108 protein-coding genes, 1 tRNA gene, 2 rRNA genes and 1 pseudogene (1 of these 112 only partly in view) are annotated in these 113,142 nt (G+C 62.9%); 61 read left to right on the forward strand and 51 right to left on the reverse strand.

Annotation, left to right across the window (positions count from 1 at the left end; genetic code table 11):
- The 4 genes from NATTI_RS26755 to NATTI_RS0100015 form a co-directional block, all read right to left on the reverse strand.
- Positions 1-445, reverse strand: a 23S ribosomal RNA gene (locus NATTI_RS26755); the annotation flags it as partial.
- Between the two features lie 225 nt (positions 446-670).
- Positions 671-742 (reverse strand) — tRNA-Ala (locus tag NATTI_RS0100005).
- 152 nt (positions 743-894) lie between these two features.
- Positions 895-2,368 (reverse strand): 16S ribosomal RNA (locus NATTI_RS0100010).
- Between the two features lie 679 nt (positions 2,369-3,047).
- A complete protein-coding gene (locus NATTI_RS0100015) occupies positions 3,048-3,674 on the reverse strand; it encodes a metal-dependent hydrolase (protein ID WP_006091362.1) in 627 nt (208 codons plus the stop codon).
- 297 nt (positions 3,675-3,971) lie between these two features.
- On the opposite strand from NATTI_RS0100015, the gene NATTI_RS0100020 reads away from it, so the two are divergent.
- From NATTI_RS0100020 to NATTI_RS0100035, 4 genes are all read left to right on the forward strand, one after another.
- Entirely contained in the window at positions 3,972-4,193 is a 222-nt protein-coding gene (locus NATTI_RS0100020) for a hypothetical protein (protein ID WP_006091363.1), read from the forward strand.
- A gap of 75 nt (positions 4,194-4,268) precedes the next feature.
- Complete coding sequence (gene hisD / locus NATTI_RS0100025; RefSeq protein WP_019991509.1) at positions 4,269-5,561, forward strand: histidinol dehydrogenase; 1,293 nt, start codon at positions 4,269-4,271, stop codon at positions 5,559-5,561.
- 80 nt (positions 5,562-5,641) lie between these two features.
- On the forward strand, positions 5,642-5,884 hold the full coding sequence (locus NATTI_RS0100030) for a hypothetical protein (RefSeq protein ID WP_049806257.1): 243 nt from the start codon (positions 5,642-5,644) through the stop codon (positions 5,882-5,884).
- Positions 5,885-5,995: 111 nt separating this feature from the next.
- Entirely contained in the window at positions 5,996-6,370 is a 375-nt protein-coding gene (locus tag NATTI_RS0100035) for a HesB/IscA family protein (RefSeq protein ID WP_006091366.1), read from the forward strand.
- A 261-nt stretch (positions 6,371-6,631) separates the two neighbouring features.
- Here NATTI_RS0100035 and NATTI_RS0100040 read toward each other — a convergent pair whose 3' ends face one another.
- On the reverse strand, positions 6,632-6,832 hold the full coding sequence (locus NATTI_RS0100040; RefSeq protein ID WP_006091367.1) for a dodecin: 201 nt from the start codon (positions 6,830-6,832) through the stop codon (positions 6,632-6,634).
- A gap of 209 nt (positions 6,833-7,041) precedes the next feature.
- On the opposite strand from NATTI_RS0100040, the gene NATTI_RS0100045 reads away from it, so the two are divergent.
- Positions 7,042-8,241, forward strand: a complete 1,200-nt coding sequence (locus tag NATTI_RS0100045) for a pyridoxal-phosphate-dependent aminotransferase family protein (protein ID WP_006091368.1) — start codon at positions 7,042-7,044, stop codon at positions 8,239-8,241.
- 30 nt (positions 8,242-8,271) lie between these two features.
- Here NATTI_RS0100045 and NATTI_RS0100050 read toward each other — a convergent pair whose 3' ends face one another.
- A complete protein-coding gene (locus tag NATTI_RS0100050; protein ID WP_006091369.1) occupies positions 8,272-8,577 on the reverse strand; it encodes a DUF7116 family protein in 306 nt (101 codons plus the stop codon).
- A gap of 275 nt (positions 8,578-8,852) precedes the next feature.
- Positions 8,853-9,092 carry a DUF5816 domain-containing protein gene (locus NATTI_RS0100055; RefSeq protein WP_006091370.1) on the reverse strand — a complete coding sequence of 80 codons (240 nt, stop codon included), beginning with the start codon at positions 9,090-9,092 and terminating at the stop codon, positions 8,853-8,855.
- A gap of 189 nt (positions 9,093-9,281) precedes the next feature.
- On the opposite strand from NATTI_RS0100055, the gene NATTI_RS0100060 reads away from it, so the two are divergent.
- Entirely contained in the window at positions 9,282-9,692 is a 411-nt protein-coding gene (locus NATTI_RS0100060) for a universal stress protein (RefSeq protein ID WP_006091371.1), read from the forward strand.
- Between the two features lie 17 nt (positions 9,693-9,709).
- On the opposite strand, the gene NATTI_RS0100065 is transcribed toward NATTI_RS0100060, so the two are convergent.
- Together NATTI_RS0100065 and NATTI_RS0100070 are read right to left on the reverse strand one after the other, a co-directional pair.
- Positions 9,710-10,153 (reverse strand): universal stress protein, encoded by a 444-nt coding sequence (locus tag NATTI_RS0100065; protein ID WP_006091372.1) that lies wholly within the window; start codon positions 10,151-10,153, stop codon positions 9,710-9,712.
- A 130-nt stretch (positions 10,154-10,283) separates the two neighbouring features.
- The gene (locus tag NATTI_RS0100070; protein ID WP_006091373.1) at positions 10,284-11,294 is read right to left on the reverse strand and encodes a mechanosensitive ion channel family protein; all 1,011 of its coding nucleotides are present in this window, start codon (positions 11,292-11,294) and stop codon (positions 10,284-10,286) included.
- 156 nt (positions 11,295-11,450) lie between these two features.
- Between NATTI_RS0100070 and trmB the strand changes: the two genes are divergently transcribed.
- From trmB to NATTI_RS0100110, 8 genes are all read left to right on the forward strand, one after another.
- Positions 11,451-12,518, forward strand: a complete 1,068-nt coding sequence (gene trmB / locus NATTI_RS0100075; RefSeq protein WP_006091374.1) for an HTH-type sugar sensing transcriptional regulator TrmB — start codon at positions 11,451-11,453, stop codon at positions 12,516-12,518.
- 397 nt (positions 12,519-12,915) lie between these two features.
- Entirely contained in the window at positions 12,916-14,388 is a 1,473-nt protein-coding gene (locus NATTI_RS0100080; protein WP_006091375.1) for an extracellular solute-binding protein, read from the forward strand.
- A complete protein-coding gene (locus tag NATTI_RS0100085; RefSeq protein WP_006091376.1) occupies positions 14,378-15,409 on the forward strand; it encodes a carbohydrate ABC transporter permease in 1,032 nt (343 codons plus the stop codon). The genes NATTI_RS0100080 and NATTI_RS0100085 overlap by 11 nt, the downstream gene beginning before the upstream one ends.
- Positions 15,409-16,497 (forward strand): carbohydrate ABC transporter permease, encoded by a 1,089-nt coding sequence (locus NATTI_RS0100090; protein WP_006091377.1) that lies wholly within the window; start codon positions 15,409-15,411, stop codon positions 16,495-16,497. The genes NATTI_RS0100085 and NATTI_RS0100090 overlap by 1 nt, the downstream gene beginning before the upstream one ends.
- Positions 16,498-16,499: 2 nt before the next feature.
- Entirely contained in the window at positions 16,500-17,687 is a 1,188-nt protein-coding gene (locus NATTI_RS0100095; protein ID WP_006091378.1) for an ABC transporter ATP-binding protein, read from the forward strand.
- Positions 17,688-17,853: 166 nt separating this feature from the next.
- Positions 17,854-18,921 (forward strand): Gfo/Idh/MocA family protein, encoded by a 1,068-nt coding sequence (locus NATTI_RS0100100; RefSeq protein WP_006091379.1) that lies wholly within the window; start codon positions 17,854-17,856, stop codon positions 18,919-18,921.
- Between the two features lie 89 nt (positions 18,922-19,010).
- The gene (locus NATTI_RS0100105; RefSeq protein ID WP_006091380.1) at positions 19,011-19,328 is read left to right on the forward strand and encodes a carboxypeptidase-like regulatory domain-containing protein; all 318 of its coding nucleotides are present in this window, start codon (positions 19,011-19,013) and stop codon (positions 19,326-19,328) included.
- A gap of 86 nt (positions 19,329-19,414) precedes the next feature.
- Entirely contained in the window at positions 19,415-20,383 is a 969-nt protein-coding gene (locus NATTI_RS0100110; protein WP_019991512.1) for a sugar phosphate isomerase/epimerase family protein, read from the forward strand.
- 15 nt (positions 20,384-20,398) lie between these two features.
- On the opposite strand, the gene NATTI_RS0100115 is transcribed toward NATTI_RS0100110, so the two are convergent.
- From NATTI_RS0100115 to NATTI_RS0100130, 4 genes are all read right to left on the reverse strand, one after another.
- Positions 20,399-20,722: a HalOD1 output domain-containing protein gene (locus tag NATTI_RS0100115; RefSeq protein WP_006091383.1), complete on the reverse strand. Its 324-nt coding sequence runs from the start codon at positions 20,720-20,722 to the stop codon at positions 20,399-20,401.
- Between the two features lie 129 nt (positions 20,723-20,851).
- The gene (locus tag NATTI_RS0100120; RefSeq protein WP_006091384.1) at positions 20,852-22,300 is read right to left on the reverse strand and encodes a cryptochrome/photolyase family protein; all 1,449 of its coding nucleotides are present in this window, start codon (positions 22,298-22,300) and stop codon (positions 20,852-20,854) included.
- Positions 22,301-22,410: 110 nt separating this feature from the next.
- The gene (locus tag NATTI_RS0100125; RefSeq protein WP_006091385.1) at positions 22,411-23,283 is read right to left on the reverse strand and encodes a phosphatase PAP2 family protein; all 873 of its coding nucleotides are present in this window, start codon (positions 23,281-23,283) and stop codon (positions 22,411-22,413) included.
- 161 nt (positions 23,284-23,444) lie between these two features.
- On the reverse strand, positions 23,445-25,202 hold the full coding sequence (locus NATTI_RS0100130) for an ABC transporter substrate-binding protein (RefSeq protein ID WP_006091386.1): 1,758 nt from the start codon (positions 25,200-25,202) through the stop codon (positions 23,445-23,447).
- 441 nt (positions 25,203-25,643) lie between these two features.
- Here NATTI_RS0100130 and NATTI_RS0100135 point away from each other — a divergent pair, with 441 nt between their 5' ends.
- Positions 25,644-26,810 carry a tubulin/FtsZ family protein gene (locus NATTI_RS0100135; RefSeq protein WP_027119010.1) on the forward strand — a complete coding sequence of 389 codons (1,167 nt, stop codon included), beginning with the start codon at positions 25,644-25,646 and terminating at the stop codon, positions 26,808-26,810.
- Positions 26,811-26,846: 36 nt separating this feature from the next.
- On the opposite strand, the gene NATTI_RS0100140 is transcribed toward NATTI_RS0100135, so the two are convergent.
- The gene (locus NATTI_RS0100140; protein ID WP_006091388.1) at positions 26,847-27,239 is read right to left on the reverse strand and encodes a hypothetical protein; all 393 of its coding nucleotides are present in this window, start codon (positions 27,237-27,239) and stop codon (positions 26,847-26,849) included.
- Between NATTI_RS0100140 and NATTI_RS0100145 the strand changes: the two genes are divergently transcribed.
- Complete coding sequence (locus tag NATTI_RS0100145) at positions 27,238-27,435, forward strand: hypothetical protein (protein WP_006091389.1); 198 nt, start codon at positions 27,238-27,240, stop codon at positions 27,433-27,435. The two genes, NATTI_RS0100140 and NATTI_RS0100145, sit on opposite strands and share 2 nt — an antisense overlap.
- 266 nt (positions 27,436-27,701) lie before the next feature.
- Complete coding sequence (locus tag NATTI_RS26340) at positions 27,702-27,851, forward strand: hypothetical protein (protein ID WP_006091390.1); 150 nt, start codon at positions 27,702-27,704, stop codon at positions 27,849-27,851.
- A gap of 51 nt (positions 27,852-27,902) precedes the next feature.
- Here the strand turns inward: NATTI_RS26340 and NATTI_RS0100155 are convergent, their stop codons facing one another.
- The 4 genes from NATTI_RS0100155 to NATTI_RS0100170 all read right to left on the reverse strand — a co-directional run bounded on the left by NATTI_RS0100155 (position 27,903) and on the right by NATTI_RS0100170 (position 32,798).
- Entirely contained in the window at positions 27,903-28,601 is a 699-nt protein-coding gene (locus NATTI_RS0100155; protein WP_006091391.1) for a 6-hydroxymethylpterin diphosphokinase MptE-like protein, read from the reverse strand.
- Between the two features lie 233 nt (positions 28,602-28,834).
- Positions 28,835-30,028 carry a dihydropteroate synthase gene (gene folP, locus NATTI_RS0100160; protein ID WP_006091392.1) on the reverse strand — a complete coding sequence of 398 codons (1,194 nt, stop codon included), beginning with the start codon at positions 30,026-30,028 and terminating at the stop codon, positions 28,835-28,837.
- Positions 30,029-30,105: 77 nt separating this feature from the next.
- Entirely contained in the window at positions 30,106-31,317 is a 1,212-nt protein-coding gene (locus NATTI_RS0100165) for an AMP-binding protein (RefSeq protein WP_019991515.1), read from the reverse strand.
- 242 nt (positions 31,318-31,559) lie between these two features.
- Positions 31,560-32,798, reverse strand: a complete 1,239-nt coding sequence (locus NATTI_RS0100170) for a Cdc6/Cdc18 family protein (RefSeq protein ID WP_006091394.1) — start codon at positions 32,796-32,798, stop codon at positions 31,560-31,562.
- A gap of 1,301 nt (positions 32,799-34,099) precedes the next feature.
- On the opposite strand from NATTI_RS0100170, the gene NATTI_RS0100185 reads away from it, so the two are divergent.
- Together NATTI_RS0100185 and NATTI_RS0100190 are read left to right on the forward strand one after the other, a co-directional pair.
- The gene (locus NATTI_RS0100185; RefSeq protein ID WP_006091395.1) at positions 34,100-34,867 is read left to right on the forward strand and encodes an RNA methyltransferase; all 768 of its coding nucleotides are present in this window, start codon (positions 34,100-34,102) and stop codon (positions 34,865-34,867) included.
- 102 nt (positions 34,868-34,969) lie between these two features.
- Entirely contained in the window at positions 34,970-35,995 is a 1,026-nt protein-coding gene (locus tag NATTI_RS0100190; protein ID WP_006091396.1) for a hypothetical protein, read from the forward strand.
- A 96-nt stretch (positions 35,996-36,091) separates the two neighbouring features.
- On the opposite strand, the gene NATTI_RS0100195 is transcribed toward NATTI_RS0100190, so the two are convergent.
- On the reverse strand, positions 36,092-36,769 hold the full coding sequence (locus NATTI_RS0100195; protein WP_006091397.1) for an HTH domain-containing protein: 678 nt from the start codon (positions 36,767-36,769) through the stop codon (positions 36,092-36,094).
- A 126-nt stretch (positions 36,770-36,895) separates the two neighbouring features.
- Positions 36,896-37,981: a DMT family transporter gene (locus tag NATTI_RS0100200; protein WP_241434375.1), complete on the reverse strand. Its 1,086-nt coding sequence runs from the start codon at positions 37,979-37,981 to the stop codon at positions 36,896-36,898.
- Positions 37,982-38,161: 180 nt separating this feature from the next.
- On the opposite strand from NATTI_RS0100200, the gene NATTI_RS0100205 reads away from it, so the two are divergent.
- On the forward strand, positions 38,162-38,644 hold the full coding sequence (locus tag NATTI_RS0100205; RefSeq protein WP_006091399.1) for an Lrp/AsnC family transcriptional regulator: 483 nt from the start codon (positions 38,162-38,164) through the stop codon (positions 38,642-38,644).
- A gap of 49 nt (positions 38,645-38,693) precedes the next feature.
- Here NATTI_RS0100205 and gatE read toward each other — a convergent pair whose 3' ends face one another.
- Positions 38,694-40,562, reverse strand: coding sequence for a Glu-tRNA(Gln) amidotransferase subunit GatE (gene gatE / locus NATTI_RS0100210; protein ID WP_006091400.1), 1,869 nt, complete (start codon positions 40,560-40,562; stop codon positions 38,694-38,696).
- Positions 40,563-41,073: 511 nt separating this feature from the next.
- Here gatE and NATTI_RS26345 point away from each other — a divergent pair.
- The gene (locus tag NATTI_RS26345) at positions 41,074-41,220 is read left to right on the forward strand and encodes a hypothetical protein (protein ID WP_019991519.1); all 147 of its coding nucleotides are present in this window, start codon (positions 41,074-41,076) and stop codon (positions 41,218-41,220) included.
- Here NATTI_RS26345 and NATTI_RS0100220 read toward each other — a convergent pair whose 3' ends face one another.
- Both NATTI_RS0100220 and btuC read right to left on the reverse strand, forming a co-directional pair.
- A complete protein-coding gene (locus NATTI_RS0100220; RefSeq protein WP_006091401.1) occupies positions 41,221-42,678 on the reverse strand; it encodes an ATP-binding cassette domain-containing protein in 1,458 nt (485 codons plus the stop codon).
- On the reverse strand, positions 42,675-43,805 hold the full coding sequence (gene btuC, locus NATTI_RS0100225) for a vitamin B12 ABC transporter permease BtuC (RefSeq protein WP_006091402.1): 1,131 nt from the start codon (positions 43,803-43,805) through the stop codon (positions 42,675-42,677). Before btuC ends, NATTI_RS0100220 begins: the two co-directional genes overlap by 4 nt.
- Positions 43,806-43,865: 60 nt before the next feature.
- Here btuC and NATTI_RS0100230 point away from each other — a divergent pair, with 60 nt between their 5' ends.
- From NATTI_RS0100230 to NATTI_RS0100250, 4 genes are all read left to right on the forward strand, one after another.
- Positions 43,866-44,996, forward strand: a complete 1,131-nt coding sequence (locus tag NATTI_RS0100230; RefSeq protein ID WP_006091403.1) for a PGF-CTERM-anchored ABC transporter substrate-binding protein — start codon at positions 43,866-43,868, stop codon at positions 44,994-44,996.
- A 60-nt stretch (positions 44,997-45,056) separates the two neighbouring features.
- Positions 45,057-45,338, forward strand: a complete 282-nt coding sequence (gene srp19, locus NATTI_RS0100235; RefSeq protein WP_006091404.1) for a signal recognition particle subunit SRP19 — start codon at positions 45,057-45,059, stop codon at positions 45,336-45,338.
- Positions 45,338-45,595 carry an H/ACA ribonucleoprotein complex subunit GAR1 gene (locus NATTI_RS0100240; protein WP_006091405.1) on the forward strand — a complete coding sequence of 86 codons (258 nt, stop codon included), beginning with the start codon at positions 45,338-45,340 and terminating at the stop codon, positions 45,593-45,595. The genes srp19 and NATTI_RS0100240 overlap by 1 nt, the downstream gene beginning before the upstream one ends.
- Before the next feature lie 169 nt (positions 45,596-45,764).
- Positions 45,765-46,832 (forward strand): presenilin family intramembrane aspartyl protease PSH, encoded by a 1,068-nt coding sequence (locus tag NATTI_RS0100250; protein WP_006091406.1) that lies wholly within the window; start codon positions 45,765-45,767, stop codon positions 46,830-46,832.
- Between the two features lie 98 nt (positions 46,833-46,930).
- Here NATTI_RS0100250 and NATTI_RS0100255 read toward each other — a convergent pair whose 3' ends face one another.
- The 3 genes from NATTI_RS0100255 to NATTI_RS0100265 form a co-directional block, all read right to left on the reverse strand.
- The gene (locus NATTI_RS0100255) at positions 46,931-47,665 is read right to left on the reverse strand and encodes a DUF6517 family protein (RefSeq protein ID WP_241434376.1); all 735 of its coding nucleotides are present in this window, start codon (positions 47,663-47,665) and stop codon (positions 46,931-46,933) included.
- 173 nt (positions 47,666-47,838) lie between these two features.
- A complete protein-coding gene (cysS, locus tag NATTI_RS0100260; RefSeq protein ID WP_006091408.1) occupies positions 47,839-49,332 on the reverse strand; it encodes a cysteine--tRNA ligase in 1,494 nt (497 codons plus the stop codon).
- Between the two features lie 194 nt (positions 49,333-49,526).
- Positions 49,527-50,024: a DUF7523 family protein gene (locus NATTI_RS0100265; RefSeq protein WP_006091409.1), complete on the reverse strand. Its 498-nt coding sequence runs from the start codon at positions 50,022-50,024 to the stop codon at positions 49,527-49,529.
- Between the two features lie 107 nt (positions 50,025-50,131).
- Between NATTI_RS0100265 and NATTI_RS0100270 the strand changes: the two genes are divergently transcribed.
- From NATTI_RS0100270 to NATTI_RS0100305, 7 genes are all read left to right on the forward strand, one after another.
- Positions 50,132-50,386: a BolA family protein gene (locus NATTI_RS0100270; protein ID WP_006091410.1), complete on the forward strand. Its 255-nt coding sequence runs from the start codon at positions 50,132-50,134 to the stop codon at positions 50,384-50,386.
- An 86-nt stretch (positions 50,387-50,472) separates the two neighbouring features.
- Positions 50,473-50,934: a PH domain-containing protein gene (locus tag NATTI_RS0100275; RefSeq protein WP_006091411.1), complete on the forward strand. Its 462-nt coding sequence runs from the start codon at positions 50,473-50,475 to the stop codon at positions 50,932-50,934.
- A gap of 7 nt (positions 50,935-50,941) precedes the next feature.
- Entirely contained in the window at positions 50,942-52,624 is a 1,683-nt protein-coding gene (locus NATTI_RS0100280; RefSeq protein WP_006091412.1) for a PH domain-containing protein, read from the forward strand.
- 74 nt (positions 52,625-52,698) lie between these two features.
- Positions 52,699-54,117, forward strand: a complete 1,419-nt coding sequence (locus NATTI_RS0100285; RefSeq protein WP_006091413.1) for a class II fumarate hydratase — start codon at positions 52,699-52,701, stop codon at positions 54,115-54,117.
- Between the two features lie 281 nt (positions 54,118-54,398).
- Positions 54,399-54,632 carry an HVO_2901 family zinc finger protein gene (locus NATTI_RS0100290; protein WP_006091414.1) on the forward strand — a complete coding sequence of 78 codons (234 nt, stop codon included), beginning with the start codon at positions 54,399-54,401 and terminating at the stop codon, positions 54,630-54,632.
- A 2,112-nt stretch (positions 54,633-56,744) separates the two neighbouring features.
- Positions 56,745-57,140 (forward strand): DUF5805 domain-containing protein, encoded by a 396-nt coding sequence (locus NATTI_RS0100300; RefSeq protein WP_006091416.1) that lies wholly within the window; start codon positions 56,745-56,747, stop codon positions 57,138-57,140.
- On the forward strand, positions 57,130-58,176 hold the full coding sequence (locus NATTI_RS0100305) for a tyrosine-type recombinase/integrase (RefSeq protein WP_006091417.1): 1,047 nt from the start codon (positions 57,130-57,132) through the stop codon (positions 58,174-58,176). Before NATTI_RS0100300 ends, NATTI_RS0100305 begins: the two co-directional genes overlap by 11 nt.
- A 341-nt stretch (positions 58,177-58,517) precedes the next feature.
- Here NATTI_RS0100305 and NATTI_RS0100310 read toward each other — a convergent pair whose 3' ends face one another.
- Positions 58,518-58,883: an ArsR/SmtB family transcription factor gene (locus tag NATTI_RS0100310; protein ID WP_006091418.1), complete on the reverse strand. Its 366-nt coding sequence runs from the start codon at positions 58,881-58,883 to the stop codon at positions 58,518-58,520.
- A gap of 98 nt (positions 58,884-58,981) precedes the next feature.
- Here NATTI_RS0100310 and NATTI_RS0100315 point away from each other — a divergent pair, with 98 nt between their 5' ends.
- A complete protein-coding gene (locus NATTI_RS0100315; RefSeq protein ID WP_006091419.1) occupies positions 58,982-59,674 on the forward strand; it encodes a DUF7509 family protein in 693 nt (230 codons plus the stop codon).
- A 66-nt stretch (positions 59,675-59,740) separates the two neighbouring features.
- Here the strand turns inward: NATTI_RS0100315 and NATTI_RS0100320 are convergent, their stop codons facing one another.
- From NATTI_RS0100320 to dph2, 5 genes are all read right to left on the reverse strand, one after another.
- On the reverse strand, positions 59,741-60,676 hold the full coding sequence (locus NATTI_RS0100320; protein WP_006091420.1) for a hypothetical protein: 936 nt from the start codon (positions 60,674-60,676) through the stop codon (positions 59,741-59,743).
- 175 nt (positions 60,677-60,851) lie between these two features.
- A complete protein-coding gene (locus tag NATTI_RS0100325; protein WP_006091421.1) occupies positions 60,852-62,765 on the reverse strand; it encodes a midas domain-containing protein in 1,914 nt (637 codons plus the stop codon).
- Positions 62,766-62,834: 69 nt separating this feature from the next.
- The gene (locus NATTI_RS0100330; RefSeq protein WP_006091422.1) at positions 62,835-63,668 is read right to left on the reverse strand and encodes an MBL fold metallo-hydrolase; all 834 of its coding nucleotides are present in this window, start codon (positions 63,666-63,668) and stop codon (positions 62,835-62,837) included.
- Positions 63,669-63,849: 181 nt separating this feature from the next.
- Positions 63,850-65,061 (reverse strand): DUF7344 domain-containing protein, encoded by a 1,212-nt coding sequence (locus NATTI_RS0100335; protein WP_006091423.1) that lies wholly within the window; start codon positions 65,059-65,061, stop codon positions 63,850-63,852.
- Positions 65,062-65,466: 405 nt separating this feature from the next.
- Positions 65,467-66,513 carry a diphthamide biosynthesis enzyme Dph2 gene (gene dph2 / locus NATTI_RS0100340; protein ID WP_006091424.1) on the reverse strand — a complete coding sequence of 349 codons (1,047 nt, stop codon included), beginning with the start codon at positions 66,511-66,513 and terminating at the stop codon, positions 65,467-65,469.
- A gap of 226 nt (positions 66,514-66,739) precedes the next feature.
- Between dph2 and NATTI_RS0100345 the strand changes: the two genes are divergently transcribed.
- Both NATTI_RS0100345 and NATTI_RS0100350 read left to right on the forward strand, forming a co-directional pair.
- A complete protein-coding gene (locus NATTI_RS0100345) occupies positions 66,740-67,642 on the forward strand; it encodes a DUF7139 domain-containing protein (protein ID WP_006091425.1) in 903 nt (300 codons plus the stop codon).
- A 97-nt stretch (positions 67,643-67,739) separates the two neighbouring features.
- Complete coding sequence (locus NATTI_RS0100350) at positions 67,740-68,771, forward strand: disk-shape morphogenesis protein volactin (RefSeq protein WP_006091426.1); 1,032 nt, start codon at positions 67,740-67,742, stop codon at positions 68,769-68,771.
- 136 nt (positions 68,772-68,907) lie between these two features.
- On the opposite strand, the gene NATTI_RS25150 is transcribed toward NATTI_RS0100350, so the two are convergent.
- Positions 68,908-69,075, reverse strand: a complete 168-nt coding sequence (locus NATTI_RS25150) for a TFIIB-type zinc ribbon-containing protein (RefSeq protein ID WP_006091427.1) — start codon at positions 69,073-69,075, stop codon at positions 68,908-68,910.
- Positions 69,076-69,239: 164 nt separating this feature from the next.
- Here NATTI_RS25150 and NATTI_RS0100360 point away from each other — a divergent pair, with 164 nt between their 5' ends.
- The 3 genes from NATTI_RS0100360 (at position 69,240) to NATTI_RS0100370 (ending at position 72,166) form a co-directional block, all read left to right on the forward strand.
- The gene (locus NATTI_RS0100360; RefSeq protein ID WP_006091428.1) at positions 69,240-69,641 is read left to right on the forward strand and encodes a hypothetical protein; all 402 of its coding nucleotides are present in this window, start codon (positions 69,240-69,242) and stop codon (positions 69,639-69,641) included.
- A gap of 10 nt (positions 69,642-69,651) precedes the next feature.
- Positions 69,652-70,287 carry an METTL5 family protein gene (locus NATTI_RS0100365; protein WP_006091429.1) on the forward strand — a complete coding sequence of 212 codons (636 nt, stop codon included), beginning with the start codon at positions 69,652-69,654 and terminating at the stop codon, positions 70,285-70,287.
- Positions 70,288-70,663: 376 nt separating this feature from the next.
- Positions 70,664-72,166, forward strand: a complete 1,503-nt coding sequence (locus NATTI_RS0100370) for an HTTM domain-containing protein (RefSeq protein WP_027119013.1) — start codon at positions 70,664-70,666, stop codon at positions 72,164-72,166.
- A 27-nt stretch (positions 72,167-72,193) separates the two neighbouring features.
- On the opposite strand, the gene NATTI_RS0100375 is transcribed toward NATTI_RS0100370, so the two are convergent.
- From NATTI_RS0100375 to NATTI_RS0100395, 5 genes are all read right to left on the reverse strand, one after another.
- Positions 72,194-73,795: an HTTM domain-containing protein gene (locus tag NATTI_RS0100375; protein WP_006091431.1), complete on the reverse strand. Its 1,602-nt coding sequence runs from the start codon at positions 73,793-73,795 to the stop codon at positions 72,194-72,196.
- Positions 73,796-74,082: 287 nt separating this feature from the next.
- On the reverse strand, positions 74,083-75,336 hold the full coding sequence (locus NATTI_RS0100380; RefSeq protein ID WP_006091432.1) for an ABC transporter permease: 1,254 nt from the start codon (positions 75,334-75,336) through the stop codon (positions 74,083-74,085).
- Positions 75,333-76,613, reverse strand: a complete 1,281-nt coding sequence (locus NATTI_RS0100385) for an ABC transporter permease (protein WP_006091433.1) — start codon at positions 76,611-76,613, stop codon at positions 75,333-75,335. Before NATTI_RS0100385 ends, NATTI_RS0100380 begins: the two co-directional genes overlap by 4 nt.
- A complete protein-coding gene (locus NATTI_RS0100390) occupies positions 76,603-77,370 on the reverse strand; it encodes an ABC transporter ATP-binding protein (protein WP_006091434.1) in 768 nt (255 codons plus the stop codon). Before NATTI_RS0100390 ends, NATTI_RS0100385 begins: the two co-directional genes overlap by 11 nt.
- Before the next feature lie 402 nt (positions 77,371-77,772).
- The gene (locus NATTI_RS0100395; RefSeq protein WP_006091435.1) at positions 77,773-79,650 is read right to left on the reverse strand and encodes a rhomboid family intramembrane serine protease; all 1,878 of its coding nucleotides are present in this window, start codon (positions 79,648-79,650) and stop codon (positions 77,773-77,775) included.
- Between the two features lie 341 nt (positions 79,651-79,991).
- Between NATTI_RS0100395 and NATTI_RS0100400 the strand changes: the two genes are divergently transcribed.
- Positions 79,992-80,276: a DNA-directed RNA polymerase subunit L gene (locus tag NATTI_RS0100400; RefSeq protein WP_006091436.1), complete on the forward strand. Its 285-nt coding sequence runs from the start codon at positions 79,992-79,994 to the stop codon at positions 80,274-80,276.
- 36 nt (positions 80,277-80,312) lie between these two features.
- Here the strand turns inward: NATTI_RS0100400 and NATTI_RS0100405 are convergent, their stop codons facing one another.
- Together NATTI_RS0100405 and hisF are read right to left on the reverse strand one after the other, a co-directional pair.
- Entirely contained in the window at positions 80,313-81,125 is an 813-nt protein-coding gene (locus NATTI_RS0100405; protein ID WP_006091437.1) for a hypothetical protein, read from the reverse strand.
- A gap of 125 nt (positions 81,126-81,250) precedes the next feature.
- A complete protein-coding gene (gene hisF / locus NATTI_RS0100410) occupies positions 81,251-82,063 on the reverse strand; it encodes an imidazole glycerol phosphate synthase subunit HisF (protein WP_006091438.1) in 813 nt (270 codons plus the stop codon).
- A 168-nt stretch (positions 82,064-82,231) separates the two neighbouring features.
- Between hisF and NATTI_RS0100415 the strand changes: the two genes are divergently transcribed.
- Entirely contained in the window at positions 82,232-82,420 is a 189-nt protein-coding gene (locus NATTI_RS0100415) for a DUF7550 family protein (RefSeq protein ID WP_006091439.1), read from the forward strand.
- A gap of 28 nt (positions 82,421-82,448) precedes the next feature.
- On the opposite strand, the gene NATTI_RS0100420 is transcribed toward NATTI_RS0100415, so the two are convergent.
- Both NATTI_RS0100420 and NATTI_RS0100425 read right to left on the reverse strand, forming a co-directional pair.
- Positions 82,449-82,670, reverse strand: coding sequence for a ribbon-helix-helix domain-containing protein (locus NATTI_RS0100420; RefSeq protein WP_006091440.1), 222 nt, complete (start codon positions 82,668-82,670; stop codon positions 82,449-82,451).
- Positions 82,671-82,964: 294 nt separating this feature from the next.
- Positions 82,965-83,264 (reverse strand): hypothetical protein, encoded by a 300-nt coding sequence (locus NATTI_RS0100425; protein WP_006091441.1) that lies wholly within the window; start codon positions 83,262-83,264, stop codon positions 82,965-82,967.
- A 285-nt stretch (positions 83,265-83,549) separates the two neighbouring features.
- Between NATTI_RS0100425 and NATTI_RS0100435 the strand changes: the two genes are divergently transcribed.
- The 3 genes from NATTI_RS0100435 to menD all read left to right on the forward strand — a co-directional run bounded on the left by NATTI_RS0100435 (position 83,550) and on the right by menD (position 87,474).
- Entirely contained in the window at positions 83,550-84,152 is a 603-nt protein-coding gene (locus NATTI_RS0100435; RefSeq protein ID WP_006091443.1) for a sulfite oxidase-like oxidoreductase, read from the forward strand.
- Positions 84,153-84,279: 127 nt separating this feature from the next.
- Complete coding sequence (locus NATTI_RS0100440) at positions 84,280-85,629, forward strand: isochorismate synthase (RefSeq protein ID WP_006091444.1); 1,350 nt, start codon at positions 84,280-84,282, stop codon at positions 85,627-85,629.
- A 24-nt stretch (positions 85,630-85,653) separates the two neighbouring features.
- Entirely contained in the window at positions 85,654-87,474 is a 1,821-nt protein-coding gene (gene menD / locus NATTI_RS0100445) for a 2-succinyl-5-enolpyruvyl-6-hydroxy-3-cyclohexene-1-carboxylic-acid synthase (protein WP_006091445.1), read from the forward strand.
- 435 nt (positions 87,475-87,909) lie between these two features.
- Here menD and NATTI_RS0100450 read toward each other — a convergent pair whose 3' ends face one another.
- Positions 87,910-89,079, reverse strand: a complete 1,170-nt coding sequence (locus NATTI_RS0100450) for a DnaJ domain-containing protein (RefSeq protein WP_006091446.1) — start codon at positions 89,077-89,079, stop codon at positions 87,910-87,912.
- A gap of 413 nt (positions 89,080-89,492) precedes the next feature.
- Positions 89,493-89,786: an amphi-Trp domain-containing protein gene (locus NATTI_RS0100455; protein ID WP_006091447.1), complete on the reverse strand. Its 294-nt coding sequence runs from the start codon at positions 89,784-89,786 to the stop codon at positions 89,493-89,495.
- A gap of 155 nt (positions 89,787-89,941) precedes the next feature.
- On the opposite strand from NATTI_RS0100455, the gene NATTI_RS0100460 reads away from it, so the two are divergent.
- From NATTI_RS0100460 to NATTI_RS0100500, 9 genes are all read left to right on the forward strand, one after another.
- Positions 89,942-90,835, forward strand: coding sequence for a 1,4-dihydroxy-2-naphthoyl-CoA synthase (locus NATTI_RS0100460; RefSeq protein WP_006091448.1), 894 nt, complete (start codon positions 89,942-89,944; stop codon positions 90,833-90,835).
- A gap of 452 nt (positions 90,836-91,287) precedes the next feature.
- A complete protein-coding gene (locus NATTI_RS0100465; RefSeq protein WP_006091449.1) occupies positions 91,288-92,601 on the forward strand; it encodes a DUF7405 family protein in 1,314 nt (437 codons plus the stop codon).
- Positions 92,602-92,632: 31 nt separating this feature from the next.
- Positions 92,633-93,979, forward strand: a complete 1,347-nt coding sequence (locus NATTI_RS0100470) for a DUF7350 domain-containing protein (protein WP_006091450.1) — start codon at positions 92,633-92,635, stop codon at positions 93,977-93,979.
- Positions 93,976-94,683, forward strand: coding sequence for a hypothetical protein (locus tag NATTI_RS0100475; RefSeq protein WP_006091451.1), 708 nt, complete (start codon positions 93,976-93,978; stop codon positions 94,681-94,683). The genes NATTI_RS0100470 and NATTI_RS0100475 overlap by 4 nt, the downstream gene beginning before the upstream one ends.
- A gap of 130 nt (positions 94,684-94,813) precedes the next feature.
- A complete protein-coding gene (locus tag NATTI_RS0100480; protein ID WP_006091452.1) occupies positions 94,814-95,755 on the forward strand; it encodes a 1,4-dihydroxy-2-naphthoate polyprenyltransferase in 942 nt (313 codons plus the stop codon).
- A complete protein-coding gene (locus NATTI_RS0100485; RefSeq protein ID WP_006091453.1) occupies positions 95,752-96,846 on the forward strand; it encodes a mandelate racemase/muconate lactonizing enzyme family protein in 1,095 nt (364 codons plus the stop codon). Before NATTI_RS0100480 ends, NATTI_RS0100485 begins: the two co-directional genes overlap by 4 nt.
- Entirely contained in the window at positions 96,843-98,429 is a 1,587-nt protein-coding gene (locus NATTI_RS0100490) for a class I adenylate-forming enzyme family protein (protein WP_006091454.1), read from the forward strand. The genes NATTI_RS0100485 and NATTI_RS0100490 overlap by 4 nt, the downstream gene beginning before the upstream one ends.
- A gap of 64 nt (positions 98,430-98,493) precedes the next feature.
- Positions 98,494-99,291, forward strand: a complete 798-nt coding sequence (locus NATTI_RS0100495; protein ID WP_027119014.1) for an NRDE family protein — start codon at positions 98,494-98,496, stop codon at positions 99,289-99,291.
- Between the two features lie 72 nt (positions 99,292-99,363).
- Complete coding sequence (locus tag NATTI_RS0100500; RefSeq protein WP_006091456.1) at positions 99,364-99,714, forward strand: helix-turn-helix transcriptional regulator; 351 nt, start codon at positions 99,364-99,366, stop codon at positions 99,712-99,714.
- Positions 99,715-99,982: 268 nt separating this feature from the next.
- Here the strand turns inward: NATTI_RS0100500 and NATTI_RS25155 are convergent, their stop codons facing one another.
- The 4 genes and pseudogenes from NATTI_RS25155 to gatC all read right to left on the reverse strand — a co-directional run bounded on the left by NATTI_RS25155 (position 99,983) and on the right by gatC (position 102,707).
- Positions 99,983-100,453 carry a hypothetical protein gene (locus NATTI_RS25155; protein WP_086009529.1) on the reverse strand — a complete coding sequence of 157 codons (471 nt, stop codon included), beginning with the start codon at positions 100,451-100,453 and terminating at the stop codon, positions 99,983-99,985.
- Positions 100,454-100,648: 195 nt separating this feature from the next.
- Positions 100,649-101,060 (reverse strand): annotated as a pseudogene (locus NATTI_RS0100505) (hypothetical protein).
- A gap of 94 nt (positions 101,061-101,154) precedes the next feature.
- Positions 101,155-102,429: an Asp-tRNA(Asn)/Glu-tRNA(Gln) amidotransferase subunit GatA gene (gatA, locus tag NATTI_RS0100510; RefSeq protein ID WP_006091458.1), complete on the reverse strand. Its 1,275-nt coding sequence runs from the start codon at positions 102,427-102,429 to the stop codon at positions 101,155-101,157.
- A gap of 2 nt (positions 102,430-102,431) precedes the next feature.
- Positions 102,432-102,707: an Asp-tRNA(Asn)/Glu-tRNA(Gln) amidotransferase subunit GatC gene (gatC, locus tag NATTI_RS0100515; protein WP_006091459.1), complete on the reverse strand. Its 276-nt coding sequence runs from the start codon at positions 102,705-102,707 to the stop codon at positions 102,432-102,434.
- A 265-nt stretch (positions 102,708-102,972) separates the two neighbouring features.
- Between gatC and NATTI_RS0100520 the strand changes: the two genes are divergently transcribed.
- On the forward strand, positions 102,973-103,950 hold the full coding sequence (locus NATTI_RS0100520) for a transcription initiation factor IIB (RefSeq protein ID WP_006091460.1): 978 nt from the start codon (positions 102,973-102,975) through the stop codon (positions 103,948-103,950).
- 141 nt (positions 103,951-104,091) lie between these two features.
- Positions 104,092-104,217 (forward strand): hypothetical protein, encoded by a 126-nt coding sequence (locus tag NATTI_RS27270; RefSeq protein ID WP_006091461.1) that lies wholly within the window; start codon positions 104,092-104,094, stop codon positions 104,215-104,217.
- A 123-nt stretch (positions 104,218-104,340) separates the two neighbouring features.
- Here NATTI_RS27270 and NATTI_RS0100530 read toward each other — a convergent pair whose 3' ends face one another.
- Positions 104,341-105,621, reverse strand: coding sequence for an RNA-guided endonuclease InsQ/TnpB family protein (locus NATTI_RS0100530; protein ID WP_027119015.1), 1,281 nt, complete (start codon positions 105,619-105,621; stop codon positions 104,341-104,343).
- 374 nt (positions 105,622-105,995) lie between these two features.
- On the opposite strand from NATTI_RS0100530, the gene NATTI_RS0100535 reads away from it, so the two are divergent.
- Positions 105,996-106,910: an alpha/beta fold hydrolase gene (locus tag NATTI_RS0100535; protein WP_006091463.1), complete on the forward strand. Its 915-nt coding sequence runs from the start codon at positions 105,996-105,998 to the stop codon at positions 106,908-106,910.
- 29 nt (positions 106,911-106,939) lie between these two features.
- Here NATTI_RS0100535 and NATTI_RS25920 read toward each other — a convergent pair whose 3' ends face one another.
- The gene (locus NATTI_RS25920) at positions 106,940-107,077 is read right to left on the reverse strand and encodes a hypothetical protein (RefSeq protein WP_019991525.1); all 138 of its coding nucleotides are present in this window, start codon (positions 107,075-107,077) and stop codon (positions 106,940-106,942) included.
- A gap of 134 nt (positions 107,078-107,211) precedes the next feature.
- Between NATTI_RS25920 and NATTI_RS0100545 the strand changes: the two genes are divergently transcribed.
- Positions 107,212-107,886, forward strand: a complete 675-nt coding sequence (locus NATTI_RS0100545) for a helix-turn-helix domain-containing protein (RefSeq protein WP_006091464.1) — start codon at positions 107,212-107,214, stop codon at positions 107,884-107,886.
- On the opposite strand, the gene NATTI_RS0100550 is transcribed toward NATTI_RS0100545, so the two are convergent.
- Positions 107,887-108,213, reverse strand: a complete 327-nt coding sequence (locus tag NATTI_RS0100550; protein ID WP_006091465.1) for a cupin domain-containing protein — start codon at positions 108,211-108,213, stop codon at positions 107,887-107,889.
- Between the two features lie 431 nt (positions 108,214-108,644).
- Between NATTI_RS0100550 and NATTI_RS0100560 the strand changes: the two genes are divergently transcribed.
- The 5 genes from NATTI_RS0100560 to NATTI_RS0100580 form a co-directional block, all read left to right on the forward strand.
- Positions 108,645-110,387, forward strand: a complete 1,743-nt coding sequence (locus NATTI_RS0100560; protein WP_006091467.1) for a 4Fe-4S ferredoxin N-terminal domain-containing protein — start codon at positions 108,645-108,647, stop codon at positions 110,385-110,387.
- 2 nt (positions 110,388-110,389) lie between these two features.
- A complete protein-coding gene (gene nrfD / locus NATTI_RS0100565) occupies positions 110,390-111,754 on the forward strand; it encodes an NrfD/PsrC family molybdoenzyme membrane anchor subunit (RefSeq protein ID WP_006091468.1) in 1,365 nt (454 codons plus the stop codon).
- On the forward strand, positions 111,751-112,086 hold the full coding sequence (locus NATTI_RS0100570) for a hypothetical protein (protein WP_006091469.1): 336 nt from the start codon (positions 111,751-111,753) through the stop codon (positions 112,084-112,086). The genes nrfD and NATTI_RS0100570 overlap by 4 nt, the downstream gene beginning before the upstream one ends.
- A gap of 214 nt (positions 112,087-112,300) precedes the next feature.
- On the forward strand, positions 112,301-112,588 hold the full coding sequence (locus NATTI_RS0100575) for a hypothetical protein (RefSeq protein ID WP_006091470.1): 288 nt from the start codon (positions 112,301-112,303) through the stop codon (positions 112,586-112,588).
- A 200-nt stretch (positions 112,589-112,788) separates the two neighbouring features.
- On the forward strand, positions 112,789-113,142 hold the start of the coding sequence (locus tag NATTI_RS0100580; RefSeq protein ID WP_006091471.1) for an Mrp/NBP35 family ATP-binding protein. The gene runs 738 nt beyond the window's last position; the window shows 354 of its 1,092 coding nt (coding positions 1-354); the start codon lies at positions 112,789-112,791; the stop codon falls past the right edge of the window.

Raw genomic sequence — 113,142 nt, forward strand, 5'->3', positions numbered from 1 at the left:
GAGTGTTTAGTCTTTGCAGTCGATGCCTGCAATATTCACGAGGGATATCCAACCCCCGATACTCTGGAGCTGACTCGTCTCCTACTGATCTACACTACGGGACTGTCACCCTGTTTCGTGCTCTATTCCAAGAGACTTCCTGCAGATGGTCAGAGAGTGATCGTCAGTCCGAACACCACATTGCCCGTAAGGGCTTCGGTTTGGACTTCATCGCGTTCATTCGCCATTACTAACGACATCACATTCGTTTTCTTTTCCTGTCGATACTAAGATGTTTCAATTCTCGACGTTCCCCATTGCGCGAAGCAATTGCGGTGGGGATTCCCATTCGGAAATCCTGAGTTCTTAGCCTCCGTGCGGCTCCCTCAGGCTTATCGCAGCTTGGCACGTCCTTCTTCAGCTCTCAAGCCGAGCGATCCACCAGCTGGCACAGTAGCCACGTTCATCGGATCTGAATTGCAACGGAAGTTGTAATTCAAGAGTGACCCGGGAACGGGTCCAGTGGACGCCTGGACTACACGTACACACGGTCTCATCTGCACGCCGTAGACGCGGCATGCATTAACCCTTCCCAGCCACGTTTACACGGGCTGGTGCATCGGTTTTCGTTCGGATTAGATCAGAATCGCTTGCCCCACTTAAGGGGCACGATTCGATCGCCTCCGAGTGATGGACCCACAGGGATTCGAACCCTGGGCATCCTCCTTGCAAAGGAGGCACTCTACCACTGAGCTATGGGCCCACGTCCACACAAAGTGGACACGAGACGAAAGCGTTAGCCTTGGTAGTTCTAAGGTGCCCGATCGGCCAACGGTTGGGTCGATCGAACGTGGAGTGTGTGGCGTAAAACGCCACACGAAAGGTGGGTCAGGCCATCGGCCTGATCCCGGTCTGTGGAGGTGATCCAGCCGCAGATTCCCCTACGGCTACCTTGTTACGACTTAAGCCCCCTTGCGAAGCCCAGATTCGACCTGGGAATCCAGGCCTCATCCGGACCTCACTCGGGTGCTTTGACGGGCGGTGTGTGCAAGGAGCAGGGACGTATTCACCGCGCCCTTCTGAGGCGCGATTACTACCGAATCCAGCTTCATGAGGGCGAGTTTCAGCCCTCAATCCGAACTACGACCACGTTTCGGAGATTAGCGTCCCCTCTCGGGGTTGCATCCCACTGTCGTGGCCATTGTAGCCCGCGTGTCGCCCAGCACATTCGGGGCATACTGACCTACCGTTGCCCGTTCCTTCCTCCAGTTTGGCACTGGCAGTCCTCTTAATGTACCCAGCCACCACAAGGGTGCTGCTGGCAATTAAGGGTGCGGGTCTCGCTCGTTGCCTGACTTAACAGGACGCCTCACGGTACGAGCTGACGGCGGCCATGCACCTCCTCTCAATGGCTCAGGTAAGCTCATCACACTGACCGTCACTGCACATTGTCGATGCTGGTGAGATGTCCGGCGTTGAGTCCAATTAAACCGCAGGCTCCTCCGGTTGTAGTGCTCCCCCGCCAATTCCTTTAAGTTTCATCCTTGCGGACGTACTTCCCAGGCGGTCTGCTTCTCGGCTTCCCTACGACACACCACAGGCTCGTAGCCTGTGGCACATCTAGCAGACATCGTTTACAGCTCGGACTACCCGGGTATCTAATCCGGTTCGTGACCCGAGCTTTCGTCCCTCACCGTCGGATCCGTCCTCCAGAGGCGCTTTCGCCACCGGTGGTCCGTCCAGGATTACGGGATTTCACTCCTACCCCAGACGTACCCCTCTGGTCTTCCGGTCCCAAGCCACACAGTTTCCACCGGACGCCTGCTCGTTAGGCGAGCAGATTTCCCGATAGACTTGCGCGGCCAGCTACGGACGCTTTAGGCCCAATAATAGCGGTCATCACTCGTGCTGCCGGTATTACCGCGGCGGCTGGCACCGGTCTTGCCCAGCACTTATTCCACCACCACCTTACGGTGGTGAAAAGCGAGGACTATATGCCCTCGCACTCGGAGTCCCCTTATCGCACTGGCGTGCAGTGTAAAGGTTTCGCGCCTGCTGCGCCCCGTAGGGCCCGGTATCTTGTCTCAGATACCGTCTCCGGGCTCTTGCTCTCACAACCCGTACCGATTATCGGCACGGTGGGCCGTTACCCCACCGTCTACCTAATCGGCCGCAGCCACATCCTATGGCGCCGGAGCGTTTCGGATTCTCTGCAGTTCCAGCGGGAGAATCGTATCCAAGATTAGCCTCAGTTTCCCGAGGTTGTCTTGGTCCATAGGGTAGTTTGGCCACGTGTTACTGAGCTATCTGCTACGAGTCTAAACTCGTACAACTAGCATGGCTAAATCGGACTCCAATAGCAATGACCTCCGGCAGGATCAACCGGAATGCTATATTACTCCCGACCTTGTGGTCGGGAGGGTTCATTTGGCGGTGAATGTAAATTCTTGTACACACTCACACATAAATGGGTCCACGTTCGGCGACCTCAGACCGACGACCGGTCGAGCGTCACCGAACTACCAAGGCTAACATCAGATCCCTTCTGTACGGCGGACCGCAGGGGAAGGATCCTCATTTCCTTCGGATCTATTCGTAGGCCATCCGGGGTACATAACCCCTTCGGACTGCGAGTGATCCAAGACGACGGGACGAATCCAACGCCCCGTCGAACACATACTATCCGAATTCCCTCGTACACTTAAGGGCATCGGATCGAAACCACCGCCGGAAATCGCATCCGGAGGGAGGTTTTGCGTACCATACAGTAGGTGTCCCGATTATATAAGGACAGCGTACTGTTACGCCGGTTCGTCGGCGTCAGTAGCGCTCGATCCGAGTACCCGTACGGAAGCGTGTCGATTCGACCGACGAACTCCGACGAGAGACGGATAGTGTACCTACCTCCGCGCCGGAATACGGCCGGAGGGAACGCAGCGAGATTCGCCGCGTCGTTCGCATTACATTCGAAGTCCGGGTTCGTACATAAGGCCGTCGTCTCGAGTGCCGTTTGTCCCACGTTACTCCGTCTCGCTATTTGCTCAAGGCGGGAGATCTGAATCCACCGGCTACGGCCGTTCCGAGGCCCGATCAGACGACTGATCGATTCCGGCGAGACCGAAGAGAAGTCGCTTGCAGCCGAGCAGTAGTTCCCGAAGGACGGGCGCACCATCGTAGAGCCAGAGGAGGAACGCGAAGCCGGCCATCCCGACCTGTATCCAGAGGTACGTCGAGAGATCGCCCGCGATGAGATCACTCGAGTATCGGTTGAACAGCAGGAAGAACTGATCGACGAACCCCTGCTCGTGTCCCTCTGCGCTGACCGTCTCGACCGGCCAGAGCATGATCGCAGGCTGGTAGACGCCTTCACGAATGTAGGCGTCGAACACGTCGGAGGGCAAGTGCACCAGGTAGCCGAGACCGAACGCGATACCAGTGCGTGGTCGTCCTGCCGAGCGAGCGATGAGACCGACAAGGATCGACAGCGGAACGGCGAAGAAAATCGAGTGACCGATCGCGTAGCCGGCGTCGAAGACGCCGTACTCCCACGCCAGGGGCTTGTCGATGATATCCGGAAGGACGGACGCGAACACGACCGCGAACGCCTCGAGTCCACCGGGCGAGTCACGATAGATCACGTGACAGAACAGCGAATAAACGAGATAGCCGACGATCGCGTGTTCCCATGGCCACATACTCCGGACGTGCGGTGGGCGGTGAATAGTTATGCAGCGCTTGTCGCCGATCCTGCTGCGTGATAGTCCGAGATGTGGATCGGTCTCGTGTACCAGACGCGGAGTCCAATTCGGCGAGTGGTTCGGGCAGCGATAACACACGACGTAGTAAAGCGGAAACGGTTCGGAGCGGTAGCAGTCGGTTACCCCTCGTTGCCACCGTCGTAATACGAGTGTTACGTCAGTCTCGGACCGGACAGGCCGTTTCGAACGAGCCACGACCGATACGATTTAGCGGCGAGCGTCGAATACGCAGATATGGATCGAGAAGGGTTCGTCAAACTCTCAGTCATCGGGATCGGACTCGTGGTGTTGAGTTTCTTCGTGCGCGGATTCAGTCAGCTCGCCCTGGGTCGAGATGTCGCGGAGATGTTACAAGCACCCTTTGCAGTCGCCGGCTTCTGTATCGTGGTCTATCTATTCATCAGGGCAACGCTCGACTTCGCGGGTATCTGGGAAGTCGAGAACGGTGAGGCGTAACGCCGATCGTTTGGGAGCCATCGTCGAGGCCAACGGAAGGAAACCGTTTTTCGCACACCGAACGAACGCGAGGGTATGACAGTACCCGTGCGGGCACTCCCCGACCTCGGACCGGCCGACCGAGCCGCCTTCTTCGATCGGGACGCCGGTATCGAGGCGGTCAGCGGAGACGTACAGGAGATCGTCGACCGCGTTCGCGAGGAGGGTGACGTCGCCGTCCGCGAGTTCACGAGCGAGTTCGACGGCGTCGAACTCGGGAACATCGATATCACGGACACGTGCGAGCGCGCGTACGATGATCTCGAGGACGAGCTCCGCGAAGCGATCGAAACGGCCGCGGCGAACGTCAAGGAGTTCCACGAGGCACAACGCCCCGAAGACTGGCGCGACGAGTTCGGCCCCGGCCGAGAACTCGGCCGCCGGTTTCGTCCAATCGATCGCGTCGGCGTCTACGTCCCCGGCGGCTCGGCCGCCTACCCCTCGAGTGCGATCATGGGGATCGTGCCGGCGGTAGTCGCGGGCGTCGATCACGTCTCGGTCGTGACGCCGCCAGCCGACGAGATGAACCCGGCCACGCTGGGGGCGATCCACGCTGCGGGTGCCGACGCGGTCTACAGCGTCGGCGGCGCACAGGCGATCGCCGGACTCGCCTACGGAACCGAGACGATCACGCGCGTCCGGAAGATCGTCGGTCCCGGAAACAAGTGGGTCACGGCGGCGAAGGCCGCTGTTCGAGGCGATGTCGAGATCGACTTCCTCGCGGGACCGAGCGAGGTCGTCGTCGTCGCAGACGAGACCGCGGACCCGGAACTCGTCGCGAGCGAACTGCTCGCACAGGCCGAACACGACCCGAACGCGTCGGTCGTCGCCGTCACGGCGGATGACGACACTGCCGAGGCGATCGCCACGGCCGTCGACGAACAGGGTACCGCGCGCGAGCGCGAAGATGTCATACGTGACGCACTCGAGAACGACGCGAGCGGCGTGCTCCTGGCGCGATCGATGAGCGAGGCGATCCTCTTTACAGAGGAGTACGCGCCGGAGCACCTCGCGATCATCGCCGAGGACGACGAGTCGCTCCTCGAGCGGATCGACAGCGCGGGCAGTGTCTTCCTCGGACCAAATACGCCGGTCGCGGCGGGCGATTACGCCAGCGGAACGAACCACGTCCTCCCGACCAACGGCGGCGCACGCGTCACCGGTGGGCTCTCGGTCGAAACCTTCCTGCGATCGACGACGGTTCAGCGACTCTCCGGAGAGGGACTAGCCGACATCGGCAAGACGGTTACGACGCTCGCGGACGCCGAGGGACTCGAGGCCCACGCGGCGAGCGTCCGGCGGCGACTCGAAAAGCGAGACGAAACGTAGCTCAGTCCCGTCGTGAGAGCGGATACTCACGGGATCTATAACCTAGCTTTACGGTACTCGACGTAGAAGGGCGTGTCGTAATGCCACGGCGTGAGCGTGAGAGTGAGCCAGTGGTCGACCCGACCGATAGGCGCATCCTCGAGCGGAACTACGATTACGCACAGAAAAACGTGCGACTGCTCTCGATGTGGTACGAGTGCGAGCCGAAACGGATGCTCAAACTGCTCGCGGAGTACGATATCGAACTGTCACGAAACGACAAACGACAGTTCGGGACGTACTATCAGTCGGTACAGCGGCACGTAAACGCCTACGGCGAGTAGCGACGTGACGGATGCTGTCCGATGGATCGTGAGCGTAAGGTGTGGGATCGGTGAGTGACTGGGGTGGTCGATGGCGTCACAGTTAACACCGTCGCGACAGAAGGGATACGCATGAGCACGGACAGCATGGATGGTGGCGACACGGAGACGCGCCCGCAGATCGAAGTAACCGAGGAGGCGGCCGAGCAGGCGCTCGACTTGCTCGAGAGCGAAGGACTCGACGCGACCGAAGCGGGGCTTCGGCTCTTCGTCCAACAGGGTGGCTGTGCGGGACTCTCGTACGGGATGCGCTTCGACGACGCCCCGGACGGCGACGATACGATCTACAACCGCCACGACCTGCGCGTCTTCGTCGACCCGGCCAGCCTGAAGTACATCGAAGGCAGCATCCTCGACTTCGAGAGTGGGCTACAGGCGGAAGGGTTCCACGTGGAAAACCCGAACGTCGTCAGCGAGTGTGGCTGTGGCGAATCGTTCCGGACGTAACGTCGGCTCTTGCCACCGTTCGCCGTCCGTCGATTCTTTCCCAGACCAGCTTCATAGCGGCGCGTTCAGCTCGAAAAACGCTAAACGTCTACGAACGCGAGTGGAATCGCCTCGAGTCGAGAGGCGGTACTCGAGCCGATTCAGAAACCGATTCTCTACTCGAGCAGCCGAAGAGTTACTCAGACGGTTTGCTGTGAGCCATTTCCGGCGGGACCGCAGGACGGATCGCGGCCCCACCGGTACATCGTTACAGCAACCCGTTCAGTCCTCGAGCTGGAACGCGACGGTGACTTCCGCTTGATACTCTCGGTCGTCGGCGCTCGCGACTTCGACTCCCAGTTCGTCGACTTCGATCCAGTGGACGTTCTCGAGGGTCGCCTCGGCGCGGTCGATCGCGTCGTCGGCCGCGGCGTCGAAACTCTCCGAACTCGTTCCGATCAGGGTAATCTTCTTGAAGACCATTGCCCGTATGGGTACGGTCCGTGTCCTCTTCAATGTATGGCTAGTGACACCAATTCACACTGGTTTTGATACGAGCGGCGACAGCGGTACGATCGGTCAGTGCCGGCCCGTAGATCGGGAGCACGGCCGGATCCGACCGCGTTGCGGAAGCTGTCGGCAACCGAAGAGGTGCGTGAACGTTTTTGAGGGTTCCGGCCACACACTCCCCCATGGCAGATGCAGACGGTTCGATCGACGTGTCGGAGATCGGTGAACTGACGCCGCCAGATCGGACGCTGATGGGACCCGGACCGAGCGACGTCAACCCTCGAGTGCTGCGGGCGATGTCCACACCGCTCGTGGGCCACCTCGACCCGTCGTTCGTCGAGATCATGAACGAGGTCCAGGAGTTGCTGCGCTATACGTTCCGGACCGACAACCAGTGGACGATTCCCGTCTCGGGAACCGGCTCCGCTGCGATGGAGGCCGCGATCGGAAACGTGGTCGAACCGGGCGACACCATGCTCGTCCCAACGAACGGCTACTTCGGCGGCCGTATGGCCTCGATGGCCCGCCGCGCCGGTGGCGAGGTCGTCGAGGTTGACGCCCCGTGGGGCGAACCGCTCGAGCCGGCCAACGTCTCCGATGCTCTCGCCGACCACGATCCCGACGTGTTCGGCTTCGTCCATGCGGAGACCAGCACGGGAGTGCTCCAGCCCGACGTCCCCGAACTCACGGCGGCGGCCCACGACCACGACGCCCTCGTCATCGCCGACACCGTGACCTCGATCGGCGGGGTCGAGTTGCGCGTCGACGAGTGGGACATCGACGTCGCCTACGCCGGCCCACAGAAGTGTCTCTCCTGTCCGCCGGGTGCGAGCCCGCTGACGCTCTCGGACGCCGCGATGGAGAAGGTCCTCTCGCGGGAAGAAGAGTCCCGTTCGTGGTATCTCGACCTCTCCCTGCTCGAGGGCTACTGGGGTGACGATCGATCCTACCACCACACCGCGCCGATCACGAACGTCTACGCGCTTCGAGAGGCGCTCCGTCTCGTAGCCGAAGAAGGAATCGAGGCCCGCTGGGACCGCCACGAGCGACTCGCGGGTGCGCTGAAAGCCGGTATGGAAGGGATGGGCCTCGAGATGAACGCTCCCGACGCGTACTGGCTCCCGAGTCTGAACGCCGTCCGCGTTCCCGACGGGATCGACGACGGCGAGGTCTGTGCCGAACTGCTCGAGCGCTACGATCTCGAGGTCGCGAGCGGCCTGGGCGATCTGGACGGCGAGATCTTCCGGATCGGCTGTATGGGCTACTCCGCGCGTCCGGAGAACGTCATTTACGTCGTGACGGCGCTGGGTGACGTCCTCGAATCGATGGGTGCGGACGTCGATCCCGGTGCCGGCGTGTCGGCGACTCGAGACGCGCTATAAAAAGAACTGAACGGAACGCTTTTTCGCTCGTTACGCCGACACTCGTGGTCCTGGCGGGGCTCGTTCGACCTGATAGTCGTCCCCGTCGACGACGATGATAGCCCACTCGTAGTCCGGATCCACGCTGTTGAGCTTGGTCTCGATTTCGTCGGCGTCCTCCGGCTGGGCGACGAAACAGTGGAACTGTCCCGGTTGGGACGGGAGCTCTCCTGTCTCGAGGACGGTGTTTACCTGAACGGCCTTCCACTCGCGTTCGGCGCGGAACGTCGGGCCGTTGCCTTCGACGGTGTACCCAAGCTCTGCGAAGATCGACCTGGCCTGCTCGACGAGTCGCATGTTAACAGGACCCATTCATAGCTACGTACGAGGGCATCCGTCATAAATGTTGGTGCGTCACAAGAAGTTGCCCGTTCATCCAAACTAACTGGATTTATTTCGCGACGAGACGATACAATCGACCAGTGTATCAGTGTATTAGTGGACGTAAATAGGCTGTTACTGGCGATACACACTGGTTTGCCGGCGCGAGAGAGGAACGCGACAAATTGCACGAAACGGAGGGGTGAATCAGCGGATTTCGGTGCGGGCGTCGTGGTCGGTATCAGACGCCGTTATTCGTGGGCGGCATCCCATTCGGTCGGCTTCCGGAAGTTCCCACACTGGTTGCACTTGATACGGCCCATCGAATCCATCGCGTTGTCGAAGCTCTCGCAGTTCGTACAGAACCAGCCGTACCGGCTGTCGGCGTCTCGAGACTCGTACGCGATGAGAAACGGTCCCTTCGATCCCCTGTCGCCGTCCGTCTCCGACACGTAGACGGTCGCTCCGTCGTCGGTGGACAGTGTTTGCATACACGCGTGTATCCGCGCACGTGATAAATGATTGTCTGTCCCGTCCCAGCGTCCCCGGACCGTCTGTGCCGTCGTGGCGGCCGCGAGAACTATCCGCGCGACCGATCTCGGCCAGTATATGACATGTGTTCACAATAGTGACTATCCTAACTGAAAGGTTTACCCGGCAGGGAGTCGTTCGTTCGGATAATGTCGCTGGTCGTGGTTCCCGTTCGGTATCCGTTGTCAAAGCACTCTCGTCGAACGCTCGAGCGCGCGATCGAGGTCGCGCGCGAGCGTGACGCGTCGTTGACGGTCTTGCACGTTGATCTCTACCAGAACGGGAAGAAAGTGACGCGAATCGACCTGAAAACCGCCGTCGAGAACGTGTTCGGACGGCTCGAGAACGTTCGATACGTCGTTCGGACCGGCTTTCTCGTCGAGGAGAGCATCCTCGACGAAGTCGCGGCGGAAGGTGCCGACGCCGTCGTCATCGGCAGTCAGCAGGCGAGCCGGTTACGCCGGATCTTCCGTCGGTTTACCGACAACCCGAACATCGACCAGTACCTCCGGACCCACCTCGAGTGTGAAGTCATCACGGTCGAGAGCGCGACGGCCTGACCGCGAGGTCGAATCGCTTACGACGTTCTCCCGGCGTCACGCACCACGAACACCGGAACCGAGGCGTTGTCGACTACCCGCTCCGAGACGCTCCCCAGCGAGGTGACTTTTTCGCGGGCGCTCTTTCCGCGGGTTCCGATCACGATCAGATCGATGCCGTGCTCGTCCGCGTACTCGAGGATCGTTTTCGACGGCGTCCCTTTCCTGACGTCGGCTTCGGTCTCGAGACCGTGCTCCGACGCCTGCCCCGTGACGGCGGCGACGGCGTCCCGGCCCTCCTCCTCGAGCGATCGCTCGAGATCGGGACTCGTCTCGTCGGTTGCGGCGGCGGTAATCCGACTGTCGACGACGTACAGGCCGTGGACCGTCGCGTCGTTGTCCGCAGCGATTGGCAATCCGTGAGCCAGCGTCTCGTCGATCGTCTCGCTCCCGTCCGTCGGAATGAGGATATCGTCGTACATCTGTTCCTGTCCGTAGGCTTGGCGAGGAGTTCAAATAAAGGGTGCCCACGATCTCGGACAGTGGGAGGACGGCGTCGAACCGGCGAGAGCGCTGCGACCGAGTCAGGGGTGAGGCAAGCGCATGCAATCGTTACTGTTCGGTCTCGTCTCCGCCGTCAGCTTCCGTCGCTTCCCCGGGTTGGTCCGCCGGTTCAGCGGCTGACTCCAGCCAGTCGGAGTCGGGACCATCGACGGCCAAGCGACCGATACCGCTGTGTTCGTCGAAGACGTGGTGTCGATGCGGGTACGCGAACTCGACGTCCATATCGGCGAATCGCTCGAAAACTGCGGCCTGCACGTCCGACTGCGCGACGCGCTGTTTGTAGGGATGTTGGACCCAGAACCGCAGATCGAGTGTGATACCGTCGTCGGCGTACTCCTCGATCGTACAGAGCGGCGCGGCCCCGTACCGCGCGCTCCCGATTCGGATGTCCGGACCGCCGGAGATGACGGTGTCGACGGAGCGGGCGGCCCGTTCGGCCTGCCGCCGTGCGGCCTTGAGGTCGCTGTCGTACGTGATATCGAACGTGACGCCGATTCGGGTGCGCTCGTCCTCCGCGGAGTAGTTGATTACGTCGCGTTCGTGAATTTCGGAGTTCGGGATAACGATGAACGTGTTCTGGAGGGTGAAGATCTTCGTGTAGCGGATTGTGATATCCTCGACGAAGCCCTTGTGGCCCTCGTCGGTGACCTCGATCATGTCGCCGATCTCGTAGGGCCGGTCGGCGAGCACGAAGAAGCCGTTGACCAGACTCCCCACGAGCGGGGCGAGGACGACCGCGATCACGGCCGAGATGACGGTCACGGAGAGGAGAATCTGCGTGTCGCCGACGCCGAGGATGGTGGCAGCGATAACCGCCGCGACGAGCAAGACGGATATTCTGACGCCGCGCAGGACGGTCCGCGTAACGCTGGGACGTTCGATCCGACGAGCGATGGTCCGCCCGGCGACGCGGACGACGAGTTTCGAGAGGTACCAGCCGACGACCAACACGAACGTGGCGAGGACGAACTGGACGACGAGACCGGGAGGGTCGTACGGGAGGACACTCTGGACCTCCTCAGTCGCCGTACTCTCGTTCATCTGCAGTACCCCGCGCATGGCAACACACTCAGTCGCGGAGTGGTTAAGGGTTCTGACCTTCACACACGGCGTGAGAGACGGTCGCTCGCCGTACCAGAACACAACCCGATTTCGAAAATAGGTGCTACTCAAAGTATAATAAATCATTTAGTCGTCGGGAGCGTACGGACGGCTATGGCACCAGACGAACTTCGCTCGACCGTCGAGCAGGTCGGCGATCGGTTCAATCTCGGCGAGTACGAGATCGACGCCTATCTGACCGTCCTCGAGCAGGGACAACTCACGGCCAGCGAGATTGCCGACCGAACCGATATTCCACAGCCCCGCGTCTACGACACCGTGCGCAGTTTGAGCGACCGCGGGCTGGTCGAACTGCGCGAGTCGCGCCCGATGAAGGTCGTCGCGATCGATCCCGACGAGGCCTTCGAGAACGTCCAGAACTCCTTAGCGGAGATGATCGCCGAACTCGAGGCCCGCTACACGGCCCCCGCTCGCGACACGGAGGCCGTCTCCCTCGTGAAATCGCGATCGACGATCCTGCGCTATCTCGAGGAGGTCATCGCCGACGCCGACTACGAACTCTCCCTCTCGCTGACGCCGGACCTGTTGACGCGGTTCGAGGACGATCTGAAGGGTGCCGTCGACGAGGGTGTCAGCGTCGACCTGATCGTCACACCGGGGCATGAGGCGCCAGATCCGAACGAGTTCGACTACCTCGAGATCGCGACGACGGCCCGGGCACGCCGCGGGATCACGACCCCGGTCGTCGCCGTCGCGGACGGCAACTACTCGATGTACGCGACCCAGGACGCGCTGCGTGACGATCAGGACCGGTACGGCGTCATCTTCAACCGCTCGGCGCTCGGCTTCCTGGTCTCGGGCTTTTTCGGCACCGTCCTCTGGACGACCGCCGAACAGACCCTCGGCGAGGACGGGAGCGAACGACGTTACCCCCGAAAGTACGCCTCGATTCGCCGTTGCGTCAAGGACGTCATCGACGAGGGCGGCGAGTTCTACGCGACGATCGAGGGGCGGGACGTCGAAGTCGGCGGCCCGCGCGTCGTCCGCGGACGGATCCTCGACGTCTCGTTCGAGGTCAGCGAGGAAGTCGCGGCACTCACGCTGGAGACCGAGTCGGGCGAAACGGTTACCGTCGGTGGCCGCGTCGCCGCCTTAGAGGACGTCGAGGCCCACGAGATCCACATCGGCCGCAACGAACCGCCCACGATCGACGACGAGTGACCGACCGCGGTCGATCGTGCCGACGCTGGCCGCGATAGCTATGGTCGCAAGAGGTGTCGGACAGGTGCCAGTAATAGCGAGGTAGCAGGGGTTTCGGTAGCTACCGGCAGTGTACAATCGGTGAATACTGAATTCTCGAGAATATGGGTGAGGGTATCCGAACCGAGTAGCGACGGCGAACGCGGTTGCTACGGCTGGTGTGGCGTCCGACACTCGTCGAAATCACCGATGGCCAATTGGTGGACCGTCGACGCCGACGGAACGTCGAATCGAGAATCGTGAGATTTCAGTGTCAATAACAAGGCCGACGTAACCGAAACGATATCGCGACTCTCAGTTTTTATTACACCATTTATTGCCAATATATAAGTCCGATAACGTGGATGGATCACTGGTCATGGGACGCGATACCGCCGGTCGATCAGATCGTTCCCGTCTGAGACGTCGGTCGTTTCTGAAGGCCGCGTCAGCGACGAGTGCGACCGGGGCGGTCGCCATCGCCGGGTGCCTCGGTGGGGCTCGCGAACCGGGGACCGTAGTGATGACCGCTGCCACGGACGTGGAGGGGATCATGTACAGTGACGGAGATGAACCCTCGGTCCAGCAGGCCCTCTGGGATGCCGGACTGGACGAGGACATTCGTGTCGAGATTCAGACGGTCGTCAGCGACTCCGACCAGCGGATGCAGGGAGCCCAGTCCGCGCTGCAGGCGGGTCGTGCCCCGCCCGACATCCACATGATGGACAGCGGCTGGACGATTCCGTTCATCCTTCGGGAACAGACGACCAATCTGGACGAACACCTCTCGGACGACGTCATAGAACGGGTCGAGAACGAGTATCTTCAAGCCATCGTCGAGACGGCCCGACATCCGGAGACGGACGAACTACACGCACTCCCGATGTTTCCCGACCTCGGGTTTATGTTGTATCGACAGGACCTCATCGAGGACGCCGGTCACGATACCGGCGACTGGGCCGACGAACCCCCCTCGTGGGAGGAGTTCTCGACGGCCGTCAGCGACGCGATGACCGAAGGCGACGTCGACTACGGCTTCACGACGCAAGCGGACGCATACGAGGGACTGTCCTGCTGTTCGTTCAACGAGGTGATGACCTCCTGGGGAGGCGCGTACTTCGGCGGCGCTGACAACCTGTTCGTCGCCGGCGATCGGCCGATCACCGTCGACGACGACCACGTGGTGGACGCGATCCGGATGATGCGAACGTTCATCGACGAGGACGATCCGAACGCCATAGAGGAGTACGACGAGATCTGTCCGTCCGCAATCGTCCAGTGGTCCGAACAGGAGTCGCTCGGTCCCTTCCAGGGCGGCAACGCGGTCGCCCACCGGAACTGGACGTTCGCGATGGCCGAAACCGGGTCCGAGGAGGCGTTCGGCGAGGATCTCGGGGTTACGACGATGCCGTACGCGGTCTCGGCAGACGACGCCGAGTTCGACGGTGTCGGCGGGACGACCTCTGCACTCGGCGGCTGGAACCTCGTTCTGAGTCCGTACACGGATCGCCGCGAGGAGGCCGTGCAGGTCCTCGAGGCCTTTACCGACGAGGGGGTAATGCTGACGATCCTGGAACTCGCCGGTTTCCTGCCGCCGATCACCGAACTGGTGACGGAGGCCGACGAGGACGAGATCGGACCGATGGCCCGGTACACGGAACAGATCGAACGGGCCAGCGAGACCGCGATTCCGCGCCCGGTCACCGACGTCTGGCCCGAGCAGTCGGCACTGATCTATCAGGAAGTGAACGCGGCGTTCCGCGGCGCGAAAGCGCCCGACGAGGCGATGGGAGACCTCGCGGAACGTCTCGAGGGCAGCGAACGGGAGGTGGCAGCACAGAATGGCGACTGATACCGACGCCATCACCGGCGGCGAGAGACCGACCGACCGGGATCGGTCCGGAAACGCCGTCATCAACTGGATGGAAAGCCTGAGCGAGGCGGCCTACGCCTACCTGCTGTTGCTTCCGGCCTTTGCCCTCCTGACGCTGATCGCGTTCTACCCGCTCATCTCGACGTTCATCACGTCGCTGCGCGAGGATCGGACGCGAGGGGCGGAACCGCTCGGCGGCTTCGTCGGCATCGACAACTACGTCGACATCCTCACCGGGAACGCGCGACTCGCGAGGCAGTTCCTCGACGTGACGGTGTCGGGATCGTTCCCGTTTCTCGAGTTGGGGACGCCGTTCCTCCAGCAGGCGCTGTTCGTCACCATCGCCTTTGCGGTCATCAGCGTCCTCTTCGAGACCATCATCGGCTTCGGGCAGGCCTACGTCTTAGACCAGGAGTTCCGCGGCCGGCGCTGGGTTCGGGTCGCGATCATCCTGCCCTGGGCCGTGCCCATCGTTATCCAGGGGATGATCTTCTTCCTGATGTTCCAGCCCGAGGTCGGCTTCGGCAGCGACCTCATGCAGTGGCTCGGGGTCTTCGGGGCGAACCCGCTCGCGGACAGTCAGGACGCGTTCATCATCATCCTCGTGGCCGACATCTGGAAATCCTCGGCGTTCATGGCGCTGTTGATCCTGGCCGGACTCCAGAGCGTTGATAGAAGCCTGTACGACGTCGCCCGGGTCGCCGGGGCGTCGCCGTGGCAGCGGTTCAAGATGATCACGCTCCCGCTCGTGATGCCGGCCCTGCTGGTTGCGATGTTGTTCCGGACGATGGACGCGATGCGCGTCTACGGACTGATCGAATCGACAGCCGGCTGTACCACCGTGCCGTCGCTAACCTGTCTCGTCGTCGAGGCGATGTTCGGCGGGACTCGCATCTACGCGACCGCGGCCGCCGTCGCGTTCGCGACCGCGCTGGTCATCGGCCTGATCATCTCGCTGTACGTGGTGTTCTTCCGCGACACCGAGGGAGGACTGTACTGATGACTGACACTCGAGATAGCTCACAGTCGGACGACACTGACGGACGAGAGCACCAAACGAAAACAACCGATTCGCGGGCCGAGCGGTTCCGAACTTCGTCGGCGCTCCGACCCGACGGCGGTCGCGAGACGACGAGCGAAAGCGATCGGGGGGCCATCTTCGAGGGTAGCCAAGACGTGGAACTCGATCGCGGTCCCTTCCAGCAGTGGGCCGCGAACTCGATCGAAAACCCCGAGCGCGTCTACAGAGGGATGTTCTACGTCGCGGCGATCTTCTTCCTCTTTACGACGCTGTTCCCGTTCTACTGGCTGCTCATGGTCGCGTTGACGCCGGAAGGCCAGTTACAGGACATCATCTTCACGCCGAACGGGTTCAACCCCGGTGCCTTCATCGAGGTGTTCCAGACGATCCCGTTCCACTGGTACGTCTTCAATAGCTTCGTCATCGCGACGGCCTCGACGATCCTCGTCCTGATCGTCGGAAGCCTCGCGGGCTACGCCTTCGGGCGACTCGAGTTCCCGGGCAAGACACCCCTGCTACTGCTCGTGCTGGTCATTTCCTTTTTCCCGCCAGCCGCGTTCTTCATCCCGCTGAACGACCTGTTCAACACCAGCTTCTTTATGCTCGAGCCGATCACCGGCGACGGCACCCTCTACAACACGCCGGGGGCGATGGTGTTGCCGCTGTCAGCCATCTTCATGCCGCTCGCGATATTTATTCTGACGACGTTCTACGCCCAAATTCCCGACGGACTCGAGGACGCGGCCCGCGTCGAGGGGACGACTCGACTGGGGGCGCTGTTCCGGGTCATCATCCCGCTGTCGGCACCCGGCGTCGCGACCGCGGGCGTGTTGACCTTCATCGCGGTCTACAACGAGTTCTTCTTCTCGTTCCTGATGACCGACGGCCAGCCAGAGAACTGGGCCCCGATCCTCGAGGGCATTCTCGCCTATCAGGGCCAGTACGAAGTGATGTACCACCTCATGGCGGCTGCGAGTATCATCGGGGTCATTCCCGTCGCGATCCTCGTGGTCGTCGCCCAGGAAAAGATCGTCAGCGGACTCACCGCAGGAGCACTCAAGGAATAACAATGGCACGAGTACGACTCGAAAACATCACGAAACGGTACGGAGAGGAAACGGCAGTCGACGGGATCAGCCTCGAGGTCGAAGACGGCGAATTCGTCACCTTCGTCGGGCCCTCGGGCTGTGGCAAGTCGACGACCATGGAGACGGTTGCCGGACTCACCCAGCCCAGTGAGGGCGACGTGTACATCGGCGACGACAAGGTCACGAAGCTCGCGCCGAAGGACCGGGGCGTCGCGATGGTCTTCCAGAACATCGCGCTGTTTCCCCACATGGACGTCTACGAGAACATCTCCTTTGGGCTGCGGCTCCGGAAGTACGACGACGAGGAGGTCCGGCGTCGCGTCGAGCAGGCCGCCGACATCGTCCAGCTCGAGGGGATGTTAGACCGAATGCCGGCGGAGATGTCCGGCGGGCAACAACAGCGCGTCGGGATCGCCCGCGCGATCGTTCGGAACCCGGACGTGTTCCTGATGGACGAACCGCTCGCCAATCTGGACGCGAAGCTCAGAGTGCACATGCGGACGGAGCTCCAGCGGCTCCACCGGGAGCTCAACGCGACGATCATCTACGTCACGCACGACCAGGCCGAAGCGATGACGATGTCGAACCGAATCGCCGTCCTCAACGACGGCAAACTCCAGCAGATCGCCCCGCCGCTGGTCTGTTACAACGAGCCGACGAACCTCTTCGTCGCGGGCTTTATCGGCTCACCGTCGATGAACTTCGCGGAGGGCCAACTCGACGAAAACGGAGTCCAGACGCCGAACTTCCACATCGAACTGGATCCCGCGACAGTTCCGAACGCGTCGGTCGGCGACGCGGTTACCCTCGGCGTGCGACCGGAAGATGTCCACCTCTCGGCGTACGCCGACTCGTTGAGCCAGCCGACGGCGTCGATCGACGCCCGAAGCGACGTCCTCGAGCCGATGGGCGACGAGGTGTTCGTCTATCTGTTGCTCGCGGAGGACGCGGAGCGAACGATGGACGAGGACCCGGCGTCGTCGTCGGGCCAGTTGCTGATGAGCGTCACGCCCGACACCGATATCGAGGCGGAACAGGACGTCAACGTCGTCCTCGATCGATCGAAGATTCACCTCTTCGACACGGAGACCGGCGACGCGCTCACACACGACATCACCGATCAGTCCGAACGGGAGCCCGGTACGGCCGCGACGGAGGCGGATAGCTAATTACCGTCGTTACGATCTCTCGAGGCGGACGTTCTCTTTCGGAGTCATTGGCTCGCACTGAGCGTCGTTTGGCGATGGAACGAAGGGGAACCAGCCCTCAATTCGATATAGCGGCATTACCTGTATCAGTACGAGAACGAACGACGACTGTGGTGACTGGACGCAAATGAAACCGAATCGAAACGACATCAGAACGGGTATCGTGGGGCTGGGGAACATCGGCCAGTACCACGCGGAGCGACTCGTCGACCACGGCGTCTCGCTCGTTGGGGGCATGGACGTCGCGGCAGAGGCGCGCTCGCGGTTCGCCCGTCGGTACGACGTCGATGTCTACGAAGACCATCACGAACTGTACGACACCATCGACGCCGTGATCATCACGACGCCGAACAAGTACCACGAGGAGTACGCCGTCGACGCCTTCGACCGCGACCTCCACGTCCTCCTCGAGAAACCGCTCGCTCACTCCTTCGAGAGCGCGACGCGGATCGCGGACGCCGCAAGCGACTCTGGCGGCCACTGCATGGTCGGCTTCAACAATCGGTTCGCTAACACGGTGCAGATCGTTCGCAACCGGATCGAACAGGGCGATCTGGGCGAGGTTTCCCACATCGAGGCGAACTACGTCCGGCGCCGCGGGATTCCGGGCCGAGGGTCCTGGTTCACCCGGCGACAGATCGCCGGCGGTGGCGCACTCATCGATTTGGGCGTCCACGCGATCGACCTCGCGCTCTTCTTGCTCGACTACCCCGATGTCAACGAGGTCAACGGCGTCGCCCGCGGGGAGTTCGGCTCGAGCGACGACTACGCCTACCTCGAGATGTGGGGCGAGGACGCCGGCCCGGCCGGATTCGATGTCGACGACTCGGCCAGCGCGTTCATGCGGTGCAAGGAGGATCGAACGATCTCGCTCGAGGTCGCGTGGGCGACGAACCGCCCACCCACCCACGAGTTCGTCGTCCGCGGCACGAAATCTGCCGCACGGTTCGATCTTCTCGAGGGCGATCTCACGTTTCACTCCGCGAGCAAGACCGGTCCCGACCACCTCGAGGATACGTCCATCGAGACGCGCGAGATCGACACCCACTCGCGGGAACAGGAGGTCTTTTTTGACCGTATCGAGCGCGACGCCCCGGACGATCGGAGCGTCGAGCAGGCACTCGCCGTCCAGCAGATTATTGACGCGATCTATCGCTCGAGCGACGAGGGACACACGATCACCGTCGGCGAGTAGTATCGTCTCTTTTCGGGCGCGTTCGGCCGGTTCGAGCGGCACTCGCTTGCAAGTACACGCTTTTCAGCGTCCCCGTGGTACCCACCCACATGAGAGTCGAACGGCCGCTCGTGCTCGAACTCAGCCGTCACGAGGTACCGGTAGGGCGACCGATCGCCGTTCGCGTCCGTGACAGCGGGAATCGGCCGATCGAGGGGGCGGTTATCGAAGCGGGCTCGAAACGCGAACGAACCGACGCTCGGGGCCGATGCGAGATCACGTTCCACTCGCCCGGCTTCTGGAAGCTAGTCGCGAGGAAGTCCTCGACCGAGCGCGTCTCGTACGAACCGGCGGTCTCGCTCGTGCGAGCGATGCCGCGGTCGTCGACGGGCCGGCGGCCACGACGGTCCGGTCCCCCGCGGCTGTAGCTCGACGCGAGACTCGAGTCGCGAGGACGAGCACGGCTGCTCGCCGGCCCTCGTTTTATTTCACCGCCCGTTGACCGTCGGTCCGTATGGATATCGGCGTTCACACCCCACCGTTGGCCGACGAATCGCTCGAGGGCGCGCTCTCGTATCTTTCCGAGATCGGCGTCGACGCGATCGAACCCGGCGTCGGCGGCCACCCCGGAGAGGATCATCTCCCGCGCGAGAAGCACCTCGACGACGACGGTGCCCAACAGGAGGTCAAGAACCTGCTCGAGGAGTACGATATGCGAATCAGCGCCCTCGCAACCCACAACAACCCGTTGCATCCGGACGACGAGCGGGCCGCGGCGGCCGACACCGAACTTCTCGAGGCGATCGAGTTGGCCGCCCAGCTTGACATCGGCGTCGTCACCTGTTTCTCCGGACTCCCAGCCGGCGGACCGAACGACGAGGTTCCAAACTGGATCACGGCCCCCTGGCCGCCCGAACACGACGAGGCGCTGGCCTACCAGTGGGAGCGAGCCACCGACTACTGGGGCGAGATCGAGGCGTACGCCGACGAGTACGGCGTCGATATCGCCATCGAGATGCACCCGAACATGCTGGTCTACGAACCCCACGGAATGGCCCGGCTGCGCGAGGAGACCGGCGACCGCATTGGGGCGAACTTCGATCCCTCACATCTCTACTGGCAGGGGATCACGATCAGCGACGCGATCCGGTATCTCGGCGAGCGCGACGCGATTCATCATTTCCACGCCAAAGATACCAAGATCTACGAGGCCCAGGCCCGCGAGAAAGGTGTTCTCGACACGACGGCCTACGACGACGAGCCGAACCGCTCGTGGCTCTTCCGCTCGGTCGGCTACGGTCACGGCGAATCCCACTGGAAGGATATCGTCTCGACGCTCCGGATGGTCGGCTACGACGGCGCGCTGAGCATCGAACACGAGGACTCCCTGACGAGTTCCCGCGAGGGCCTCGAGAAAGCCGTCGATCTCCTCGAGCGAGCGATCTTCGAGACGGAACCGGGCGAGGCCTACTGGGCGGAGTGATCGAGACGGGAACGGTCAGCCCTCGAACGACCGGCCAAACGAAATGTCCGTCTCGCCGGTGACCGAGCGCTCGGTAACGTCGACGTGCCCGTCGCCGTAAACGGCGACCTCGTACCCCTCGTACTCGAACGTGACGCACGCGTTGGAACGGGCCCCTGACGGCGTCAGAAACAGCCTGTCCAGTGCCGCCGGATCGACGACAGTGTACAGCGGTTCGTACGCCGGTGGCTCGACATCGGTCACGTCGACTCCTTCTCGGGCGGCGACCGCCTCGATCACCGCCTGAGTCGGTACCGCGGCGCGCTCGGGCGGCGACGACGGATCGGATGCGGAGGACATACGCGTAGCATCCTCGCTCGAGCGGATAAGGGTAGTGTCGAACGTAGCTACGTGAAAAAGGCGTTCGATAGCCGCTGCAACACCGGAATACGAACGGTAGCTATCGCCGATTCGTCACTCGATGGGGGATCACTCCGAACTCGTCCCGCGCGCTCGTTCGAACGCTTCGATGGCCCGCTCTCGACGGTCGGCGTGGTCGACAATCGGTGCTGGATACGCCGGCGCGGCGTGCTCGCGGTCGGCCGGATCGAGGTCTTGCCAGCCGTGAATCTCGTCGACCGTCGCGTCGGCGAGTTCGGGAACGTACTCGCGGATGTATTCGGCGTCCGGGTCGTACTCCCGGCCCTGCTTCGTGGGATTGAACACCCGGAAGTACGGTTGCGCGTCGGTGCCGGTCGAGGCCGCCCACTGCCAGCCGCCGACGTCGTTTGCGGTGTCGTGATCGGCGAGTTTCCGCCGGAACCAGTCGTACCCCTCCCGCCAGTCGATCAGCAAGTCTTTCGTCAGGAAGGCGGCGACGAGCATCCGAACGCGGTTGTGCATCCACCCCTCCGCCAGCAGTTGGCGCATTCCCGCGTCGACAATGGGATACCCCGTCTCGCCGGCCTTCCAGGCCGCGAGTTCGTCGGGGTCGTTTCGCCACGGGATCTCGTTCTCGTACCCGCTAAAATTCTCGGTAACGGTTTCGGGGTTGAACGCGAGGACGTGCGCGTAGAACTCCCGCCAGGCGAGTTGGCGCTGAAACGCCGCAACGCTCGCTCGCTGCTCGTCCGTCTCCGCGCGGTCTCGAGCCCGTTCCGTCGCCGCGTACACCTCCCGAACGCCGATCGTCCCCCACTTCAGATGAACGGAGAGCCGCGAAGTGGTGTCTGTGGCGGGAACGTCTCGTTCGTCCTCGTACAGGTAGATATCGTTAGCACAGAACGACTCGAGTCGGTCGCGTGCAGCGTCAGGCGTCACCGTCGGGAGCTCGAGTGTCGCTCCTCGGTCTGAATTCCCCGTCCGCTCGGCTTTCGGCTCGTCGAACCCGAGTTCCGTCGGCGAGGGTAACCGCTCGCCCGAGACGGTCGCGAGGTCGTCCGCGGTCGGTGCAGCTACTGGATCGCGTTTCTCCCGATCCCGCCACTTCTTCCAGAAGTACGAAAACACGGCGTAGTGATCGCCCTCGTTCGGCGTGATCGATCCCGGTTCGTGGTGGATCGCGTCGTGGACGGCCTCACAGTCGACTCCCTCGTCCTCGAGCGCCGCCGTGACCGCTCGATCGCGTTCGGCTGCGAGTCCGCTGTACCCCTCACTCCAGACAACCGTCTCGGCCTCGTAATCGGCGGCAATCCGCGGAATCGCTGCGCTCGACTCGCCGCGGACGACGAGCAAATCGGCGTCCCGCTCGCGGTACCACGCTCGGAGCGCCTCAAGCGCCTCGAGCAGGCACACGACCCTGACCGGCGAGGCGTGCTCGAGGATAGTCGAATCGAGGACAAACACGGGGACGATCGGCTCGTCGTCGACGGTGACGGCGCGGGCGAGTCCGCGGTTGTCGACTCCGCGAAGATCGCGACGGTGCCAGTAGACGACCATACCGTACTCGAGACACCGAACACCGAAAGAATCCGGGTTGCGGCGACCTGGGACTGCCGTCGCTCGCCGCGATCGGGGCCGATTCGTCGACAGCGGACGCTGCCGGTCGGCTACTCCTTGTCGGTGTTGGGCGACTCGAGACGCGTCCCGAAGAATCGGCGAACCGATGCGACGATACCCTCGACCGTGTAGTTGACGGCGATGTAGACGCTGACGAGTGCAAGCAGGGTTCCGGCGACGACGTCGGCAAACCAGTGAATGCCCAGATACATCGTCGAGAGCGAGACGCTGATGGCGAGGAAACCCGAGATGGGAACCCACACCTGATATTTCTCACGAGTTACCCACGCCAGAAAGAAAACCGTCATCGCCAGGGACGTATGCAGCGACGGGAAGACGTTCGTATTCTGGTTGATCTCGTTGGTGAGCGTCCGGGACTGTGGAAACGCCTCGTACAGCAGCCCCTCGAACAGCAGCGGGTCGACGTTTCGCGGCCCGAACGCGATAAAGAGCGTGTAGAAGAGGAGACCGATCGCGTAATTCGCGGTGAACGCGAGCACCAGCATCGACAGCTCCTCCATCTCGTCCAGCGCGAAGTACGCGATGAACGGGAACAACAACAAGAATGCGTAGCCGTAGATGTAAATAAAGACGAAAAACGACGTCAGAACGTCGGTCTGGAACGACTGGAGAACAACCACTGGATCCGTGCCGAACAGCGCCCGGTCGAACTCGAACAGATACGATGTGATGTTGTTCCGAAGCACGTTCCGCTCGAGTCGCTGCACGACGTCCTGTGTCGACCACCGCAGGAGGAGTACGACTGCGAGCGCAGCGAACGGCAGGAGACAGGTCTCGAGTCGCCATCGAAACTCCCGCAGCGCGCCGACCACGTTTCGCGGGCCGACGATGACGAGCGTCGCGGTAACGAGCATCGCTACCACGGCGAGCGTGAGCTCGAACAAGACATCGATGAGAGCCATTCGGTATACTTGTCAAGAGTTTTGTCCCCGAGCCATTAACTCTTTCACAGTTATCCTCACACTGTTCGAATAGAGAAAATATCGGCCTCAGAACGGCCGTTTCGGGCAGCGTGTCGCGAGGCGTCACCGGTACTGAGCGGGAGCTATCGGTTGGACGGCCCTCACTTGAGCAGTTGACCGTCGTCGTAGTTGTAGCCGATATCCTGAAACAGCGGCCGACTCCGTGACGTGTCGACCGACCCGTCGGTGCCGGGAAACGCCAGGATATCGGGATCGGGATCGGCAAACTCGGCGTCGTCGTGCTCCCACGCGTCGTCGTGAATGCCGGCGAGCGACGGCGTGTCCTTCGCTTGCGTGGCAAACCCCTCCAAGACTTCAGAGACGATGTGTTGGCGGTCGATCAATCTCGCACAGACTCGTCGAAAGTTCGGGTTGCCGAGTTCGGCGTGCTGGCTGTTGAAGCCGACCATGTAGAACGCATCGGTCGCCTCCATCGTCGTCGAGACGTTGGATGCATCCCGGATATCTTCGACGGTCCCCGGTGGGATCTCACTCGCCGTCACATCGATCTCGCCGTCGATGAGCAAGTCCCGCATCGCACCCGAGTTCGGAGCGACCTGAAACCGAATCCCTTCGAACCGTGAGAACCCCTCGAGCACCGACGGTCTGTCCGACGTTCCGCGGAAGACGTGGGCGTCGAACGGCTCGAGGACGACCTCGTCGTCCGTCGAAGCGTCCACAAATGCGAACAGCCCGGAACCGATCGGGTTCTCGTTGTCGTGGGTCATCGCCACCGTTTGGCGCTCGGTGAGCAGTTCCGATCGATCGGCCCAGATATGCTCGGGAAGAAGCGGGATCGTCAAGGCTCTCGCCGCAACCGCTCGCGTCGTGTTGGTAAAATAGAGTTCGATCGTCCGGGAATCGACGACGTCGGTCGATTCCACGAGCGTTTGCCGACCTCGGAATCGCGGTGCGGGGATCCCGCCGTCGACATCGCCCAGCGACGTGTCCTCGATGCACTCCAGCGTAAACGCCACGTCCTCGGCATCGAGCGGTTCGCCGTCGTGCCACTCGAGTCCGTCTCGAAGGGTAATGCGCGTCCGAAGTCCGCCCCCTTCGTGCCACTCGGCGCTCTCGGCCAACCAGGGGACGTACTCCCCGTCAACCCGTCGTGCCAGTGGATCGTACAGCAAATCCAACAGTCCCTCGATCCGGTTTCGATCGACGGCCAGCGGATTCAACCGCTCGGTGAGCCCTTCGCCGAACACGCCAATTTCGAGCGGATCGTCTCGCGGTCCGTTAGCCGCGTGAGCGCAGAGTTTGAGGTATCCCAACGCATCCCGCGGCGGGGCAGGGACCTCGAAGCTCTCGCGAGCCCCGGTTATTCGGTACGGATGTGCAACGGCCGTAAACGGCACCGACTGCAGCAGGTAGTCGAGCAGTTCGACGAGTTCCGCGGGACGGTCGTCCTCGGTCGCTTCCCGCTGTGTTTCGAGGTGGTCGTCAGCCGCCAACTCGGTGAACTGAAAGGGGTTTTGCCACCCTTGCTCCCCGATGAATCGCGAGTGCAGCAGTCCGTACAGGGCGTCTGGATCGTCAAACCCGGGATGTCTGGCGACGAACACGTCGTAATCACCCTCGAGCAGGACATCCCGATACAGTTCAGCTTTGGCGACGGGTTCGGGAGACGCGTCGATTCCCGCGTCGCTGTAGTTTTCCCGGAGCCTGCTCGCAATCGTCGCAGCGATCGGATCGTCGTCCGCCGGCACTGCCTTGATCGACATCGAAACCTGGTCCTGGCCGGGGGTTTCCGCCTGTGACCAGAGCCGATCGAAACAGCCAGCAAGAGAACTCATGGCGGCGACACCACTGCCTGCAAGGAGTCCCCGCCGGGTCGTCGACGGAGCGACGTCTTCCATACGCCCCGGGCTACGCCACCACAGCGTATAGGACTTACTCTCGAAACGACATCTTGACGAGCGGCTGTCTCGATCAGCGGATTCAACGATTGAGGCCGTCGAACGGCTTGCTCCCCTGGAGAGTGCAAGTCGTTTCGAACGGACTCGACCGGGACGGGCCGGTCGACCGATCAATCCTTCGCTGAGCTTGGGCAGTCGAACCTTCGCTGGGAATAGGCAGTCGAACCCGGACGATGTCTGCCGGAGTAGCGAGTGGCAAATTCGTATACGCGATAAAGACGGTAATGAGAACATGAATATATTTTCATACAGAATATGCGAGCCATAACAATAGGGGATCATGGTATCTGATCGCACGTGGTTCCCGTTCCCCACATCGCGGTCGATCGATCCCGTTCCATCGATCGCCCGTACCTCGAGGAACGGCCACGAGAGACAGCTATGAAACTCGCACTCATCGGATTCGGTCAGGCAGGCGGGAAAGTAGTCGACCAATTTCTGGCGTACGACGACGAGATCGATGGCGGCTTCGTCGAGAGCGGACTCGCGGTCAACACCGCGACGACGGACCTCCAGGGTCTCGAGCACGTCGCCGACGAGAACCGGGTCTGCATCGGGCAGGCGCGCGTCAACGGCCACGGCGTCGGTGCCGACAACGAACTCGGCGCTGAGGTCGCGGAAGCGGATATCGACGAGATCCAACACGCGATAGATCGAATTCCGACCCACGAGGTCGACGCGTTCCTCGTCGTCGCCGGCATGGGCGGCGGCACCGGCTCCGGGGGCGCACCTGTCCTCGCGAAACACCTGAAGCGGATCTACACGCAACCCGTCTACGGGCTCGGAATTCTGCCGGCGACTGACGAGGGCGGCATCTACACGCTCAACGCGGCCCGCTCGTTCCGGACGTTCGTTCGTGAAGTCGACAACCTGCTCGTCTTCGACAACGATGTCTGGCGCAGCGCCGGCGAATCCGTCGAGGGCGGTTACGACCGGATCAACCGCGAGATCGTCGAACGATTCGGCCTGTTGTTCGCCGCGGGCGAGGTCGGCCACGGCGACCACGTCGCCGAGAGTGTGGTCGACTCCTCCGAGATTATCAACACGCTCTCGGGCGGCGGCATCTCGACGATCGGCTACGCGACCGAGACCGTCGAAACGGACGACGGCGGCCTCTTTTCGTCGTTCACCGGGAGCGACGACGACTTCGACGATGGCAGCGCAACCAATCGACTGACCAGTCTCGTCCGCAAGGCGACGCTGGGGCGGCTCACCCTCTCGTGTGACGTCAGCAGCGCGGATCGCGGTCTGGTCGTCGCGACCGGACCACCACGGAAGTTAAACCGCAAGGGCGTCGAACGCGGTCGTCAGTGGCTCGAGGACGAGACGGGAAGCATGGAGATCCGCGGCGGCGACTACCCGATCACTGGCGGTGACGAGGTTGGCGCGATCGTCCTCCTCTCGGGCGTGACGGACATCCCCCGTATCGATCAGCTTCAGCAGGTCGGAACCGAAGCCAAGGAGACGACCGAAGAGGTCCGGGCCAGCGCCGAAGACGAGTTTGCGTCGCTCGTCGACACGGGCGGCGAACTCGACGCGCTCTTTTGAGACGACAATCCGGAATCCGCGTTCAACGACAGCGCGTCAGTTCTCGGACGCCGGCGGACGAATCACGTGGTCGACAGCGTCGCGGAACTGTGGACTCTCTCGATACCAGAGCCAGCAGCCGACGTCGGCGACGATGATCGAGTTGGCGACGACCCCGACGACTGACGCCAGATAGGCCGCCGCACTGTTCCCGGAGACCGCGAACACGTTCGCCGGGTTGTCGTGGATGAGAAAGAAGTAGCAGACGAACCAGGCGTTGGGCAGCAGCGACACGACGAGCAACGGTGCCCCGTAGGCGTAGTTCTTGAGCCAGATCAGGGTAAACGCGAGTAGTGGACCGAACAGGCCGACGACGGCCAGAAACGCCGGTTGTCCTTCCGTGAACGTCGCACCGACCATCGACTGTGCGGCGGCGAACAGTCCCAGCATGATGACGTACACCACGACGGGTACCGTTACCGAAGCGGTCAGACGCCGCAAGGAGTCGTCCACCGAGTCGGCAACTCCCTGGCGACTCGTCGTCGACCTGTTCAGCGATGCCGAGGGAATTCAGGCTCCGTTCGGTGGCGGTGGGGCGGCCGCTCGCTGTCGGCACCTCGAACGGGACGGATCGTCGGTCGAATGAGGGGTAATTCGAGCAGTTATCAGTCCGTCAGACACTGCTATCGGAACTGAAACGAGATGTTGAATCGCGATTGCTACCGATCTAATACCCCGGACGGCACGCGGTAATCGTCTCATTACGGCCGTCTTACTCGATGGCATTGACAGTGCATAATTATCAAAAATATTGTTATTCGTGGTAAGAAGAGTATAACGAAACCCAATATAACCAACTGGTCGAATATGCGAAGTGAGAGACACTCGACCCGGGCATCGACACCGTCACGAATGCGGCGCGCACTCGAGTCGGTGTTCCGCCGAAGCGAGGGGCGAACGGTCATCGAGGAGTGCCGGCGGTGTGGAACGACCCTCGAGTCGGGCGAGCCGGAGTGTCCGGCCTGTGGCCGCGACGATATCGTGAAGTACCACCTCGAGTGAAGTCGGAGGCGTTCGGCTCATCCTCGTGTCACCCGATCCGTTACGGCATCGTCACTCGAGCGGAAGCGCACTCGTATCGATCGCATCCCGACGACCGTCCAGCACTGCGAAGCGCTCGTTACGTCGGGACTCGAGCCAGTAGAGCAACCGTTCGGCCCACTCGAGTTTGCGGGCTTTCGTCGGCTCCACGGTGGGGTCGTCCAGGTCCCAGCCGACGAAGACGAGACGAGCTGCCCCCAGGTGGTCGGCGAGGAACGCCGCCCGGTCGCCGTCGGTGAACCCGCCGAAATTCTCGACGGGACCGCGGGGTGCGGCCTGCGTCGTGGGGAGTACGAACTCGTCGGTACAGTCGGGGACGACGGCACGAACTGCCGGGAGGTTGTCGCCGTGTGCGTGGACCGCGACCGGAACCCCCGCGTCGGTCAGTCGACGAACGGTGTCGGGGTTTTTGTCGAGGTCAGTTACCATGCAGTCGACGCGGATCCCGTGGTCAGCGAGCACATCGGCTGCCGTCGACGCCGCGAAGACGACATCGGCTCCGCGTGCTCGCTCGAGCGACGTGTCGTCATCAAGCGAAGGACCAGCGCCGGCGACCGCCACCGTCGCGTCGCGAGCGGCCGGAAGTCGCTCTCGGTCGAATCCGTCGGTCAGCGAGGCCAGCACGTCGCGCGCTCGCTCGTCACCGGCACGGTCGTAGCCGAAATCGGCCAGAATCGCCTCGTAGACTGGCTTCCACTCGTCGAACTCCATACTCGAGATGCGGTGTGGAGTCGTATCTGTATTCGGGATTCGACGTCGGAAGCCGTAGTCGACCTACGACGGCACTCGAACAGCCACTGCTACTCCACTCGAGTTGTCACTCATCGGCGTAGTTCTACAATAATTTCGTGTTGTGGGCCGGGGGTCGCCTCCAAAGTACCCCTACCCGGGAGGCCGCCCGGCGTCCACTTGCCCTTTTCGAAGCCTCCGGCATAAGCTTTCTCTTACCTCAGCATCGCCGCTAGCGAGTCGGCTAGAGCGCTTAGGTTGCTGTTTTCGTCGCGTAGCTGGTCTGATACGTCTGAAATTGCGGTTGTCGATCCCAGAACCAGTAACCGATCATTGTCAACACAGTACACGTCGGCATCGTACTCCGCGATGAGCGACGTGAACCGAACGCGATCGTCGGACTCGAGTCCGACAATCTCGACGGCCAGTGCCGACCAGTCGTCGGCAACCGTCGGATCGATGTCGCGCTCTGCTAGGTGGGTCCGAAGATCGCGACTCGAGTGGACGTCCAACCGGGAGACCGATAGTTCGCCGCGACTGTCGCTCGAGCGCTCGGTGAACGCGTTTCCGATCAGCGCCGCATCGCGCGTTTCGGCGACATCGTGGGTTCGGATTACGTGTGCGCCGCGCTCGACGGCCAGCGACGTGGCCGCGAGACTAACCGGCAATCGTTCTTCGGTCTCGCGCCCCGCGATTTCGCCGAGGAAGTTCTTCCGGTTGATCGAGACCAGCGTGGGCTGTCCGAGCGCACGGAACTCGCGGAGTCGGCGGAACGTCTCCCGGTCGTCCTCGAGCGTCTGGGCTTCGCTCCAGCCGCCGAACGCCGGATCGACGATCGTCTTGTCGGTCAGGCCGTTCTGTTTCAGGGCCTCGTACACCTGATCGACGTAGTCGGCCTGAGCTGCCCACTCAGGAGACGTTCGGGCGGCCCAGTCGGTCTCTTCGACCGCACCGGGTCGCTCGAGATCCGGCGGACTCGCCATCTTCGCGACGGCGACGTCGTACTCCTCACAGACGACCGGCATTTCCGGATCGGCAAAGCCCGCGATGTCGTTGACCATGTCGAACCCCCGGGAGAGCGCTTCGTCGGCCACCTCCGCGTACCGCGTCTCGATCGAGTAGATCGCGTCTCCGGAGACACTCTCGATCGTCTCGAGCGCAACGTGGAGTCGCTCGAGTTCCTCATCGGCCGAGAGCACGTCGAACCGTTTGTTCGCCGACTCGAGGCCGATATCGACGATGTCGGCCCCCTGGTCGATGAGTTCCTCGTCGACGTATCGAGCGGCGTCGCTGGGATCGTCAAAGACGCTTGGATCGTACGGGGACTCCTCGCTGACGTTCAACACGCCCATGATCCGGGGCGGATAATCGTCACCGATCCCCAGCCCCGCCGCGTCGACACTGTTCATACGCGGACTGAGGAGTGAAGCCTGATAGGTACCGCGATTGCGGAACCCGGGCACATCGGCGCTTGGTGCTACTGTTGTTACGGCCTCGAGCGACCGTAGATCGATTCCGTCTGATCACCGACCCGACTTACTCCCGTCTCGTCGCGGTCAAAGGCGTCGGTTCGAACCCAACGCGTCCCGTCGACAGTCGTGATCGTTTCCGCCGTCAGCGACGGACGGGCGACGTACTCGTCCATCGTCGTCGGGCCGCTAACTGACAGTTCGCCATCGGACTGCTCCTCGAGCGTACGCGTCTCGACCCCCGGCAACACCTCACTGAGCGTGTCGGAGTCGTCTGCGTCAGGGTGGACAAGGTGTGTCAGCCCCGTCTCCGGAGAACCCCGGTATCGGACTGCCGCCCCCGTCCGATCGTCGACGGCCTCCTCCGGCCGCGTCAGCGATGCTCCCGTCGTCTCGAGAACGGCGACGGAGTCGTCGACGTCGGCTTCGAGTTCACGGAGTGTGTCGTACTGCCGGGGCGAGCAGAACGCTCGATCCGCACCGTCAGTGACCAGCAACGAACGAGTCGTTTCAGGGTCCCAATCGGTGTGCGGGTGGTACTGTCCACCCTCGAGTATCGCGGCGTTCGCCCCGTACATGAGTTCGATCGGGTTCGACAGGGGGAGTGCTCCGAGATGACGGGGAGCAGCGTCCCCCTCGACGATCGATCCGCCGAGGTCGACAGCGGCGGTCAGCGCCGAGTGACTGTAGCTCACGCCGAGTGGCTCACCGCCGTCGTACCCGACGTAAGCGATCAGCCCTCGATCGGCGTCCGACTGGCGCACGATGTCAATGCCGGTTCGTGACCCCGCACTGTTCATTCCGTCGTTGTCGAGAAACGACGGGAGATCGATTCCCATTCGGGCATCGATATCGACCGTGATCGCGACGCGTACCGTGTCGACTCGGTTCAGAATACCCAGAAACGGCGTTTTGTCGGTGACGTACGCGTTCACTTCGGTCTCCCGCAGGACGGTCGTGATATCGGGACTGTCGTACTCGGTTGGTATCGTCACCGGAATACAGCCGTTTCTGAGCGTCCCGTAGAACGCGACGAGGAACGCTCGAGGGTTCGAGAGACGGATCGCGACGGCGTCGCCGGCAGCGATATCGCGGTCCTGAAGACCGCCGGCAAACGCGTCAGTCCACGACCAGAGCGTCGAAAACGTCGTCTGATCGCTCCCGGAGATGGCCACCTCCGATTGATTTTCCATCACCGTATCCTGTAGTCGGATCGTGATATTGGACATAATAGCCGAAGATAGCCAACGTATGTTAAACGTTCTCCCGTTATCGTATAAGAGTATTATTCACAAGTTGATGTGTGGATATGTCCTAGAAGATCGGAGATGGGTCGATCGTGCGCCACATTCGCTACTGAACGATCGAAGTCGCGGCCTGGCTCTCTCTCAGTGTCGCAGCAACTAAAGACAGGTTTCGCGTCTCAGTGTCTAAGCAATTGAGGACGGATTCCTCGAGCGTCCGTGATCGACTACTCCTCCTGGTCGTCCGCCTCGAGAACGGCCAGCCGCGAATCCCGTAGGAGCACTTTTCTGACGATCGAGGGGTTCTCGAGCAGCCGGTGTTTGGCGTGAGCACCGCGACCGCGTCCGCGACCCTCCCGTTCGGACTGAATCACGTTAAGGAAGTTTTGCTCCTGGAGGATCTCCTGGACCCGACGCTCGGAAAGGACATCGAAGTCGAGCTGGCGGGCGATCGATTTGTACTGGTTGTAGATAATCTTCGTCGGGAACTCCTTCTCAGAACTGTTCTCGGTGAGCAGCGTCAGCGAGTAGAGGATCGCCTTCGCTTGCTGTGGCGATCCCTCGATCAGCTCGTTGAATCGGTCGGCTTCGGTCTTCTCCTTGGCGTCGCGCACGTGATCCGCAGTGACCCGCGTCGCATCCTGTTTTTTTGCGATACGACCGGCGTTACGGAGGATGTCGATCGCCTTCCGCGCGTCACCGTGCTCCTGTGCGGCGAGTGCAGCGGTTAGCGGGATCACGTCGTCGGAGAGCACCCCATCGTGGAACGCGTCGCGCCGTTTCTCGAGAATTTCGACGAGTTGGTTGGCGTCGTACGGCGAGAAGACGAGTTCGTCCCGCGAGAGGCTCGATTTCACGCGCTCGGAGAGGTGGTCCGGGAAGTCGATCTTATTCGAGATGCCGATGATCCCGATACTCGAGTCCGAGATGCGTCGGTTCTCGCCAGCACGAGAGAGCTTGCGGAGGACTTCATCGTCCTCGAGCATGTCGATCTCGTCTAAGATGACGATGGTCACGTCGGTGCAGTGATCGACGGCCTGCCAGAGGCGTTTGTAGTAGTCGCCGGTGCCGAGGCCCCGGTCGGGGACGCTCACGCCGCTCTTGTCGGGTTCGTTGACGAGTTGCGCGATCGTCTTGACGATCGAGGCTTCGGTGTTTTGCTCGCCGCAGTCGATGAAAGCGTATTTGACGGTGATATCGTCGCGCTGTGCTTCGGAGATCACCCGCTGGGTGATCGATCGGGAAATGAGTGATTTCCCGGTACCGGTCTTGCCGAAGATGAACAGGTGGTTGGGCTCGCTCCCGAAGATAGCCGGGTTCAGGGCGTCCGCGACCCGCTGCATCTGCTCGTCCCGGCCGACGATCCGGTCCGGCCCGGGAAGGTGCGTGATCTCGAGCAACCGCTCGTCGGCAAAGACCGGATCGTCGTACCGAAAGAGGGGATCACGATCGTCGTTAGCGGACATTGCAATACCCGCACTCTTCCGACTGGATTGAAATAAAGCTATGGACTTCGTTCGCGTATGTAAATGTGAGGACTCAGGATCCTGGAGGCGGATATACAGGGGTATAATGATACAATCCTACTTTGCCGGCCTCGCGTATCTAACCCACGCACGGTGACGGTCCGGGAATGCGAAACACCCCCACCCCCCTCGCGTATGTAACGTGCCGACGTGAGTAGTCCAACGAGTGTGCGGTCGCTCAGCGATTCAAGAGCACCTCGAGTCGTCGTTCAGCGATCCGGGAACGGCCCTAGCCGTCGTTCAACCCGGCCGCGTCGTCGTCCGGGAACACTCCTACGATCACGTATAGATGTATCTTAAGATCACGCGGCAATCGACGCAGTCGGAGGTCGCAGACAACGAACGCAGTCGAAAAACGTCCGTTCCTCTGCAGAAAAATCCGACGGTTCGAAGCAATATCGAAGCGTCTGACGCCGAGATGGCCAGTTCTCGGGACACACACCCCCGTCGCGGATGTAACGGCGAATAGGTGGGTGGGGGGGAAACCTAATCCATCGATTTGGTCTTTTTTAGTGGTCAACCACCCCGCTTTTACATCCGCGATAAAGGTGTGTTGCAATTCAGACCCCCCACACGTGGACAGCCTTACAAACGCGAAGGGGGTGTGTCCCCCCTCCCATTATATGGATTTCGTTCCGGGAAACAGACCAAAACGGCCGATAAAACAGACCGCAACACTCTCAACGCTCGATCATCGGCCCCTGATGGATTCGAGAGACGGAACGAGATGGGGTGGAAGGTGACAGGACGAAACGGAACGAGACGGACGAAACGGGACGAGACGGACAAAACGGAACGAGACAAGGTGATCGTCTACTCACTTGGACTAATCATTACACATCTAGACTAGTTATCTAGTCTAGAACTAGTTAGAATATACCAGAGAGAATACGAGGGAGCACACAAAGAGTCTCTCTCGAGAATCACCGCCCCATCATCCGTCCAGTCGTGTCTACCCACCCACATCCGTTCGTTGCTTCTCTACGTCAACTGCCCTCCCGACCGGCGTCTCCCTGACGAATCGATCGTACTCGATCCTCGCCGCTCGAGACCATCGATGCCGTTTCGATCCGGTCGTCGCTCGAGACACTCGCGGTATCACCCCGACCGGGTCTCGAGGCTTATCGTCGACTCTCGGAGCGGTTCCTCGAGAACAGATCTCGAACGCGGACGCAATCGAACGACCGAACGCGGAACCGAAAGGATAACCCGTTTCTCGAGTCGATATCCGCCGACAGAGTATGAGCGAGGAGTCGCCCGAACCCGACAGTGTCGCTCGCCGCACGCCACCAGCAGTCGCCGTCGTCGACGCCCAGACGCCGGGGAACGTCGGCACCATCGCGCGAGCGATGAAGAACTTCGGCTTCGAGGACCTCCTGCTCGTCGATCCGCCGGAACTCGATCCAGACGGCGAGGCCTACGGCTACGCCGGTCATGCTCGCGAGGACATCCTCCCGAACGCGACCGAGATCACGTTCGATCACCTCGTCGAAAACTACCACACGGTCGGCTGTACGGCGGTGACCAACGAGGACGATCACAGTCACGTTCGATTCCCGTTCTCGACGCCCGCCGAACTCACCGATCGGCTGGCAACCGTCGAAGCGCAGACCGCGCTCGTCTTCGGTCGCGAACGCGTCGGCCTGACCAACGAGGAACTCGCGCGGATCGACGAAATTTGCTCGATTCCGGCCAGCGCGGAGTATCCCGTCCTCAACCTCGGACAGGCCGCGACCATCACGCTCTACGAACTCCGATCGCTCACGCTATCCGACGCGGAGACACAGCTCCCCGATCTCGAGCGATCCCGGGCCGCCGAACCGACCATCGATCGCGTCTACGACCAGTGGGCGGCACTCCTCGAGGAACTCAACCATCCCGAGGAGAAACGCGAGAAGACGATGCGAATGCTTCGACGCGTCTACGGGCGGGCGGATCTGACCGAGGGCGAAGCCAACACCCTCCTCGGGCTGCTCCGTCGAGCGACGGAACGGCCGGATCGACAGTGACTAGAGATGAATCAACGGCAGCAGATGTCCTGGCAGATAATTACAAAAAACCGCGACACTCGGCCACCACAATCATATACTCTTAGTGGACACCACTACTGGATGATCGACGTCACCCGACGACAGGCACTGTATCTCGCCGGCGCGGGGATGGCAACGCTCGCGGGCTGTTCGGAATCGTCGGACGACAGTGGAACCGACGACGGCGACGACGGAACGGAAGAGACGACCCAACTGGACGGTGAACTCCCGTCGTACGCTTCGCTTCTCGCCGAAACCGATCGGTCGACCTCGTTCTACGGCGCGATCGATTTCGAGACGATGTCCACTATTATCGACGACGAGGGTGCCGAAGCGGGCGACGAGCCCACGGATCCGTTGATCGGGAACCCCATCGTCGTCGCACTGCTGTGTTCGTTCGGTCTCTCACAGCTGGCAAATTCCAGAGCATCAACGTCGTACAGCGCCAACGACGAGACACCCAGCGGCGAGGGCGAACTCGTCTTCGTCGACGGCGTCTACGCACTGGTCGGCGAGTACGACCGCAACGGTCTCGCGGCTGATCTCGAGGACGAGGGCTACGACCGCGAAACGAGCGAGGAATCGTACGCGGTTTACACCCACACCGAGACCGGCGAAGCGATCGGGATGACCGACGAGGTGTACGCCTTCTCCTACCCGAATCCCGACGACGACGAGTTCGAGGCGGCCGCCGCTGTCGAGCGGACGGTCGAGACCGCAAGCGGCGACCGAGAGCCGAAACACGCGACCGACGACGAGTTCGAGGCGCTTCTCCGGGCCGGCGAACCGACCGGAATCACGCTCGGGCTGTACACCGCGGACGACGAGTTCGCCGCCGACGCAATCGCGGACGACCAACCGGAAGACGACGCCGAAGCTCTCGAGTTCGAGTTCGGCGCGTTCGAGGCTGCGTTCGGCGTTCACCAACAGCTATCGGTCGAGGATAGCGACGCCAGCGCCAGTGCCATCGTCACGTACGCCGACGACGACCGGGTCGACGTCGAGCGACTCGAGTCGTCGCTCGGCACGGAAACCGACTCGCTTGAGGTGACTCGAGACGGGACGGTCGTGTCGCTCGAGGCCGAATACAGCGGTGGTCTGGCGTAACTGAAGATCCGGATACTATCGATTTCATCGAGGAGGATCGGCTCGCCGGCAGGAGACCGTTGCGTTTCTCACGGTTCCGTATCGCAGTTGCTCGAGCTACTGCGGATTCGGAGGCGCATTCTCCGACTCGCCCGCTCGAGCATCTGTCGACTGCGAGACGAACTGACCCGTCTCGGAGACGGTGCCGGTCCAGCCGCAGTCGGGGCACGCGTAGAGTCCCTGGCCGTCGATCAGCGACTCGCCGCAGTCGGGGCAGTCGCTCGCGTTGGTCGTGGTCACGGTCGACGCCGACGGATCGCGCTCCTGCGTACCGCCCAGCGGCGTCGGAAGTTCGCCAGTCCGAAGCGACGCGATCACCTCGTCCGTTGTGAGCGTCTCCTCGCTCTCCTCGTCGGTGTGGGGGAAGACGCCGACTAATTCGTCGTCCGCGTAGAGTTCGAGACAGAGCAACGGCGTCACGAGAAGCTCGGTCGTTTCTCCGGTCACCTGAGAGGTCTTCGTGCGCTCCTGGAACGGCGGCCGAATGCTCACACCCTGATCGGCCGCCCACGCCTCGAATCGCTCGAAGCTGTCGAGAGCTTCCTGATAGGGGCTGTTGTCCGTCAGGGCGATCTCTTTCGGCCAACTACGGAGCAACAGATCGTCGATCGTCCCCTCGGAGTCGCAGGCCTGGAGGGTCTCGATCTGTCTGTCGACCGGCTCGAGCAACAGCGGTGCGCGCACGTGGCAGACGACCGTCAGGTCTGTCGACGTCGTAGTTGTGGGTGCTGTCATCGGATTATGTACTCGGGCCACGTTCTCCGATATAACTGTTTCTGGGAAGTCATGACGTGACACGCGAGGGCGACGGATAACGCAGCAGTCGATCAACGCCAAACCAACGAGAACCGCGGTTCGCCGCTACTCGGTTCCGTTCCGACGGTAGCTCTCGGCGTCGTCGTCGGTTCTTGTACCGACGCAATCGGTCCCACCATCAGTTCTCACTTCGGAGCGGTTGGTTCCACCGTCCGTTCTCGCGTCGGACCGCCGATCCAGGGTAATCGCCGGTCTGCTTCGGTCCTCGAGTTGCGACCGGAGCAGCGCGCGGAAGGCTTCCCGTTTGATGACGACGAAGCCGGCGAGGATCGTCAGCAGGCCGACGACCGTAAGCGAGTCGACCACCGAGCCGAGGATGATCCAGCTCACGCCGATCGCGACCGCCGGCTCGGCGTAGCCGACGAGGTTCACCTGAATCGCCCCGCTCCGGTCGAGCAGTTCGAAGTAGAGCAGGAACGCGAAGACGCCGGAGACGAGTGTCAGGTAGAGATACGACGCGAGTGCCGTCGTGGTCAGCTGGATCGCAGCCATCGACTCGCCCCGCAGGAACGCCCAGCCGAGCAACACGCCCGAGCCGAGCAGCATCGACCAGGCCTGGAGCGACTCGAGCGGCAGGTTAGATTCGATCGGACGGACGAGCACGCTCCCGAGCGCGAACGCGATGGCAGAGGCGAATACCAGCATCGCGCCGAACACCATATTGCCGCCGAGCGCCGCCGAGGAGGGCTGGACGACGAGGACGACGCCGACCAGACCGAGGACGAAGCCGACGACGCCGAGGAGGTTGAGCCGTTCGCTCGGAAGCAACACGCCAGCGAACGCGACCGTCAGAATCGGTGCCGTGCTGACGATCGTCGCCGCGACCGCGCCGGAGACGTACAGCTCTCCCAGGTATAACAGACCGTGATAGAGCGCGAAGACGAAGACGCCAGCAACGCCGATCACGAGCCATTCGGACAGCCCAGACGGTCGAATCCGGTCGGTCACGACAGCCGCGTATCCGAGAACGATCACGCCGGCCAGCGCGTAGCGGAGTCCGGCGAACAGGAGCGGCGGCACGTACTCGAGACCGATCTCGATTGCGACGAACGAGCTTCCCCAGCAGAGTGCAAGCATCGAAAAGAGCACCAATTCACGGTACTCATATCGAATGGAGGCGAGTGAAGTCATTTTCAGTTCGAAACGGATAGTCCTATTTAGACCCTTCTACAACGAGCTCCGAATAGACGAACGCAAAACCACACATATAGATCTAATCCAAATTGACCGCCATACTGAACAGCTAACTTGTAGATGTCTTCAAGTACATCAGACGAAGGATATATTCTGCACGCGGCCGACCGGACATGCATGGACGAACGCGACGTGCGACTCCTCAAGGCGATATCCGAACTCGAGACCGGGAGTCCGGAACGCCTCCACGAGGCGACCGGCATTCCCGTGTCGACGATCCACTATCGCCTCAGCAACCTGCGGGAGGAAGGAATCATCACGAACGACCGCTACGAGATCGATCTCGAGGAACTCGGGCTCGGCGTGACCGTCCTCGTCGAAGTCCACGCCGATTACAAGGGCTCCTACGAGACGTTTTCCGACCGGCTACTGACCGTCGAGGGCGTCACGAACGTCTACTTCACGATGGGGAAGACCGACTTCATCGTTATCGCCCGGCTGAGCAGCAGCGAGATGGTCGAGCGCCTGATCGCCGAGTTCGAGCAACTCGAGGGCGTCGACCGAACCGACTCGACGTTCGTCATCTCGGCGGTCGAAGAGCGCGACGCCTTGCAGAGCTACAGCCTCGAGACGCTGCTCGAGGAACTGACCGACGGTTAGTCGGCACGGAGAACGAACGAGATGAAGAGTTGGTTCGGTGTCGGCCAGTTCACGCGCGCTTCTGAATCTCTTCGCGAAGCACCTCGCTCACGAGGTCGCCGTCGGCCTTCCCGCGCAGCGCACCCATGCACTCGCCCATGAGTCCCGAGAACGCCTGCATGCCTTCCTCTTCGACCTGCCCTTCGTTTCGCTCGACGACTTCGACGATGGTCTCGCGAACGGCGTCTTCGTCCGCCGAGCCGAGGTCGGCCGCCTCGGCGGCCTCCGCTGCGGTCCGACCCGGCTCTTCGGCCAGCGCCTCGAGCAGGTCCGGAAGCCCTTCGTTGGGTACGTCGCCGGCGTCGACCATCCCGAGGACGGCTTCGATGTGCGAATCGGTGAGATTTTCCACGGGCACGTCGTCTCGCCGGAGTTCGGTCAGCGTCGACTCGAGGGTCGTCGCGGCGAGCGTCGGATCGGTCCCGTCGGTCACGACGTCCTCGAACAGCGGCATCCGCCGCCCGTAGGCGACCTGCTCCGCCAGTCCGGCGCTGAGGTCGTACTCGTCCTGATAGCGTTCGACCTTCTCGGTCAGCAGTTCCGGTTCCGGCACCTCGCTCGGGTCGGGTTCGACGGGCGGCACGTCCGTCTCGGGATACATCCGCGCCGCACCGGGCAGCGGCCGCAGGTAGCGCGTCGTCCCGTCGTCGTTTGCCCCGCGAGTCTCCTCGGGGACACCCTCGAGTGCGACGCCGGCGCGCTCGGCGACGGCCTCGATCGAGCCCTCGGCGACATCGGTTTCGGCGGCGACGATCGCGACGGCGTCCTCGGAGCCAGCGCCAACCGCCTCTCGAAGGTCCGCAACCTCCTCTTCGGTGACCCCGTAGGCCGGCAACTCGTCCGTATGGAAGATCCCGCCTGCACCGTGTCGCTTCGCGTAGTCGGAGAACTCGGTCCCGAGCCGGCGATCCGGCGCGACTTCGCGACCGACGATGCCGTCGAAACCGTACAGCGGAACGGCCATCACGGAGCCGCCGGAGTCGAGCGCCCCGCCGATGACGCCGCTGTCCGTCCCCTCGAAGACACCTGTCACGTCCTGCGTCTCGCCGACCGACGCCTCGCGGCCCTCGAGTTCCTCGCGAATCTCCACGAGTCGGGCCTGCCGAGCGACCTCGTTGCGGACGATGTCGTCGATATCGTCGAGGCTCTGGACGCCCTTGATCTCGACGCGAGCGCCCTCCGCGATGGAGACGTTGACGTCCTGGCGGATCGTTCCGAGTCCGCGCTTGACCTTCCCCGTCGAGCGCAGGAGCATGCCGATCCGCTCTGCGGCCTCGAGGGCCTGTTCGGGCGAGGAGATGTCCGGCTTCGTGCCGATCTCGACCAGCGGGATGCCGAGCCGATCCAGGCTGTATCGCACCCCCTCGTCGGTCTCTTCGACGCGCTGGGCGCTCTCTTCCTCGAGCAGGAGATCCTCGATCCCGACGGCACCGTCGTCGGTCTCGATCTCGCCTTCGGTCGCGATCAGCGTCGAGCGCTGGAAGCCCGACGTGTTCGAGCCGTCGACGACGAGCTTTCGCATGACGTTCGCCTGGTCGACCGGCTTCATATCCATCAGCTGGGCGATCTCGAGGACCGTCTCGAGCGCCTCGTTGTCCAACTCGTGTGGCGGCTCGTCGTCCTCCTCGACCAGACAGGTCGAGTCGTATGCGAGATATTCGAACTCTCGGTCGACCTTACTCTCCTCGAGGGCGGCCTGGTCGATCTCGCCGAGTTCGCTGCGCGTGGGGTGTAGGTAGCGCGTGAACGTCCGCGTCGACTCCTCGGGTTCGCGAAGCTCGGTCGGACACTGGCAGAACAGCTTCGTCGCCGTATCGAGTTGCTGGTGAATCTCCAGCCCGGCGACGAGTCCGAGCTCGTCGTAATCGTACTCGCTCATTGGCGGGCACTCGGAGGCGGAGGGGTAAAAAACCGTCCAGTTGCGGTCGGACTATAGTAGCCACTGAAAGTCAATGCACATCTGATCGCACGACGGCTGTGCGATCAGTGTGTAAGTAGTTTCAGTTGTTACTATAGCAGTGGTGCCGTCTCTGTCGCCGCGGAATCGACTGCCAGTACGCGCGTGGCCGCCGCCGTTGTTCGGTGGGTTCCGAGGCCGATAGCGGCTGCTCGAAGGTATTAGAGAGACGGGGTAGGTCAGTCAACGTGACTGCACGTGGAAACCACGCGAGTCGAAAGGTAGCTGCCTGACCGTGCCGCCTACCGATACTCTCGTTCAGTACGGTAAAACACCTCCGGTACTGGAGTCTGGCAACGATCTGCTGGGACGAACGAGCGCGCTGCAAGCGACGACGCCTGCCTTGCCCCTGTGGCCCGGTAACCGTGCCCGTCACCGTTCCCATCGCAAGAGCAAGCACAACGGCTACCCACGGCTACCGACTCACTCGAGTATGGTCCGGATTTCGACGATCGTCATCGTCCTCGCGATCATCCTCGGCATCGGTCTCATCCCGATTCCCATCATCCCCGGCGTCGGGATCCTCGTCGGTATCTCGGGAATCATCCTCGGAATTATTCTTCGGCTTCTCGGCTACTGATCAGTCGCTCGAGGACTCCGCCGAGACACCCGAACTCGACTCGCCGTCTGACGACCCGGTCTCCGAGGAGCCGGAGTCGGCCCGCGAGTACACCGACTCCAGCCCGCTCGCTACCGCCTCGTCGATCGCACCGAGAATCGTCTCCGGCGTCGCCTCGAGCCCGCGAGCACGGTCTCCGGTCGTGAATACGTCGCCGTCAGTTCGGCCTACCGCGTCGCCCTCAGTTATAGATCGCTCGTCGTCCGTCCCCCTCACGAGCACGATTGAGCCGGCCACCGCGTCGACTGTCTCGAGGAGCTGTCGCGACCCCGCGCCGGCCGACTCGAGCACGCCCTCGCTCACGACCGTCGTGTCGGCCTCGTGAATGCGCTCCTCGAACGCGGTCAGATCGGCCGGCGAGAGCGACTCGAACGGCGCTATCTCGAGCCGGTCGATATCGAGCGATCGGGCGGTCTCGCTCGCCGTGTCGCCCGCCGTGACTGGACCGACGGAAATCTCGAGTTCCGCGGTCGCCGTCTCGAGCCGAGCGAGGACACTCGAGGCGAGCGGTCCCGTGCCGAGGACGTGAACGCGGACGGGGGTCCCGTCGCCCGCTTCTCGAGTCTCGGACCCGTCGGCGTTCGGGAGCGCCGTCACGGTCTCCGTCCCCGTGATCGGATTCCGCGTGACGGTCGCGGTTGCGTCGAACACGTCCGACAGCGACTCGCCGGTCAGTACGTCCGCCGGCGGCCCGCTCCGATAGATCCCGCTGTCGGCGAGCATCACGAGCCGATCGCAGTAGCGCGCGGCCAGATCGAGGTCGTGAATCGCCGCGCAGACGGTTCGTCCTTCTTCGACTAGCTCACGGACTAACTCGAGCGTCTCGATCTGGTGATTCACGTCGAGACTTCCGGTCGGTTCGTCGAGCAACATGGCCGGCGTCTCCTGGGCGATCGCCCGCGCGAGCACCACGCGCTGGCGCTGGCCGCCGCTCACCTCGTCGATCGGTCGGTCCGCGAGTTCGGCCGTTCGAGTGCGCTCGAGTGCGCGTTCGACGGCCTCGCGGTCCTCGCGTGTGGGGGACGAAAAGCGCGAGCGGTGAGGATGTCGCCCCATCTCGACGACATCCCGAATGGGGAACGAAAACGACAGTGCCGTATCCTGCGGCACAACTGAGACCAGTCGACTCGAGGCCTTCGAGGACGCGCGGTGAACGTCGGTGTCGCCGACCGTCACGGTTCCCGAATCGGGCTCGAGCGCGCCGCTGATCGCCCGGAGCAGCGTTGTCTTCCCAGCTCCGTTCGGCCCTACGAAGCCGACGAACTCGCCGGGTTCGATCGTCAGCGAGACGCCCTCGAGCACGGAGAGATCGCCGAAGGACAGCGAGAGATTTTCGACGGTGATCGACGCTCGCTCGGGCGACGGGCCCGATTCGCTCGAGACATCGTTACCGTCGGGTCCGCCCCGGAATCGGCTCATACCGAATGCACCTCCCGACGGGTGAGCAGGAACAGGAAGAAGGGCGCACCCAGTGCGGCCGTGATGATGCCGACGGGGACGATGGGCGTGGAAACCTCGAGACCGAAGGGGAACGAAAGCGTCCCGAGGCGAGCGATCGTATCGGTCGCGACGAGAAACGACGCGCCCGCAAGCGCGCTGGTGGGCAGGAGGATTCGGTGGTCAGGGCCGACGAGCAGCCGCATGATGTGGGGAACGACGAGGCCGACGAAGCCGATAACGCCGGCGACGGCGACGCCCGCGGCGGTGACAATGCTCGCGAGCGCGAGCAGGAGGAGTTTGGTTCGCTCGACATCGACCCCGAGGTGGTGTGCGTCCTCCTCGCCCAGCAGGAGGACGTTCATCTCGCGCGTGTAGGTGAGCAAGACGGCGACGCCGACGAGGGTTACGGGCAACGCGAACCGAACGTCGCTCCAGGTGCTGTTGGCGAGATGCCCCATCATCCAGATGACAGCCTGTCGGAGGTCGTCGCCGCTGTGGACGAGCATGTATGAGATCATCGCGCCGAGGAAGGCCTGTATCGCCACCCCCGCGAGCAACAGCGTTGCGACGGGCGTTCGACCGCCCTCGGTCGCGATCGCGTAGACGAGAAACGCGGTCCCGAGCGCGCCGACGAACGCCGAGAGGTGGAGCCCGCCGAACGGGATCAGCGCCGGAAACGCGATCGCCGCGACGGCGCCCGCGGCGGCACCCGAGGAGACGCCGATGATCGACGGATCCGCGAGCGGATTGCGGAAGAACCCTTGCATGACCGTCCCCGCGGCTGCGAGCGAAAAGCCGACCGTCGCTGCGAGTGCGATTCGGGGGAGTCGGATGTTCTCGACGATGTACTGGTGGCTCCCCGACACGTCAAACGAGAAGATCGAGGTGTACTCGAAGCCGGGGAGCGGAACCGTGACGCCGATCCACGGAACGGTGCTCTCGCTCAGTACGATACTTGAGGGGATCACAAGGGCGTTCAACGTGGCCATCGCGACCGTTAGTGGATCGATCCTGACGGAGCCGAGAGCGGCGCTCCCGATGACGACGGCGACGAGCAGGGTGGAAAGCCCCACCGACCACGCGGCAGTTCGGACCGATCGCTCCATACTTCACAATCTCGATTGGAGTAGGCAAATATTTGTTGAAGTAGCGGGTGGGTACGGACGATGCGACACCAACTGACTGTTTTCGTGGCCGTCTTACTCGCGATTTCTGTCGTCGCCCCCGTCGCGGGTGCGACTGCCGCGACGACGGGAGCCGCGGTACAGGATTCAGAGGCACAGTGTGAGTATCCCCTTACGATAACCGATGCGTCCGGCGAAGAGGTCACCATCGACGACGAACCCGAGTCGGTCGTGACGCTCTACCCGGGTGACGCACAGCTCGCCTACTCCATCGGCGCCGAGGACAAAGTCGTCGGCATGCCGGTCGGGCAGTACACCGATTCGCTCGACGCTGGCGACCGAACCGATATCAGCGAAGACGATGGCGTGACACCGAACGCCGAAGAGATCGTCGCGCTCGACCCCGATGTCGTGCTGGCCGCAAACATCGCACTCGGCCAAGAGGACCTCCTCGAGACGCTCGAGGACGCCGACATTACGGTCGTCGTGCTTGACACGGCGAATTCGATCGACGACGTCCACGACAACGTCCGCACTACCGGCGAGGTGACCGGCGAGTGCGAGAGCGCCGAGGAGACGGTCGAGTGGATGGACGACCGACTCGAGGTCGTCGCAGACGCGCTCGAGGACGAGGAAGCGCCGCTCGCGTACTACGACAGCGGCGACGACGGCGCAACCTTCGGTGCGGAGACGTTCCAGCACGACGTGCTGACGGCGGGCGGACTCGACAACCTGGCCGCCGAAGCCGGCGAGGAGGGCTGGGTGATGATGAGTCCGGAGACCGTCGTCGACGAGGATCCGGAGTGGGTCGTCTACCCCGACCGTGAAGATGCTCCGCCGTCCGCGGACAATCTGGAAGAGACGACCGCGTTCCAGGAGGATAATATCCACGCAGTCGACGATAACGCGGTGAGCCAGCCCGCTCCGGACGTCGTCTACGTGGTCGAATCGCTCGTCGAGACCGTCCACCCCGACGTGTACGACGAGATCGAGTCCGACCTCGCGGATGTCGACGAGGCACACGGAGTCGGTGACGACGCGAACGGCGAGGACGACGACGCGGACGACGCAGACGCGAGCGACGACGGCGATGACACGATCCCCGGCTTCGGGATCCCCGTCGCAGCCGCCGCAGTGCTCGCCGTCGCCGGCTTCCTCCTGCGCCGTCGATAACCGTCTCGCTGCCGTCTCGTTTTGAAAAGGGTTTACTCGTCGGCTGTTCGAGATGAACGCATGGTCGAGAACGTCATCTGGCCCGCCTATCTCGATGCGGGCCTCTCACGGGCCGAGGGTCGGCGCGTGTCCCAGGATCTCGCAGTCGAAGAGCCGACGGTCGACGAAATCGCCAAGTCCGTCCAGCAGATCGGGTACGACGCCACGATCGAGCGGGACAAAGCCTACTCCCGGGAGCACTGGGCCGACCGGGGCCGAGTCGTCGTCCGCGGGGCCGACGACTCGACGAAGAACGACCTCGTCCAGGCCGTGGCGGCGTACGTCGCCGCGATGCGAGACTGATGCGCCGGGTTGGCTCCGTCGTCCGAACTGCACAGGGACTCGCCGTGTTGCGAACGGACGACACCGAAGGCGACGCATCCGACTCGAGCGACGCGATCCGCAACGAGATCGGCACGATGGTGCTGAACGACTCACTCGAGACGGTCGGACGCGTCGTCGACGTCTTCGGCCCCGTCGACCGTCCGTACATCGCGGTGACGCCGGACAGCGGCGTCCACCTGCCGTCGCTCGTCGGCTCGACGCTCTACGCTCGGTAGGCCGCGAGAGGGTCGTCGTCGCCGCTCGAGGATCGGAGATCCACTGTCCGGTTCCGTTCTGGCTCCGTTCCGGCCTCGTTTCGGTTCCGTTTCGACATCGTACGGATCGATTCGTTCGTCTCGAGCGGAAACGAAAACACCCATAGGAGCAGGGTGTAAACGCCGCTTCATGAACCATCGGACACGCGTCTATCTCGCCGTCGCGTTCACCGTGGCGCTCTTTCTCGGCGTCCAACTCGGCGCGCTGGCGCTGGTCGACCCCTTCCAGGAGGCCGGCCACCAGGCCGTCGAGGATCCCGACGATCCGACGAACAGCGCGGTCTACTTCGGCATTATCCTCGGTGCGACCGCGCTCATGCTCGTGACGTTCAAGTACGATGTCCAGTGGCTGATCAAGGCCATGATCATCGGCGTCAGCGTGATGCTCGCCTGGTTCGTCTTCGCCGAACTCGTGCCGCCGGTCGTCACCGTCGGCGAGGTCAACGCTCTCGCGGCTCTCGCCGCGCTCGTCGTCGGCGCGGCCCTCCTGTTCTACCCCGAGTGGTACGTCATCGACGCCACAGGTGTCGTCATGGGAGCCGGTGCCGCGGCACTCTTCGGGATCAGTTTCGGACTCCTGCCGGCGATCTTACTGCTCGCCGTCCTCGCCGTCTACGACGCCATCAGCGTCTACCGAACCGAACACATGCTCGACCTGGCCGAGGGCGTGATGGACCTCAAGATCCCCGTCGTGCTCGTCATCCCGACGAGCCTCTCCTACTCGTATCTCGCGTCGGGCAGCACGGACGGCGTTCTCGAGGACGACGATGCCGACAGTGATGATGGCTCGACCCAGGTAGACGGCTCGAACGCCGACGCCGTCGGTGAGTCGAGCGCGGACGATGCGACTCCGAACCCCGACGATAGCGACACCGATACCGACGAGCTATCCGAAGCAGAACAGGAGCGCGACGCGCTCTTTATTGGGCTCGGCGACGCCGTCATCCCGACGATTCTCGTCGCGAGTGCCGCATACTTCCTCGATGTCGGCACGATCGACGTCCCCGGCATCGCGCTGAACGTTCCCGCACTCGGCGCGCTGGTCGGCACCATCGCCGGACTCCTCGTCCTCATGTACATGGTCCTCAAGGGCCGACCGCACGCGGGACTCCCCCTGCTCAACGGTGGGGCCATCGGCGGCTACCTGCTCGGGGCGCTCGCGAGCGGGCTCTCGCTCGCCGCCGCGTTCGGACTGTAAGCCGTTTTTCGCGATCATCGACTAGCGGGATCGGACCGGATCAGAATCAGTACGGTGGTGAACCGACGCGCATTGAACTGTGTGCTGGTCGTCGCGAGCTACTCGTCCTCGCCGCCGTCATCTGATTCGGCATCGTCGCCGTCGCTATCGCTCTCGACGATATCGACCTCAATATCGTCGCCGTGCTCGATGCCGGCGATCAGTGTATCGACACGCTCTCGCTCGTCGTCCAGCGGAATATCGTCGTCATCGGGATAGACCCCGATGACCACGAGGTGGTCCTCGTCGTAACTGAGCCGGGCGATATCGACGTAGACGTCGACACCCGTTTCTCCCTGTAGCGTCGCCGTCCCGTCGTACGTCTCGAGTGAGATCGTCGACTCGAGGTCCTCCGCTTCGATAGCCCGCCCGCCGACGTTGCTGTCGATCTCGAGTTCGTCGTACTCTTCCTGGACGTACTCGGCGAGTTCCGCTTCGCTCATGTCGCCGACGGGGTTGAAGCTCTCTCCCGCGACGGCGACCTGTGGCGTCGAAACGAGCGCGAAGACACCGGCGTCGACCTCGGAACTGAGCCCGGCGAACGGCACGTCGATGGTCCGAACGTACTGGCTGATATAGTTCGTGGTTTCGACGTTCTCGCCGCCGAACTCCCGCTCTTCGACCCGCTCTTCGGTGCCTCGATACTCGTAGCCGGCGTCGTCTGCGGCGTCCGGCGAGACGCGGATCGGCGACGCCTCGAACGTCGTGATGTCGTCGAGAATATCGCTGACACAACCCGCAAATGCACCGGCGGCACCGACCGCAGCCGCGGCAACGAACTGTCGTCGATTCATACTAGTCGGGTCGACCGTGTTCTCGGACAAAAAGCTCGTGGTCATCGTCACGGCGTGGAATAGCCGGATGTCGTGCGTTTCAGGCGCTCGAAAGCCGTCTCCCACTCAGCGATCAACAGCGCCGTCGGACGGCCCGCGAGCGTCGCGACGGGAGGGTTTCGTCTCGGACTCGTCTACTTCCCGGAGGGAAGCCGATAGCTCGCCCCGTCGTCCGTATCCTGTACTTCGATGCCGAGCGCCTCGAGTTCGTCGCGCAACTCGTCGGCCCGGTCGTAGTTCCCGTCGGCCCGCTCCTGCTCGCGGACGTCGAGAACGAGGTCGACGACGTCTCCTGCGAGGTCGGCCGTCCCCGTCGTCTCGCCGACGAAGGAAAGCCCGAGGACGGCACCGAGTTTCTCGAGCGCGTCGACGGCCCGCCGAAGCCCTCGGTAGTCGAACTCCGAACGATTCTCGAGATGGGAGTTGACCGCGGTCGCGATCGACAGCAGGGCCGATTGGCCCTCTCGAGTGTTGAAGTCGTCGTTCATGGCCTCGACGAACGAGTCGCGAGCGTCGTCGACGGCCGTTCGCAACGACTCGTCGTCTACTTTCGTGCGCGCAGCGGTCGAATCGACCGCGTCGACGGCCGCCTCGTAGGCCCGCTCGAGTCGGTCCCAACGCTCCTCGGCCTCGGCGATCGTCTCGTCGGAGTAGAGCTGCTTGCTGTTGTACGATCCCGCGGTGAGGAAGGTTCGCAACACGTTCGTCCCCCACCGGTCGACGGCCTCGTCGACGGTGACGAAGTTGCCCAGACTCGAGGACATCTTCTCGTCGTCCATCTGGAACAGTTCGCAGTGGAGCCAGTAGTTCGCGAACTGCTGGTCGGTCGCGGCTTCCGACTGGGCGATCTCGTTTTCGTGGTGGGGGAAGACGAGGTCTCGACCGCCGACGTGGAGGTCCAGCGTCTCGTCTAAGTGCGTCATGCTCATCGCCGAGCACTCGATGTGCCAGCCCGGGCGGCCCTCGCCCCACGGCGAGTCCCAGGTCTGTCCCTCGGGAGTGTGATCGCAGTGGTCGACACCCTCGTGGCGGTGTTCGTGGACGGCGTTTTCGTCGACGCTTCCGGCCTTCCAGAGTGCGAAGTCCGCGGGATGGCGCTTTTCCGTCCGCTCGTCGGGGTCGCCCTGGGATTCGATCTCGTCGAGTTCCTGGTTCGAGAGCTTGCCGTACTCGTCGAAACTGGTGACGTCGAAGTAGACCGAGCCGTTCGACTCGTAGGCGTAGCCCTTCTCGATCAGCGTCTCGACGAGGTCGACGATTTCCGGGACGTGCTCGGAGACGCGGGGATAGACCTCCGCCCGCAGGAGATTGAGCGAGCGCATATCCTCGAGCGTGTGCTCGATGTAGCTCTCCGCGACGGCCGCTTCGTCCTCGCCGAGATCGTCTTCGCCCACGCGGGCGACGATCTTCTCGTTGACGTCGGTGAAGTTCTCGACGTGACGCACGTCGTACCCGAGGTACTCGAGCCAGCGGTGCATGACGTCGACGTGGACCCACGAGCGGGCGTGGCCCAAATGTGGCGGGTCCGAAACCGTCAGGCCACAGTAGTAGAGCAGAACGTTCTCGGGATCCTGTGGCTCGAACGGCTCGCGTTCGCCCGTCAACGTGTTCGTCACGTGCAGGGTCATGACGCTCACTTCCCCCGGCCGAAAGTTAAACCGTGTCATCTACCACGGCTAACGCCGAGGGCTTGAGCGTTGAACTCCCACTTCTGCCGACAACGTATCGGAGGCGGTGTACTCTCCATTCAGGTTCGCCGTCCCGCTCTTGAGGGCGAGATGACCGTCGCCCAATCCCGGGACGGCTCGAGTCTCGATTCCGATCACTCGCCGCTCGACGGAACGGCCTCGAGCGCGTTCTCGACCGCTCGCAGCGCGTTCGCCCCCTCGAGTCGGTCGACGACGACGACAATCGAGTCACCGCCAACGGCGGCCGAAGCGGGAATGATCTCCTCGAGACTCAGTCCCTGTAAGACCGCAGCGAGCGCGGCCGCGTCGACATCTCCCGCCGCGACAATCGCCGTCCGATCGCCCCCATCAAATCCGAACGACGTCCCGCCGACGGCGATCAGCGCGTCGTCCGATCCGGCGTCGACCGGACCGATCCCGCTCTCCATTCTGACCCGTACGTCGCGAGCGTCGCGCTCGTACGCCGGCAACTCCTCGGCGTACCGCCGCAGCGCTGTCGCGACCGCGTCGACCTCGCCGTCGATCTCGAGAAACCGGGCAGCGGCGGTGTAGTTCACGACGCCCGCCCGCAGCGCCGTGCGAAGAAACGGATGGTCGTCTGCAGCACGGCGAGTCTCGGCTGCCAGTGACATACAACAGGCAGTGACCCATGTCACTATAAACTCGACGACGTCAACCAACCGAAGCGGGTGGGCAGTCGGACCGCGGCGTTTTTGCCTCGAGCGCCCAACTTTCGACTATGGATCTGGACGATATCGAGGAACTCATCGAATCGAATCTCGAGGACGCAGACGCCACGGTCACGCACGCACGCGACAAACACGACGACGACCATCTCGCGGCGACCGTGATCTCGCCGGCGTTCGACGGCGTCCCGCTGGTCCAGCAACACCAGCAGGTCTACGACGCCCTCGGCGATCACATGACGACCGACATCCACGCCCTCGAGCTATCGACGTACACGCCCGAGGAGCACGACGAGTACGAGGGGTGAACTGGGCGTTTCGGGCGGCGAATCGGCGTCGCGCTCGTTGCAGACGGAACCGCAGCTTTATCCTCCGTACCTGATAGGATATGCGTATGGAATCGCTTCACCCCCGCATCAGGCTGCTCTGGATCGCGCAGGGAGCGATCACGGCGGTCGTCCTCGGCGTCGTCCTCGCGCTCGTCGATCAGTGGATTACCGACGTTCCCACGGTCGCCATCGCCGGCGTCGCCGCGTTCGCACTGCTACTCGGGATCGTCTACGCCGTCCGTCTCTATCAGGTCTGGAAGTTCGAACTCCAGAACGACGCGCTCTATCTGGAGCGCGGCGTCGTCACGTTCGTCGAGACCGCGGTCCCGTTCGTCCGCGTCCAGCACGTCGACACGCAGTTCGGACCGATCGAACGCGCGCTCGGACTCTCGAGCGTCGTCGTCTACACCGCGGGCTCCCGAAACGCGGACGTTCGGATTCCGGGACTGACGCCCGACCGTGCCCGGGATTTGCAGGACACGCTTCGCGAACTCGCCGTCGAGAGCGAAGCCGACGACGCTGTCTGACACGATCATGAATCGACTACATCCACTGAGCGCGATCGCGTACGGCCTCCAGTACGGCTTCATCTGGCTGTGGATCCCGATGGTGCTCGTCCTCGTCCTGGGCGGGATCATCGATCCGGTCAGTCCGGCCTGGTTCCCCGTGGCCGCACCGCTCGGATTCGTCGCCGGCGTCGCCTACGGAATCGGCTACTACTACCGGTTCGAGTACGGCATCACGCCGGACACGTTTGACGTCGCCTCCGGCGTCTTCGCGCGTCGGTCCCGGGAAATTCCGTACGGTCGCATTCAGAACGTCGACGTTCGACAGGGCGTCTTCCAGCGGCTGTTCGGGCTCGCGACTCTCTCGATCGAAACTGCTGGCGGCGGTGCCACCGAAGCCACGTTGAACTTCGTCAGCGAGTCCGAAGCCAACCGGCTCCAGGAACAGATTCGACGCCGAACGGCCGACGCAAAAGACCGTCGACGCAAGCGCGAGTCGTCGCCCGCTGAGGAGCGAGAACCGGTCGACGAAACCGGCGAGATAACGACCGAGAGCGACGAGACGGCGACACCGACCGATACGGAGCATTCCGCTGATCCCGACCCAACCGTTCCGTCGTCGGACCCGACCGAGAGCCGACGGGATCGCGCGCCAACGTACGAACCTCCGCGTCGCCGAAAGCTGTTCGACCTCGAGTCGCGAGAACTGCTGCTCTACTCCTTTACGTCGTTCCGACCCGCGGCCGCGGCGGCCGTGCTGGGGCTGTTTTTCATCGCGACGGACACGTTCATCGAACTGCTCGTGACGATCGCTCAACCGGTCGGCGGTCCCGAATCGATCGGCGAAGGGACGACTACCAACTACGGCGTCCTGACGCTCGTCTCGATGATCAACGGGATCGTCATCACGTATATGTTGAGCGTCGCCTACACGTTCGCCACCTACTACGACTTCCGGCTGGGTCGCGCCGACGAGGACTTCGTCTACGAACGGGGCCTTCTCCAGCGCTACAGCGGATCGATCCCCGTCGAGAAGGTCCAATCGGTGACGGTGACGGCCAATCCGCTCCAGCGACTCATCGGTTACGCCGGCCTCTGGGTCGAGACGGCCGGCTACGGGCCCGACAGCAACGGCGGCAGTCAGTCAGCCGTGCCGCTGGCCAAACAGGGTCGCGTCCATCGGTTCACGGAAAACCTGACCGACGTGGAGACGCCGAAATTCCGGAGTCCGCCGACGATGGCTCGCCGTCGCTACCTTGTCCGGTACTCGATGATCGCCGCCGTTATCGTCGCGATTTTCTTCGGTATCGCGCAAGTGACCGCTCTCGATCGCTGGTATCTAGCTGCAATCGTCTTTGCAGCGGTGCCCCCCGCGGCGCACCTGAAGTACGTCCACCTCGGCTACTACGTTGGGGAGGACCACCTCGTCATCCGGCGCGGCTTCTGGAGTCGCCGAACCACCGTGATTCCCTACTACCGAATCCAGACGGTTTCGACCCGGCGATCGATTTTCCAGCGCCGCCTCGGACTGGCGTCGTTGGTCGTCGACACGGCGAGTTCGCGGACGTTCTTCTGGGCGACGCCGACGATCTACGACGTCGACCTCGAGGACGCACGCGGCGTCCAGCGCGCCAGTCGCAAACGCCTGCAGTCGGCGCTCCGCGAACGCGCCCGTGACGACGATCTGGGGCTGTCGGTCGACTTCACCTGAGGCGGCCTCCGTTCCCCACCTGTCGCCGGCGTCGTTTCGGTGGATTTTACCACGCTCACAGCGACGCTCTCCGTATGGGAGACGAAGACACGGACTACCGTATCGAGGAGGACAGTCTCGGCGAGATGCAGGTTCCAAAGGACGCCTACTGGGGCGCACAGACCCAGCGGGCCATTCAGAACTTCCCCATTTCGGGCATCTCCTTCAGTCGACGATTCGTCCGCGCGCTCGGCGTCGTCAAGAAGGGTGCCGCACAGGCCAACCGCGACCTCGACCTGATCGAGGACGACGTCGCCGAGGCGATCATCGAGGCCGCCGACGAGGTCATCGCCGGCGAACACGACGACCAGTTCCCGGTCGATGTCTTCCAGACCGGCTCCGGAACCTCCTCTAACATGAACGCCAACGAGGTCATCGCCAACCGCGCCGCCGAGATCATGGGCTCGGAGATCGGCGACCGCGTCGTCCACCCCAACGACCACGTCAACTACGGCCAGTCGTCTAACGACGTCATCCCGACCGCGATGCACGTCGCCTCCCTCGAGGCCGTCGAGAAGGACGTTATCCCTGCCCTCGACACGCTTCGTGAGGCGCTCGAGCGCAAAGAGGAGGAGTTCGACGATGTCGTCAAGACGGGCCGAACGCACCTCCAAGACGCGACGCCAGTCACGCTCGGCCAGGAGTTCGGCGGCTACCGCACGCAGGTCGAGAAAGGACTCGGGCGCGTGGACAACGTTCGCGAACACCTCGCCGAACTCGCGCTTGGCGGAACCGCGACGGGAACCGGCCTCAATACGCACGAGGAGTTCCCCGGCCGCGCCGCCGAGTACATCACCAAAGAGACCGGCGTCCAGTTCCGCGAGGCCGACAACCACTTCGAGGCCCAGGCCGCCCACGACGCGATGAGCGAGGCCCACGGCGCACTCCGAGTGATTGCGGGCTCGCTGAACAAGATCGCGAACGATCTTCGACTGTTGGCTTCCGGTCCGCGAAACGGGCTCGGAGAGATCGAACAGCCCGAGAACCAGCCCGGTTCGTCGATCATGCCCGGCAAGATCAACCCGGTCGTCGCCGAGGCCGTCAATCAGGTCCACAAACAGGTCGTCGGCAACGACGCCGCCGTCGCAGCGGGCGCAGCGGAGGGTCAGATCGACCTCAACCTCTACAAGCCCGTCCTCGCGCACAACTTCCTCGAGTCGGCGGAACTCATCTCGAACTCGAGCCAGGTCTTCGCCGAGCGCTTCGTTGATCCGCTCGAGGCGAACGCGGAGTACTGCGAAGAGCGCGTCGAGCAGTCGATGGCGATGGCCACTTCACTCAACGTTCACATCGGCTACGATAAGGCCAGCGAAGTCGCCAAAACTGCACTCAAGGAGGACAAAACGGTTCGCGAGGTCGTCCTCGAGAAGGGCTATCTCAGCGAGGAGGAAGCCGACGAGGTCCTCGATCCCCGGAAGATGACCGAGCGCGGCATCCTCGGTCAGGACGACTGACTCGAGTCGCGAACTGAAACTATTTTTCTAACACGGCGTCCTTATTAGAAGGTACACCTACCACCAAGTTGATACTGGTCCGTGTAACCGAGTCACACGACGTTGCTGTGCGTAGACGTGACAGGAAATGGAGTACCCAAGACTGAGTAAACAGGTCGATTGATCGTTCTTTATTCCCGGACTACCTTGGGTAAATCGGCACAGTGGAGCCGAATCACGTCCGTTTCGAACGGAAGAAACGAACCCAAGCAGTTTTGTTGGATGCTCGCGTCAGACGAAATATGCACACCTGTCGCAACTGCAACCAGTCCTTCCAGACGGAGCTTGCCCTCGAATTACACCGCGATACGTGCAAAAAGGGACAGCTTTTCTGTCAAGTATGTGGCGACCGGTTCCGGGAAGGCGATGCGACCCAGGACGGATGGCACTACGAATGTCCGAACGACGAGTGTGAGGGCGACGGACTGCAAGAGGACCTGTATCGCGTCGACGACGTCCGCGCAGCGACTCACTGACCGAACGACGAGCGGTTCCGATCGAGTCGGTTTTCGACTCCAACTGGTCGCGTTCACATCTTCTTATGCGTCGGGCCCAATATAGGAGCTGTGGCCACCGAACGCCACGCTTCTTCCTCGAGTGAGACGACGAGTTCGCAGTCGTCGTACTCGAGTATCGCGTACGTCGACCCGCGAGCACCGGATTCGGCCAATCGATCACGGCAACGCTGTTGTTGCTCGGTGTCGTGTTCACGCAACGGTGCTTGTCTACGCCGTGGCTGCGATTCTCGGGCTGGCAGCGGTCCCACGGTGGCGACTCGACCCGTACCGCCTGCGTGCGATTTCGGCTTGTGTGTTTCACTCTCGAACCGGAGCCACGCACTGTCTGTGCCATCTGGAACTTGAACACATTTCGATATAGCACTATATGATTCATGAGTCGGACAGCAGCCACGTATCGCCGATATGTGTGGTGGTAACACGAGCCTATCGATTCCGTCATCGGGCGCTGAAGACGGACTCCATCCCACACAGCGACGGTGTCGGACACACGACGACTGCTGAAAGCCGACGGACTGGAACGGGCACCTGACGTCAGCTCCGTTCGGAACCAGACTCCGTCCACGACAGCCCGTGACGACACCTCGGTCGTGTCCAGAGCCATGCTACTAACGCCGCCACGAGACACGACGAGAGATCCCTTCCGAACATCGCGTTGTGCCGACCACTACGACGCGACAGCTGCCCCGTAACGATCCGAGATCGGTATCGGACCGGATCGCCACTGGCTCTCTGCGCACCTCGTCTTCCGCTCTCCACGCCTCCGCTGCAATCGCTCGAGACGGTGCCATCGGCGCTCGGGGGCGAAGACTTCACAGTGGTCACGACGAGCCTTGACGGACGAACAGTCTCGTCGGTCTCGTACCCCTAGAAGAGCCGTCCCGCTCGAGACGCCTCGAGACCGCGTCTGTCCGCCCGTGATGCCCTGCACCGTTGGCGGTCGTTGTGCACCCCACACCGTCTCGAAGCGGTGCAGAACGCCGGTCCGGGTAGCCAGCGGAACGAAACCCTGTCCGACTTTCCGACGATCGTCCTCCATCGATTTCCCCGGAGCGCATCGAGGGAATTCGAAACACGCCCAAAGTCCAGCGGGTCGCGCTGGCCCGTCGCCCCGCACCGGTAACGCATCGTACGGCCCTCTCGCAACGCCGCTGTATGGCCGCTGACGCGATTTTCTCCATTTCCGAACTGATTGGGGCGGAGATGCCTTCCGACGGCCTACGAACCCTCGAGAAGGGGGCTCAATTGGGCCCGAGTTGCCGTTACCCCTCGATAGACGAGCCGACCTGGGCTCGTGCCGACCGCGGCAGTGCGTGGGACGACTTAGCCCCACGTGACGTCGTGAATTGCCACTACCGACTCGCTGCGGGCAGGAACAGGATTTGAGCCCGTTCGCTCTCTCCGGAGTACGCACGGATCGACGCAGCCGTGAGCGTCGAGGCTCGATCCTGCCCGAGCGACTCTCGTGAATCGCGTGTTCCCGAGCGCCGTCGTCGACCGACAGACGTGACAGTCGCCCACCCGTACGGATAGTGGGCCGTCACGACGGGATGACCGAACGACGACTCCCCAGTGTCGGGCCGATGACGATATCCCAGTTTCGAGTGAGATTCCAGCCCCATCACCGGACCGTATCGGTCCTCGATCGATCGCCGACATTCACCGCGAGAACGTCCTCCCGTTTCCGCTCTATCGCGATACGAACTCGAGAATATTTTCTCCCAATCGAGACTGGAATAAGTGACTATTTTCACAAGTACTATCGTGTTATTTATCCGTCGAAAACACGCCACTTACCATGTATGTGATAGTTATTTCGGCGAGCTTATCAGGCGTCTATTCACGGACTTTCTCGCTCGATACTGAACTCTAAATACCGCAACCGGATTTGATATCTCGAACTGTGGTCCCAGAAACACCTATTTTATATCTCAATTAGTGTGCCCTTCTACAATTAAATCTGAAATTGCGGACCCACTTTTGGCGCAAAACTAGTCCTGTGAAGAGAGATAAAAACACTTAGCTCGAATAATGGGTAGATTGATTATCACCGCGTTTGATCAATGTCGTATGAGCGATTCGGCGGACACCGAACGAACCACCGTCAAAACCTACGTCCCGTCCTACCAGAAATCTGAATGGCAGTCTCACGCCGACGATCTGGGGATGAGTCAGGCCGAGTTCGTTCGAACGATGGTGCAGGCCGGCCGAGCGGGGTTCGATACCGATTACGAGGAACCCCATTCTCCGGACCCAGACCCCGGGGGTAACGCCCTCGAAACAAGGGTCCTCAAATTACTCGAGTCTGACACGTATTCCTGGGAGGAACTCCTCGAAGCGGTGTCGGACGATGTCGAATCTCGCCTGGACCAGACGCTCGAGGAACTCCAGGCGAACAACCGAGTTCGATACAGCGGACGCCACGGCGGGTACACCGCCGTCGACGGTGGTGTCGATGGCGACTGAACGCGGGACCGATGTCCCGACGGACGTCACGGATCCGATCGCGTACTTCCTCGACGACCAGCGATATCACGGCAAGAGCGAACGGACGCTCGAGGCCTACGAGCGCGTTCTCCGACGGTTCGAGGCGTTCGTGAGCGAACGCTTCGACGTCGATCGGGTGGGGGCGGCCCAGCGACGGGAGTGCATGGCCTGGATTCACTCCCTTCGAGGCGGGTTCGAGCCGAGCACGATCGCGACCTACGCCTCGTATCTCAACCGGTTTTACGACTACATGAACCGCGTCGGAGTCTTCGACGACAACCCGATGGCCCTGGTGATGGAGGAGCTGTCCGAATCGATCGACACGAACCCGACGAGACGGGATATCTCGGTGCCGGAGATGCGGGCGTTCGTCGCCGCGGTTGACCATCCGTTAGAGCGCGCCGTCGTCGTCACGCTGTTGAAAACGGGGATGCGTGTCGGCGAATGCTGTAACCTCGATTTGCAGGATCTGAACCTCGAGGCGCCGGAAATCGACCGCGAGTGGGACCCCCGCGTCGGGCTTGAGCGGCGGCCCTCGTCAGTGTTCGTCGCCGCGGCACCCGCTCGCGGCGCGACCGTCAACGGCGAGGAGCGAACGGCGTCGAACAAACGCAAGCGAGATACCGTCGTCCCCGTGGACGACGAACTTCGACGGTCGCTCCTCGAGTGGCTGGCGATCCGCCCGGACCCAGTTTCGGACGCCGACCCGCTCTTCCTCGACACCGGTGAGTCGTGGGGCGAGCGCCTGACGCCGTCGGACGTGCGCTATATCGTCGAGAAACACGCTCGAGAGCGCGGCTGGTACCGAACCGGCGGCGGGACACAGGAGAACGTCACTCCCCACTATTTCCGGCACTTTTTCACGACCCACCTGCGGGATCGAACGGGTGACCGCGGGATCGTCCAGTATCTTCGGGGAGATGTGGCCGGCGACGTGATCGACACCTACACTCACAACTGGGGTGATCGCGTTCGAGAGACGTACCTCGAGCACATCTACGCTGTCAGTCAGTAACTTGTGGAGGGCGTTATCGACCGCGGCGCAGCCTGTAGCTGTCATCGAGAGCCAGACGTTCTCACGACGATTCGTCGGTGATCGACTGTATCAACTCCAGAATTTACTAAGACTGTAGTAATCTATCATGCTCGAAAACAGGCTCATAAATCGTACTTCGCTATATCTAATTGGTGGTGGGCTGTTCGGCATTCCGATGTCCGAAACCGAACGACACAGCCGCTCTCGGGTCGCTTGGCGACGAATAATGGAGGTTCCGTGTCCCGACGTACGGAGGCGTCTCGTATCGAATCGAGTCTAGACTGGCGGATCGCTTTCGAACTAACTCAGTTATTCCAATATTAGACGGCTTCGGCGCGAGCGTTCACCGCGTCGAAGATTCGCGGGACGAACCCCTCCGCGAGCGGCGACAGTTCGTAGACGCGACTCCCGCCGTCGCGGAACTTGCCGACCAGTCCCGCATCTTCGAGCGCGTTGAGGTGGTGATACAGGTCGTTCTGCCGACGGTCGAGCAATTCCGCTAGTTCGCCACTTCGCACCTGTCCCTCCTCGGAAAGCAGATACAGAATCGTAAATCGGGTCGGCTCACCCATCACCGACAGTCGGTTGGCTTCCCGCTCGAGGTCGAGTGTCCCCTCGAGGAGATCCGACTCGATGCGGTCCTGGGCAGCGGTTCGCTGGTTCGTCGGGACCTCTCGTTCGCTCATAGCTGTCTCTAGTCGTTCAGGACACTTAGGCTTAATCGTTATTAAGACAGCGGGAAGACACGAATGTTTACCTGATAGTGGTCTGGATCTGAAGAACGATGGCCGGACTCACGACGTACGAGGGGACGCCGATTAGAACCATCATCGCCCAGTCGATCCCGGACGCAGAACCGGACGACACGTTCGTGTTTCTGATGGGACCGTACAGATTGCTCGATCCGTCGTACCTCTATCCGGATGCCGAATATCCGCTGCCGTCAGATCCGCTCGCGCCTGATCGGAGCACCGGCGCTCCCGACGAAATCGAAGCGACCCTTCGGACGATCTGTGAGCGAGTGTCTGCTGAGACTTCGACGACGGTGTTCATCGCGAGTGTTGTTGAGATCCCGACTAAACAGGAAGCGGAACGACCTGAGTGTGACGAGACGGGGATGGCCGTCATCGATCAATCGATCGCGTTCGCGAAGGCCAGCGAGGGGAACGCGTTCGTTTTCACGAAGGCTGGACTAACGACGGGTGCGGGTGCCGAAGCCGGAGCGATCCCCGAATACTTCCGTCTCAGGAACGACGTCGGACGACTTCGCGATCCGCGAACGTTCTGCATTTTCGCCGAAGCCACGGCGGATAGCGAACGAAACGTGTACGAACCACGATTCAGCAGTGCGTCCATCGACGAGATGGACGACGCGTACGACCTCAGATTTCGGTACTTCGTTGATCGGCCAGAACTGGTCGACACACTCGTCGACTTCATCGAAGCGTACGTCGTCCCACTTTCGAGCAGTACGTGACTCGTCAGTACATCTGCTGGGTCGAATCAACCGTTGTCCCGCAAAAGAGCCGTTTCGAAGCGTGTTCTACCGTTCGACCGCGAGTGCAGTCTCGAGGTCGGTTCCGTTCAACAGCGCGCGAACGCCGTCGGCCGTCTCGCTTACTTCCGGCGTACTCTCTAAGAGCACGGTTTCGCTGGGGAACAACTGCTCGCCCAGCAACAGCCCGTGCTCTCGAGCCGTCGATCCCGTCACGGTCAGGTAGACTCCTAACCCGGTGTCGGCGATCGCGGCCTCCTCCTCGCGGCCCTCCTCGGGATACACGAAGCGAACGTTGTCGAGCGTCCGTGTGCCGAGGACGGCCTGCACGAGCCGTTCGTATCGCGGTTCGATACACAGCGGTCCCTCGTAGGACTCGAGAAACTCTCGATCGATCGACCCCGTCGACGGCGACACCGAAGGAGTGGCCATCAAGGTGTGATAGACGGTATCACCGAGACCGGTGACGACGCGAACGTCGGTATCGGTCGGATCGATTCGGGCGTTGATATCGGCGATTCTGTCGAGCGGTTCTGGACGGAGTTCGACGACTTCCTCTAAGACGAGATCGGCGCTATCGAATCCGAGCGCGAACTCGTGGGTTCGCAGGGCTCGAAACGGCTCCTCACGACCGACGAGTTGAATCGCCGCATCGTCGGGAACGCCGTCGACCCCTTCGAGCGGAATCGTGACGCTGTCGAAGACGATGCGTCGGGGTTTGCCGGCCCGATCGTCTCGCAAGAGGGTGTACTCGGGCTCGGTCGGGTCCTCGACGGTGCTGTACGCTGCGAGACGATGGTAGACGTGTTCGTCGGCGTCGTCTTCGGGGTCGACCGTCCCCTTCGTGAGTGCCTTCTCGTGACGAAGCGTCGACGTGATATCGTCCGCGAGATCGGCCACGTCGAGTCGACGTGCGAATCGGTCGAGCACCGACTCGAGCGGTCGCCCCTTGCGCGGAACAGCGATCGGTATCGTCTCGCCCATCGACGAATTCTCGACCGGCGACGGATAAACGCGTTGCGTTTCGAAAACGAGAGTGAGAATTCGGATCGAGACTGTCCTCGAAAAACGGCGTCGTTCATGCGGACGGCCGTCAGTCAGTTCCGAAGACCGCGAACCGTCCTACGGTCACACCGGTACTCAGTGACAGCAGACCGCCTCAGTCCGTGAACATCGAACCGAGCTGATCGCGCCACTCCTGGATGTCGGTAACTTCGGCTTGAACGTCCTCGAGATCTCCTTCGATAGACTCGACATCGTCCTCCACGTCTTCGACGTCGTCGGCCACATCGTCGAGGTCTTCGGCCACGTCTGCAACCTCGGCTTCGACGTCGTCGAGGTCTTCCTCGAGATTGGTCACGTCGTCCGCGACCGAATCGACGTCCGCTTCGACGGTGGACACGTCGTCAGCCACATCGTCGAGGTTGTCCCCGAGGTCGTCGACATCCGTTTCGACGGCGCCGATCTCGTTTTCGATGTCGGCGTTCCACTCGGAGAGATCGCTCACGTCGGCTTCGACGTCGTCGACGCTCGCTTCCGTCTCGTCGAGTCGCCCGTCCAGCGCTGCGAACTCGTCTTCGAGTCCGCTGATGTCTGCCGTGAGCTCCTCGATGAGCTGTTTCCCGGTCCCGTTCTCCTCGAGGAACTGCTCGAGTGCGTCGGTGTAAGCGGTGACCTCCTCGACGCGGCGCTGTAGGTGTTCGACTTTGGCGACGTCCGGGCCGGACGGTTCGAGATCGAGTTCGGTGCGCAGGGCCTCGAGATCGTCGTCGTCGACGTCTCCCTCGCGAATCTCTGTCGCGAGTCGGGCAGCAACCGAGCCGTCGAACGACGGACTCGAGGTGTCCGTCTCCGTATTGTCGTCGGTCGCGCCCACTTCGCGGTCCTGAGCGTCGTCTGCGGCGTCTACGGAGTCGCTCTCTGCATCGACGGCCGATTCGTCGATGGCCGTCGATGGCTCCTCGACGTCTGTCTCTTCGGTCGTCGATTCGTCGTCCTCGACCTCGGATTCGTCGTCCTCAGTCTCGTCAACCTCGGGTTCATCGACCGACGAGTCGGCCTCCGTGTCGGCGAGGTCGACATCGTCGGCCGACGGCGTCTCGGAATCGGTATCGATGTCCTCAAGCGCGGGATCGTCCTCACTCGACTCGCCCAGCGGTGTCTCGTTTTCGTCTTGGTCTACACCGTCGTCGGCGATGTCCGGCTCGTCTTCCTCGACGTCGGCCGCAGCGGCTTCGAGATCGAGTTCGATTTCGGGTTCGTCGTCTGCGTCCTCCCCGAGGTCGAGTTCGTCCGTCGCGTCGTCTTCGTCGGTATCCTCGACACCGAGGTCGATCCCGAGATCGGTATCCCCGTCGTCAGCGTCGTCCGGTTCCGGAATCTCGTCCTCTTCGAAGCCGAGATCGATATCCGGCGTGTCGTCCTCATCCGCGTCGGTCTCGTCGTCGACCGGCTCCGGTTCGGGATCGACATCGCCGAGATCGAGGTCGAGCCCCCCGGCTTCGTCCTCGAGCTCGTCCGCGTCGTCAGCAGCCTCGGCTCCGCCGTCGTCCTCGCTGTTGTCGTCTGCGTCGTCCTCGAGTCCGGGAACGGAGTCGGACTCGCCGGAGATCATATCCTTGACGGCCTGATTGCGGTCCTCCGAGACGATGTTACCAATAATGTCGTCGTCGACCTCGTCGGCCTCGGAGCCGCCATCGTCGCCGTCGGAACTAACCTCGACGACCTCCGGTTCGGTCAGGAACTGTTCGGCATCGCTCTCGTCGTCGATGCGGATGCCATAGACCGTGACGAGTTCTTCGTCGGGCTCGAGCGTACCGGTGAACTCGACGTGGTTATCCTGAAAGGCGGTCCAGTCGTCGCTGTTGTACTCGGGGTGGAACCCGACTTTGTCCATCGGGAACGATTCGGGGATCGATTCGGAGAGTCGAAATGCAACCTGTTCGTCACGTTCGGATTCGATCTCGAAGCGGATCGCGGGTACCGGGAACTCGTCCGCCGCGAACGTTTTCCGGACGGATAACCCGTCAGCATCGACCTCGATCACGTCGTCCGTGTCGGCGGTGCTACTCATGAGGCCAACGTTACCAGACCATTACTATAAATGATACGGACAGTATCAGATCTGGTTCACGTAGCGGGACTACAGATCGACGCGGTCGCCGATCTCGACCAGATCGAGTCGCGTCGGGTACTCGAAGCTTTTCGCGTGGTGGTGGAGCACCTTCGGATCCGAGGTGAGCCCGCGCCACATATCCCAGTGACTTGGGAGGAGTCGCTCGAGTCCCAACGCCGACGCGGCTTCGACGATCTGGTTCTCGTCGTTGTACCAGCGGGTCCGTTTGGGTTCGCGGGTCTCCTTGTCGGGAATTCGACCGACGGTACCGAACGCGAGGACGCCGAGATCGATGTCGTACTCGTCGCCGATCCGTTCGAACTCGTCGGATGGTTTGGTATCGCCGCCGTGGAAAAAGGTCCCCGCGTCGTGCTCGAAAACGTAGCTCACGGGGTGGGTCGCGTCGGGATCGTTCGCGTCCTCGACGTGGACCGTGAACTCGCCGATCTCGAGGGTGTCGCCTTCGCTGACCTCGGCGAACTGCTCGTCCGTGAGGTCCCAGTCTGCGGTCCACTCCTCTTCGTCCCGGGCGACGGCAAGGCTGTCGTCGGGTGCATAGAACGTGGCCCCAGTCTGCTCGAGGATCGGCGCCTGGCTCTCGCCGTGAACGTGGTCGGTGTGTTCGTGCGTCGCGAGAACCGCATCGGCGTCCGTGACGTCCGCGGGATCGAACGGGACGGGAATCATCCGGACGGTTCGTGGCGGATCGCCCAGCCCGAGATAGGGGTCGATGTAGACCGTCGTTCCCTCGTTCCCCTTGAGAACGAAGCCGTTGCAGCCGAGATACCAGATCGCGACCCCGTCGGGTGAAGCGTCTTCGACGTCACGAACGAGCCAGTCTCCCCAGTCACTTTGGATCATATGCGTGCGTGCGAGGACCGACTGGGTAAGTGTTGTTGTCTCGGCGGACCGCGGCCGGCCTCAGCGAGACCGGTGCAAAACGAACGCTGGGTGTGGAGGGCCGAAGCGGGGGATCGGGAGTAATCCGAGCCGTCGGCAGTCGGTAGGCAATCGTTCGTCGCGATCGTTCCGTCCCGTTCCGTTACAGTGGGATTTCGGACTGGTTGGTCTCGCCGGGGGCATCCAGGTGATCGAGTCGCGAGCCGAGCAGCTGTCGCATGAGGACGACGAACCCGTTGTCCGCCCCCTCACCGATGAGCGCGGTTTCGTCGTATTCGCCGTCGGCAGCCGGCGTTCCGAGCGTCCCCAGCAGGACCGCTTTGCGGTCCGCAAACACCAGCCTGCCGACTGACTCGCCGTTCGGCGGCAGGTTGAGCCAGTCCAACTGTGGCTCCCAGAGGACGACCTCCGGCGCGCGGTCTCGAACGATCTCCCGAACGCGCGGATCCCGCGAGCCGACGTAGACGTCGACGCCGCGGTCGATCGCGTCTTCGACCCGACGGAAACAGCCCTCCTCGAGCAGCCCTGTCGTCGTGAACATCATGAACAGTTCTTCCTCGGCTGATTCACAGAGCGACTGACCGGTCGTGACGATCGACTCTCGTCCTCGCAGCGTCCGAACGTCGTTGCTCGCGTCGGTCTCGATCGACTGCCCAGGAGTCGACTCGGCGGCCGTCTGCAGGCGGTCGGGATGGCTGTCGAGCCACTCGGTGCGCAGGGTCGGGTGGCCCTCGTAGGAGACGCTGCCCGTTTCGGGATCGTAGCCGACGAGACCGGCGTCGTTCAGGTGTGGCAGGTGGACGTGGACGAGCGAGGTCAGCACTTGCTCGACGCGCTCTCGAGGAACGTCGCGTGCTGCGGTCTCCGTTTCACGAGCCGCGACGTCTCGAGCGAGGGTCTCGGTCGAGAGCGGATGGTACTGGTTCCCGAGAACGGTGAGGATCGTCCGGCGTCGCGAGTCGGCGAGGGCACCGAACAGGGCGTCGAGATCGGTTTCATCGTCCGTTCGGTCGGCGAGAATCGCGTCGAATTCGGAATCGTCGAACACCCAGTGGTCGGTCGTCACTATCCTCCCGTCGTCGGTCTCCGTGACGAGTCCGGCGTCGACCAGCGCGGGCAGGTGCCTGTGCTGACAGTCGACCAGCGCGCGCTCGTGGTCGTCGTCGGTCACCGACGCGAGTGGGGTATCAGTGGTTACTGCGACGAGTTCGAAGGCGAGATCGGTCTTCGAGACGCCGCTCGACGGTCGGCTGTGAACGAGTCGGAGAATGTCACGCCGAGTGCTGTCTGCGAGTGCGTCGAAGACCTCGTCTCGAGATCGCGGCGACCGTTCGCTGCCATCGGGATTACTCATCGATTACTGGTGGGGAGCTATTGGGCAAAAGAACTGCTCCAAACCACTTTGGAATCAGTACGTAATTACCAACCAAATGTTGAATATGTCTGGAATAGATCTAAAAATCCATGAATGGTAGACGACTATTCCAGGTATACTTGGACAGTACGGTCATCTTCCCGCGACTTTCTCCTGCAATACAGTCTCAGTGGTCGATCACTTGTCGCATGAGTACTTCCTCGGAAGCGCACGGATCGAAACCGCCTCCCTCCGCGTTCGCTCGCTGGGCAACGCAGAGATACCGAACTCGAGGCCGAAGAAGAACCGATGAGATCTGTGTGCGAAGAAGCCGAGCAGAACTGACGATCGATCGTCCGGGTTCCGTCTTACCGACGATTCCGTCTCACGGACGAACCGGGGTCGCTACCAGGTGCCGTGGAAGGTGTCGAACGAGAGGCTATCGAGCGGCTTGTCGCCAACCGCAATCCGGTACTCGCCAGGGGTGAGCATCGGTTTGTGGAACTGTGGCCCGTCGTCGGTCGTGATCCGCGGACAGCCGGTGTTGACGAAGGCGTCCATATCGAAGTTCCGCAGTCGATCCGGCGTCACCTCGTCCATGGTGATGAGGTAGGCGTTCTCGTTGTCGTCGATGATGTCCTGAGCGATTTCCCAGCGCCCCTGGCCGATCTTGGTACAGAAGATGACGCCCCACTTCTCGGCGTCCATCGCGCGGTGGACGGCACCGTAGCGCTGCTTCATGAATTTGTCAGTGTCCGCGGGCGTCACAACGTTGTTGACCGGGTCCGCGATGACGACGTGTTTGTCGGGATGTTCCATCGCCAGGCCGAGCGGGTGGAACTTCCCGCCGCCGACGTAGAGTACCTGATCCGCGGGCACGTCCGCGCTCGCGTAGTTGCAGCCGAGCACCTGTCCCTCATGGGTCAGTCGCTCGTCGCCGCGGCGACTCTGAACGTCGTAGCCCTGTTCCTCGAGGAACTCGCACATCTCCTCGTAGCGGTTCATGTGCTGGGCGGTCGTGACGAGGCCGACGCCTTCGGTCTCCTCGGGTGGCTCGAGGGTGTCGAGCGCTTCCTCCATGATCGGCAGCACCTCGACGTTCGAGAACAGCGGCACGTAGATCACCTTGTCCGTGTCCTTCATCGGCGAGTGGCCGAAGTGGACGAAGACGTCGGTGCGTTTCATCAGGTAGGTGTCGAGGTCGCAGGCACCGTAACACGGCTGCCCAGAGAGCATGAACGTCACGCCGTCGGTGAGCTCACGGAGATCGTCGGCGACTGCGGGGCCGCGTCGTTTCAATCCCTCGGGAAACTGCAGGCCGACCTTCGTCGCATCTCGCTCCTCGATGGCCTCGACGATCTGCTCGAGTTCGTAGTCCCACTCCCGATCGTGTTTCAGCCGCATCCCGGTGTTTCGGAGGTCCCCCTCAGTGTACTCCGACTCTTGACTCATTGACCGATCTAACGACCACGGACGTAAATACTGCACGCTGTGCCGAATACGGCGAACTGACCGCCGTACGGTGAGCATTCGTTACTGACTCACAGCGAGCCGTATCCCGGTCGCACGGTTCGAATTCGGCGCACTGGAGGTCGTAGATATCACGCTGCAACGGCGTTGATATAGAACTGGTAGCGCGACCCAACAGTCATAGTACTGGAGTATAAACCCGATACCAATGCCAGCGGAACAGCCTGCAGACGGGTATCTCTTCGATATCTATCGTCGATACATCGGCGAACCGGAGGACCGAACCGACGTTTACGTCGGGTTCAGCCTGTTTCTCGGTGGGATCGGACTCGCGATCGTTGCTCTCCTGCTCTTCGTGTGGAGCGGGACCTTCGAGACTCGATCCGCATCGTACATCGCCTGGGTACAGCCCGCGTACGCGCTCGTAATGATCTCACTCCCCGTGTTCATGCTCGGGGTCGTGGTGTTGCTCCCGTCGGAGCGACGGATGCTGTACACGTCGATCGCCGGCGTCGCGATCACGATCGGTGCCGTCATCGGCTTTCTTGGTGCGTATCCCGACGACTGGAACGGCTACGGAAACGATTACACGGTTGAAGTCGTTGCGACCTACGCCGTCGGGCTCGCGGGGATCACCGCGTCCACGGGGGCAGCGCTGATCGCTCACTATCTGGATATGGCCCAGCAGGTCCGGACCGTCGACCCGGACGACGAAACTGACGAGGAAGACGAACTCTCCGATGCGGACGTCCGCAAGGACATCGACGAGGCGATGGAGGACGTCGAACTCTCCTGGGGTGGCGTCGAAAAGACCGAGCACAAGCGTCTCAGCTTCTCCGAAGATGAGTTCGACGCGGTGTCGGTCAATACCGACGCCGGAACGAAGACAGCCCGTTCGACGGGCGTCGACGCGCAGGTGGCCGGTCTCAAGGGATTGAAAGGTGGCGAGACGAAGACCACGACCTCCCAATCGACGGTCGACGATCAGACGGCGAAACTCAAGGAACTGCGCGAGCAACAGCAAGCGGAGGAGATGGCAACGGCCGAAAACGATGGCTCACCGCTCTCCGGTCTGTTCGATCGGCTTCGTGAGCTTCTCGGACGGAAGTAATCGCTTGATACTTCGAGTAAACTATTCTTATTGTCCATCCGTCTGAGCTGTAAGTTATTCACATAGATTTATAATCCATCGGCCGCCTTGCCCAACTATGGCGAAAGGCCTAGACGTTGGAACGATGAACATCCTGTCTGCACAGCAGGATGGGAACGATACGGTTTTCGTGCAACAGCGTAACTCCTTCGTAGAGATCGAATACTCGGATATGGCCGAGCAGATGCTCTCTCGAAGCGAAGTGCTTCACATTCGTAAAGACGATAAGGTGTACGTCGTCGGCGACGACGCCCTCAACTTTGCGAACATTTTCAACAAGGAAACGCGGCGACCGATGAAACACGGGATCCTCTCGAACGACGAGAAGAGCGCGATTCCGATGATGAAGCTCATCATCGAGCAGGTCGTCGGCGAGCCCGCGTATCCGGACGAGAAGCTTTACTTCTCCTCGCCCGCGGATCCGATCGACTCGGATCTCTCGACGCTGTACCACCAGAAAACGATCGAGTCGTTCCTCGACGATATGGGATACGACTCCGAACCGATCAACGAAGGGATGTCCGTCATCTACAGCGAACTCGCGGACAACAACTTCACCGGACTCGGTATCTCGTTCGGCGCCGGGATGACGAACGTCTGTCTGGCATACTACGCGGTGCCGGTCATGAAGTTCTCCGTCGCCCGCGGTGGCGACTGGGTCGACGAGCAGGCTGCCCGCGCGACGGGTACGCCCGTCGACAAGGTTACCTCCATCAAGGAGGACGACTTCGAACTGGACTTCACGACGGATGTCGGCGGCGTCGAGGGTGCGCTCTCGATCTACTACGAGAACCTGCTCGACTACGTCATCGAGAACATCGTCAAGGAGGTCGACGAGGAGGATGTCGAGGAAGGACTCGACGTTCCCGTCGTCGTCACCGGCGGTACCTCGAGCCCCAGCGGCTTCGAGGCGCTGTTCCGTGACCACCTAGAGGACGCGAACATTCCGTTCTCGATCAGCGGCGTCTCGCACGCCAACGAGCCACTGTACAGCGTTGCACGCGGTGGCCTCGTCGCCGCACGGTCCGACGAGGACGTCGACCACGACACGGGAGCGGACGACGAAGAAGTCGAAGCGGAAGCGGAGTAAGCGACTTCCGGTTTTTCCGTTTGCACAGCGTCTCGTGAGAGTTATCGCTGCGTAGCCGTGTTCGATCGCGAGAGGATCAGTCAGCAGAGTCGCCCAGTCAGCCGTCAGCAGCCGCCGCCCCGATGGCGCCGATCGCTCACTGCTCGTAGAAACGATTGAACGCGTCACGCCAGGACTCCGTCTCTTCCCCCTCCTGGACGTGGTCGACGGGGACGTCCGCGAAATTACAGTGCGGACACGTTACCGTCGAGACGTCACCCAGCGAGTATTCCTCCAGCGACCCCTGGCACCGTGGACACTCCATACCCATCTCTCACACGGTCTCTCCTTAACTCTATCCACATTTGTCATGAAGCCGGCACACTTGAATCGCTCGAGCGACGCGATCGACCCCGAGGTACTTCCCACGATATATTACTACTGAGCATTTACAAAGGTTTTTGTATGCGACTCATGTATGTGGTTACAATGAGTACGTCACCGACCCCCGAACCCGATCGGACGATCGACGGCTGTCGACCCGCCGACGTTACGCCAGTTACGCTCGAGGCGCCGACGCTCGAGTCGACGGCACCCGGCTACCTCCGGGATCTGAAGCGCGACCTGACCGAGGACGGGCTGCTCCCGGCGGAGTTGACCGTCGACGCCTGCTTCGACGAGGACTGCTCGCTCGCGACGCAGGCGGAGATCGACCGCGTGCGAGCGTACGTGCGGGCCGGTGCCTTCCTTGGCGTCGGAACTGTCACGCTCGAGATAGACGATATCGCCGATCCGGAGAAGGTCCGTCCCGCGCTGGCCGCCTGTGCCGAACGCGCCGAGCGCGAAGGACTCGCGCTCGAACTCGACGGTGCTATCAGCCTCGACTCCTAACGACGCGGTAATGTCCGGCCCGTCGCGACGTACCCTCGCTCGAGCGCTCGAAGCGCTCGCCGACTTTTCTGATCCGTCAGCCGCGCTCGAGCAGTATCTCACGCCGCCGGAGATCGCCGCTCACATCTGTCATCAGGCGCGGATGCAGGACGACCTGGCGGGCTGGGTCGTCGATCTCGGCACCGGAACCGGGATGCTCGCCATCGGGGCCTCGCTCGCGGGGGCCGACCGCGTCGTCGGTATTGACGTCGACCGCGACGCACTCGGGTTGGCCGAAGCGAACGCCGAGCGGATCGACGAGGCGGGACGGGACGGACTCCTCGAATGGGTTCGCGGCGACGCGACTCGGCCGCCGCTCTCGGTGGACGATACCGACGTGACGGTCGTCTCGAACCCGCCGTTCGGTGCACAACGCGGGAACCGCCACGCCGACCGCGAGTTCCTCGAGACGGCCCAGTCGATCGCGGATGTCTCCTACACGATTCACAACGAGGGAAGTCAGGCGTTCGTCGAGTCGTTCGCCGCGGACGAAGGCGGCAACGTGACGCACGCGTTCCGGGCCGAGTTCCCGATCGCCAAGCGATTCGAGTTTCACACCGACGCCAAGCGGACGCTCGAGGCGGAAGTGTTCAGGATCGAGTGGTGAACGCGGTCGCGACGCTTTCGTCGGCGTTGATTCACAGTACGCGACTACACTGATTACGCGTGGTATCGTGTTCGACGTTCCGACTCCAGGTTCTGTTGCTCGACGACGCTCTCCGTTCCCGAGTGCACCATTCCTCCTACGAAGTTTCGTCGAAATACCGTCCCTCTCGTGGAATCACTTCTGGATTCGACGATCGGTGTCCGTTCTATTCCCACACTCGTCGAACCGATGTCTGTCCCATCAATCATCCGTTCGTCGCTGTCGGAAGCCACGCTACCGCCTCTACGCTTGCGGTGACGAAACGATCTAATTGTTGGTCTGGGAACGACAAAACACTTATACTACCCATCAAATTCACTGAACTATCACTCCGCAGATGACGAGCCCTCCACCGCGGTTGTCGGCGGTCGCGAAACACTGCACGTCGGTGCTCGAGCCGCTGCGTACGGCTTTGGGCCCGAGACTCGGGATCGATCCGCGCGCACTCGGTGCGTTTCGGATCGTGCTGGGGGTCCTGTTGCTCGTCGATTTGATCGCCTACCGACTGCCGGCGCTCGTCACCTTCTACACCGACGAGGGCGTCTTTCCACGGTCGGCGCTCGCCGAAGTCTACCCGACGTTCGCGGCCGCTTCCCTTCACGCGATATCCGGCTCGGCGTGGGTACAGGGGATCCTGTTCGCGATAGCCGGCTGCTTCGCCATCTTCCTGCTCGTCGGCTACCGAACCCGGCTAGCCACGGGCGTCTCGCTTCTCCTGCTCGCCTCCCTGTACGCCAGGAATCCACACGTGATCAACGGCGGGAACACGATTCTGCTCACGTTCCTGTTCTTCGGTCTGTTCCTCCCGCTCGATGCGCGCTGGTCGCTCGACGGCGGTCGGCGGCATCAAAACAACCGTCGCGTCTATTCGGTCGGCACCGCGGTGATTCTCCTTCACTTCGTGATCATCTACGCGACGAACGCGGTCCGCAAGTACCAGAGTGAGCCGTGGATGTCGGGTACGGCGGTCCCCCGCATCTTCCACGTCGAAGAGTACTTCGTCGTGCTCGGCCCGCACCTCACGGAGTACACCACGGTGCTCACCGCAGCCAACTGGTTCTGGGTCGGTCTGCTCTCTATGTCCCCCTTTTTGATCCTGTCCGTCGGCCGATTTCGAATCGCGCTCGTCCTCGCGTTCGGTTTCGTACATCTCGGCATGGCTGCGACGATGCGTCTCGGTGTCTTCCCGTTCGTCATGATCGCCGGACTGCTCCTGTTTCTTCCGCCGCGGGTCTGGGATCGGATCGATGGGGTCCGTCGGGTTGGCGGCTCGAGCGCGTTCGAACCGATAACTCGGTGGATCGAGTCGATCCGGGGCGGAGAGCCCGAACCGGAAGCGACGACTTTGCCGGTTATTGGCGCTCGTATTCGCCGCGGTCTTCGGGGGTGCTGTTCGCTCGTACTCGCCTGCGTTCTGCTCTCGCTACTCGTCTGGCAGTTGGCGGGTATCGGGGTCGTCGACTCGCCGGTGTCGGATGGTGAGCTGGCCGACGCGAGCTGGGCGTTCTTTGCGCCGAACCCGCCCGATACGTCCAGTTGGTACGTTCTCGAAGCGGAACTCGAGTCAGGTGAGACGGTCGACGCGGCCGATGGCGGGGAGGTCGCGTTCGACCGGCCGCCGGACGCTGCGGAGACGTACGAATCGGCGCTCTGGCTCGAATACGGGCTCGAAATGCGGAACCTCGGTGAGACGCACTACGAGCCAGCAGCGGCGTACTTCTGCCAGAGTGCGGAGTTCGACGTCGAGTCGGTAACGATCCATCACGTCAAACAGCCGGTCGATTCGGATGGGGCGGTCGGCGATCCAACGTCGAACGAGCGGATCAGCTACCCGTGTTGATTGCCTGCGTCGATCTCACGGTGGTCGTCAACACTCCCACTCGATGATCGTCGTCCGATTCGGCTCCTCGTACTGTCCCTCGATGGAACTGGATTGATCGAACTTGTGGACCGTTACGCGCTCGACCGCACCGGCCTGTCCCCCGTCGGCACGCTCGCAGGCCCAGGCCGCGTAACTCTCGGCGGTAATCCCGGTGTCCGACTCGCCGCCGGAGTCGCGAACGGCTTCCATGAACTTGCGATCGCGGAAGGTGTCGTACTCCTGTGAGGCGTCCGGCGGTCGATCCGTCGTTACGTCTCCGCCCTCGAGCGCATCGACCGTCGTTCCGTCGTCCAGATCCGCTTCGACGACGTACCAGCTGTACGATTCCGAGGGATCCGGTGCGTACAGCCCCCACCGTTGCTCCTCGAGAAGGGGCGTGTCCATCTCCTCCGGAACGTCGTGTCCGGTCGCGTGTACGACGCCGAAGAGCAGTATCCAACAGAGAACGATCACACCGAGCACCGTCAGTATCGACTGACCGTATCTACTGACGGCCGAGCTAACCGATTCGCGTTCGCTTCGCCGGAGGCTGTTCGGAAGACGCCGTTCCACGGGTCGTCGGCTGAGTTGACGGAGGTAGGCGGCTATCGGACGTGTATCGGGAACCTGACGAGACGAACGTACGCGGTCGACCGCCTCCCAGAAGGAGGTCGTCAGAAACGGAAGGATCGCCGCCGCAAGTACGAACGGAAACAGGCCGATCGAGATGGTCGGTACCATTCCAAGAAACGCGCCGATATAGACGAGGGCGAACGCCGAACGCACCCGGCCGTCGGGCAACAAGAGGAACGCGACTGACCCCGCGAGGAGCGTTATCCAGATCCAATTAATCGCTTCGAGGAGCAGGGGGACGCTCCCAAGGTGGTTCCCGAGATAGATCGTCATCGCATCGTTGGCGAGCGCGATTTCGACCGCTTCGCCCGCGTACCAGGTGGTTCCGCGGTGTTTGAGGATCGCGTTTTGGGTGAACACCGCGAGGGGCTGGACGAGAAGTGCCGCGGTCGTCACGCCGACCACGGTGGTCCGAGCCGTCCCTCGTCGAACTGCATCGACCGACCACCGCTCCCCGAGCGGAGTCAGGAGCGCAACCAAGAGGAGGACCCTGAGCAGTCGATCCGCTCCGTTGAGAACCGCTGGATTTCGCCCGTGCAACGAAAGCAACAGGAGAAGCGAGACGAGGGCGACGAGTCTCGTCCGATAGCCCGCTATCAACGCGATCGCAAACAGTGCGGCCACGACGAACAGCAACTGCTGGAACCACAGTTCACCGGACGCGGCGTGGAGTGACAGCCCGCTGAACTGGGGATACGCGGCCTCGTACGCAGCCAACGGATACGCTCCGTCGTCGGTGTAGAACCGCTCGATAGTCACCGCTCGATGGAGGAGATCCAGTAGCAAGAGCAGCCCGAGGGCGATGCGGAGCACGGCGAGAGATCGCGTGTCGATTTCGAACCGAGATCGGACCGCCTCACGAATTGGTTCGAACCGCGATCGGATCGCCTTACGAATCGCTTCGAGCCGATCGCTGCGGTCGCGACACCCGCCAGTAGTCGGCTGGCCCTGACTTCCGTTTCGGTCTCCGTCCATATGTCTCGCACTCAGCCGATCGCGGCAGATTCATCGACGATCGATATGGTCGTGGATGGTTAGATTATTCTTATAGGTTTTGTGGATCAACGGGACAGCGCAGTCCTCAGTTGCAGTATCGAGGCCGTAAGAGCCGGTAGTACGCAGCGTTCGGAACCGGTACGCCGTCGACGGTACTCGCGGACGGTTCCCGAATCGACTTCGGACCGACCGGAGTATCCCGGCTCGGTCCGACGTTCGTTGCGGGCGCGACAAAGTGAACCGAGACGTTCGCTTCGGACGACTTCTTACCCGTCGAGGTGCTGGATCCGCGCGTAGCGACTCGCCCGCCAGCCGGTGACGAGTGCGACCACGGTCCCGACGACGATGGCCAACGCGAGTCCGAGCAGGTAGACCTCGAGCGGCGTCTGGAGCAGTTCCCCGAAGCCGATGACCGACGACGCGAGGTAGTTCAGCCCGGCTGCGAGCAGGGGTGTCAGGACGAGCCCGAGGATCCCGCCGAGGACGCCGATAACGAGTCCCTGGACGGCGATCGTTCCCGCGAGCACCCACCGCGAGAGCCCGATCGCCCGGAGGGCGGCGAGTTCGTCCCGCTGTTGGTAGGCGACGAGGGCGAACAAGTTGACCGTCAGGACGATCCCGCCGACGACGGCGAGTCCGATCAGCGTGGCTCCGCTGGCGAGGACGAGCGGCTGTTCTTCGAACATCGCACCGATCTGCTCGTCGCTGGTCCGGATGTCGTAGGCCGCGTACTCCTCGTCGAGTTCCTCGACGACGACGTCGCGATCGGCGTCGTCCTCGACGCTGGCGGTAATAAACGTCGCCCGATCCGTTCCGGTCGTCCCAGCGATGGCCTGAAGATCCGTCAGCGGGACCGTCTCCGTGTCCGAACCCAGATACTGCGAGTAGTACGCGGAGATGCCGACGACGGTGAACTCGTGGTTCGGCGCCGACTCTCGACTGGTTCCGACGTAGACCGTGTCGCCCACATCAATGTCGTGAGCCTCCGCGGTGTCCGGATCGAGCACGATCTCCTCGTTCTCCGGTTCGCTCGGGCGCTCGCCGTCCGGATGTTCGCTCGTGGTGTGGTTCATCCTGCTTTCGAACCCGCCTCCAGCCTCGAAGCCGAACCCGTCGTGGGTCTCGTGGACCCCGACCGCGGACGTTCGCTCGAGGTCGTCGGCTTCCGTCCCGACGTAGATATCGTGCATGGCGATCGGCGCGGCCGAACTGACGTCGTCGCGCTCGCTCATTTCGGAAGCGAGGGCGTGAGAGCCGACGATCGGGTTCGCCGTCCCGCTAGCCGAGGGATCGATCGGATCGCTCGAGACCCAAATGTCCCGATCGGCGTTGTCGAGTCCGTCCTCACCGGTCTGGACGACGCCGACGCCGAGACTCGCGAGCAGCGTCACCGACAGGACCGCGAGCGCGACCGCGAACACCGTCAGTGCGGTCCGTCCGGGCGAGCGCCGAAGCTGTGCGAACGCCAGCCCGACGACGGCTCGCAGCCGCCGGCCCGCTCGTCGAAGGTCCGAGTTCATCGCCCCACCTCCTCGAGAACGGAGGTCCGCGCGGCGACGGCGAGCGGGTAGGGAATGGCGACGAGCCCCGAGACGAGCGCGACAGCGAGCGCGTAGGGGACGAGTATCGGGTGGACGACCGCTACAGCACCCGGCGCGACGGTTGCGCTGGCAACCGCGTTGACGGCGTAGATGCCGCCGACGCCGAGGACGATTCCCACCAGCGCGCCACCGAGAGTCGTCAGCAGCGTCGAGACGGCGACGATCGAGAGCCGACTCCGCGTGGGGTAGCCGACGGCCTCGAGAACGGCGAGGGTTCGCCGGTCTTCGGTGACGGACATCCCTGCGGTCGTCGCGACGAACGAGGCACAGATGGCGATGCCGACGACGAACGCGAGCAGGCTCGTCGCGAACGCCAGCCCGTCGCCGAACAGCGCCGATGGATCGGTTCCGTCGTGGGACTCGATCGCGGCGTCGGGATACTCGTCTGCGGCGGCCGACTCCGCTGCGTCGGTGTCGCCCCAGATCAGCACCTGATCGGCTAGTTGGTCGTTATCCGCGCCCGAAAGCGCCTGGAGTTCACTCAGATGGACGAGCGCGACCGGCGTCTCGTCGTCACCGTCACCGGCCTCCTCGACGGCAGTGGCCGTCACCGTCGGCGCGGACGCGTTCTCCGGTAGCTGCGAGCCGCCGACGGTCAGTTCGTCGTCAGTCTCCGCCTCGAGCCGTTCCGCGGCCGCCTCGGAGAGGACGATTTGGCCCTCTCGCGAGCCGTCGTACGAGCCGTTGGCGTAGTGTGGATCACCCGGCTCGAGGGCGTCGGTCGGAAGCCCGCCGACGGTTCGGGGCTCGTCGTCGGGGACGACGCCGACGAGCAAGACAGTCTCCGGTCTGTCGTCGCCCGCCGACTCGAGTTTCACCGGTTCGACCAGTACGGGCGAGGCGTGGTCGACGTCGTCGCTCGAGCGCATCGACTCCGCGCGTTCGTTGGTCTCACCGAGTCGCGGCCCTTCAACGCCGTCGACGGCCGAGAGCGCGCCGCTCTCCTCGGGAACAATCTGGACGTCGGCGTCGGTGTCGTCGACGGCGCCGCCGCCGGCGAGGCCGAGCGCGACCCCGGTCACGACCACCAGTAGTGCGATCGTCAGGGCGACGGCACCAACCGTCGCGACGACGCGACTCGAGCGCGTTCGAACCGTTCGCTTCCAGAGCCTGACGACCGAGACGCCGACGAGGCCGCGCCAGCGCGTTCGGCGAGAGCCGTCGCGCGTGACGTCGAACTCGTCGTCATCCCCCATCCGAGACCACCCGTCCGTCGCGAAGGGTGACCACGCGGTCGGCAACGGCGAGCGTCGACTCGTCGTGCGAGGCGACCAGCAGGGCCCGATCGCGGCCGATGTCCATCAGGAGGTCGAGTACGTCCTCCCCGGTCGCCGTGTCCAGTTCGCCCGTCGGCTCGTCGGCGACGATAACGTCCGGATCGGTGACGAGCGCCCGCGCGATGGCGACGCGCTGTCGCTCGCCGCCGCTCAGTTCGCCCGGAAGGTGGTGAATCCGATCGCCGAGACCGACCTTCTCGAGCAGGGTTTCGGCGCGTTCGCGTCGGGTCGCTCGGGGAATCCCGGCCTGTACGAGCGGTAAGGCGACGTTCGCGCGGGCCGAGAGCGACGGGAGCAGATGAAAGCGCTGGAAGACGATTCCGACGTGTCGCCGCCGCAGCCGCGTTCGTTCCCGATTCGAGCAGGTCGTGAGATCGGTGTCCAACAGCTCGACGGCGCCGTCGGAGGGAACCAGCAGTCCCGAAACCGCATGGAGGATCGTCGACTTGCCGCTTCCACTCGGTCCTTCGAGACCGACGATGTCGCCCGCCTGCACGTCGAACGAGACGTCACGCAGGGCGGTCACGGTTCGATCGTCACCCGAGCGGCCTCGGCCGCCGTTCGCCCCGTACTCGTGGGTGACGGACTCGAGCCGAACGGCCGTCGGCGATTCGACGTCGTCGCTGCTCGAGTCGCCGTCCGAGGCGGTCGCCTGCCGTAGTGCGTGGTTGCTCATCGGTCCAGAGTTCAACTCGCTCGAACGAACGTCGGAGCCGGATATTGTTTCTCTCCGGCTTCTCTCGGCCACGTAGCCGTTAACGAGTCGGGTGAAATTGCCAAACTGGTTCTCAGGCACCACAGTAATCGGTACGCGACCGTCTCGAGTTTCGACTGGTTCACCATCGTCGGTCGGAGACCCGTCTGGTGAAACGTCGATGTAATACTGACTGTCTCACTAAACTAGTCGTTCCTGTCAGCATCAACCGAGCGAAATCGCGGTCTAACTCCCGATAGAAGCACCAAGACTCGCGATTTCACCCCGTCGCAGTCGGCTCTCCGAACTGAATCGGTCGCTGTCACGAACGGACGGCATACGGGCGTTCAGGCCGTGGCATCCGTCTCGCGGGATCAGGAGCGGCTACTCCGCGCTCGCGATGGCGATCCGCGTTCCGTCGGCGGCGGCGTACACGGTGTCGTCCTCGCGGTCGAACGTAAGTCCGGCCGCGCCGGTTGACTCGTCCGAGTCGGGCAGCGGCGTCGTCTCGACATCCCCGGTCTCGACCGACTCGACCTCGAGGGTGAACTCGCCGTCCACGGACGAAATCGTCACGTTCTGGTCGTCGATTCGAACGTCCGCACGCGACCCGTTCGACTCGTGGGCGAGCTGGGGATCGTCGCCCTCGGCCCAGATTTCGACCTGATAGACGCTGTCGTTGCCGACCGGTTCCCAGCCGGTCCGCTCGACGTGGACGGTTTCGCGCCAGCCGGGCCCGCCGACGGCGATCGACTCCTCGGTGGAGAACTCGAGTTGCCGGGCCGGGACCACTTCCACCCAGAGCTGTCGCTCCTCGCTTGTAACGATCACCCCGCTGGCATTGAGGGCGACGGCGTCGGATAGCGGTCCGACTCTGACGGGCGAGACGAGTTCGTACTCGACATCCTCGGCGTACTGAACCGTGTAATCCTCAATCTCGACGGCTGTGTCCGAGGAGGCGGTTGCGCCGTCCAGCACGAAGAAGTTGACCGGGATCGCTATACCCGCGAGGACGGCGAGAACAACGATCACGAGCGTGAACGCGGCCTGTCTCCGGCCGATGTTCGAGAGTCGGCTCGAGTCGCGAGAGTGTGCCGTAGCGGCGATTTCGCTGATTCGTTCGAGGGGAGCTGTCGGGGCTGTTGTGTGGGTACTGGTTTCAGACTGATCACCGCTATTCCGAGCGAGTTCGAGCGGGCGGGCGACAACCGATTCGGACGGGGTTCGGCGGACTCGAGCGAACCGACGGCTGATGCGTTCCGGCACGACGGGTCGCTCGCTGGCCGTGATCGCGACGGTAACCACGAGTGCGAGCACCGTGACGGTCAACACGCCGGGACCCTGGAAGAGGTAGAAAACGTTCCCGCCGCCGAACCAGTAGATCTGCCAGAGCCCCTGTGCGAAGCCAAAGATGAGCACCGCAATCCAGATTCGAAGCGCGTCGGGGCGGTGTCCGCGTCGCCGAAGCAGGGCGATCCCGAGCACGAGACCGATGAAAAAGCCGAGTGCGTGGCCTTGAATGGCGATGCCGGCCCACGACGGTGCGGAGGGTGCGCTCGACTCGGCGACGTAGACCCCGATCGGATTCCGGAGCGCACGGTAGAGCGTCAGCAACACGCCCTGTACGCCGAGAACGCCGACGATCGTCACGATGGGGTAATGAACGAGGGCGAACGCGGCGAAGGCGAAGACAACCCCCGAGAAGCCGATCACGGGACCGAGCGCGAACAGGCTCGTGAGGATCGTGATCGCGACGACGACGAGCGGAAAGACCAGAACCGCACGGATCCGGGGGTTGGTTCGCCACGAGTTGAACGGCCCCGCGTCCCGTCTGTCGGAGTCGACCGAATCCGCTCCCCGTCCATCTGGATAGTGGCCCCAGGCGTACTCCGCGATGGGCGCGACGACGACGGCAGCGGCGAGGTTTCCAAGGAGATGATTCGGTCCGGCGTGAGAGAACGACGCCGTCAGCATTCCCAACGGATAGAAGTACGAGTACGCCCGGTAAGGGATCGTCACGGGGTCGTCGAACGCCGTGATCCCGTCCTGGACGAACAGGTAAACACACCAGACGAGCGCGATGACGATCAGCGACCCCCACGGGACGCCCATCACGAGCCTCGAGCGGGCCACGTCGCCCCATCGGGCGTCGGATCGGTGGAGTCGACTGACGACCGCGACGGAGAGGAACAACACCCCCACCGTGACGATCGGGAGGACGACCGTCAGGAGGACCCACTGGACGGTCTCGAGCGAAGGCATACCCAGTGGTTCGAGCGAGAGTGTATATGGATTTACTTCTATAGCTCGTGACTCGACTGCCACCCGGGCTACTGCGCCTCGATCGACGACCTGCGGTAGCGTGCACTGAGTCGCGGTGAACCACCGACAAACGGTCGAGAGACATGGGAGACGTGCGAATCGGCCAGGAGACGTTGCACTCACCGCCGCCAGCGAGAGCAGCGTATTCGGACGCCCCTCCGGTACTACGAAACGGGGACGATACGCTCGAGCACCACCAAATTGACCGACCTACCTGCATCCGTCTGAACGCTCCAGTCCGAACAGAAAGGTACAAGCGGCCGACGACCGGACTTATCGACATGGAACTGCGGGTCACCGAGAGCACCGAGAACGAGCTCTCGATCGAGATCGCCGGCGAGGATCACACGTTCATGAACGTCCTGAAGGGAACGCTGCTCGAACACGACGACATCACAGCCGCCACCTACGACGTCAACCCCGAACAGTCGGGCGGCCAGACGGAGCCGATCCTGACCATCAAGACCGTCGAAGGCGTCGACCCCCTCGAGGCGCTCGAGTCAGCAGCGGGCGACGTCCGCGGGAAAACGACGGCGTTCCGCGACGCGTTCGAAGCGGCCGCCTAAGCAGGATCTATCGCCGACGCGTCTCGCACTTCTCTTTCAACACGTCAGATAGACGCCGTAGAGCGCGCCGTCGGGACCGACGTGGAGATCGAGCCCTTCGGACTCGAGTTCGGGTTCGTTCAGACGGTCGGTCGCCAACACCGCTTCGGCCACGGTTTCGGCCAGCGCATCCTCGTCTTCGTAGTCGTCGATCGAGCCGGGAATCGGCACGCTCACACCGACCAGTTCGTTGCGACACTCCACGCCGAAGTCGCTTCCATCCACCGAATCTGGGTTTGCATCCTCGTACTCTACGGCGACGTCCGCGCGGTTCACGTATTCGGCGTACGCCGCCAGTGCGTCGTCGAGGGATCGTGACTCGTCGGCGTCTCGTTCGGCCTCGAGGCGTTCGTGAACCTCTCTTTCGGTCGCCTCGAGGTCTATTCCGGCAGCCTCCGTTCCCTCGCCGGGTGCGTCGGGCGGCGACGGCGCACCGATACCGGGAATGATCGACGGCGAGATGATTCCCGTCGCGAACAGGGCGACGATCAGGGCGAACCCGACGATGATCGGCGCGTAGGGTCTGGCTACTTCGAACCAGCTCGGGACCTCGAGGTCCCGATCGATGTCGGAGAACGTCTCCTCGGTCTTCTCCAGTTCGTGATCGCCACAGCGCGAACAGGGCGGGTTGTTCTTCATGTGTTGGCGGCCACAGTTCGAACAGACCCACATGTACTGCGTGCCGGTGTCGACGGTCTCGAACTCCTGCTCGCGTACGACTGCCTCCTCGAACTTGTTGTGGCCGCAGCTATCGCAGGGCGGATCGTTCGACTCGTGTGGTTTGCCACACCACGTACACCGCCACTTCACTGATAGTAGAGCACGACCGTGCAGATATAAGCGTATTGGAAGCCGAAACGGACGGCGTGAAAGGAACCGTGCGCTCGACCTCAAAACCGGCCGCTGATTCCCCTTAAAACCGGCTAAAGTCGCAATCAGAGACGAACCGGCACGTCCCGCTCGTCCAGATATCGCTTGGTTTCCTCGATCGAGTGCTCGTCGAAGTGGAAGATCGACGCCGCGAGTCCGGCGTCGGCGTCGGCCTCGGTGAACACGTCGTACATGTCCTCGGGACTGCCACAGCCCGAAGAGGCGATGACCGGGGTGTCGACGGCGTCGCAGACCGCCTTCGTCAGCGGGAGGTCGTAGCCGTCTTTCGTGCCGTCCTTGTCGATCGAGTTGACGAACAGTTCGCCCGCGCCGCGGGATTCCGCCTCTTTGGCCCACTCGAGGACGTCGATGCCCGTCCCTTCACGGCCGCCTTTCTTCGTACACTCGAACCAGCATGACTCCCCGTCGATCTCGACGTAGTGTTCGCCCTCCTCGTCGAAGCGCCGTCTGGCGTCGACGCTGATGACGATGCACTGACTGCCGAAGGCCTTCGCGCCGTCGTTGATGAGTTCGGGTCGCTCGAGTGCGCCGGTCGTGATCGAGACCTTGTCCGCGCCTGCGCGAAGCGTCTCCTTGATGTCGTCGGTGGTGCGGATGCCGCCGCCGACGGTCAGCGGGATGAAGACCTCGTCGGCGACGCGCTCGACGACATCGAGCATGGTCTCACGGCCCTCCGCGGAGGCCGTGATGTCGAGGAAGACGAACTCGTCCGCGCCGGACTCGTTGTACGCCTTGGCCATCTCGACCGGATCGCCGGTGTATTGCAGGTCCTCGAAGTGAACGCCGGTGTAGACCGCCGGGTTCCCGTCCTCGTCTAAATCTACGTCGATACACGGGATGATGCGCTTGGTCAACATGTGGTCGTTAGCCGAGCCTTGGCACCCGGAGTAGTAAAGTGGTCTGCATCGGATAGCGTCCGCGGACAGACAATGTGTTGGTTTTCGTCCGACCAGCGTGACTGGGTGTCCGACTCGATCGGTCCGTAATCGCGTGTCTTTAAGGCTCTGAGTCGGAAACACGCAGCTATGGCAGACGATACGGACCCAGCAGACGAACCGGATACGGCCGCCGACGTCGGCCACGACCTCGAGGCCGAACGGACGACCGCTCCGATGAGCGAGTTCTCGTCGCGCGAACTCGGGATCGGCTTCGTGATCGTGCTGATTGGCGTCGCTATCGCGTTTGGGATTCCACTGATCGCCGTCGCTCCCTGAGATAGAACGCGGTGCGGAAACGTAGTCGTTAGAAGACGTACTCGTCGTCGTGCCCCATCATGCCGTCGTCTTCGAGGCCGCCGGGGCCACCCTCGTCTTCGTCCATCGGTCCACTGGTCTTGTAGGCTTTGATACCGGTCGACAGGAGGTCCTCGATCGCCTCTTCGCGATTGACGAACTCGCCGCGTTCGACCATCTGGGCGATCTGCATCTCGAGGTGTTCCGGTATGGTGATCTCTACTTTCGGCATCTGATTCGGCTTTCGGCGAGGGGGTATTTAGGTTTGACGGGGACTCCACACCGGTCGGAACTGACCGCCGCGGTGGCTCCCGGCTGGCTCGGGAATCGCCGTCGTCGCACAGGCGTTGCTGACGGTACGGATGCGTTACCACCACTGTGGTTCCGCAGAACACTACTCCGCGAACGTATCGGTATCGCTCGAGCGGAATCGACGGAGAAAACCGGGAGTCGCCGGTCGGTACGTGATCCGGTGGTTGCGTCTCGCTGCCGCGATCGAAGCGGTTCGATCGACGTCGATATCGGTTTACTTGTTGCCCATCATCGAGTCGAACGCGTTCTTGAGCGACGTTCCCGGTTGGGTGATCGTCTGGAGCTGGTTGCGCATCTTTCGCTGGTTGTGGTAGCTCGCGAACGCGAGGATGGTCGGCGGCCAGAGCCCGACGAAGGCCCCGAGCTGTCGTTCTCCGCGAATGAAGAAGTAGTAGAGCGAGAGGCCGACCGACGCGGCCGACGCGATGGCCGCGGGACCCATGAGCTCTTCGCCGACTTCTTCTGCTGTCTGTTCGCTTACATCCCGTTCGGATAGCTGTTGTCTGCTCTCCATACGCTCTAAGGATGGTCGAGACCGTACTAAGGGGTGGCGAGGGTTTCGACAAGAAGGCCCCGAATTGTGATGTCGACTCGACTGTTCCACTCCGTTCCAACCGTGGCGCTGTCCCCGAAAACAGGGGTTACGTGTCGGCGATCGTATCACTCGAGTCGGGTGTCGACGAGCGTAGTGCTCGAGCGCACGGCGGCGTTCGACCGGACGCCGCGTCGCCCGACGCGATCGCGAAAATCGATCGGTGCCGAACGTCACATCTACGTCCGTCGGCACTAACCCACGCGTATGACCAACGACGTCACCGACGTCACGGAGCTGTACCGGGAGTTCGGCGACGACCGACTGCCGTCCGGACAGCGTGAGACCGAGGCGTTTCCCGTCCTCTCGAAGGGGCCGACGCCCGACTGGGACCCCGAAACGTGGGAGTTCACCGTTACCGGCGCGGTCGAGGAGGAACTCACCTTCTCGTGGGAGGAGTTCCGGGCGCTTCCCAGCGAGACGCAGAAACAGGACTTCCACTGCGTCACCGGCTGGAGCAAGTTCGACTGCGAGTTCACGGGCGTCCCGTTTCCGGAACTCGCCGAGCAGGCGGGAGTCCACGACAGTGCAGTTCACGTCATGTTCTCCGCGCTCGACGGCTACACGACCGACCTCGCGCTCGAGGACTGCCTGCGCGAGGAGGTCCTCTTCGCGTGGGCGTACGACGGCGAGTCGCTCCCGCCGGATCACGGGGGCCCGCTGCGGGTGGTCACCCCCCACAAGTACGCGTATAAGGGGGCCAAGTGGGTCGACGGCATCGAGTTCCTCACTGAGACCGAACGCGGCTACTGGGAGAAACGCGGCTACTCCCAGACGGCGGATCCGTGGCAAGAAGAGCGATACAGCTGATCGACGACCGTTCGTCTCACCGCCGCCGTTCGTTTCCGTCGACTAGACACACCGCACATTCCTGTCAACCCCCACACAGTGACCGGGATAGTTAGGCTGAAGGCACGGCAGTCCCGAACTGTGTTCGATGGACCAATCGTCGGGTGAGCGTCGACTGGCGGGTGAGACGGGGACCAAGCCAGCCGACGGTCCGACCACCCTCACCAGCCGGAGTCGCGAACTCGAGGACGTGTCGTTCGGCGCGATCGTCGACGTCGCCACCGACTCGCGGATGCTGTGGGCCACGCCGGACGGACTGGAAGTCGTCGGTCGCGGTGTCGCCGCTCAAGTCACCGCCAGCGGGCCGGAGCGATTCGACCGTATTCGAGCGCAGACCGCTCGGGTGTTCGACGCGCTCGATCACGACGGCCCTGCGGTCGCGCGACCCCGTGCATTCGGCGGCTTTTCGTTTCACGACGGACACGAGTCCGGCCCGCCGTGGACTGGGTTCGGTGCCGCTTCCTTCGTCGTCCCGCGGACGCTCGTCGTCCGCAGCGACGAAGGTACCTGGCTGACGACCGTCGGGAACGACCCCGACGAGGCGACGGCTCGCCTCGAGCACTGGATCGAGCGATTGGACGATATGCCGACGATGCAACCCAGCGGGACGGCGCCCGGCATCGACTCGACAACACGGACGACTTCCCGCGAGATCTGGACCGAGCAGGTCGAAACCGCACTCGAACGCATCGAACGCGGCGCGCTCACGAAGGTCGTGCTCGCGCAGGCGCTGTCGGTCGAGCTCGACGAGCCGGTCGATATCCCCGGCACGCTCGAGCGCTTACGCCGGCGGTATCCGAACTGCTATCGGTTCCTGATCGGCCACGAGGTCGGCGGGACCTTCTTCGGCGCGCCGCCGGAACGCCTCGTTTCTAAACACGGGACCCGGGTCGAGACCGAAGCCCTCGCGGGTTCGGTGCCCCGAAGCGACGCCCCCGAGGAGGACGAGGCGTACGCGGATCAGATGCGCGACAGCGAGAAGGTACAGCGCGAACACGGGCTCGTCGTCGAAGCGATCCGCGACCAGCTCGAGCCGCTTGCGTCGGAGCTCCAGATCGACGACCAGACGATCAGACGGCTGGCGAACATCCAGCACCTCCAGACACCCATTTCGGCGACGCTCGAGGGCGATCGACACGTCCTCGAGATCGTCGAAGCGCTGCACCCGACGCCGGCCGTCGGCGGGGTTCCGCCGGCGGCGGCCTGGGAGACGATCCGTGACGCGGAAACGTTCGATCGAGGCTGGTATGCAGCCCCGGTCGGCTGGTTCGACGGCAACGGCGACGGCGAGTTCGCCGTCGGCATTCGCTCAGGGATCGCGACTGATGAGACGGTCACGCTCTTTGCGGGCAACGGCATCGTCGCCGACAGTGACCCCGACGACGAGTGGGAGGAAGTACAGCTAAAATTCCGCCCGATCCTCGACGAGTTGCGGTGAGACAATGTACGTACAGGTGATTCCGTGACTGCGCCGAACCGCGCGACGCTGTGGGGCCGCGTCATCGTCGACGAACTCGTGAAGGGGGGCCTCGAGGCAGTTTGTATCGCCCCCGGCAGCCGATCGACGCCGTTGACGGTCGCGTTCGCCGACCACCCCGAGATTTGCGTCTTCTCACACCTCGACGAGCGCTCGGCGAGTTACTTCGCACTCGGGCGCGCGAGACGAACCGGCGAACCGACGGCGCTGGTCTGTACCTCCGGGACGGCAGCGGCGAACTTTCATCCCGCCGTGATGGAGGCCGATCGAGCCCGGGTCCCGATGCTCGTGCTCACGGCCGATCGGCCCCACGAACTCCGCGATAGCGGCGCGAACCAGACCGTCGGTCAGGTCGGCCTCTACGGCGACGCCGTTCGGTGGGACGCGGAACTGCCGGAGCCCGAAGCCGACGAGCGAACAGTCCGAAGCCTTCGAACGACCGCGGCGCGAGCCCTGTCCGAGACGGGCGGCACCGATCCCGGACCCGTCCATTTGAACTGTCCGTTCCGGAAGCCACTCGAGCCGATCGAAGTGCCCGACGCCGTCCCGGATTCGTTTTCGGAGACGCTGGCCGGCAAGGGACGAGACGGCGCGTTCGTCGAGACGAATTCCGGGAGTATGACGCTCGATGACGGCCAGTATCGACCGCTCGTACGGGCGCTCGAGGACGCCGATCGTCCGCTGATCGTGGCTGGACCCGCCGATCCGGTCGACCTGACCGAACTCGATTCCGGTGCTGTCGTCACCGTCGCCGAACGCATCGGCGCGCCGATTCTCGCGGATCCGCTCTCGAACCTTCGCTTCGGGCCCCACGTTTCCGACACCGACGCCAGTGATGGACCCGTCTACGGCGGTTACGACGGCTATATTTCCGATCTCCCGTCGCCGGACGTCGTCGTCCGCTTCGGCGCATCGCCGACCTCGAAACCGCTTCGCCACGCCTTGCGCGACAGCGGTTCCCGGCAGTTCCTGCTCGATCCCGCGGGCGCGTGGCGCGAGGCGACGTTCACCGCGACCGACCTGCTCGCGGCGTCGCCCGGGAGCGTGTTCGAGGGGCTGTGCGAGCGACTCGAGTCCGAATCCGACGACGGCGACAACGGAGCCACACCTGCAGCGAACGACGAGTGGGTCGCTCGGTTCGCGGCCGCAGAGCGCCGCCACTGGGACATCCGCGACGACGCGCTCACGGAGGACGCACTCGAGACTGATCCGTTCGAGGGGAGCGTCCTCGCGTCGGTGTTCGCCCACGCGCCCGATCCGGCGACGGTCTTCGTCTCGAACAGCATGCCGATCCGGGACGCGGATCGGTTTGGACGGCCGCGAGCAGCCGATCTGACCGTGCTCGCGAATCGGGGTGCGAGCGGAATCGACGGTATCGCGAGCACGGCGCTGGGTGCCGGCAGCACGACGGACGACCCGCTCGTTCTCGTCACCGGCGATCTGGCGTTTTACCACGATTCGAACGGCCTACTCGCGGTCGAGCGCTGCGGCGTCGATGCCACCATCGTCCTGTTGGACAACGACGGTGGCGGAATCTTCCACAAACTCCCCATCGAGGAGTTCGAGCCGCCGTTTACGGACCAGTTCAAGACGCCCCACGGCCTCGAGTTCGAGACGGTGGCCGAACTTTACGGCCTCGAGTTCGAGCGCGTCGGTCCGGCCGAGTTCGTCGACGCCTATCGCGGGTCGCTCGAGCGGGAGGGCACGCAGGTGCTCGCCCTCGAGTTCGACTCGGAGGCGAGTCACCGGCGGCGAGAGGGGCTCGAGGAGCGGATTCGTGACGAAGTTCGACGCGAGAGCGAATAACGACCGGTAAAGCACGGTCGGATTTTCCGGACCAGGTGCTAACCGTGGCTCTCTGCGTAGTACCCGGGCCGCCGAACTGACGTGCAGTGGCGCGCGCTGTCGGCCGTCAGAGCGAAGCGAGGTTCGAGCGGAGTGAGAACCTCGGACAGAGAACGGTGAACGGAGTGAACCGTGAGCGAAAGCGAGGACAGGCGATACTGACGTGCGGGGTCGTCGCGAGTAGCGCGGGACCTTTGGTCCCGCGGACCGTGCGAACTGGCGCGAAGCGTCCGTAAGCAGATGAAACGAGCGACTGCGTGGACGACGCAAAGCGTCTTCCTATGGATGATCGAGCGACTGCAAGGAGCGAGTGAATCGGATGGGGAGGGCGTGGAATTCATCGCCGCCAGCGGGAGCAGGACACCCGTTTCTTCGGCATTCGATCGAGTCGTTCCGTTACGGCCGAAGCGCCCACCAGAGCGCGACGGCGTAGCCGAATGGGATCCAGACGAAGCCGAGTGTGACCAATCCCGTGATCGAAAACGCCGGGACGGACGCCAACTGATCGAGTCCGAGCGGGAACAGCACGCTCCAGAATCCGAACACCGCGGTCGCGATACGCGGTCTCGTGAGCAGATAGCCGACAAAGGCGAGCGTGCACGCGGCGACGATCGCGTTGATCGCGAGCGGAAACAGCGGCGTCACGCTTGCCGCGACGAACAGCGGATACAGCAGCCAGAGACAACCGATCGTCACTGCGGTCGTCTGCGTTATCGCCTGGCCCTCCCACTCGAGGTCGACCTCCCCCTCCCAGTCGTGGACGGCGTACCGAAAGCCCGAGGAAGCGCCCTCGTTGGGCGTACCTGAGGGGCTGGACGCCCCGGCGGCGCTAGCCGTCCCGGTGCCGGTAGCGGTGGTCGCCCCACCGACACCGTTGGCCGTCCCGGTCACACCACTCGAGGATGCGTCGCCATTCGAGGATGCTGCGTTGCTCGAGCCGTCACTCGAGCGGCCGCCCTCGGTCACGAACGTCCACCCGCCGCTGGCTCGCTGCTGGGCCGTCTTCTGCTGGCGTCGCGCGCGCTGACGGGCGTGGTGGCTCCCGGTTCGACCGCTCCGGCTCCCGGTTCGACCGTCTGAATTTCCGGCTCGATTCCGGCGGGAAGACTCTCCCCTCGAGTGCGCTCGACCGCTCCCCGTTCGCGTTCGATTCCTGTTGCCTCGGCGGTCGTGGCCCGCGGCCGTTTCGTTGGCGGTCCCTCGCGAGGTGGTGGTACTGGATCGATCCGCGGATGCCGTTTCGGTTCCCGACCGAGTCGTCCGCTCGGCAGTGGCGTCGTTGTCGGTATCCCCGTCCGGTGGACTCGAATCCGGGGAGTTCGTCCCACTCGAGCGCTCGGCGAGGCGGACGTAGGAATCGTGGCCCAGACGGTCGTAGCGCGCTCGTTCGGTGCCGTCAGTGAGTACGGATCTGGCCCTCGAGACCCGCTTGAACTGGGCGGCAGCATCGGGGGCGTCGTTGTGATCCGGATGCGTCTCGAGGACGCGCTCGCGGTAGGCCGTCCGGATCTCGGCGCGGGTCGCGTCGGGGTCGACCTCGAGGACCTCGTAGTACGTCTGCCCCATCGACGGTTCGTTGACACCCCGATCAGAAAACCGCTCGGGTTAATATACTGTCACGTCTCGGTATATTTTCTTGACCCTCCGATTTACGGCCTGGAAAGCCGACCTTTCGGCAGTTCGCACGCTGATCACCAGTTCCTCGAACGGTCTTAGTACGACAAATGAAGTCTATAGTGATATACCAAATCGGAGTCGTGTGCGATCCGCAGTTTCGGCTGATTTCGGACGAAATGCGGTTAACGAAGCATGAGCCCTAGTTTTCGAACGTTGGGTGCGTCCGTATCAACAATCGCAGCGGACCCCAGCGGTCGAGAAGCCGGAGGTGGTCGTCGCTGGTCGTGGAGATTCCAACTCAGCGAGGATGGGAGGTCGGCACCGTCGAGTTCGTGTCGGCGGTCTCACCTTGGCCGGAGTCCTTACTCGACTCGCGGTCCCGTCTCGTCGGTCCGACCGGGAAGCTCGAGTTCGATCTCGAGTTTCGGCTCGTCCATCCCGTCGAAATCGATCTCGAGTGCGACCGGGTCGCCGAACGCGAACGGGAGCACCCACTCGTCGTCGCCGATCGTGAGGTCCTCTCCGTCGCGAAGCTGTTCGCCGATCGCGATGAGGAACTCGCCGGCGTCGCTCGCGTCGAGACGATACTCCCGTTCGAAGTTACGTCCGGCGCGGATCGTCGTTCGGTCGTCGGTGTCGGGGTGGTCGGCTGTCATCGTCTGTGCTACAGGGCACCGACGGGTATGGCGTTCACGGTGGTTCCGTCTCAACCGTTAGCTCTCGAGCTCCGCGTCGTTCGCCCGCCGACGGTTTCGACTCCTCGAGACACGACGCGAACCTATTTCACCCGCTGCCCACCAAACACGAGCCAATGGTTTCGGAACTCTTCGACGCGGAACAGTGGGAACCGGTCGCGGACCTGAACGACGAGTTCGAGGACATCACCTACCATCGCGCGGTCGACTCCGGCACGGTTCGGATCGCCTTCGACCGACCCGCAGTTCGCAACGCGTTCCGGCCGGGGACGGTCGACGAACTGTACGACGCGCTCGATCACGCCAAGCGCCAGACCGACGTCGGCTGTATCCTGCTGACCGGAAACGGCCCGTCGCCGAAAGACGACGGCTGGGCCTTCTGTTCCGGCGGGGATCAGACGATCCGCGGGGAGGACGGATATCAGTACGAGGGAGACGAGGAGCGAGCCTCCGAACAGGGACGGCTACATATTCTCGAGGTGCAGCGACTCATTCGACACATTCCAAAGGTCGTCGTCTGTGTCGTTCCCGGCTGGGCCGTCGGCGGCGGCCACTCGCTGCACGTCGTCTGCGATCTCACGCTCGCGAGCGCGGAGCACGCGAAGTTCCTCCAGACCGATCCGGACGTTGCGAGCTACGACGCCGGCTTCGGCTCGGCCTACCTCGCCAAGCAGATTGGCCAGAAGAAGGCTCGAGAAGTGTTTTTCCTCGGAAAGACGTACAGCGCCGAGGAGGCCGAAGAGATGGGGATGGTCAACGAGGCGGTTCCGCACGAGGAACTCGAGGAGACAGCTCTCGAGTGGGGCGAACGCATCAACGCGAAGAGTCCGACGGCGATGCGGATGCTCAAGTACGCGTTCAACATGACCGACGACGGGATGGTTGGCCAGCAGGTGTTCGCCGGCGAGGCGACGCGACTGGGCTACATGACCGACGAGGGGAAGGAGGGCCGGGACGCGTTCGTCGAGGGCCGAGATCCCGAGTTCGACGACTATCCGTGGCACTACTGAGCGAAGCGATTTGATCCGTCACCGTCGCGTGCGGCTGTGAACGTTTTGGGTCTATTTTTGTATCGAGTGTCCGTCTCCGCTTGAGGCACGTGCTGTCTCCTCGAGCGTACTGCTCATGCTGGCGGCGGGGATTTCCACGCCCTCCCCAACCGATTCGCTCGCTTTGCTCGCTCACCCCTCGCGCAGTATCGTCATCCGACCTCGCAGTCGCTCACGGTTCACTCCGTTCACCGTTCTCTGTCCGAGGATCTCACTCCGTTCGAACCCCGCTTCGCTCGGCTGGAACGACAGCGCGCGCCACCGCGGAGCGTTTGACCGATCCTACCAACTTCCTTGCCGAGTACTGCCCGCCGTTGCACTCGAGCACACCCGCTCGTCTGACCCCGACCCAATTCCGGTAGCGTCGACGGGAAGAGTAACGCTTTGGGTCTTCCAGCACCGAAACCCAGCCAGTGACACTTCCCGATCGGTCCGCGCTGTCCCGTCGGGACTACCTCCGGGCGTTGGTCGCCGTCGGCGGCGCGAGCGCGCTCGCCGCCTGTACCTCCGAGAGCGACGAGATCGACGTCCCATCGGGCACGGACGACCCGGACTCGCTTCCCGAGCGACAGCACGCCTGGAACGACGCCCTCACGCGGGACGACGACGGCAACGTCCGACCGCCGGAACACCACGTCCTGGTCGCGCTCTCGCTCGTCGACGAGCCGACCGACGAGACTCGAGCGAAGGTCGAATCTTCCTTGCAGGACCTCGAGCACGCCTACGAGTGGAGCAACGAGGGGCTGCTCTTCACGCTCGGCTACACGCCGGCGTACTTCGACCGGTTCGACGAGTCGCTGCCCGACGAGGTCGACCTCCCGGAGCCGGAGGCGATTGTGGGGAAGATCGACACTGATCTCCCGGCGTCGGAAACGAGCGAGGAGAAGGTCGATCCGGTCGACCCGTTCGACGAGTTCGACGCCGTCCTCCACCTCGCGAGCGATCACTCGCAGGTCGTCCTCGAGGCCGAGGAGGGACTGTTCGGCGAGGGCGAGGAGTTCAACGGGCGCGAGATCGAGACCGATCTAACGGGCGTCTTCGAGCGCGTCGACGACCGCCGTCGAACCGGCTTCGTCGGCGCGGGACTCCCCGCGGACCACACTGATCTCTCGGGAGTTCCCGACTCCGTTCCGGAGGACGCCCCGTTTTTCATGGGCTTTCGGTCCGGCTTCGCCGAGAGCCAGGCCACCGAGGATCGGGTGACGATCGAGGACGGGCCGTTCGCGGGCGCGACGACCCAACACGTCGAGTCGATGACCATCCAGCTACGGACCTGGCTCGAGCAGGACAGCCACTACCAGCGGGTCGCGAAGATGTTCAGCCCGGAGCACGCAGACGAGGACCTGACCGGCGACATCGGCGAGGCGCTGGGAGCCTCGAACGGGCTGACCGACGAGCGAATCGAAGGGACCGAGTCAGACGCCCGCGGCGGGGTCGTCGGCCACGCCCAGAAGGCCGCTCGAGCGAGGGAAGACGGCAACCCGCTGTTGCTCCGACGCGATTTCAACACCGTCGACGGCGACACGCCGGGACTCCACTTTCTCTCGCTGCAGGCGGGCATCGACGAGTTCGTCCGCGTTCGCGAGGCGATGGAGGGCGACGATCTCGACGCACCGAACGCGAACAACGGCATTCGGAGTTACATCTTTCCGAATCAGCGCGGCAACTACTTGATCCCACCTCGATCGCTGCGAGCGCTTCCGCCGCCGGCGCCGGATGGAGCGTGACGATCGGACAACCGAGCCCACGAAAATACCAATGCACGAACGCGACATCGACCGACGGACGTTCGTTCGATCGACGGGAGCGACAGCCGGGGCGCTCGCGCTGGCGGGCTGTGCGGGGTTCGGCGGCGACGACTCCGGAGAAGACGGAGGCGACGATTCAGACGCCGGAGACGACCCCGACGACGAACTGCCGGCGCCGGCGTTCCCCGAGGTCGAGGACCCACCGGACGCGGTCTACCTCCCGACGCACAGGGAATCGATGCGGGTACTCGAGCCGGTCTCGGCCGGCGACTACACGCTCGCGCCGATGCTGTCCTACCCGCACCCATTCTGGCTCGTGACCGGCAGCGGCGGCGAGGACGACGTTCAGCGCGTCGACCCCGAGCAAAGCGGCGGCGTCCACCTGATGTTCGCCGTCTGGGACGACGAGACGGGCATCGTCCTCCCCGTCGACACCGGTGCCGAGATCACGGTCTCGTTGGACGGCGAGCAGGTCGGCTCGCCACAATCCGCGTGGCCGATGATCTCACAGGAGATGGGCTTTCACTTCGGCGATAACGTCCCGCTCGAGGAGGAAGGAACCTACGTCATCGACGTCGAGATACCGCCGCTCTCGGTCCGAACGACCGGCGACCTCGAGGGTCGATTCACTGAGTCGGCGAGCGCGACGTTCGAGTTCGAGTACGACCGGGAGTTCATGCTCGAGGTAACAGACGGCGTCGAGTACCTCGACGAGTCGGAGTGGGGCGAACCCGGCGCGCTCGAGCCGATGGCACACGGAGAGCACGCGGACGACGAGCACGGTGATGGAGACGACCACGGCGACGAGCACGATCAGGGTGACGACGACCACGACGAACACGACGACCACGACGACCACGACCACCACGCCGAGATACCCTACTCTGCACTTCCGGCGGCGGCAGCGTATCCGGGGACCCACCTCGAGCCGGTCGACGGCTCCGGTGAACCCGCCGAGCCCGAGGGCGGAGATCACGAGTCGGACGACCTCCCGCGAAGCAGCGACGCGGCGTTCGTCACGACGCTCCTCGAGTCCGAATCCCGCCTGGCCGATGGCGACGACTACTACCTGCTCGTCTCGCCGCGAACGCCGTACAACCGCGTCCCGCTCGCGGATATGTCGCTGCATGCGACGGTCGAGCGCGAGGGCGAGACGGTCACGGACGACGCGACGCTCGAGCAGACCATCGACGGCGAGTACGACCTGCACTACGGAACGTCGCTCGCCGACGTCCAGCCGGGCGATTCGGTCACGATCACAGTCGACTCGCCGCCGCAGGTGGCTCGCCATCAGGGCTACGAGACGGCGTTTCTCGAGATGTCGCCGATCGAACTGGCGGTGCCGGAGGACGGATGACGGGATCGCCGTCGCCACGCCGGTCGGCCGTCCTCGCGCTGGTCATCGCGTGCGCGCTCGTCGGCGTGCTGTTCGCTCCGGTAGTGGTCACCGCCGGCGACAACGCGACGACGGTCCAGTTCGATCCGCACGAACTCGAGGCGGAGCCGGGTGAGACCGTGACGATCGATCTCGTGGCGAGCACGCACGGCGGTTACGGCGGCGAAGGGATCGACGAACTGTCGATCGAACTGGCCTACGATTCGGACGCGCTGACCGTCACCGACGTCGAACACGGCCCGATGCTGACGGCCGGGAACGACGGCGCTGACGCGAACGGCTCAGCCGATGGCGACGGCGAAGCTAACGGCGGGGGTTCGGCCACCGTCGACGGCTCGGTCGATATCGACGACGAGCGCGGAACCGTCGGGATCGAACAGCAGCGCGAGCCCTCGGGCGACGGCGCCGTCGGAACGGAGACGGCGGCGATCATCACGCTCGAGGTCGCCGAAGACGCGCCGTCGACCACCAGCCTCGAGATCACCGACGCGGAGGCGATACTCGTCACCGGCTATCCGCAAGCGTCGCTCGAGCGAGACGCGACCATCACGATCGGTGACGGCGGCGAATCGGAGGCCGGCGGAGACGACAGGATTCCCGGGTTCACGACGCTACTGGCTGTGGCCGTGACCGCTGCGACACTGTTCTACGTCAGTCGTCGATAGCCTGTACTGCCCTCGAGCGGCGGAATGCAGCCGCAAACGACCGTCGGATCGAACGCCGAGGATCCGGACGACCTGCTTCGGTCGGCTGCAATGCCAACGTTGACACTCCCGCGAGTCGGACTCTCGAGCAATGAGTACGGCGGAGGTCGACATTTCACGGACGAAGGCGTGGCTGATGGCTGCACGCCCCCAGACCTTGCCCGCGGCGGCGGCGCCGATAATCGTCGCCACGGGACTCGCGATTCACGAGGGCGTGTTCGCCCTGCTGCCGGCGGTCATGGCGTTCGTCGGGGCGGCACTGATCCAGATCGGAACCAACTTCGCGAACGACTACTACGACGCGATCAAGGGTGCCGACACGGACGACCGGGAGGGGTTTACGCGGGTCACGCAGGCGGGAATCATCGAGCCCGAACGGGTGAAATTGGCGACGATCGTCACGTTCGCGCTGGCGATCGCTACCGGGACGTACCTCGTCTACGTCGGCGGGCTGCCGATCCTCGTCGTCGGACTGGTGAGCGTCGTCTGCGGCTGGGCCTACACGGGCGGTCCCTACCCGCTCGGGTACCACGGTCTCGGCGATCTGTTCGTCTTCGTCTTTTTCGGCGTCGTCGCCGTGATGGGCACGTTCTACGTCCAAGCCGCGGCGACGCTCGCGGATCCGCTCGCGACGGGGATTCCGGAGGGGACGGTGACGCGCGAGGCGTTCCTCGCGAGCCTCCCGGTCGCCGGAATTTCGACGGCGATTCTGGTGGTGAACAACGTTCGCGACCTCGAGACCGACGCCGAGACGGGCAAGCGCACGCTGGCGGTTCGACTCGGCTACCGATGGAGTCGCGCCGAGTACGTGGCCCTGCTCGGACTCGCCTACGTTACTCCCGTCTGGCTCTGGCTCGGCGAGGCTTTCGGTCCCGGCGTGTTGCTCCCGCTAGTTACGCTCCCTTACGCGGCCGTGATCGCCCGAACCGTCTGTACCCGAACCGACGGCGAGGCGCTCAACCCGGCCCTCGAGGGGACCGGCAAACTGCTCGCGATCTACGCGGCCCTGTTCGCTGCAGGGGTGGTGCTGTGAGCGGCGACTGCGACTACGCTCGAGACCTCGAACTCGAGTATCGGCCGTTCTCGCTCTCGCTTTCCAGCCCGCTCGAGACGGCCGATGGGACGATCGAGTCGCGGGACGGCTTTCTCGTCCGCATTCTGGACGCGACGCCCGGCGACGGCGACCCGGTGGTCGGCTACGGCGAGGCGACGCCGCTTCCCGGCTGGACGGAGTCCCGGGCGGACTGCGAGGCCGCGCTCGAACGGGCCAGCGACGCGATCCGAACCGATCCGGACGCCGCGCTCGAGGCGGTCGAAGGACAGGTCGCGGCCAGACACGCGATCACGCTCGCGCTCGCGGACCTGCAGGCGACCCGTGAGTCGACGCCGATGTATCGGTATATCGGCAAGGGGCCGATGGTCGGTCGGGTGCCGGTCAACGCGACGGTCGGCGACGGCTCTCCGACCGAAACCGCGAGCGAGGCGGCCGCCGCCGTCGGCCGCGGTTTCGATTGCTGTAAGCTGAAAGTCGGCCGCAGGGACCTCGAGACCGATATCGAGCGCGTGAGACGCACCCGCGAGGCAGTCGGCCCCGACGTCGAACTGCGGGTCGACGCGAACGAGGCCTGGACCTACGACGAGGCGACGACCGCGCTCGAGGCGTTCTCTGACCTCAAGGTATCGGTTCTCGAGCAACCGCTGCCGGCGGGGGCGCTCGAGGGCCACGCCGATCTCAGGCGACGGGCGGGCGACGACGGCGTCGCGATCGCGCTGGACGAAGGGCTGCTCGAACACGGCGTCGACGCGATTTGCGACGCAGAGGCGGCCGACGTGCTCGTGCTCAAGCCGATGGCGCTCGGCGGCGTCGACGTCGCTCGCAAGGTCGCGGCTTGGGTCGGGATGCTCGAGGTAACGCCCATCGTGACGACGACAATCGATGCGGTCGTCGCGAGGACCGGTGCAGTTCACCTCGCGGCGTCGATTCCGGACGTGCCGGCCTGTGGGGTGGCCACGGCGGAACTGCTGGCGGAGGACCTGGGCCGCGATCCCGTGCTCCTCGAGAAGGGATCGGCCGTCGTCCCGCAGGCGAAAGGGCTCGGCGTCGAGGGGGTGTGGCAGGAGTGACGGGCGCGCCGCTCGAGTGGCCCACCCGTGACCTGCTGTCCCACCGCGCCTCGACGACGCCGGACGCGACAGCCGTGATCGACGCCGACGGGGGCGAGTCGTGGACGTTCGGCGAGTTCGATCGGCGGGTCGATATCGTCGCGAAACGACTCGAGACGGTTCTCACCGATCCCGAGAGTGTTGCAGCCGATACCGAGCGACGACTCGGCGTCCTGATGGAGACCCGAGTCGCGTTCGCCGAGGTCTACCTCGCCGCGATGCGACGCGGGATTACGGTCGTACCGCTGAACGTTCGCGAGACGGTCCCCGAGCTCGAGTCGAAGGCTCGTCGAACCGATCTCGACGCGATCATCTGCGAGTCGGGGACGGAGGATCTCGCACTCGAGGTCGCGAACTGCCCGATCGTCTCCGTCGACGAACCCGGACCCGAACGCGACGGCGTTACCTCGCTCTCATCGCACCAGTCGACGGACGATACGAACCCGGATCCGGTCCCGCTCGAACGCGACCGAACGCACCTGCTCATGTTTACGTCGGGTACCTCGGGCACCCCGAAGGGCGTTCGGCTGACGGTCGGCAACCTCGTCGCGAGCGCGACCGCGTCAGCGTTCCGCCTCGGCGTCACGCCGGACGATCGGTGGCTCTGCTGTCTGCCGATGTATCATATGGGCGGGCTGGCCCCGGTCGTCCGCTCGATGCTGTACGGCACGCCCGTCGTGATCCAGCGGGAGTTCGATCCCGAGAAAACCGCTCGCGTAATAAGGAAGTACGATATTTCGGGCGTTTCGCTCGTCCCCACGATGTGCAAACGGCTGCTCGATGCGGGGTGGAATCCGCCCGACTCGTTGCGATTCGTTCTACTCGGCGGCGCGCCGGCCACGAACGAGTTCCTCGAGCGCTGTCGGGCGGCCGACGTGCCGGTCTACCCCACCTACGGGATGACCGAGACGGCCTCCCAGATCGCGACGGCGACTCCAGGGGAGACAGCGACTCACGAGGGGACGGTCGGCCAGCCGCTCGTCTGTACGGATGTGACGGTCGTCGACGAGAACGGGGAGCGGGTTCCGGCCGGCGAGACCGGCGAACTGGTCGTCTCCGGGCCGACGGTGACGCCGGGATACCTTTCGGACGAGCAGACGGAAGCGGCGTTCGGCGAGTACGGACTACACACCGGCGATATCGGGTACAAAGACGCGAACGGACGGCTGTGGGTACTCAATCGGCGCAGCGACCGCATCGTCACCGGCGGCGAGAACGTCGATCCCGGCGCGGTGCTCGAGGCGCTGCGGTCGTCTCCGCAGGTCGAGGACGCCGCCGTCGTCGGCCTCGAGGACCCTGAGTGGGGCGAGCGCGTCGCGGCGCTCGTCGTGCCCGCAGACGGCGGCCGTGAGTCAGCCGGCCCGGGGACGATCGACCTCGAGTCGCTGCTCGCCCACTCCGAGACGCGCCTCGCCCGGTTCAAACGACCGAAGACGATCGCCGTCGCCGACTCGCTCCCGCGGACGGCGTCAGGAACCGTCGATCGCGACGCGGTTCGAGCGCAGTTGCTCGAGTCGGGGACGGACGTTTCAGACCTCTCCTGAGCGGGTGTCGGCGACTGTAGCCGCCGGAACCGAAGTTAAGACGCTCGCGTTGCAACTAGTGATCGTGTGTACACTCACCCTCGCCTGGCAGGTCTTCGACGACGCGCCGGTCGCGGTCGCCGCAAACAGGGACGAAGCACTCGATCGAGAGGCTCTTCCTCCCGATATCTACCGCGAGGAGCCGTCGATCGTCGCCCCGCGGGACGCCGAAGCCGGGGGCACCTGGATCGGCTACAACGAACACGGGGTCTTCGTCGGGATTACGAACCGGTGGACCGACGCTGAGCTCGCCGCCGAGCGATCGCGCGGGCTCCTCGTCGCCGACGTTCTCGAGGCCGAAACCGCGGCGGACGCGGAGTCGATCGTCGAGGACGCCGTTCGAACCGACGAATACGACGGATTCTACCTCGTGCTCGCCGACGCCTCGACCGCTTGCTGTTACCGGTGGGACGGAACGCTTTCGTACACGTCGTTCGACCCCGGCGTCCACGTCGTGGTCAACGTCGCCGTGGATGACACGGTCGATATTCCGTCGGTCCGTCCCGACGTGGCCCGCGAGCAGGCCGCCAATGCCCGCGCGGTTCGCGAGGCGCTGTCCGATCCGGATGACGGGTCGGTCGCGGACTGGCTCGAGCGCGCCGGGGACGTGCTCGGCGATCACGAGTACGGCGTCTGCGTCCACGAGAACGGATACGGGACGCGATCCTCGTCGCTGATCGCACTCGGAAACGGTCCGACGCGGCACGCGTTCGCGTCGGGGCCGCCCTGTCGAATACCGTTCGAACCGGTCGTCCTCGAGGCCCCCGGCAGCGCGGAGACGGTCGGAATCAGCGGCGAGTGCGACGCCGAAGGGCACATTTAAGCGCCTCGCTCTATCTCATACGTACATGGACGCACTTCAGTCCCGAGCGACGAGCACGGAGCGGTGGTCACCGTGAGCGTGTCTGCAATCGAAGCCGAGCTCTCCGAGGACGAGCGCGCCGGTCTCGAACTCGTCCGCCAAACGGGCGGGATCCACCAGAGCGACTTCTGGAAGGAGCTGGACGTCTCCTCACGGAAGGGAAGCCGGATCGTCGAGTCGCTCGTCGAGAAGGAACTGGTCGACCGAGAGGAGACGGTCTACGCCGGACACAACACCTACTACATCTCGCCGACGGCTCGAGACCTCGATTTCACGCTGCTGATGGCCGGCGACATGTTATCGCCGTTTATCGGCGAGGAAGAGGTCGATCCCAACAGCGACGCCTTCTCGCAGTGGATCATGAACCTCGCGTACGAAGAGTAGTTCGGCAGTCGGTTTTTCGGCCGTCGTTCGGTTAGCGAATCACCCCGTTTCTCGAGTGCCCCTCCCACGAGAGTTGTCGGTGAATCGGACGGCTGCAATTTTTATTTCCCCGAAAAAGCTACACGCTCGAGAGACGGACAGAACAACAGAGTGTTTGTCAGATAGCACTGAGATTCATCGAGTCGTGCTGAATACAAAGCGCGACTGTTGCACGATATCTGGCTCTATTTGCGAAGGTAGTAATCGTTCAGTACGGGCGGGTGAATTATCAATTGGCTTTTGATCGTCTCGAATACCAAACGATAGTTCCAATGATGTACCCAACCGTTCCAATGAAGATTGCAAACAGGAAGCCAGATTTAACGCCGCGTTCGATCCCACCGATTAATTCCGCATGTGCAGAACTATACGCGTATCCCAACACTCGAGGGTACGAATACCGAGAGGCTGTTCCCCAGTCACCGGTGTGATAGCCTACAAGCGGGGGGAAAACGTACCACCAGAGGGAGAAAAGCCACAGCGCACCGATAGTCGGTACGAGACCCGCCCTCACTACTCCTGCTGCAATAGCGATTCCGACCGCCACTCCGATCCAGCCAAGAGAAAAGCCAATATCCAGCATTTCTACGACAAACCCACCAGAGAAGAGCAGCAAGAGAGCGATCACTGCCAGCAGGAGAATACCTCCTCTCCGACTCTCCCCGACAACATGCGGCCAGAAGCGGTTGAAATCACTCACGATACTAATAATTGTAGTTGTCACTATTGGTCTTTTTGCAGACGGTGGTCACCTCCATCCTCACCTGCTCGCCTGATTCAATAGATTTCACGTAATTAACGAGACTACTTGCGATCACTGTGGGAACTCCTTCGCCTGTATTGAGCGGAACGAAATCGCTCCCAGTTAATTTCAACAGAACCGGAAAACAGCCCGCTAGTCGTACGGATCGAATCGCTCGATGAGCACGAACGGATCCCGTTCGCGGTTATAGTAGGAGACGTCGCCGTCGATCGACTCGATGAGGCGTCTGTGGACCTCGCGTGCGGCTCGCCCCTCGTCGGGTTCCAAGTGGTGACGACCGCGCATATCGGACCAGAAGCCGGCGTCGAGCCAGAGCAACGTCTCGTCGTTCGACTGATAGACGACCTCTCCCTTCTCCGTCAGGCCCTCGAGCGCGAACTGGCGGCCCGAGAGCTGGGTCCGTGCGAGCACGGCGAAGTTGGCGACGGGAGACGGGCGCGTGGAGCGCAACGTCGTCGACGGATTCGCCGAAATATTCCTCGACGAGATCACATGCTCGAGAGAACTCGTCGAATTCGACCTCGTGTTCTTGAGTAATCTTCATTGGACGATCACCGAGCGACCGGTTCGGTATGGGTACCGTTAGCAAAAATGCTATAAAATCTATCTTTCACTTCAGCGGCTGAGCCGCGCTCGAGTCAGGCCAGCGCGCTCGCGGCCCGGATCAGGCGCTCCTCGCCGAAGGCCGGACCGACGAGTTGTAGCCCGACGGGGAGGCCGTCGGTCTCGCCGGCCGGCACCGAAATCGCGGGTAAGTCGGCGAGATTCACGGGGACTGTGTTCGCGTCGGCCAGATACATCTGGAGCGGATCGTCGAGGCTCTCGCCCAACTCGAACGGCGGGACCGGCATCGTCGGCGACGCGAGGACGTCGGCTTCCGAAAGCGCCTCGTCGAAGTCCTGTTTGACCCAGGCCCGTGCGTCCTGGGCCTTTTTGTAGTACTTGTCGTGGTAGCCCGCCGAGAGGGCGTACGTCCCGAGCAGGATGCGGCGTTTGACCTCGTCACCGAAGCCCTCTTTGCGGGTCTGGGCGAAGCGCTCGTTCCAGTTGCCCTCGGCGTCGCTCGAGTGCCCGTAGCGAACGCCGTCGAACCGCGCGAGGTTCGAGGAGGCTTCGGACATCGCGATGACGTAATAGGCCTCGACGGCGTGTTCGACCGAGGGCAGCGAGACCTCGTGGTACTCCGCGCCGCGGTCCTCCAGGTCAGCAATGGCGTCCCAGAACGTCTCGACGACGCCGTCGTCGGCCCCGTCGAGCAGTTCCGTCGGAACACCGATGGAGAGCCCGTCGACATCGCCGGTGGCGGCGTCGGCGTAGCTCACCTCGTCCTCGAGCGGCGTCTCGCGAGTCGTCGCATCGCGTTCGTCGTGTCCCGCGATCACGTCGAGCAGCGCTGCGGCGTCCTCGACGGTTTCGCCAAAGGGACCGATCTGCTCGAGACTGTTGCCGTAGGCGACCAGTCCGTATCGCGAGACCAGTCCGTAGGTGGGTTTGATTCCGACGACGCCGCAGAACGCGGCGGGGCAACGAATCGAGCCGCCCGTGTCGGAGCCGAGCGCGACGTCGGCTTCGCCCGCGGCGACGGCGGCGGCCGAGCCACCGGAGGAACCGCCGGGGACGTGGCCGGGTGCGGCGGGGTTTTCCGTCGAGCCGAAGTGGGAGGTCTCGGTCGTCGACCCCATTCCGAACTCGTCCATGTTCGCCTTGCCGACGATGGTCGCGCCCGCCTCTTTCAGGCGACTCACGACCGTCGCGTCGTACGGCGGGACGTACGCTCCGAGCATCTTCGATCCGCAGGTCGTCCGGACGCCTTCGGTCGAGATGTTGTCCTTGATGGCGACCGTCGTCCCGGCGAGCGGACCGTCGTCGTCGCCGTCGATCGTCTCCTCGGTGATGAAGATATCGCCGCTCATGATCAGGAAACGTTCGGCCCCTTGAAGTAGCCGTCCTCGGTCTCAGATGCGTTCTCGAGTGCCGCCTCGCGGTCGAGGGAGTCGCGCTCCTCGTCCGGGCGCATCACGTTCGTCAGGTCGGCCTCGCGGTCGACCTCGGGCACCTCGTCCAGCGTCTCGAAGTACTCGAGAATGTCCGCGAACTGTCGCGTGAACTGGTCGACCTCGTCGTCTTCGAGGTCGACGCGAGCCAACTCCGCGACGTGGCGGACCTCCTCGGCACTGACGGCGTCGCTCATGGGTGCACGCACTGGCCAACGGGGAGTAAGGGTTTCGATACGCACACCGTCGGGCCTCCGTATTCCGAACCCACCCGTAGGCTCCCAATACCGGGCACACACGCCGTCGACCCGCTGTCGGAAACGACAGACACGTACAGCAGTCTCACAGGATACTCTAGCATTCATCTCACGACACTATCGAAGAATTTAAGCGTCGGCGGTTCGTCCGTATACGTCACGATAGCACGTTTTCCAGCGAGCGTTGTGATAGTTTCCCAACACAATGTCAGATACCACCATCCAAACACGGAGCGGTGAGCGACGTCAGCAGGAGTCCGAAAAGTCACCAGAACGGTCGAGCGAGCGAGAGGAGTGTCCCGAATGCGGTGGACGCCTCATTTCCGACACGGAGCACGCGGAGACGGTCTGCGACGATTGCGGTCTCGTCGTCGAGGAAGGCGAGATCGACCGCGGCCCCGAGTGGCGCGCGTTCGACGCCGGCGAGAAGGACGAAAAGTCTCGCGTCGGCGCACCCACGACGAACATGATGCACGATCAGGGGCTGTCGACCAACATCGGCTGGCAGGATAAAGACGCCTACGGCCGGTCGCTCTCGAGTCGCCAGCGCCAGAAGATGCAGCGGCTTCGCACCTGGAACGAGCGCTTCCGTACTCGCGACTCGAAAGAGCGCAACCTCAAGCAGGCGCTGGGCGAGATCGACCGCATGGCTAGCGCCCTCGGCCTTCCCGAGAGCGTTCGCGAGACCGCCAGCGTGATTTACCGTCGCGCCCTCGAGGAAGATCTCCTCCCGGGCCGTTCGATCGAGGGCGTCGCGACGGCGTCGCTGTACGCGTCCGCACGGCAGGCGGGAACCCCTCGATCACTCGACGAGATTTCGGCCGTCAGCCGCGTCGAGAAAGACGAGGTGGCACGCACTTACCGCTACGTCGTTCGGGAACTCGGTCTCGAGGTCAAGCCCGCTGATCCCGAACAGTACGTGCCGCGCTTTGCGAGCGACCTCGACCTCTCGGACGAGACTGAACGGCGCGCCCGAAGTCTCCTCTCGACCGCGAAAGAAAAGGGGATCCACAGCGGCAAGTCGCCGGTCGGCCTCGCGGCCGCCGCCGTCTACGCCGCCGCACTGCTCACCAACGAGAAAGTCACACAGAACGACGTCAGCGAGGTCGCGAACATCTCCGAGGTCACGATCCGCAATCGGTACCACGAGTTACTCGAGGCCGAAGAGGGCGCACCGGCCTGATCGAGACGCGCTGCAGCCGCGTTCCCGACGCCGATTTCGGCCCCGTCAACGGCAGATTGACGCCAGTTATTTCTCCACTAACCGTTTCGAATCGATTATAGTCTCCTCATAGTGAATATCCCGCATCGATACGAGTCGGGTATGAACTGCGACAACTGTTCGTCGGAGGAGGTCGCCTATACGCTGACGACTCACGTTTCGGATAGCCCCGGCGAACGGATCGATCTACACTTCTGTTCGAACGAGTGTCTGCGCGTCTGGACTTGACATCCTCCCCGCCCTGAAGGGGCATGACGAGACGCAAAGCGTCTCGTTGCACCCGAAAACGCGAAGCGTTTTCGAGGACGAGGATTCCCACGGCACCGCGCCGCTGGGTTGGGATATTGTGGTTTACGACGTGACTTGTTCTTGAGGCGCGAATGCGCCAGTTTCCTTGTCAAACAGGAACGTCGATGGCTGTGCCAACCAGCCGTTACTCCTATCTCCCCCATCACAGGCAAGACTCGGAGATACTTTCTGTCGAATGTTCTCGGCACCGTTCACGTCCGCGTTTGCCGTCGTTCCGCACTCATCGCACACGTACAACCCGCGTTCGACGCGGTTTGCCTTCCGCGTACGACCACAGCACGAACACGACTTCGATGTATCGCGTTCGGACACCTGCTCAACCGAGATGCCCTCCATCTCGGCTTTGTAGGTGAGCAAGTCTGTGAAGCGGTCGAACGCCCACGAGTGCAGATCAAGGTTGCCGTGCTTGCCCCAGTTCTGCGACTCTTCGGTTTTATGTTCCTCGCGGACGCCGGAGAGGTCACCAACCACAATCGTTCCAACACACTCCTCAACACATCGCTGGACGACATGTTTCGAGAGCGTGTGGAAGTAGTGTGTGCGACGCTCCGAGTTCTTGTGGTTCAACCGTGTGGCTTGTTCGGAGTTCGACTCATCACACTGAGCGAGTCGCTTGCTGAAGTAGTAGTCGTCCTGCTTCAGACAGTTGAGCGGATACAGCTCGGCGTGGCCGTCCTCATAGGCGAGCGCGGCGAAGTTGCTGATCCCGAGATCAACACCGACGGTCTTCTCGCCGGGAGATTCGGCCACCTCGATCTCGACTTTGCACACGAAGTGTAGTTCCCACTCCTCGCCAATCCAGACGGCCCGCACTTGCTGGACGTTCTCTACGGCAGAGAGGTCAACATCGGGCTGCGTCTGGTACTTACAGAGGATGAAGTCCGACCAGTAGTCCTTGAGGTTTGAGCCTTGGGAGAGTCGAACGCGGTTGTATTTAGTGTCAAGTTTGAAGCCAGCGGCTTTGAACGTCACCGTGCTTCGTGGGTGCTCGTCACCGTGTTTACGGTAGCCGGGCGGGTTCGCTCTCTTATCTCCGTTGCGTCGTTTGCCGTACCAGCCGTTGAACGCCTCAGCGAGTTCTTGAAGGACTCGCTGACTTGACTGAGAATGTAGGTCATCGTAGCGTTCGTGCGACTTCAGGTAAGTGGTGAGTTCGTTGTGGTTTGGAATGTGACCGCCCTCATCCCAGACCCGGCTGCACGTCCACCGTCCGACGTTCCAGAGTTTTGAGGCGGCAAACCCGAGGGCGTCAAGGTCGTCTTGCACCCGTGACTGGTTCCTGATGGAAGCAGTATAAGTTCGGGAGACGACCCGTTTCGCCATACGTAATCTATGTAGACAAACCTACTTGAAGGTATGGATACGAGCGTGGAATATCCTGCCGTGCCATCGAACGGTAGATTGTGTCAGAGGTGTTGGATTCATCCCCGCGCTAAAGCACGGGGCTTTCTCCTTGCACTTCCGTAAGCGAGTCTGCAACCGGGCGCAAGCGACGTCCGTCAGTGGACCACAACTGAAACGAACGAGAGTCGGACGAATCGGCTCACGCAGGTCGTCACTGTCGGATCGGATCTGCTCCGGGATGGACCGAGCGCGACACCACTTCGTGAAACGTCGATTCGACGCTCGAGAGCCACCCCGCTGTTCGTTGCGTCTCCGCCCCAACGGATTTTACACACCGCGTGGCCAGTGTAGGTATGGCTTCGAGCACGTCAGCGCGCCTCGAGACGGCCGCGGAGCTCCCGTCGTCACTCGAGGCGGAATCGACCGTTCGAACCGTCAACGGGATCGAGTTGCACGTCGTTGCGGCCGGCGACGAAGCGGATCCGCTGGTCGTCTTGCTCCACGGCTTTCCGGAGTTCTGGTACGGCTGGCGACACCAGATCGAACCGCTCGTCGACGCCGGTTATCGCGTGCTCGTCCCCGACCAGCGGGGCTACAATCTAAGCGAGAAGCCCGACGGTGTCCGTCCGTACCGCACCCGGGAGTGCTCGCGAGATGTCGTCGAGTTGATCGCGAGCGAAGGTCGTGACGGCGCTCGCGTCGTCGGTCACGACTGGGGCGGCGCGGTGGCCTGGGATCTCGCGCTCCGACACCCCGAAGTCGTCGATCACCTCGCGATCGTCAACGCGCCCCATCCCGTCGTCTACCGCCATCACCTGCTCTCGAACCCGGAGCAGCTACGCCGAAGCTGGTACGCGTTTACGTTCCAGGTGCCGTGGCTCCCCGAACTCGCCTCCCGTGCTGGGAACTTCGCACTGCTCGAGCGGGCCCTCCGAGAGATGGCCGCACCGAATACGTTCACCGACACCGATCTCGACCGCTACCGCCGCGCCTGGCGGCAGGACGGGGCGCTCACGGCGATGCTCAACTGGTACCGGGCGGCCGCGCGATACCCGCCCACGTTCCCCCGAGAACGAGTCGGTGTCCCGACGCTGATCGTCTGGGGCACGGACGACGTCGCGCTGACGACCGAACTGGCGATCGACGCCGACCAGTACTGCGACCGCAGTCGGCTCGAACTCCTCTCCGACACGAGCCACTGGGTTCAGCACGAGCGGCCGGAGCGGCTGACCGAACTGCTGCTCGAGTCGTTCGCGGACGGTCCGTGAGCTGACGGCCCCGGCTGGCCCTCCGGGTCTCAGTTCCGCCAGATGACCGTCAGGGCCTCGTCCTCGTCGCCGGTCTGCGTCCGGCTGCTCGAGGCGTCGTCGAACGGCCGGCCGTCGATCTCGCGGACGTCGAGCGTCGTCTCGGTGGCAGTGTGTTCGGGTGCCATATGCCGATAACCGGGGCGAACGACGGAGGAGGTTCGGGCAAACCTGTTCGAACGTCTGCTATTCCCGCGGGCTGGGAACGGTCGCGGATATATTCGACGGCACGGGTATATAGTAACGAACGGAACACGTTCCTATGGCCCAGGCGACACTCACAATCACGATGCCCGAACAGGTCTGGATTCAACAGCTCTCGACGGCGTATTCGACCGCGAGCTTTCGGGTGTTGGCCGCGGTCCCCGACTCCGAGACCGGCTTCGCCCTCGTCCGGATCGCCGGCCCGGAGGTCGCAGACATCGTCGAGGAGATGCGCGACCATCCCCAGATTACCGAGCTCTCGCTCGCACAGTGGAGCGAGAACGAGGTGACCGTTCACTTCGAGACGACCGCCCCGCTGTTGCTTTTTTCCTCTCGGGAGTCAGGAATGCCGATCGAACTTCCCGTCGAGATTGTCGACGGCGAGGCGACAGTCGAGGTGACTGGCTCGCGGAACCGGCTCGCCGAACTCGCCGAACAGCTCGAGGAGTTCGGGCTCCAGTACCGGATCGAACACGTCCGCGAGCGACTCCACGAGAGACAGTTGCTCTCGGACCGACAGCTCGAGGTCGTCGTCGCCGCCGTCGAGGAGGGCTACTACGACACGCCCCGACGCAGTTCACTGACGGAGCTCGCGGAGCACCTCGACATCGCGAAATCGACCTGCAGCGAGACGCTTCACCGGGCCGAAGAGGGGATCATCAAACGGTTCGTCGAGGATCTGCCAGGTGTCGATACTGAGGAGCGAGTCGAGGACCCGCTCGCGAGCAGTTGATCAGTCGGCTCGCTGCGCCAACACGAGCAGTGCCGTCGTGTCCGCCTGTGCTTTTGGAGAGATTTCCTGTGCCCCGTCGAATCTGACGACGTCACCCTCTCGAACGTCGTACTCGTCGTTGCCGAGTGACACCGTGAGGTGACCCTCGAGGACGTGGAGGACGAGTTCTCGATCGGGATGTTGATGTGCCGGAATCCGTTCACCGTCGGCCAGCGCGAGTCGAATCGTCTGCGGTTCGCCGTCGAATAGGTGTGCGTGTGGGGTTTCCTCGAGCGCCTCGAGACGGCGTTGTTCCGTCGGTGTCGGCGGTTGATCGGAATCAGTCATACTCGACCCTCGGCGTTCCTCGACCGTAGGTACCGGCCCGAATCAGTTCGGTTCCTGCCGGTCTCGTCGCCGTATGCACGCCAGCTGCGGACGCGAGTTCGGTAGCTAGTTCGTCGGTGACATGTACCTCACGACGAGCGTTCAAAAACCGCTATACTTTTTATTATCGTTCCAGCGCGACTATTTCTCGCTCGCGGTGACTGTGCTCAATCTGCTATACCTGACAGCACAGGTAGTGTCTATTATGCGCCCCTTAAATATAGACGAACATATTCGCATCAATTCTCATTTCGTGGAAATCGGCTCTACACTTGAACGTTATCTAGTTATGAGTGCGGTACAGAGGATCCATAGATGACCGTATTCAACTGCGTGTCGGCGTGTAATTACTTCGCATCGAGCGGATTCTCGTCTCGAGGTGTTCGATCGGAATGAGCACGGACGACGAATCTTTCCACCCGCTCGGCCAAGAGTGGGAAACTGAACTAGAGGGGATGCTCGACGAGACCGAGTACGATTCTGATCTCGGTATGCAGATGGCCCAGGACGCGATGCGGGTCACCAAGGGCGAACTCTCGGAAGCCGAATTCCACGAGAAGTATCACGACGATGTGATGGACGAGTTCGGCGTCGACGACCGCCCGACTGAAGCTGCCTACGAGCAGTCTCAGGAGGAGTCGAGTGGCGCCATGGGCCGGATGCTTTCGGCCTTCGACGGCGACGGTGACGAGAGTCGCCGCGACGTCATGAAGAAGATGGGCGTCGGTGCAGCGGCCGTCGGACTCGGTGCGTGGGGCACCGTCGACGACAGCCAACCAAGTCTCGGTATCTCTCAGGAAGGTGACAACGACGAGGGAGACGGCGATTTCCAGTGGGGGATGGCCATCGACCTCGAGCGGTGTGACGGCTGTCTCTCCTGCGTCGAAGCCTGCGCCGAGGAGAACAACCTCGACCAGGGTGTTAACTGGATGTACGTCCTCGAGTACGACGAACCCAGAGAGGGCACCCCCGAGAACAGCCGTAACCGGCTCGTTCGACCGTGTCAGCACTGTACCGACGCGCCCTGTGAGAAGGTCTGTCCGACGACGGCCCGACACACTCGGGACTCGGACGGCCTCGTCCTGACAGACTACGACGTCTGTATCGGTTGCCGATACTGTCAGGTTGCCTGTCCGTACGGCGTCAATTACTTCCAGTGGGACGAACCGGATATCACGACCGACGAGATCGCCGAGCAGGCTGACGACATGGGCATGGGCGGCGACCACATGGTCGACGAACGTGACCGCTGGGTCGACAGCCGCGCCCCGCGGGGCACGATGAGCAAGTGTACGATGTGCCCGACCCGGCAGGACGCCGGTATGGGCGACGACAGAGTCGGCACGACGGCCTGTCAGGAGGCCTGTCCGCCGGATGCGATCAACTTCGGGAACATGCGCGACGACACCAGCGACCCGCAGGTCTACGCGTCGAACCCGAGCCGCGGTCGCACGCTGTCGCTGCTCTCCGTCGGCGATGAATTCACCGAATCCCTCGAAGAGGATCTCGACGGCGAGGACGACGACCTCGAATCCGTCCTCGACGCGACCAGTCTGGACGAGGATACCCTCGGACTGCTGCTCGCGATCGAGATTACCGCCGAAACCGAGATGGCCGCCGGCGATGGCACCATCGCCGGCTACGAGGAAGACGTTCAGAACGCCCTCGAGGTGCTTTCGGATCACGGACTCGACCTCGAAAGCGAAGAAGTACTCTCGGAACTCGGTCTCGCCGATGCACCCGGCGAAACCGAACTCGACGACGAGGACGAGAACGGCGACGACGAGAACGGTGAGGAAGAGGAGAACGGTGAAGAAGACGAAGAGGAGGACGAAGACGAGTTCGACGGCCCGGACGTCGACGCCGCACAGAACCTCCTCGAGGCGTTCGCCGGCGTGCCGTCGTCGAACTTCCGACTGCTAGAGGATATGGGGACCAACCCGAACGTCGTCTACCTCGGCAACGAGCCCGGTCCGAACGCCGAACAGCGTGAGCCGACCGGTTCGGGAGTCGCCTACGAGAACATCTCCTACCAGCGCGCGGACGGCGACCGCGTGCAACTCGTCGACAACCGCAAGGACGTACTCGACGAGAAGACCGTCGGTGACACGGGACTGAACCTCGGAGGGTGGTAACGATGAGTACGAAATCACCAACCGAAGCCGACATCCTTCGCCCAGTTAACAATGTCTCGAAACAGTACTTCATCCTGTTCGGGATCTGCGCACTGGCGCTCGGGGCCTTCCTCGTCGGCTGGATGTACCAGCTGGCCGAAGGGATGGCCGTCACCGGACTCTCCGACTGGGGGAGCGGTGGCGGTGTGACCTGGGGGCTGTACATCGGCGCGTTCATCTGGTGGGTCGGGATCGCTCACGGCGGGATCATCCTCTCCGCCGCGGTCCGACTGCTCGGCATGGATCGATACATGCCGGTCGCCCGCCTCGCAGAACTGCTGACCATTGCCGGTCTCTCCGCGGCCGGCTTCTACATTCTGGTCCACATGGGCCGTCCGGACCGGATGGTCACGAGCGTGCTGGGACACTACCACATCACGGTGAACAATTCGCCGCTGGTGTGGGACGTGACCGTCATCACGGCCTACTTCGTGCTGACGGCGACCTACCTCGCACTGACGCTTCGGTACGACATTACGCGTCTCCGTGACGATCTGCCCGGCTACTTCTCGCCCGTCTACAACGTCCTGACCCTCGGCTACACCGAGGACGAGGACGAAATCGTCGAGCGGATGGTCTGGTGGCTCGCACTCGCGATCATCATCATGGCCCCGCTCCTGCTTCACGGCGGTGTGATTCCGTGGCTGTTCGCGGTGCTTCCCGGCATGCCGGCCTGGTTCAGCGCAGTACAGGGACCACAGTTCCTGACGATCGCGCTTACTTCGGCCATCAGCGGCGTCATTATCGTCGCCTACGCGTTCCGTCGTGCGTACGACTGGGATCACATCATGACTGACGACGTTTTCCGCGGGCTGCTCCTGTGGCTCGGCTTCTTCTCTCTCCTCTTCCTCTGGCTGCAGCTCCAACAGAACGTTGTCGGACTGTTCGCTGCACCGGTGAGCACGGAGGTCGCACAGGAAGCGACGATCACACACCCGATCTACATAACCGCGATGACCCTGGTCTTCGCGACGCTTGCGTACATCTTCGCACAGACGATTCGTCCGTCGCTCTTTAGCAAGGGACGAGCCATCGTCGCGGCGCTGGCGGTGCTGTTCGCGACGCTCATCGAGAAACTGATCTTCGTCGTCGAAGGATTCCTCCACCCCGAGTTCGAGATCTACGCGGCGACGCCCGGGGCGTACTTCCCGAGCGCCATCGAACTGCTCTCGCTGGTCGGAACGATCGGGATGGTCGTCCTGATCTTCCTCGTCGTCTCGAAGGTCGTTCCGGTCGTCGAACTCCACGCGGTCGAACACCTTCGCGGCGACCACGCGCACGGACACGAAGAAGATGAAACGACGACTGAATCAGAGGTGAAAGCATGAGTACCATCGCCGCACTCGCGGAACCGCTCTACCACGGCTACAGTGGCACCGACGGCGTTACCGGATTCCCCAACATCGGAACCTACCTGATCTTCGGTGTCGTCCTGGTTCCGATCTACATCATGGTCGTCTCCTGGTTCGCCGGCACACCCCGCGACACGAAGACCGGGATGCTCGGCGTCTCCTACCTCGTTGCCATCACGGCGCAGATGTGGATCGGGATGTTCATCCTGACCATCATCATCGGCTTCGTGTTCTACGGCGGTCTGCCGGAGCCACTCGGCTCCCCCGGCCCCACTGGCGACATCCCGATCTTCGGGTTCCTGTTCTAACCCGATCGGTCGAACCGATTTCTGGGTTTTTCGTCTCGGTTTTTGACGATTTTTGCTGGCAGCTCTGATCGCCGATAAGGGCGTGCGTTTATAGGCAGATGCCTCGTTCTCGAGCGGGCTTCGCCAACCGTTCGACGGTGACTACGGCCTGCCGTTATGAGACCCATGCACAGTCAGGGGAAACCACGACCCCAACGGGTGGTCAAACACACTTATGACACTCATTGACATTCTGTCGGCGGTCCTCTATCACGGCTACGAGGCGAACGAAGGGTGGACCGGGTTTCCAAACGAGGGAACCTACATTATCTTCGGAATCGTCCTGCTCCCGATCTACGTCATGCTCATCGCATGGTTCGCCGGTGAGCCGCGTGATACGAAGACCGGACTGCTCGGGGTCACCTATCTCGTCGGCATCGCGACCAGCATGTGGGTCTCCATGCTCATCATGACGGTCCTGATCGGGATCATCTTCTACGGGCAGGCGCCCAGTCTCTCCTGATACGGTTTGCTGTACCGATTTGCCGGTGGGACCGCGGACGAGTCACGGCCTCCGAGAATGACTTACAGCAGACAGTATGGGACCGGTCTCGAGTTCGAGCACGACTTCGAGAACCGGTACTCCCCGGCGGGTTCGTACGCCGAACCATCACACGTATCCCGTTCGGCTCCCTTATGCTCGGATAACGCATACGACGTATTATGAGCATTACAGAACACGAACTCCAGATCAAACTCGAGGGAATCGAAGATCCGGATATCGGCGAGGACATCGTCTCACTCGGCCTGGTCAACGACGTCCGAATCGAGGACGAGACCGCCCGAATCGACCTCGCGTTCAACGCCCCGTACGCGCCCTCCGAGATGGAACTGGGCAACCGAATCCGCGAAGTCTGTGACGAGGCGGGCCTTCAGGCGGACCTGCGCGCACACGTCGGCGAAGAACACGGCTTCGACGACGAGGTGTTGCCGCGGGTTCGCAACGTCATCGCCGTCGCCTCCGGGAAGGGTGGCGTCGGCAAGACGACGGTCGCCGCGAACATCGCATCGGGTCTC

The sequence above is a fragment of the Natronorubrum tibetense GA33 genome (assembly GCF_000383975.1).
Lineage (GTDB): Archaea > Halobacteriota > Halobacteria > Halobacteriales > Natrialbaceae > Natronorubrum > Natronorubrum tibetense.

Coding starts and splice junctions, on each gene's coding strand:
- NATTI_RS0100015 (WP_006091362.1), bottom strand. CDS start 3,674: ATGTGGCCATGGGAACACGCGATCGTCGGCTATCTCGTTTATTCGCTG.
- NATTI_RS0100020 (WP_006091363.1), top strand. CDS start 3,972: ATGGATCGAGAAGGGTTCGTCAAACTCTCAGTCATCGGGATCGGACTC.
- hisD (WP_019991509.1), top strand. CDS start 4,269: ATGACAGTACCCGTGCGGGCACTCCCCGACCTCGGACCGGCCGACCGA.
- NATTI_RS0100030 (WP_049806257.1), top strand. CDS start 5,642: ATGCCACGGCGTGAGCGTGAGAGTGAGCCAGTGGTCGACCCGACCGAT.
- NATTI_RS0100035 (WP_006091366.1), top strand. CDS start 5,996: ATGAGCACGGACAGCATGGATGGTGGCGACACGGAGACGCGCCCGCAG.
- NATTI_RS0100040 (WP_006091367.1), bottom strand. CDS start 6,832: ATGGTCTTCAAGAAGATTACCCTGATCGGAACGAGTTCGGAGAGTTTC.
- NATTI_RS0100045 (WP_006091368.1), top strand. CDS start 7,042: ATGGCAGATGCAGACGGTTCGATCGACGTGTCGGAGATCGGTGAACTG.
- NATTI_RS0100050 (WP_006091369.1), bottom strand. CDS start 8,577: ATGCGACTCGTCGAGCAGGCCAGGTCGATCTTCGCAGAGCTTGGGTAC.
- NATTI_RS0100055 (WP_006091370.1), bottom strand. CDS start 9,092: ATGCAAACACTGTCCACCGACGACGGAGCGACCGTCTACGTGTCGGAG.
- NATTI_RS0100060 (WP_006091371.1), top strand. CDS start 9,282: ATGTCGCTGGTCGTGGTTCCCGTTCGGTATCCGTTGTCAAAGCACTCT.
- NATTI_RS0100065 (WP_006091372.1), bottom strand. CDS start 10,153: ATGTACGACGATATCCTCATTCCGACGGACGGGAGCGAGACGATCGAC.
- NATTI_RS0100070 (WP_006091373.1), bottom strand. CDS start 11,294: ATGCGCGGGGTACTGCAGATGAACGAGAGTACGGCGACTGAGGAGGTC.
- trmB (WP_006091374.1), top strand. CDS start 11,451: ATGGCACCAGACGAACTTCGCTCGACCGTCGAGCAGGTCGGCGATCGG.
- NATTI_RS0100080 (WP_006091375.1), top strand. CDS start 12,916: ATGGGACGCGATACCGCCGGTCGATCAGATCGTTCCCGTCTGAGACGT.
- NATTI_RS0100085 (WP_006091376.1), top strand. CDS start 14,378: ATGGCGACTGATACCGACGCCATCACCGGCGGCGAGAGACCGACCGAC.
- NATTI_RS0100090 (WP_006091377.1), top strand. CDS start 15,409: ATGACTGACACTCGAGATAGCTCACAGTCGGACGACACTGACGGACGA.
- NATTI_RS0100095 (WP_006091378.1), top strand. CDS start 16,500: ATGGCACGAGTACGACTCGAAAACATCACGAAACGGTACGGAGAGGAA.
- NATTI_RS0100100 (WP_006091379.1), top strand. CDS start 17,854: ATGAAACCGAATCGAAACGACATCAGAACGGGTATCGTGGGGCTGGGG.
- NATTI_RS0100105 (WP_006091380.1), top strand. CDS start 19,011: ATGAGAGTCGAACGGCCGCTCGTGCTCGAACTCAGCCGTCACGAGGTA.
- NATTI_RS0100110 (WP_019991512.1), top strand. CDS start 19,415: ATGGATATCGGCGTTCACACCCCACCGTTGGCCGACGAATCGCTCGAG.
- NATTI_RS0100115 (WP_006091383.1), bottom strand. CDS start 20,722: ATGTCCTCCGCATCCGATCCGTCGTCGCCGCCCGAGCGCGCCGCGGTA.
- NATTI_RS0100120 (WP_006091384.1), bottom strand. CDS start 22,300: ATGGTCGTCTACTGGCACCGTCGCGATCTTCGCGGAGTCGACAACCGC.
- NATTI_RS0100125 (WP_006091385.1), bottom strand. CDS start 23,283: ATGGCTCTCATCGATGTCTTGTTCGAGCTCACGCTCGCCGTGGTAGCG.
- NATTI_RS0100130 (WP_006091386.1), bottom strand. CDS start 25,202: ATGGAAGACGTCGCTCCGTCGACGACCCGGCGGGGACTCCTTGCAGGC.
- NATTI_RS0100135 (WP_027119010.1), top strand. CDS start 25,644: ATGAAACTCGCACTCATCGGATTCGGTCAGGCAGGCGGGAAAGTAGTC.
- NATTI_RS0100145 (WP_006091389.1), top strand. CDS start 27,238: ATGATGACGTACACCACGACGGGTACCGTTACCGAAGCGGTCAGACGC.
- NATTI_RS0100140 (WP_006091388.1), bottom strand. CDS start 27,239: ATGCTGGGACTGTTCGCCGCCGCACAGTCGATGGTCGGTGCGACGTTC.
- NATTI_RS26340 (WP_006091390.1), top strand. CDS start 27,702: ATGCGGCGCGCACTCGAGTCGGTGTTCCGCCGAAGCGAGGGGCGAACG.
- NATTI_RS0100155 (WP_006091391.1), bottom strand. CDS start 28,601: ATGGAGTTCGACGAGTGGAAGCCAGTCTACGAGGCGATTCTGGCCGAT.
- folP (WP_006091392.1), bottom strand. CDS start 30,028: ATGAACAGTGTCGACGCGGCGGGGCTGGGGATCGGTGACGATTATCCG.
- NATTI_RS0100165 (WP_019991515.1), bottom strand. CDS start 31,317: ATGTCCAATATCACGATCCGACTACAGGATACGGTGATGGAAAATCAA.
- NATTI_RS0100170 (WP_006091394.1), bottom strand. CDS start 32,798: ATGTCCGCTAACGACGATCGTGATCCCCTCTTTCGGTACGACGATCCG.
- NATTI_RS0100185 (WP_006091395.1), top strand. CDS start 34,100: ATGAGCGAGGAGTCGCCCGAACCCGACAGTGTCGCTCGCCGCACGCCA.
- NATTI_RS0100190 (WP_006091396.1), top strand. CDS start 34,970: ATGATCGACGTCACCCGACGACAGGCACTGTATCTCGCCGGCGCGGGG.
- NATTI_RS0100195 (WP_006091397.1), bottom strand. CDS start 36,769: ATGACAGCACCCACAACTACGACGTCGACAGACCTGACGGTCGTCTGC.
- NATTI_RS0100200 (WP_241434375.1), bottom strand. CDS start 37,981: ATGACTTCACTCGCCTCCATTCGATATGAGTACCGTGAATTGGTGCTC.
- NATTI_RS0100205 (WP_006091399.1), top strand. CDS start 38,162: ATGGACGAACGCGACGTGCGACTCCTCAAGGCGATATCCGAACTCGAG.
- gatE (WP_006091400.1), bottom strand. CDS start 40,562: ATGAGCGAGTACGATTACGACGAGCTCGGACTCGTCGCCGGGCTGGAG.
- NATTI_RS26345 (WP_019991519.1), top strand. CDS start 41,074: ATGGTCCGGATTTCGACGATCGTCATCGTCCTCGCGATCATCCTCGGC.
- NATTI_RS0100220 (WP_006091401.1), bottom strand. CDS start 42,678: ATGAGCCGATTCCGGGGCGGACCCGACGGTAACGATGTCTCGAGCGAA.
- btuC (WP_006091402.1), bottom strand. CDS start 43,805: ATGGAGCGATCGGTCCGAACTGCCGCGTGGTCGGTGGGGCTTTCCACC.
- NATTI_RS0100230 (WP_006091403.1), top strand. CDS start 43,866: ATGCGACACCAACTGACTGTTTTCGTGGCCGTCTTACTCGCGATTTCT.
- srp19 (WP_006091404.1), top strand. CDS start 45,057: ATGGTCGAGAACGTCATCTGGCCCGCCTATCTCGATGCGGGCCTCTCA.
- NATTI_RS0100240 (WP_006091405.1), top strand. CDS start 45,338: ATGCGCCGGGTTGGCTCCGTCGTCCGAACTGCACAGGGACTCGCCGTG.
- NATTI_RS0100250 (WP_006091406.1), top strand. CDS start 45,765: ATGAACCATCGGACACGCGTCTATCTCGCCGTCGCGTTCACCGTGGCG.
- NATTI_RS0100255 (WP_241434376.1), bottom strand. CDS start 47,665: ATGAATCGACGACAGTTCGTTGCCGCGGCTGCGGTCGGTGCCGCCGGT.
- cysS (WP_006091408.1), bottom strand. CDS start 49,332: ATGACCCTGCACGTGACGAACACGTTGACGGGCGAACGCGAGCCGTTC.
- NATTI_RS0100265 (WP_006091409.1), bottom strand. CDS start 50,024: ATGTCACTGGCAGCCGAGACTCGCCGTGCTGCAGACGACCATCCGTTT.
- NATTI_RS0100270 (WP_006091410.1), top strand. CDS start 50,132: ATGGATCTGGACGATATCGAGGAACTCATCGAATCGAATCTCGAGGAC.
- NATTI_RS0100275 (WP_006091411.1), top strand. CDS start 50,473: ATGGAATCGCTTCACCCCCGCATCAGGCTGCTCTGGATCGCGCAGGGA.
- NATTI_RS0100280 (WP_006091412.1), top strand. CDS start 50,942: ATGAATCGACTACATCCACTGAGCGCGATCGCGTACGGCCTCCAGTAC.
- NATTI_RS0100285 (WP_006091413.1), top strand. CDS start 52,699: ATGGGAGACGAAGACACGGACTACCGTATCGAGGAGGACAGTCTCGGC.
- NATTI_RS0100290 (WP_006091414.1), top strand. CDS start 54,399: ATGCACACCTGTCGCAACTGCAACCAGTCCTTCCAGACGGAGCTTGCC.
- NATTI_RS0100300 (WP_006091416.1), top strand. CDS start 56,745: ATGAGCGATTCGGCGGACACCGAACGAACCACCGTCAAAACCTACGTC.
- NATTI_RS0100305 (WP_006091417.1), top strand. CDS start 57,130: ATGGCGACTGAACGCGGGACCGATGTCCCGACGGACGTCACGGATCCG.
- NATTI_RS0100310 (WP_006091418.1), bottom strand. CDS start 58,883: ATGAGCGAACGAGAGGTCCCGACGAACCAGCGAACCGCTGCCCAGGAC.
- NATTI_RS0100315 (WP_006091419.1), top strand. CDS start 58,982: ATGGCCGGACTCACGACGTACGAGGGGACGCCGATTAGAACCATCATC.
- NATTI_RS0100320 (WP_006091420.1), bottom strand. CDS start 60,676: ATGGGCGAGACGATACCGATCGCTGTTCCGCGCAAGGGGCGACCGCTC.
- NATTI_RS0100325 (WP_006091421.1), bottom strand. CDS start 62,765: ATGAGTAGCACCGCCGACACGGACGACGTGATCGAGGTCGATGCTGAC.
- NATTI_RS0100330 (WP_006091422.1), bottom strand. CDS start 63,668: ATGATCCAAAGTGACTGGGGAGACTGGCTCGTTCGTGACGTCGAAGAC.
- NATTI_RS0100335 (WP_006091423.1), bottom strand. CDS start 65,061: ATGAGTAATCCCGATGGCAGCGAACGGTCGCCGCGATCTCGAGACGAG.
- dph2 (WP_006091424.1), bottom strand. CDS start 66,513: ATGAGTCAAGAGTCGGAGTACACTGAGGGGGACCTCCGAAACACCGGG.
- NATTI_RS0100345 (WP_006091425.1), top strand. CDS start 66,740: ATGCCAGCGGAACAGCCTGCAGACGGGTATCTCTTCGATATCTATCGT.
- NATTI_RS0100350 (WP_006091426.1), top strand. CDS start 67,740: ATGGCGAAAGGCCTAGACGTTGGAACGATGAACATCCTGTCTGCACAG.
- NATTI_RS25150 (WP_006091427.1), bottom strand. CDS start 69,075: ATGGAGTGTCCACGGTGCCAGGGGTCGCTGGAGGAATACTCGCTGGGT.
- NATTI_RS0100360 (WP_006091428.1), top strand. CDS start 69,240: ATGAGTACGTCACCGACCCCCGAACCCGATCGGACGATCGACGGCTGT.
- NATTI_RS0100365 (WP_006091429.1), top strand. CDS start 69,652: ATGTCCGGCCCGTCGCGACGTACCCTCGCTCGAGCGCTCGAAGCGCTC.
- NATTI_RS0100370 (WP_027119013.1), top strand. CDS start 70,664: ATGACGAGCCCTCCACCGCGGTTGTCGGCGGTCGCGAAACACTGCACG.
- NATTI_RS0100375 (WP_006091431.1), bottom strand. CDS start 73,795: ATGGACGGAGACCGAAACGGAAGTCAGGGCCAGCCGACTACTGGCGGG.
- NATTI_RS0100380 (WP_006091432.1), bottom strand. CDS start 75,336: ATGAACTCGGACCTTCGACGAGCGGGCCGGCGGCTGCGAGCCGTCGTC.
- NATTI_RS0100385 (WP_006091433.1), bottom strand. CDS start 76,613: ATGGGGGATGACGACGAGTTCGACGTCACGCGCGACGGCTCTCGCCGA.
- NATTI_RS0100390 (WP_006091434.1), bottom strand. CDS start 77,370: ATGAGCAACCACGCACTACGGCAGGCGACCGCCTCGGACGGCGACTCG.
- NATTI_RS0100395 (WP_006091435.1), bottom strand. CDS start 79,650: ATGCCTTCGCTCGAGACCGTCCAGTGGGTCCTCCTGACGGTCGTCCTC.
- NATTI_RS0100400 (WP_006091436.1), top strand. CDS start 79,992: ATGGAACTGCGGGTCACCGAGAGCACCGAGAACGAGCTCTCGATCGAG.
- hisF (WP_006091438.1), bottom strand. CDS start 82,063: ATGTTGACCAAGCGCATCATCCCGTGTATCGACGTAGATTTAGACGAG.
- NATTI_RS0100415 (WP_006091439.1), top strand. CDS start 82,232: ATGGCAGACGATACGGACCCAGCAGACGAACCGGATACGGCCGCCGAC.
- NATTI_RS0100420 (WP_006091440.1), bottom strand. CDS start 82,670: ATGCCGAAAGTAGAGATCACCATACCGGAACACCTCGAGATGCAGATC.
- NATTI_RS0100425 (WP_006091441.1), bottom strand. CDS start 83,264: ATGGAGAGCAGACAACAGCTATCCGAACGGGATGTAAGCGAACAGACA.
- NATTI_RS0100435 (WP_006091443.1), top strand. CDS start 83,550: ATGACCAACGACGTCACCGACGTCACGGAGCTGTACCGGGAGTTCGGC.
- NATTI_RS0100440 (WP_006091444.1), top strand. CDS start 84,280: ATGGACCAATCGTCGGGTGAGCGTCGACTGGCGGGTGAGACGGGGACC.
- NATTI_RS0100450 (WP_006091446.1), bottom strand. CDS start 89,079: ATGGGGCAGACGTACTACGAGGTCCTCGAGGTCGACCCCGACGCGACC.
- NATTI_RS0100455 (WP_006091447.1), bottom strand. CDS start 89,786: ATGACAGCCGACCACCCCGACACCGACGACCGAACGACGATCCGCGCC.
- NATTI_RS0100460 (WP_006091448.1), top strand. CDS start 89,942: ATGGTTTCGGAACTCTTCGACGCGGAACAGTGGGAACCGGTCGCGGAC.
- NATTI_RS0100470 (WP_006091450.1), top strand. CDS start 92,633: ATGCACGAACGCGACATCGACCGACGGACGTTCGTTCGATCGACGGGA.
- NATTI_RS0100475 (WP_006091451.1), top strand. CDS start 93,976: ATGACGGGATCGCCGTCGCCACGCCGGTCGGCCGTCCTCGCGCTGGTC.
- NATTI_RS0100480 (WP_006091452.1), top strand. CDS start 94,814: ATGAGTACGGCGGAGGTCGACATTTCACGGACGAAGGCGTGGCTGATG.
- gatA (WP_006091458.1), bottom strand. CDS start 102,429: ATGAGCGGCGATATCTTCATCACCGAGGAGACGATCGACGGCGACGAC.
- gatC (WP_006091459.1), bottom strand. CDS start 102,707: ATGAGCGACGCCGTCAGTGCCGAGGAGGTCCGCCACGTCGCGGAGTTG.
- NATTI_RS0100520 (WP_006091460.1), top strand. CDS start 102,973: ATGTCAGATACCACCATCCAAACACGGAGCGGTGAGCGACGTCAGCAG.
- NATTI_RS27270 (WP_006091461.1), top strand. CDS start 104,092: ATGAACTGCGACAACTGTTCGTCGGAGGAGGTCGCCTATACGCTGACG.
- NATTI_RS0100530 (WP_027119015.1), bottom strand. CDS start 105,621: ATGGCGAAACGGGTCGTCTCCCGAACTTATACTGCTTCCATCAGGAAC.
- NATTI_RS0100535 (WP_006091463.1), top strand. CDS start 105,996: ATGGCTTCGAGCACGTCAGCGCGCCTCGAGACGGCCGCGGAGCTCCCG.
- NATTI_RS25920 (WP_019991525.1), bottom strand. CDS start 107,077: ATGGCACCCGAACACACTGCCACCGAGACGACGCTCGACGTCCGCGAG.
- NATTI_RS0100545 (WP_006091464.1), top strand. CDS start 107,212: ATGGCCCAGGCGACACTCACAATCACGATGCCCGAACAGGTCTGGATT.
- NATTI_RS0100550 (WP_006091465.1), bottom strand. CDS start 108,213: ATGACTGATTCCGATCAACCGCCGACACCGACGGAACAACGCCGTCTC.
- NATTI_RS0100560 (WP_006091467.1), top strand. CDS start 108,645: ATGAGCACGGACGACGAATCTTTCCACCCGCTCGGCCAAGAGTGGGAA.
- nrfD (WP_006091468.1), top strand. CDS start 110,390: ATGAGTACGAAATCACCAACCGAAGCCGACATCCTTCGCCCAGTTAAC.
- NATTI_RS0100570 (WP_006091469.1), top strand. CDS start 111,751: ATGAGTACCATCGCCGCACTCGCGGAACCGCTCTACCACGGCTACAGT.
- NATTI_RS0100575 (WP_006091470.1), top strand. CDS start 112,301: ATGACACTCATTGACATTCTGTCGGCGGTCCTCTATCACGGCTACGAG.